76 protein-coding genes and 1 riboswitch are annotated in these 91,946 nt (G+C 45.7%); of the genes, 51 read left to right on the top strand and 25 right to left on the bottom strand.

Annotation, left to right across the window (positions count from 1 at the left end):
* The first annotated feature begins 112 nt into the window (after positions 1-112).
* The 14 genes from B9A32_RS16070 (at position 113) to B9A32_RS16135 (ending at position 15,212) form a co-directional block, all read left to right on the top strand.
* Positions 113-478 (top strand): phosphopantetheine-binding protein, encoded by a 366-nt coding sequence (locus B9A32_RS16070; RefSeq protein WP_084070806.1) that lies wholly within the window; start codon positions 113-115, stop codon positions 476-478.
* On the top strand, positions 469-1,110 hold the full coding sequence (locus tag B9A32_RS16075) for a nitroreductase family protein (protein WP_084070809.1): 642 nt from the start codon (positions 469-471) through the stop codon (positions 1,108-1,110). The genes B9A32_RS16070 and B9A32_RS16075 overlap by 10 nt, the downstream gene beginning before the upstream one ends.
* 55 nt (positions 1,111-1,165) lie before the next feature.
* Positions 1,166-2,335, top strand: coding sequence for a beta-ketoacyl-[acyl-carrier-protein] synthase family protein (locus tag B9A32_RS16080; RefSeq protein ID WP_084070812.1), 1,170 nt, complete (start codon positions 1,166-1,168; stop codon positions 2,333-2,335).
* Positions 2,323-2,772, top strand: a complete 450-nt coding sequence (locus B9A32_RS16085) for a hypothetical protein (protein ID WP_139795859.1) — start codon at positions 2,323-2,325, stop codon at positions 2,770-2,772. Before B9A32_RS16080 ends, B9A32_RS16085 begins: the two co-directional genes overlap by 13 nt.
* Positions 2,742-3,875 (top strand): aminotransferase class I/II-fold pyridoxal phosphate-dependent enzyme, encoded by a 1,134-nt coding sequence (locus tag B9A32_RS16090; protein WP_084070818.1) that lies wholly within the window; start codon positions 2,742-2,744, stop codon positions 3,873-3,875. The genes B9A32_RS16085 and B9A32_RS16090 overlap by 31 nt, the downstream gene beginning before the upstream one ends.
* Positions 3,876-4,592 carry a dethiobiotin synthase gene (gene bioD, locus B9A32_RS16095; protein WP_084070820.1) on the top strand — a complete coding sequence of 239 codons (717 nt, stop codon included), beginning with the start codon at positions 3,876-3,878 and terminating at the stop codon, positions 4,590-4,592.
* A 197-nt stretch (positions 4,593-4,789) separates the two neighbouring features.
* Positions 4,790-5,221 carry a hypothetical protein gene (locus tag B9A32_RS16100; protein WP_084070823.1) on the top strand — a complete coding sequence of 144 codons (432 nt, stop codon included), beginning with the start codon at positions 4,790-4,792 and terminating at the stop codon, positions 5,219-5,221.
* A 132-nt stretch (positions 5,222-5,353) separates the two neighbouring features.
* Positions 5,354-5,917, top strand: coding sequence for a hypothetical protein (locus B9A32_RS16105; RefSeq protein WP_084070826.1), 564 nt, complete (start codon positions 5,354-5,356; stop codon positions 5,915-5,917).
* A 328-nt stretch (positions 5,918-6,245) separates the two neighbouring features.
* Positions 6,246-6,788 carry a hypothetical protein gene (locus tag B9A32_RS16110; protein ID WP_084070829.1) on the top strand — a complete coding sequence of 181 codons (543 nt, stop codon included), beginning with the start codon at positions 6,246-6,248 and terminating at the stop codon, positions 6,786-6,788.
* A gap of 441 nt (positions 6,789-7,229) precedes the next feature.
* Positions 7,230-8,354, top strand: a complete 1,125-nt coding sequence (locus B9A32_RS16115) for a hypothetical protein (protein ID WP_212637973.1) — start codon at positions 7,230-7,232, stop codon at positions 8,352-8,354.
* 212 nt (positions 8,355-8,566) lie between these two features.
* Entirely contained in the window at positions 8,567-9,232 is a 666-nt protein-coding gene (locus B9A32_RS16120) for a hypothetical protein (protein WP_084070835.1), read from the top strand.
* A gap of 202 nt (positions 9,233-9,434) precedes the next feature.
* Complete coding sequence (locus B9A32_RS16125; protein ID WP_212637974.1) at positions 9,435-10,856, top strand: hypothetical protein; 1,422 nt, start codon at positions 9,435-9,437, stop codon at positions 10,854-10,856.
* A 147-nt stretch (positions 10,857-11,003) separates the two neighbouring features.
* The gene (locus B9A32_RS16130; protein WP_084070840.1) at positions 11,004-12,899 is read left to right on the top strand and encodes an ATP-binding protein; all 1,896 of its coding nucleotides are present in this window, start codon (positions 11,004-11,006) and stop codon (positions 12,897-12,899) included.
* A 336-nt stretch (positions 12,900-13,235) separates the two neighbouring features.
* Positions 13,236-15,212 carry an ATP-binding protein gene (locus B9A32_RS16135; RefSeq protein ID WP_084070843.1) on the top strand — a complete coding sequence of 659 codons (1,977 nt, stop codon included), beginning with the start codon at positions 13,236-13,238 and terminating at the stop codon, positions 15,210-15,212.
* A 131-nt stretch (positions 15,213-15,343) separates the two neighbouring features.
* On the opposite strand, the gene B9A32_RS16140 is transcribed toward B9A32_RS16135, so the two are convergent.
* The 4 genes from B9A32_RS16140 to B9A32_RS16155 form a co-directional block, all read right to left on the bottom strand.
* Entirely contained in the window at positions 15,344-18,574 is a 3,231-nt protein-coding gene (locus tag B9A32_RS16140) for an efflux RND transporter permease subunit (RefSeq protein ID WP_084070846.1), read from the bottom strand.
* A gap of 1 nt (position 18,575) precedes the next feature.
* Positions 18,576-20,045, bottom strand: coding sequence for an efflux RND transporter periplasmic adaptor subunit (locus B9A32_RS16145; protein ID WP_084070849.1), 1,470 nt, complete (start codon positions 20,043-20,045; stop codon positions 18,576-18,578).
* A 220-nt stretch (positions 20,046-20,265) separates the two neighbouring features.
* A complete protein-coding gene (locus B9A32_RS16150) occupies positions 20,266-21,819 on the bottom strand; it encodes a TolC family protein (protein WP_084070852.1) in 1,554 nt (517 codons plus the stop codon).
* A gap of 1 nt (position 21,820) precedes the next feature.
* Positions 21,821-22,462 (bottom strand): TetR/AcrR family transcriptional regulator, encoded by a 642-nt coding sequence (locus B9A32_RS16155; RefSeq protein ID WP_084070855.1) that lies wholly within the window; start codon positions 22,460-22,462, stop codon positions 21,821-21,823.
* 211 nt (positions 22,463-22,673) lie between these two features.
* Here B9A32_RS16155 and B9A32_RS16160 point away from each other — a divergent pair, with 211 nt between their 5' ends.
* Positions 22,674-25,376, top strand: coding sequence for a DEAD/DEAH box helicase (locus B9A32_RS16160; protein WP_084070858.1), 2,703 nt, complete (start codon positions 22,674-22,676; stop codon positions 25,374-25,376).
* Positions 25,377-25,408: 32 nt separating this feature from the next.
* Complete coding sequence (locus tag B9A32_RS16165) at positions 25,409-26,482, top strand: SWIM zinc finger family protein (RefSeq protein ID WP_084070860.1); 1,074 nt, start codon at positions 25,409-25,411, stop codon at positions 26,480-26,482.
* 81 nt (positions 26,483-26,563) lie between these two features.
* On the opposite strand, the gene B9A32_RS16170 is transcribed toward B9A32_RS16165, so the two are convergent.
* Complete coding sequence (locus B9A32_RS16170) at positions 26,564-28,246, bottom strand: ABC1 kinase family protein (protein ID WP_084070863.1); 1,683 nt, start codon at positions 28,244-28,246, stop codon at positions 26,564-26,566.
* Positions 28,247-28,752: 506 nt separating this feature from the next.
* Between B9A32_RS16170 and B9A32_RS16180 the strand changes: the two genes are divergently transcribed.
* The 4 genes from B9A32_RS16180 to B9A32_RS16195 all read left to right on the top strand — a co-directional run bounded on the left by B9A32_RS16180 (position 28,753) and on the right by B9A32_RS16195 (position 31,747).
* Positions 28,753-29,298: a hypothetical protein gene (locus tag B9A32_RS16180; protein WP_084070867.1), complete on the top strand. Its 546-nt coding sequence runs from the start codon at positions 28,753-28,755 to the stop codon at positions 29,296-29,298.
* A 156-nt stretch (positions 29,299-29,454) separates the two neighbouring features.
* Entirely contained in the window at positions 29,455-29,964 is a 510-nt protein-coding gene (locus B9A32_RS16185) for a polyhydroxyalkanoate synthesis regulator DNA-binding domain-containing protein (RefSeq protein ID WP_084070868.1), read from the top strand.
* A gap of 24 nt (positions 29,965-29,988) precedes the next feature.
* Complete coding sequence (locus B9A32_RS16190) at positions 29,989-30,579, top strand: polyhydroxyalkanoate synthesis regulator DNA-binding domain-containing protein (RefSeq protein WP_084070869.1); 591 nt, start codon at positions 29,989-29,991, stop codon at positions 30,577-30,579.
* 277 nt (positions 30,580-30,856) lie between these two features.
* Complete coding sequence (locus B9A32_RS16195; RefSeq protein WP_084070870.1) at positions 30,857-31,747, top strand: patatin-like phospholipase family protein; 891 nt, start codon at positions 30,857-30,859, stop codon at positions 31,745-31,747.
* A gap of 78 nt (positions 31,748-31,825) precedes the next feature.
* Here B9A32_RS16195 and tsaA read toward each other — a convergent pair whose 3' ends face one another.
* Together tsaA and B9A32_RS16205 are read right to left on the bottom strand one after the other, a co-directional pair.
* Complete coding sequence (tsaA, locus tag B9A32_RS16200; RefSeq protein ID WP_084070871.1) at positions 31,826-32,302, bottom strand: tRNA (N6-threonylcarbamoyladenosine(37)-N6)-methyltransferase TrmO; 477 nt, start codon at positions 32,300-32,302, stop codon at positions 31,826-31,828.
* A gap of 79 nt (positions 32,303-32,381) precedes the next feature.
* A complete protein-coding gene (locus B9A32_RS16205; protein WP_084070872.1) occupies positions 32,382-32,954 on the bottom strand; it encodes a YSC84-related protein in 573 nt (190 codons plus the stop codon).
* 400 nt (positions 32,955-33,354) lie between these two features.
* On the opposite strand from B9A32_RS16205, the gene B9A32_RS16210 reads away from it, so the two are divergent.
* Entirely contained in the window at positions 33,355-33,804 is a 450-nt protein-coding gene (locus tag B9A32_RS16210) for a hypothetical protein (protein ID WP_084070874.1), read from the top strand.
* Between the two features lie 443 nt (positions 33,805-34,247).
* On the opposite strand, the gene B9A32_RS16220 is transcribed toward B9A32_RS16210, so the two are convergent.
* The 4 genes from B9A32_RS16220 to B9A32_RS16235 form a co-directional block, all read right to left on the bottom strand.
* Positions 34,248-35,042: an ABC transporter ATP-binding protein gene (locus B9A32_RS16220; RefSeq protein ID WP_084070880.1), complete on the bottom strand. Its 795-nt coding sequence runs from the start codon at positions 35,040-35,042 to the stop codon at positions 34,248-34,250.
* Complete coding sequence (locus B9A32_RS16225) at positions 35,039-36,049, bottom strand: FecCD family ABC transporter permease (RefSeq protein ID WP_084070883.1); 1,011 nt, start codon at positions 36,047-36,049, stop codon at positions 35,039-35,041. Before B9A32_RS16225 ends, B9A32_RS16220 begins: the two co-directional genes overlap by 4 nt.
* 1 nt (position 36,050) lies before the next feature.
* Positions 36,051-38,948 (bottom strand): helical backbone metal receptor, encoded by a 2,898-nt coding sequence (locus tag B9A32_RS16230; RefSeq protein ID WP_170923874.1) that lies wholly within the window; start codon positions 38,946-38,948, stop codon positions 36,051-36,053.
* A 273-nt stretch (positions 38,949-39,221) separates the two neighbouring features.
* Positions 39,222-41,114, bottom strand: coding sequence for a TonB-dependent receptor plug domain-containing protein (locus B9A32_RS16235; protein WP_232367199.1), 1,893 nt, complete (start codon positions 41,112-41,114; stop codon positions 39,222-39,224).
* 147 nt (positions 41,115-41,261) lie between these two features.
* A riboswitch (cobalamin riboswitch) is annotated at positions 41,262-41,451 on the bottom strand.
* Between the two features lie 235 nt (positions 41,452-41,686).
* Here B9A32_RS16235 and B9A32_RS16240 point away from each other — a divergent pair.
* The 3 genes from B9A32_RS16240 to B9A32_RS16250 all read left to right on the top strand — a co-directional run bounded on the left by B9A32_RS16240 (position 41,687) and on the right by B9A32_RS16250 (position 44,995).
* Entirely contained in the window at positions 41,687-42,766 is a 1,080-nt protein-coding gene (locus B9A32_RS16240) for an SGNH/GDSL hydrolase family protein (protein WP_084070890.1), read from the top strand.
* A gap of 94 nt (positions 42,767-42,860) precedes the next feature.
* Positions 42,861-44,369, top strand: coding sequence for a HEAT repeat domain-containing protein (locus tag B9A32_RS16245; RefSeq protein WP_170923875.1), 1,509 nt, complete (start codon positions 42,861-42,863; stop codon positions 44,367-44,369).
* Between the two features lie 11 nt (positions 44,370-44,380).
* On the top strand, positions 44,381-44,995 hold the full coding sequence (locus tag B9A32_RS16250; protein WP_212637975.1) for a CPBP family intramembrane glutamic endopeptidase: 615 nt from the start codon (positions 44,381-44,383) through the stop codon (positions 44,993-44,995).
* A gap of 144 nt (positions 44,996-45,139) precedes the next feature.
* On the opposite strand, the gene B9A32_RS16255 is transcribed toward B9A32_RS16250, so the two are convergent.
* Positions 45,140-46,030 (bottom strand): amidohydrolase family protein, encoded by an 891-nt coding sequence (locus tag B9A32_RS16255; RefSeq protein ID WP_084070899.1) that lies wholly within the window; start codon positions 46,028-46,030, stop codon positions 45,140-45,142.
* 301 nt (positions 46,031-46,331) lie between these two features.
* Between B9A32_RS16255 and B9A32_RS16260 the strand changes: the two genes are divergently transcribed.
* A complete protein-coding gene (locus tag B9A32_RS16260) occupies positions 46,332-47,714 on the top strand; it encodes a class II fumarate hydratase (protein WP_084070902.1) in 1,383 nt (460 codons plus the stop codon).
* Between the two features lie 207 nt (positions 47,715-47,921).
* Here B9A32_RS16260 and B9A32_RS16265 read toward each other — a convergent pair whose 3' ends face one another.
* Positions 47,922-49,580 carry a glutamate synthase-related protein gene (locus B9A32_RS16265; protein WP_332308527.1) on the bottom strand — a complete coding sequence of 553 codons (1,659 nt, stop codon included), beginning with the start codon at positions 49,578-49,580 and terminating at the stop codon, positions 47,922-47,924.
* A gap of 652 nt (positions 49,581-50,232) precedes the next feature.
* Here B9A32_RS16265 and B9A32_RS16270 point away from each other — a divergent pair.
* Both B9A32_RS16270 and B9A32_RS16275 read left to right on the top strand, forming a co-directional pair.
* Positions 50,233-50,685 carry a pyridoxamine 5'-phosphate oxidase family protein gene (locus B9A32_RS16270; RefSeq protein WP_232367200.1) on the top strand — a complete coding sequence of 151 codons (453 nt, stop codon included), beginning with the start codon at positions 50,233-50,235 and terminating at the stop codon, positions 50,683-50,685.
* A gap of 308 nt (positions 50,686-50,993) precedes the next feature.
* Positions 50,994-51,356, top strand: coding sequence for an aminotransferase-like domain-containing protein (locus B9A32_RS16275; RefSeq protein ID WP_084070908.1), 363 nt, complete (start codon positions 50,994-50,996; stop codon positions 51,354-51,356).
* Positions 51,357-51,367: 11 nt separating this feature from the next.
* On the opposite strand, the gene B9A32_RS16280 is transcribed toward B9A32_RS16275, so the two are convergent.
* From B9A32_RS16280 to B9A32_RS21875, 4 genes are all read right to left on the bottom strand, one after another.
* Positions 51,368-51,709, bottom strand: coding sequence for a MoaD/ThiS family protein (locus B9A32_RS16280; protein WP_084070910.1), 342 nt, complete (start codon positions 51,707-51,709; stop codon positions 51,368-51,370).
* Positions 51,710-51,989: 280 nt separating this feature from the next.
* Positions 51,990-52,814, bottom strand: a complete 825-nt coding sequence (locus B9A32_RS16285; RefSeq protein ID WP_084070916.1) for a class I SAM-dependent methyltransferase — start codon at positions 52,812-52,814, stop codon at positions 51,990-51,992.
* 208 nt (positions 52,815-53,022) lie between these two features.
* Positions 53,023-53,817 (bottom strand): sporulation protein, encoded by a 795-nt coding sequence (locus B9A32_RS16290; protein ID WP_084070919.1) that lies wholly within the window; start codon positions 53,815-53,817, stop codon positions 53,023-53,025.
* Between the two features lie 254 nt (positions 53,818-54,071).
* Entirely contained in the window at positions 54,072-54,257 is a 186-nt protein-coding gene (locus tag B9A32_RS21875; protein WP_212637976.1) for a hypothetical protein, read from the bottom strand.
* Positions 54,258-54,738: 481 nt separating this feature from the next.
* Between B9A32_RS21875 and B9A32_RS16300 the strand changes: the two genes are divergently transcribed.
* The 5 genes from B9A32_RS16300 to B9A32_RS16320 all read left to right on the top strand — a co-directional run bounded on the left by B9A32_RS16300 (position 54,739) and on the right by B9A32_RS16320 (position 63,289).
* Positions 54,739-56,316, top strand: coding sequence for an MBL fold metallo-hydrolase RNA specificity domain-containing protein (locus B9A32_RS16300; protein WP_084070925.1), 1,578 nt, complete (start codon positions 54,739-54,741; stop codon positions 56,314-56,316).
* Between the two features lie 223 nt (positions 56,317-56,539).
* Positions 56,540-57,202 (top strand): TetR/AcrR family transcriptional regulator, encoded by a 663-nt coding sequence (locus B9A32_RS16305; RefSeq protein WP_232367201.1) that lies wholly within the window; start codon positions 56,540-56,542, stop codon positions 57,200-57,202.
* A 164-nt stretch (positions 57,203-57,366) separates the two neighbouring features.
* Positions 57,367-60,633 (top strand): fused isobutyryl-CoA mutase/GTPase IcmF, encoded by a 3,267-nt coding sequence (gene icmF / locus B9A32_RS16310; protein WP_084070928.1) that lies wholly within the window; start codon positions 57,367-57,369, stop codon positions 60,631-60,633.
* 490 nt (positions 60,634-61,123) lie between these two features.
* Positions 61,124-62,305 (top strand): acetyl-CoA C-acetyltransferase, encoded by a 1,182-nt coding sequence (locus B9A32_RS16315; protein WP_084070930.1) that lies wholly within the window; start codon positions 61,124-61,126, stop codon positions 62,303-62,305.
* A gap of 132 nt (positions 62,306-62,437) precedes the next feature.
* Positions 62,438-63,289, top strand: a complete 852-nt coding sequence (locus tag B9A32_RS16320) for a 3-hydroxybutyryl-CoA dehydrogenase (protein WP_084070933.1) — start codon at positions 62,438-62,440, stop codon at positions 63,287-63,289.
* A 161-nt stretch (positions 63,290-63,450) separates the two neighbouring features.
* On the opposite strand, the gene B9A32_RS16325 is transcribed toward B9A32_RS16320, so the two are convergent.
* Positions 63,451-64,305: an SPFH domain-containing protein gene (locus B9A32_RS16325; RefSeq protein WP_084070936.1), complete on the bottom strand. Its 855-nt coding sequence runs from the start codon at positions 64,303-64,305 to the stop codon at positions 63,451-63,453.
* 162 nt (positions 64,306-64,467) lie between these two features.
* Positions 64,468-64,923, bottom strand: a complete 456-nt coding sequence (locus tag B9A32_RS16330) for an NfeD family protein (RefSeq protein ID WP_084070939.1) — start codon at positions 64,921-64,923, stop codon at positions 64,468-64,470.
* A gap of 520 nt (positions 64,924-65,443) precedes the next feature.
* Here B9A32_RS16330 and hgcA point away from each other — a divergent pair.
* The 10 genes from hgcA (at position 65,444) to B9A32_RS16375 (ending at position 74,559) form a co-directional block, all read left to right on the top strand.
* Entirely contained in the window at positions 65,444-66,649 is a 1,206-nt protein-coding gene (gene hgcA, locus B9A32_RS16335; RefSeq protein ID WP_084070942.1) for a mercury methylation corrinoid protein HgcA, read from the top strand.
* A 120-nt stretch (positions 66,650-66,769) separates the two neighbouring features.
* On the top strand, positions 66,770-67,060 hold the full coding sequence (hgcB, locus tag B9A32_RS16340; RefSeq protein WP_250697393.1) for a mercury methylation ferredoxin HgcB: 291 nt from the start codon (positions 66,770-66,772) through the stop codon (positions 67,058-67,060).
* Between the two features lie 152 nt (positions 67,061-67,212).
* Positions 67,213-67,965: a ParB/RepB/Spo0J family partition protein gene (locus B9A32_RS16345; protein ID WP_232367202.1), complete on the top strand. Its 753-nt coding sequence runs from the start codon at positions 67,213-67,215 to the stop codon at positions 67,963-67,965.
* Positions 67,966-68,062: 97 nt separating this feature from the next.
* Entirely contained in the window at positions 68,063-68,347 is a 285-nt protein-coding gene (locus B9A32_RS21880; protein ID WP_212637977.1) for a hypothetical protein, read from the top strand.
* A 3-nt stretch (positions 68,348-68,350) separates the two neighbouring features.
* Positions 68,351-68,977 (top strand): LysE family translocator, encoded by a 627-nt coding sequence (locus tag B9A32_RS16350; protein ID WP_084070948.1) that lies wholly within the window; start codon positions 68,351-68,353, stop codon positions 68,975-68,977.
* 111 nt (positions 68,978-69,088) lie between these two features.
* A complete protein-coding gene (locus B9A32_RS16355; protein ID WP_170923876.1) occupies positions 69,089-70,276 on the top strand; it encodes a YkgJ family cysteine cluster protein in 1,188 nt (395 codons plus the stop codon).
* Between the two features lie 178 nt (positions 70,277-70,454).
* Positions 70,455-71,648: a glycine C-acetyltransferase gene (locus B9A32_RS16360; RefSeq protein WP_084070954.1), complete on the top strand. Its 1,194-nt coding sequence runs from the start codon at positions 70,455-70,457 to the stop codon at positions 71,646-71,648.
* Entirely contained in the window at positions 71,649-72,680 is a 1,032-nt protein-coding gene (tdh, locus tag B9A32_RS16365) for an L-threonine 3-dehydrogenase (RefSeq protein ID WP_084070957.1), read from the top strand. It abuts the gene before it with no gap.
* A 125-nt stretch (positions 72,681-72,805) separates the two neighbouring features.
* Positions 72,806-74,170, top strand: a complete 1,365-nt coding sequence (locus B9A32_RS16370) for an aspartate kinase (RefSeq protein WP_084070960.1) — start codon at positions 72,806-72,808, stop codon at positions 74,168-74,170.
* A gap of 125 nt (positions 74,171-74,295) precedes the next feature.
* Positions 74,296-74,559, top strand: coding sequence for a hypothetical protein (locus tag B9A32_RS16375; RefSeq protein WP_084070963.1), 264 nt, complete (start codon positions 74,296-74,298; stop codon positions 74,557-74,559).
* A gap of 1 nt (position 74,560) precedes the next feature.
* Here the strand turns inward: B9A32_RS16375 and B9A32_RS16380 are convergent, their stop codons facing one another.
* The 3 genes from B9A32_RS16380 to B9A32_RS16390 all read right to left on the bottom strand — a co-directional run bounded on the left by B9A32_RS16380 (position 74,561) and on the right by B9A32_RS16390 (position 76,840).
* Positions 74,561-75,082 (bottom strand): universal stress protein, encoded by a 522-nt coding sequence (locus B9A32_RS16380; RefSeq protein WP_084070966.1) that lies wholly within the window; start codon positions 75,080-75,082, stop codon positions 74,561-74,563.
* Positions 75,083-75,435: 353 nt separating this feature from the next.
* Positions 75,436-76,152, bottom strand: coding sequence for a rhomboid family intramembrane serine protease (locus B9A32_RS16385; RefSeq protein ID WP_084070969.1), 717 nt, complete (start codon positions 76,150-76,152; stop codon positions 75,436-75,438).
* Positions 76,153-76,180: 28 nt separating this feature from the next.
* Positions 76,181-76,840, bottom strand: a complete 660-nt coding sequence (locus B9A32_RS16390; RefSeq protein WP_232367203.1) for a hypothetical protein — start codon at positions 76,838-76,840, stop codon at positions 76,181-76,183.
* 175 nt (positions 76,841-77,015) lie between these two features.
* On the opposite strand from B9A32_RS16390, the gene B9A32_RS16395 reads away from it, so the two are divergent.
* The 7 genes from B9A32_RS16395 to B9A32_RS16425 all read left to right on the top strand — a co-directional run bounded on the left by B9A32_RS16395 (position 77,016) and on the right by B9A32_RS16425 (position 87,250).
* Positions 77,016-77,246, top strand: coding sequence for a MoaD/ThiS family protein (locus tag B9A32_RS16395; RefSeq protein ID WP_139795862.1), 231 nt, complete (start codon positions 77,016-77,018; stop codon positions 77,244-77,246).
* Positions 77,247-77,264: 18 nt separating this feature from the next.
* Positions 77,265-77,954, top strand: coding sequence for a HesA/MoeB/ThiF family protein (locus tag B9A32_RS16400; RefSeq protein ID WP_084070972.1), 690 nt, complete (start codon positions 77,265-77,267; stop codon positions 77,952-77,954).
* Positions 77,955-78,086: 132 nt separating this feature from the next.
* Positions 78,087-78,908 carry an SIR2 family NAD-dependent protein deacylase gene (locus tag B9A32_RS16405; protein WP_232367204.1) on the top strand — a complete coding sequence of 274 codons (822 nt, stop codon included), beginning with the start codon at positions 78,087-78,089 and terminating at the stop codon, positions 78,906-78,908.
* Positions 78,909-78,969: 61 nt separating this feature from the next.
* Complete coding sequence (locus B9A32_RS16410) at positions 78,970-79,305, top strand: histidine triad nucleotide-binding protein (protein ID WP_084070974.1); 336 nt, start codon at positions 78,970-78,972, stop codon at positions 79,303-79,305.
* Positions 79,306-79,417: 112 nt separating this feature from the next.
* A complete protein-coding gene (locus B9A32_RS16415) occupies positions 79,418-83,746 on the top strand; it encodes an amylo-alpha-1,6-glucosidase (RefSeq protein ID WP_084070977.1) in 4,329 nt (1,442 codons plus the stop codon).
* Positions 83,743-85,245: a glycogen synthase gene (locus B9A32_RS16420; RefSeq protein WP_084070979.1), complete on the top strand. Its 1,503-nt coding sequence runs from the start codon at positions 83,743-83,745 to the stop codon at positions 85,243-85,245. Before B9A32_RS16415 ends, B9A32_RS16420 begins: the two co-directional genes overlap by 4 nt.
* Positions 85,211-87,250 (top strand): alpha amylase C-terminal domain-containing protein, encoded by a 2,040-nt coding sequence (locus tag B9A32_RS16425; protein ID WP_084070982.1) that lies wholly within the window; start codon positions 85,211-85,213, stop codon positions 87,248-87,250. Before B9A32_RS16420 ends, B9A32_RS16425 begins: the two co-directional genes overlap by 35 nt.
* A 315-nt stretch (positions 87,251-87,565) precedes the next feature.
* Here B9A32_RS16425 and B9A32_RS16430 read toward each other — a convergent pair whose 3' ends face one another.
* The 3 genes from B9A32_RS16430 to B9A32_RS16440 form a co-directional block, all read right to left on the bottom strand.
* Positions 87,566-88,897, bottom strand: coding sequence for a hypothetical protein (locus B9A32_RS16430; protein ID WP_084070985.1), 1,332 nt, complete (start codon positions 88,895-88,897; stop codon positions 87,566-87,568).
* Between the two features lie 106 nt (positions 88,898-89,003).
* Positions 89,004-89,306 (bottom strand): AF1514 family protein, encoded by a 303-nt coding sequence (locus B9A32_RS16435; RefSeq protein WP_084070987.1) that lies wholly within the window; start codon positions 89,304-89,306, stop codon positions 89,004-89,006.
* A gap of 14 nt (positions 89,307-89,320) precedes the next feature.
* Complete coding sequence (locus B9A32_RS16440) at positions 89,321-90,172, bottom strand: MBL fold metallo-hydrolase (RefSeq protein ID WP_084070990.1); 852 nt, start codon at positions 90,170-90,172, stop codon at positions 89,321-89,323.
* 785 nt (positions 90,173-90,957) lie between these two features.
* On the opposite strand from B9A32_RS16440, the gene B9A32_RS16445 reads away from it, so the two are divergent.
* Complete coding sequence (locus tag B9A32_RS16445; protein ID WP_084070993.1) at positions 90,958-91,725, top strand: fumarate reductase cytochrome b subunit; 768 nt, start codon at positions 90,958-90,960, stop codon at positions 91,723-91,725.
* A 24-nt stretch (positions 91,726-91,749) separates the two neighbouring features.
* Positions 91,750-91,946 (top strand): FAD-binding protein (locus B9A32_RS16450; RefSeq protein ID WP_139795863.1); only part of this gene is annotated, 197 nt, incomplete at its 3' end.

Raw genomic sequence — 91,946 nt, forward strand, 5'->3', positions numbered from 1 at the left:
TAAAATCAATGGTGATAATCCCTGAATTGGCAAATAGTTATGAGTAGTCTACATAATTCTTTTGCCAAAACAACACGAAAATAAGAGATAAGAATTTAAGGAGTCATGTAAAATGAGTACGTTTGAAAAAGTGAGGGAGATCCTGGCAGAAATTTTAGATTTTGATAAAGAGGAAATTTCCCTGGAGAGCTACCTTATACGGGAGCTTACGGCGGAATCCATTGATCTTTTGGAGGTGGCCCTGGAGCTTTCTTTAAAATTTGGAATCGAGGTTCAAGACGATGATCTTTTTTTGAGAAACCTGCGCAGCATCCTGATGGATGCCACACAAAGAGGCCTGAATCCCATAACCGCAATTGTGGAAAAACTTCCCCACCTTAACAAAGAGCGCGTGGAAGAGATGCTGGATGATTTAAAGAAGGGGCCGGTCTTAAAGGTTCAAGATCTTGTCTCCTATGTGGAATATTCATGTCCATGAAAACAGGTTTTGACGATTTGGTGACAGCCAGGAGAAGTATCCGAAAATATACCGATGAAAATATTCCTGAATCCCATATTTTGGATATGGTGACCTCGGCAGTAAACGCCCCGTCCCCATCCAACAGGCAGCCGGTGAGATATCTTCACCTGGTTTCTTCTGAATCACGCCAGGGAATCTTAAAGAATATGGAATCAGGATACCATAATATGCTGACACAGGCCCAATCCCTGGAGAAACCCAGAAAAGCCATCAATATCCTCAATCATTATTGGCGTTACTCCTATTTTATGTTCCATGCTCCGGCCCTGTTTGCCGTGGGTGTGGAAAAAAAAGGGGACAGTTTTTCCGGAAAGTTGAACCGTGCCGGGCTCATGGAAGCTAAGGGGCTTGAGACCATGGGATGCGACATCTCTTTGGGGCTTTCCCTGCAGTTTTTTATGTTAAAAGCCGTGGAACTTGGCCTGGGAACCTGTATTTTGACCGCACCCCTCCATTTTCTGGAACGAGAGTGCACCATTTCCGGGACTGAAAATCTGTCCATTCGATGCTTTTTAACTGTAGGATTCCCAGACGAATATCCCGCTGTTCCAAAACGAAAACAACCCATTGAAATATATAGAAAAATTTAGTCTGGACAAGTCAGATCTTGCCAAAACAATACAAAAATAAGAGATAAGGATTTAAATGAAATCGCGTGTCGTAATTACCGGGTCCGCATTTTTTTCTCCCCTGGGAAACAGCGGAACGGATGTAATTTTTGCCATGGTGGAGAACAGAACCGCTTTTAAAAGGGCAGATTTTGACCTTGATCTGGTGGTTGCAAAGGTGCCGGATTTTAACCTGAAGACCCATACCGGAAGATATAAAAATGCCCGTTATCTCAACCGGGGGGCTGCCTTTGGTGTGGCCTCAGCCCTCAGGGCCGTCAAAGACTCCGGGTTGTCCAGAGATATGCTTGAAAGTGCAGGACTGTTCACCGGTGCGGGACCAAATCTTGACCGGGAAGAGCGTTCCGCTCTCTGGATTTTGAAGTTTCTTCCCAATACCGCTGCTGCTGCCATTGCAGATCTTGTGGGTATCCACGGGGAAGGCATCACCATAAGTACAGCCTGCGCCACCACACTTCAGGTGGTGGGGGAGGCGTTTCAAAAAATTAAAAACGGCAATCTTGATGTGGCCCTGGCAGGGGGGGGAGACAGCAGAGTTAATCCCGGAGCCGCCCGGGCATACAAGATGGCCGGGGCCCTTAGTACAGTAAAGGCAGATCCAGACAAGGTTCATCGTCCCTTTGATCTTGGCCGCAAGGGGTTTGTCATGGGGGAGGGGGGCGGATTTGTAATCCTGGAATCCCTGGACCATGCAAAAAAAAGGGGTGCCAATATCCTGGCAGAGGTTGCAGGGGCTGGCACATCCATGGACGGTGGCAACATGACAGCCCCGGAGTCCTCTGGAATCTGGATGGAAAAGGCTGTAAAAAAGGCCCTCACACAGGCAGAACTCCCCCCTGATAAAATTGACGTGGTCTCCACCCACGGCACCGGCACCCAGCTTAATGATGCAATGGAGACTGCCCTTATGGAACGTCTGTTTGTCAAAAAATCCCCCCGGATCATAGCCTTGAAGTCCTGGATCGGGCATCTTTCCACGGCCTGCGGCGTGGTGGAGCTTTCCATCTGTCTTTCCCTTATGAAAAAGGGGATTCTTCCCGCCATAAGAAATTTAAAAGATCCATCTTCCCCTTATCTGGATTTCATGACAGAGAGCCGGGAAACTTTTTTTAACACCCTGCTGCTCCAGAATTTCGGGTTTGGCGGTCAAAACGCTGCCCTGGTGGTTAAAAAATGGAGAGAGTAGGTATTAATATCCAGATGGACAGTTTTCATCTCCTGACTTCCGTGACAGAGCTTGATAAGGGGATAATTCGGGGAACGGCAGCCTTTATTGACCAACCGGCCTTTGTGGTCATGGAGTCCCTGGCCCAGCTGGGAGCCCTCCATGTGCGATGGCTGTGTGATTTTTCAAAACATGCCTTTTTGCTTAAGGTGGAGCATTTCTTTCTTCCCGGAGAAAGCCGCATCTCAGGGACATTGGAACTTTCAGGCAAGCTTGTGGTGCGCAGTCAGACGGCATTTTCCTACGATCTCACAGCATCGGGAATCTGTGAGGCTCCTCTTATGGGAAGATTCTTTTTTTCCGTAAAAGAATATGATGACACCTTTAAAAAAGAGATTCTAAAAACAAGATACAAGGAGCTGTTTCAATGTTTGAAAAGCGCTTCAGGGATCGTATAAATCTCCAGCAACTGGAGGGGTTGCACCGCAATCCCCCGGTTATCGAAAAAAGGGAGGGCCGATTTGTAACCATCAAAGGCCAAAAGGTGTTGAGTTTTGCCTCCAACGACTATCTGGGGCTGGGGGCATCCCACCAACTGGCAGCCCAAGTGGGAAAACATTTTAAGGCCTTTGGGTCTTCCGCCTCTTCATCCCGTCTGGTGGCGGGCAACTATCAAACCATCTGCCGGGCGGAAAAAACCTTTGCCGATTATTTCGGGTATGAGGATGCTCTTTTTTTCTCCAGCGGGTACCAGGCAAATCTGGCCATTCTATCAACCTTGTTTGAAAAGGGCGACATCCTTATCTTTGACAAGCATGTCCATGCAAGCTGCGTCAAGGGAATAACCTTAAGCGGTGCCGGTCTTAAGGGGTATCGCCACAACAACCTTAAACATCTGGAAAAGCGCCTGGAAGCTTTGAATTGTAAAAATAGAGGCGTTGTCACCGAATCCCTGTTCAGCATGGACGGGGATCTTTTGCCCATAAAACCGTTTGGGGATTTAAAGAAAAAGCATGGATTTTATGGTGTTGTGGATGAAGCCCATGCCTTTGGTGTTCTGGGGGATAAGGGCAGGGGAATTGCCAAGGGAGTTACAGATATAGCCCTTGGAACCTTTGGCAAGGCCCTGGGGCTTTTTGGCGCTTTTGTGCTGCTGCCCCGGGGGGTAAAGGAGTATCTCATGAATTTCGCATCCCCCCTTATTTATACCACCTCCCTTCCCCAGGCCCATGCCCTGGCTGCCGTGGCTGCCCTGGAGCTTGTGGAGCAGGCAGACAATGCCCGGAAAATAGTAAAGGATGTCAGTGAATCCATGGGCGAAACACTTATCCGGGAAGGATTCCAGGTGTTTGGAAACGCCCATATCATATCTGTCCTCATGGGAGATGAGAAAAAGGCGGCACAGGTCTCCCGGGATCTTCTTTCCCTGGGCATCCTGGCTTTTTCGGCCCGTTTTCCCACAGTGCCTTTGGGAAAGGCAATATTGAGACTGGGCATGACAGCCCTGCACCGGGAAGAGGATATTAAAACCTTTGTAAATGCACTTAAGACGGTGGTCTGAATGACTTTTTGTAAAAAAATCATGGTGATGGGAACCGATACGGATGTTGGAAAAACAGTTCTCTCTCTTCTGATCATGCAGAACTTGACGGCAAAAGGGAAAAAACCATTTTATCTCAAGCCTTTCCAGACCGGATGCGTTGGTCCGTCAGATAGCACAGGTGATGCAGCTTTTATCCACCGCCACACACCCGGGCTTGGGGGGATTGATCCTGCACCTTCCGTTTTAAACTGCCATAAAAATCCCAAAGCACCATGGTTTGCAGCCCGGGATATGGGACAAACCATTAATCTTCCAAGGACCATGGATCAAATTAAGGAAAAAGAGTCCAGCCATTCCCATTTGGTGATAGAGGCGGCAGGCGGCCTGCTGGTCCCCCTGACTGAGACCTTGACCGTTGCCGATTTTATAAAACAAAGCAAAGCCCGGCCGGTGATCGCTGCCCGGGCTGGGCTTGGCACCATAAACCACACCCTGATGACGGTGGAATGCCTGAGAGCCCGGGGAATCACCCCCGGAGGCATTGTATTTATGGAGACCCCGCAAAAAGAGGAAAAGACTTCAAAAACCATGATTCAAGAGAATATGGAGGCTGTGGAAAAATTTTCCAATGTTCCCGTGGCAGGGTTCGTGAAAAATATCAGTGATTTCCAGAATCCAGACCCGGATGCTTTAAAAATCGTGGAGTGTCTGTTGAAATCTTGCCATTTTGCCTGAAACCTTTTGTTTTTACAAAGTGAAGGGAGAATGATACTGGGGGCTAAGGTCCTCCGCCATCGAAAAAAAATATTTTTTTTGTTTTTTGAAAAAAAACAGAATTTTGCCCTCTTTGACTTGCAGAAGGGGAAAAAAATATCTGCCAAGGCAATATTTCTTTCCAAACCTAAACTGGACAAAGCAAGGAGAAGAGTAAAATGAAAATCAGAAAACTTAAAATGTCTGAATCAATTAAAAAAGTTTCAACCGTTCAATTCCTGAATAAAGCCCTGTATGCCACCGTGCTTTTAATCATGGGTGCCTGCGGCATTGCCACAGCAGACGACAAAATTTATAAAATTCCGCCGTCCAGCACCACTTACTCATCTGTCCCTTATATCTCTGACCATGAGATGGAACAATGTGTTCGGCTTTACAACGAAATCAGATGGCTTGGTGACGATATTAAAAACAAGCAGACAACTCTGTACACTCAATCCGCCATTAATTCCTATAAAAATCTCGCCGACAGGTACTCCTCCATGGTGAACAAATTCAATTGTGACTGCGCAGGAAAACAGTCTGAGTCTGCTTACAGGGCAGCGCAGAAATTAAACAATGAACAAGCAGGCAGTTCAATTTCCAATTAATATTTTGCGCCAGAACGCCCATGGGGTGGCTGGATTTCGTTTATCTGATCCACCCTGCAAGGCATGATTTTTACTTGAGCAGACAATCGATAAAGAACCAATGAACAAAGCAATAACCGGAAAAGAGGGAAAATGAAACTCAATGCAAAGGCTGTCATAACAATAATTTGTCTGATAATCGGTGCAGGATCTGCAGGATGCATAACATCGGGCAGTGAACTTGCCGCAGAACAAAAAAAGAACCTTCATCTGGAAATGATGAATAGAGAATTAAGGGAGAAATCCGCCGACAAGAGTTCAAGAATATCAGAACTTGAAAACAGGCTGGAATCGTGCAGCAAAAGACTGGATGGCGAACGAAACAAAAACAGCAGACTTCAGTCAGATCTCTCATCATGGAACCGGAAAGAGAAAAACCTTAAAAGCAAAATTGCCGAAGCAGGCCAATCTTTGAAAAATTCCAAAAAGGAAAATCGGGAACTCAATTTTATAGCAAAGTATATGGCAGAGCTGGTCCTGGTGGACAATGAAATGCTCAAAAGACACGAAGAGCTGCTGGAGGTTGTGGGAAGTTTAGAAGAAGTAAACAACTTTGAAACCATCATTCAGTTGATTGAATACACCCAAAAAACCACAAGGGAACTCAGTGTACTGAAATCCAGAAGAGGAGAAATCCTGCAACGCCTGAGTTATTAGCCCGGTCAACAGGACCCAGTTATGAAGCAATTCTGAAATTTCTTGACAAAAAATATCAGCCCATTATAGATACCTGCAATGGTGGCCATACAATTTTACAACAGGAAATAATATTTTCAGCTCTTGACTTAATTAAACACTCTGCACGTGGGTTCTCAATAAACCGCCACGGGCGGACCGACGAGACCCAATGAGGTCTGCCCATGGCAGTTATTGAGAATTTACCTCTGCGCCGGCAATTCCGAAAAATGATATTTTTTACATATTTTTCAAAAATGATGTAATCAAAAAGGGACAGGTTCTGACAATGAAAAAAAGCATGGCATCAATGATTAAAACAATTTGCATGATCACAGGAATCCTTTTCATATCATCACAGGCAGGAGCAGCGCGAATTTCCTTTGATGGAAATCATCTTGCTTCCGGATGGAAAAAACATGCCGCCTACATCGTTAAACACATTTTCAACGGGACAGGCTCCCTTGTCATAGAAGGAAGAGAGCCCAGCCCGGATGCGGACTCCATTAATATCGGTACTGTTTTCAATACCGATAATGACCGAAAAAAATTCCTGGTCATTACCATTGAGAATATAAAAGGGGATTTTCAATGGGGTGGAAAGGTTATGGGATTATCCTTTTCACCAACGAAAATACCCAACTATGACGTTGGCAATACAAACGCCACCTTTATTGCTCCAGCGGGGTATTCCATGGATGATAATTATATCAACGCATCATTTTATCAAGGCATGAAGTTGTATTATGATATCTCAAACCTGGGAGATATCATCCAGTTAGGCGCAAAAACTTATGTTTATCAAGGTACCCTTGTGGAGATTTCTTTTGATTTTTCAGATACAATCAACTGAAGGATGCTGAATTTGAATACCGGGCTGGTCATAAGATGGGCCACTTGAGAGCATGGAGGCTCATAAGTTCTTGGAATATAATTAAATATTTTTTAACTTTATTAAAAGTGCCCGAGGTTATGATCAAGCCCTGAATACCATCTGATGCTCAACATCCCCTGGATTATAGATTCAGGGGATGTTTTGTTGGTCGTATCTAAAATATTACACCTGAAAATTCAAGTATCCCATGCCCATTCGCCCCAAAAGGAGATTTAACCATTGGCAATTAACCGGAATACATTATGCCAACCGCTGGAAGGTCCCTATATCAACCAAGGTACCTGTGAACACTATAACGGGGCAGCCCAGATATGCAATTTGATGAGAAACGACATAAGCTATCCCATCACATTTGACGATTTCTGCAAAAAAGCCAAAAGATGCAATCCAGACAAAATCATGGCAACGATAACCAAAGGGATCATAAAAGTTAAATATTCCGATCTTTTTGATGATATCAGTGCCGAAAGCCAAGCACTGGTTGTTATAGTTAAAAATAAGATGGAGAAATACTTTCCCTTAGAAAATCCAACCATAGAAAGTTTATATTCGTACCTTAGAAAAGTGATCTATTTCACCATTATAGAAGAACTAAAAAAAGAACAAAAACTGCTGCCGGAAACAACATGCCGTACATGCCTTCACAGATCCGGTGATAGAGGAAAATACAGTTGCAGTGCACAGGCTGGTAAAGCCGTCAAACTTACTGAGCAATGTCCGTCTTATACCCCCATCTCCATTGAAGTTACCAAGGAACCGGAAGATATATCGACTCCAGAGGAAATAAAGAAAAAATGTGAGACAATTGAAAAGATAAAAAAAAGTGAAGAAATCCATGATTGCGTAAAAATTTTAAATCAACGAATAGCCCATGGCAGAACACCGGCTATTCAAAATCGATATTTAACCCAAAAGCTTATTTTCATGGATTTGGCAAATAATGTGATGGGCACTAAAAAAACATACCGGTATAAAAACACAAGCGACATAACTTGGATAACCCACGAAGCCGGTAAATGGGGAGTCGCCGGCAACACTGTACGGGCATATATCACAGCCATCAGTATCTATTGGACACTGTGCATGCGATATATTGATTTTACCTGCCGCATCCTGAAGCGCCCATCTGTGGAAACCCGCCCGCAAAACCACTCACAGCATCGACAAACCGTCATGTTGCATCAAAATTATCTCATCTGCTGCAATGACACCGAAAAACATCAGAAAATACCCATTGGTGAACGAGTTGCAAAAATGATGGACATGTCTCAAAAAACAACAGAGAATACGTGGCATCATATTATCTGCCGTCTACTGGCAAATGCGGAATGCTGCCAGGGGCAACGGGGCGGGTGCACCTTGAAAAAGGATTGTCAGCAGGTTGCTTTGACCTTTTTTGATGACCTGTTGGCAAAAACTGCATCTTCTGAACATAACAACGCAGAAAAAAAGCCGAATTTCTGGAATTTTTCATATAAACCCCAAAGTATTCTGGATTTTTTTAAAGAGCAGTCTCCAGAATAAAAACAGGAATGGATTACAATTTCGGCCAATTAACTGAAAATAAAAATATTTTTTTATAAAGGCTTGAGAACTTCTATGATCCCAAGCACCCTATGTTATGACCAAGTCCTAAAATCATTATTTGACATCATGATCTGGCCCTGAAATTCATATCATGAATTGAATTCATACCGTGCATGAATCTGATTGAATACAAATTGAGGTAATTCCTTATGAAAAACCATGACACAGCTTTTGTCTCTTTATTAAATCGAATTGCCGGAAATACTGATCCCCTTGAAACAAAGATGAGAAAAGAAAAGGTCAAAGCCGGGAAGCACCCGAGCTTTGAGATGCTTTCTAAATATGTTTCACAGGAGCTGGATCCCCAGGCCGTGGGAATTCTTGATATGCATTTACTTTATTGTGATTTTTGCCTGTCGGAAATTGCAGATATTATCAAAATTGATCAAAAAACAATGGAATTTTACAAAGATAAAATCCTGGAAGATGCTGATCCTCCCCCACCCGTGAATATCAGTCAAATAAAAGAGGAAAAACTGCTGTACCAGTCTCAATTTTATCCCAGACCCATTAAGAAAACGGCAATGACTTCCCATGCCAACGAAAAAACATTTAATATTCATAACCAATACTTTACATTGACCTACGATTTTGATGAAACAGAGAAGGATATAAACATTGGATGGAAGACAAACATAACATATGATTGCGATTTCTGGGTAAGATTCTTTGACAGCCGGTATATTCTGCTTGCGGAATTCTGCCTTGGAGATTCCCGTGCAGATAAAAGGTTTCTGCAATTTGAAGAACTTCCGTTCGATCCTGTGAAAGAAGACTGGCATATTGGAATCAGCATAGTACAAAGGACGATTTAACATGGTCAATATTGCCTTCCCCAATGTTATCCATGAAAATTTTGCAGATTGGAATACATGCTCACAATCCAGGCCCATAGATGGACACTATTTTATAGGGTCCTGTTCTCTTACAGTATGCCCTTCAGATAATAATACGGAAGTGTCACCGTATACACCCAAAACATCAAATATAACCACCCTCAACAATGCCGTACACAAGATGATTTTTGAAAATGGCTCATATAAATCTGAAAAGCAAGTTTATGTGGCGAACAACTCATTGGATCAGCGGTATAACGGTGAATCCATGGATCTGGCATATTTTCTTGCCAAATATATGACAAAAAAAGCTCTGTACATCGAAATCCCTGAACATGGCGATCTTTGGGCCACAGGTGAAATCAAAGAAAAACAAAGTTCAAATGATACCACAAGCTGGACTATTCAAGGTATTGATGGTTTAAAGGCTAAAATATGGGGGTTCCTTACTGACCCGGGAAATGACTTGATTAATTCAACTGATGAATCAGGCAATGCCCCTGCTGGCCCTGTAAATTCAGAACTGATTTCAAACGATAACCCCGGCAGTCCCAGCAAACTCTTTATTGTTCCCTCGGCTTCGTACACAGCGCTTGGCTCACTGGATCAACTCGTGAAAGATGCCAGGGCTCACACAGGAAAAGACGTCCGGCTTGAGACATTGACCATGAAAAACTGCCGTGACAGATTCAGACAAGATACCGCAAGGGATCCAGACGACGTAATTACAAAATTTATTTTGCCGGTTGGCTTTGAATCAGCAGACCTGACAAATCTGATAGAACTTTTATTTGAAAATTCAGATAACTCAGAAAAATCATCATCAGATGATAAAATATCCTCAAACAAAACGAATTTAAATATTTCAAATCATAATAGTGCAGAACCAGAGACCGATGAAACCATCGGTTTCACCCAAAAAGCAAAAGATATCGTCAAAAATCCATCTTCATTTTCAACTTGTTTTAATATTGCTGTATTGACAACGGCATTGTTCCTTCTTGTGTTTATGTTTCAACAGGGAATTAAGCCTGTGGGATGGGTCAGCCCTGCTGCCATTGGAAAAATTTCAGGAACACCCAACCATAACTCTTCCATGGACGGACTGGGGGACGGATATTGGGAAAACGGCAGCTTTATCCATGGCAAAACCACGGTTTTAGAAGAGGATGGACTTGAAAACGCAAAGCCCGGCGAGCTTTATTTTGGCCTGATTCTTAATGGTAACGACCAGAAAAAAATCAGCAGGATTAAATTTCTCAGTGCCAGACAAGAGCACATGGTCAATCATATAAAATCCTTTGATATTCAGATACAGGACTCTCCAGGCTCAAGCTGGATTACAGTATTAAGTAATTTGACTGGGAATGAAGACTCCTGGAACGAGTTTGACATACCATACAGGCAAAAAATCCACGGAATCAGGGTGGCTTACACCAAAGTGTCCTATGGCGCACCAACTGTTCTTGAATTTAAGGTTTTCATTGACCAGATAAAAACCTGGTCCCTGGTTCTGAAAGTTTCACTTCTTATCCTGGCAACAATTCTTTTACTCAAAAGAAAATTTTACACCCTCCCCAACAAAAAAATAAAAAATATTTAGAAAATTTGAAAAAATGATGCTGTTTTTCCTTCTTGGCTTTTTGAGGGCCTGATCAGGACTGCGCTTTTCTACTCTATTGGAGCAAGGCTGCGCAGCTCATTGATCAGGCAAATCAAATAAGACCAAATATCAAAAAAAGGAGATCAAATGAACAGCATCCCCATTCCCTGTTTTCAGGGTGAGCCTATCCTGGACCATACACCCCGCCAGGCTTTTCGGATTGATCCAGAGGCCATAATTGATTCCATAAAACAGCAGTTCAGCCACCGCTGCATGTGTTTCCGCGAGCTTGGACAAAACAGTGCAGACAGCGGTTGCACCATGATTGACATTGAAATCAAATACGAACCACAACAAGGTATTATGGTGGTTTCTTTTCGTGACAACGGCTGTGCAATGACATTGGATGTCATAAAACGCCATTACCTGTGTCTTTTTGATTCCTCCAAAGAAGAAATCCTGGAAGCAGTGGGAGAATTCTCGCTGGGCAGACTCAGCATGTTCTGCTATGAGCTTACACGCCTTGAACTGATCACCATGCCGTCCCAGGGCACTGCATATGCTGTTCTCATTGAACCGGACCTGTCAGGAAGTGTGTATGAAGTTCCCCGCCAGGAGGGAGTCCGGCTGATTGGCGAGCAGCACGGAACAATAGTCTGCATGAAAATTCCAGTGAGCGGTCCAAAAGCATTTGCAGAAGAAGTTAAAACCATAAATAAAAGAATCCGCAAGGAACTTTGCTGGATCACACCGTCCATACACCAGACCAAAGTTGAATTACAGGAAAACGGTGAACTCAAGTACAGCAGGGAAAAGGTCAATACTTCCTTTGGAGTCCCCGGTGAATACACCATCCAGGACAAGCAGGGAAATGCCCAGGTAATGGTTAAAATGGCATCTGGCCTTGGAGAGGCGACCTTGTCCGCTGGGCTGAGCAGTTCTGGGACAAAAACGCTGTCACCCATAACCCTGTGCATCGGTAAAATCCCGGTGGAGCGTCCAGCAGGGCTTCCCTGGACAGGCCAAGAATCCTTTGCACTTCGAGAGCTCCATATCATTCTCGACAGTTTTTATTTTAAAACAAACATTGGGCGTAACCGCATTACCTTGGATACCCCGTTTGTAAAAGAACTGCTGCCCAAAATTTTTCAGCATGTCATTTTAAATGGTCTTGTACGTTCTTCGGCAATTCTTTTGACAAAAAGACCCCTTGAAACCTACCAGCATCGGAAGACAATTCAGATCATGCTGGCCGATGTCTTGGTCAAATCCCAAAAACACAAATTTTCCGTTCCAGAGGAGGTTCTTAAAGCTCCTTTCATTCCAAGCTATGTCTCAAGCAAACCCTATTGCCTGTCTTTTCTTGATGAATGGGACAAAGAAATCTTTTTTACATGGGAACGGCCGTCTTCCATTAGCATGCACAATCTCCTGATGGCCGATGAGCCTGATATTGTCTGTATCTGCCTTGCAGATCTTCCCTACGATTTTCAGTCCTATATTGAGGATCGCTACCAGGGGCGTATCAGGCGAAAAGAAAACCGTATCTACGTAAATGACAGTGAAACCCCCGAGGCACTTGAGTATGCCGGACGTATCGAAAAAAAATTGAAATTAAGAACCAACTGGCCAAAATGCCGAAGAGGCATTGACAATACAGAGCAATTACCCCAGCACCTGGACCTGAGAATAGGTGTTTTTTGCTCCTATTCCGGCACAGAGGACAAAATAACCCCGACCTATTATATTGAAGAGCCTTTACCGACAATTTATCTTAACAAAAACAATCCCCACATACAGAACTTGCTGGAATTACTGTTGAAGCATTCAGAATACCAGAAACCTGCAGCCCATTTTTTAATGCGGGAAATTCTTTGCGATGAAAACCTTGCACCCCCTGCAAGACAGAGGGAAGCAATGCTTACCACGGATCTGATATACAGGTTTAACACCCCAAAGATGCCCTGGGAAGAGGAGCAGGAAGACGAGGATACGGAAATCAGTAGCCTGATGGAAATTTTTGAGGAAATTATCAGGCTGTAAAGCATGATAATTAGCCTTGATCAAAGGATGGGCCATTCAAGGCCATCTCTTTTCTTTATAACTGCCATGTCCTGGTGAACACAATGAATATAGAAAATGGTGTCATGCCGCCGCCCCGAGGGGCAATGGTCCCGACCCGGAACTGTAGACAGCTCAATTGGCCGGTTCCTATTGCCCCTCGGGGGGGGCTCTGCTGAGGATGCTCAGAATTTTTATTTTCTAATAAAATCGTCACGGGCAGACCTGGGTCTCATCGATCTGCCCACACCTACGCATGAAAGAATGCCAGTCTTGCCTGTTCTTTCATATACAAAAAAAAATTAAAAGGAGATCACAATGCTTAATACAATACAAAACAAAAAACTCCTGCTTAAAAGAGGATTCATTTTCAAAGCTCACCACGGCAAAGGCTATGAAAAATTAAGGGAAAATCAGTTTGCCTCAGCAGAGCACGGCCTCGTCCATGAACCCGTTGCCAATGCCCTTGATGAGCACCAGGGAAATAAACCCATTTGCATCACCTTGAAAAAGAAAAAAAATCTGTACGTTCTCTCTTTTCATGACAACGGAAAGGGTCTACAGCAGGAAAACCTGAACTCCTTACACTTCATCGGACAAAGCAGTAAAAAGAAAAAAAAGGAAAACACCATAGGAAGATTCGGCATGGGTCTTGTTGGAGCTTTTAACAGTAAAATTGGAGTTCAAAGCGTGGAGATAAAGACCCTTGTCTGTGGCAAAGCTGCCAGAATTTTGTACGACTGTTCCAGAGCGGGAATTCCCACATGGCGCATGAAGGAATTGAATGAGCCGTGCTCCGGCTTTAAAATCAGTTTCTCTTTTCCTGCAAGCAGCCACCGTATAATTCTCAAAGCACTGACAGATTTCCTGAAAGACAATATTGTTCCGGTTGAATTCAATGGAAAAATTTATTGTGTTGATCCTTCCGCCATGGCGGGAAAAAAAGATATCAGCGTAAAAATAGAACAGAATCCCAAGGTCTATTATGCGGCTCATCCCTTCAGCAATAACTGGGTGTTTACTGACGATATCCAATTGTATCTGCGTAAAATGCTGGTGGAAAAAGGGACAATGTATCCAATGTTTGTAACCACATCAGGCTCGAAACTACCACAGAATTTTTACCATTATGACACGCCTTATATGCAGGATGAATCCTGTATCATTGTAAGCGAAACAGGCGAGCCAACCCTGGGACGCGACAAACTGGTGCGAAATGAAGATTTCAACACCATCAAAAAAAACGTGGAGACTGCCAGGTGCCTTGCCCTTGTAGAATTGTTTGAACGCGCCAGAGCAAGCGCTTTACGGCAGCTGCGCCATTATGCCGACAATATGGCCACAGCCAATATTTATGCCATGCGCAGTCTTCTGGTAAAAAAGCTTAAACAGGATGACTCATTCATGGAAACAAAGGGCCATTGCGCCCCTCTTCTGGAAGCCCTCCTTCAATATCCTCTATTTTCCATTTTTGAGGACAAAAATCCCTTATCCATAACGGATATTTTATCATTCACCACAAAAGAGAACGTTGTATTATATGCAGAAACTCCAGATGCCCACGGTTTTCTGAGAGGGTCCCACAATTGTCCTTTTGTCCTCAAAGAAAAAGTCTGTTACATTGATGATCTGTGGGGAGGGCATGAATACCGAAGAATCGAAACCATATTAAAACCCCTGCTGGAATCCGCCGGGCTGGAACTTGTCAGCATGGATGAACTTCTATGGAATGAAAAAAAATGTGAGGACCTTGAGGAGCGGGAGATATTGTTCCGTTCCCAGTTAAAGATAAAACATCTCACCTCACCGGATCAAGAAATTACAGATTTTCTCGATCGTTTGAAAACTCTGTTAAATCGCAACTGGTTCAGGCATTCACTGGTGCGTTTCCATCCTCCCCGGAAAATCCGCATTCTGCCCATAAGTGTTGAAAAGCAGGAGCACTCCGGAGAGATTGTTGCAGCAGTCCTGAATGGAACGGACGCAGACCCGGATGAACTGAATATCGGAATATGTATGGATTCCCTTCCCATGAGATCCATTCTGAAAAAAAACAATGCCGAAATTGCTGCCCTGCCTGTTATTTGCCATGAATTGACCCATCACCGGCGCAAACTGGTGGATGACATGGAAGAACAAGGCAGGCACAGCGACTCTTTTCATCTTGACCGCATCCAGCTTGAAACCAATGTTTTAAAAAACTGCACCCTCCATCTTCTTGGCAAGGATGAAGAATTAAGCAGGGGGTGCCAGATGGGGATGCTCTCTGATGTAGGTGAAATTCTGGTGCTTTAAAATCAGATTAACTCCCAATGGTTGAAAATGATTTCAGAGGCAGATTGTCAGGTGCCTCTGATTTTCATGTAAATGCCATGGGCAGATCTCATTGGGTCTCATCGGTCTGCTCACAACAAAGCCTGAAATAGTCACCTGATAATACGATATCCGGACCAAGGCTCAGTGAGTGCTGAAATTTCCTGATCCTTGGCAGGATCAAGATGCTGGCCAAGGTGTATAAAATCGCCAAGAATGGCATACAGCGACGGCACCACCAGCAGCACCAGGACAGTGGAAGCCAGAAGACCAAAAACAATTGAGGCTGCCAGGGGAATCAAAATCTGGGCCTGCATGCTGCGTTCGGAAAGCAGGGGCAACAGTCCCACGATGGTGGTCAGAGAGGTTAGCATCACCGCCCGGAATCGCTCCCGGCTGGCCAGGGTTGCCGCAGTGGTGACATTCTGGCCCTGTTTCATGTGGATTTTAATGAAACTCACCAGGAGTATGGAGTCATTGACCACGATTCCTGAAAGGGATACAAATCCCATGATGCTGGGCATGGACAGATCCAGTCCCATAAAAATATGACCCCACACCACCCCGATAAAGGCAAAGGGAATGGTGATCATGACCACCATGGGCTCGATATACGATTTAAATTGAAAACTCAGGATGCAGAACACACCGAAAATACCAATGAGCAATGCCTTGATCATGCCGCCCATGGATTCTTTTGTCTCTTTTTCTTCCCCTTCTGCCACAACCTTTACACCGGGAAATTGCTGATGAAGTCGGGGGAGAAAATTTTTCCGGGTGTCGGCGATGATCTGGGCCGCATTGGCCACCCGGCTGTCCACATCTGCGGTGATGGTGACGGTTCTCATGGAATTAATGCGGTTGATTCCGGCATATCCCCGGGTCTCTTCAAGGGTGGCCACGGAACTTAAGGGCACCTTTTCTTTGTTGGGCCCCATGAGATAAAAGCGTTCAAGTGCGGAAATGACGGCCCGATCTTCATTTGCAATGCGCACATTGACCTCGTAGGATTCTTCCCCCACCAGAATTTCTCCGGCGGTGTTTCCGTAAAACGCTGCACGTAATTGCGTGGCAATATTTCTGGCATTGAACCCCCTGGCCCGGGCACCCGGTTTCAAACGTACCTTGATTTCAGGTTTTCCAGGTCTTAGATTATCATCCAGGTCCATCACCCCTTTGTATGTGTAAAGCCAGTTGATAAGCGTTGTGGATGCAAGTTTAAGCTCGTCAAAATTTTCTCCCTGGAGCAAAATTTCTATGGCCAGTCCCCCCGGTCCAAAGCTGGGTTCTTTGTAGGCAATGTTAATGCAGTCCGGCACCTCCCCCACCAGGGTGCGCCAGCGGGCTGTGATATCATCCAGAGCTGTGGATCGCTCTTCGGCACTTAAGAGATCCAAAGATACAGTGGCCACATGGGGGCCGGTTTCCCCGGCATCGGCATTGGTGTTAAAAATGGCAGAGATATTTTCAATTAAATCCGCATTGCCCGGCTGGGCCGACTTGAGCGTTTCATTGATTTGTTTGGCAGCGGTGACAAGTTGGTTCACCACCTGCTCGGTTCGTACCAGGGGGGTGCCCTGGGGCAGCAGAACTCTGGCTTGAAGCACATCGCCGTCAATCTCCGGAAAGGCCTTTATTTTCAGATGACCACCGGCAATCATGGCAATGGAGAGAATAAAGACAAATACCACAATCCCCGCAAAAAGATAGCGCCAGTTCACCACAATATCCACAATTTTGCCCAGTAGTTTATCCCGAAGCCAATCAATCAGACCATCCATTATTTGGCTGAAGCGGTTTTTGGGCATTCCTGATGACGATTTTTCCATGGTGGACGTTGGCGTGTGTCCATCTCTTTTTATTTCTTCATGGCTCAGGGAATGAAACAGATGGTTGGGCAGAATGCAAAACGCCTCCACCAGACTGACAGACAGGGTTAAAATCAGCACCACCGGGATGGCGTAAAGGACTTTTCCGATATTTCCGCTCATGCTCAGGGCCAGGGCGCCGAAGATAAAAAGTGTGGTGAGAAAGGAAGAAAAAACCCCGGCAGCCACTTCACTGATACCATCCACCACAGCATCAAATGCTTTTTTTCCTTTTTCCAGGTGGGCAGCGATATTTTCTGCAATGACAATGGCATCGTCCATCAAAAGACCAAGACCGATGAGCAGGCCCACCATGGAGAGCATGTTCAGGGAAAAATCGATCTGTTTCATGAAAAAAAAGGTTAAAAGAAAAGAGACTGGCAGCCCCATGGTGACCCAAAAGGAAAATTTAAAGGGAAAGAAGCAGATCATGGCAAGAAACACAAGAAAAAGTCCCTGCAAACCGTTGATGGTGAGCATATCCAGGCGATCCCGCACCACCTTGGATCTGTTTTGGGTTGTGGTAAAGGAGACATTGGGTGGGGCCTGGAGACGTTCCTTATCAAGAAATGCGTTCACCGCATCCAGAATCCGCAAGGCATCCTCAGCCTTGGTCTTGTTGATCTGGAGCATTCCGGCCCGTTTTCCGTTAAAAAATATTTTGTTCTCTTCATCAATATAACTGTCGGAAATGCGCGCAATCTCGCCCAGGCGGATTTCTGCCCCATCCGGGTTGGAGATAATCACCAGGTTGGAAAGTTCCCCAATGCTTCGGCGCTCTTCGGCAAATCGGATCAGGATATCCTTATCCTTTGTTTCCAGGCTTCCTGAGGGCATGTCAATGCTCTGGGATGTGATCACAGCCTGGATATCAGATATTGACAATCCCAGGCGCATCATCTGATAGGTGGGAATTTCAATGAGAAACTCATGATCGGAAAATCCTAATAATTCCACCTGGGAAACAAGATCCAGCTGTTTGAGACGATCTTTCAGGGATTCGCAGTAAAGTTTCAGATGCAGATCACTCATGGGACCGGTGACGGCAACGGAGATCACTTGATCGGTGCGGTTGATGCGTTTTATGATCAGATCTTCCACTTCCCCAGGAAAATCGCTGATGGCCTCCACATCGGTCTTGATGTCATTGAAGAACTCCATGACATCTTTGCCCTCCATCATCTCCACCACCACAGTGGCCCTGTTTTCCCGGGCCGTGCTTTCGATGCGATCTATGTGGTTCACCTCTTCGATGGCATCTTCAATGCGGCGACACACCGCTGATTCCACATCTTCTGCTGTGGCACCGGGGTAGATGGCTGAAATCTGAACGGCATCCACGGAAAAATCAGGAAAGGTCTCCCGTCGAAGATCCTTCACCGTCATGAAACCCAGGATAATAAAAAGCAGCATCATCAGGTTGGATGCGGTGGGGTGTTTACAGAGAAAGGCGATGCCTTTTTTAATGCTGTTCATCTCATCCCTCCTTTCCGGAATTTGTGGGAGGTTGCTCTTTTTCCGGTTGGGACAAAGAGTTAAAAAGAGCATGCCCGGCGGCTGTGGTCTGGATACGCCGGGCCGTTTCTTTGTCCTGTATGGGATTGAGCAACATGCCTTCAATGGCAGGCACCAGATCACTTATCACCAATGTTTCTCCAGGGGTGATCATGGGGTGGATTGAGTTAAGATCATTTTCAGAATCATCTGAAAAATCATTGGAAGAGAGTACTGCCAGATCTCCGGCAACCCATGCCACCTCAACTTTTTTGATTTTTAAACGATTATCTGTACCTGCAATATAGATTCGCCCTTCATGGACGGCTGTGGCCGGAACCACAAGCTGATCCGGTATCATGCGGCCTCTAAGCTCCACCTCCACATACATATTGGTTAAAAGCGGTGGCCTTTTGCCGGGGATGATATTTTTATAAGGGTCATCCACTGTTACGTAAATGGTCAAAGCCCCGGTGGTGGGGTCCATGGATTCACTGGTGCGGGAAAAATGCCCCTGCCAGGAGATTTTCTGGGTGTTGCTGGGAAAACGAACCATTGCCGTGATACCGATGGCTTTACGGATGGACTCCATATCCAGCTCTCCGGGGGTGAATGGACGCGCCATTCTGGGCAGCAATGTCATGAAGGTTCGGGGGGAAATCTGCACCGGAATTTCAGCGCTGTGGATGCTTTCCGCCTTTAACATCAGAGAACCTGTGGAAGCGTATTGGTTAAGCTCCACATTGACCTGTGACAGTCGGCAGTCAAAGGGGGCAATGATTTCTGTTTTGGCCACATCAAGCTGTCGTTCCGTTACGGTGAGTTCTCCTGCGTCCTTGCGGGCCAGTAAATCCCGCCGCTGGGCCGGAAAAAGATTTAAACTGTTTTGCAGGTTGTTCACTGTGGTCTGCTGGGCAAGAAAGCGTTTTTCTTCACTTTCAACGTCGGACTCGGAAAGATATCCCTTTTCAAACAACCCCCGTTTTCTTTTCAACTCCTGGACCGAGATATTTAATGAGCGTTTTTCAATGTCAAGCAATCGCCGGGTGTTTTTCCGGGATTGTTCCAGTTCTTTGAGCTGGGCATCAATACTCATGACATCTGCTTTTCCCCGGGATTCGGCAAGGCCGTAGGTGGCGGTGTCAATGCGGAGCAGGACCTGGCCTTTATTGATGAAAAATCCTTTTTTCAGATCTTTATGCATTTCCACCACTTTGCCGCTCACTTCACAGATGGCTTCCCAGGTCTGGCTGGGTTCCACATAGCCGTATGCCACGGCCCGGGGAAGAAATTTAGTTTTCTTCAAAGGGATAACCCGAACGGTGCGGACCCGTTCCTTTGATTCCAGGCGTATGGGTGCTTCTTTGTTCTTTTTTATCTGCACAAATAAAATCACCCCAACGATAATGGGGACAATGATCACTATCTTTTTTAATATGGCACCGATTTTCATGGCGATTCCTTTTTATAATGGTCATGTCCTCACGAACACAACAAATATAGAAAATGGTATTATACCGCCGTCCCCCCGACGGGCAATGGGCCCGGACCGGAACTGTAGACAGCTCAATTGTCCGGTTCCTATTGCCCATCGGGGTGGCGGCTCTGCTGAAGTAACCTTGGAAGTTACCTTCTCATATAAAAAATAAAGGGTGTTGAAACGGATCGTTTTTTCAGGGCAGCATTGCCGTTGATTTAAGATTAATATGATGTTTTTCCAGGGTATTACCCACGGCCTGGTGGAGCGATATTAAGGCAGTCTGGCAGGCAATGAGTGCATTTATTTCCAAATTTCTTGCATCGGTGAAATCCCGCTGGTAGAGAAGAACATTGTAGCTTGTGGACAGGCCGTTTCTAAATTTCACCTGCTCAGCATCCAGGGCTTCCTCTGCGTAACGACTCGCAGTCTGGGCCGTCTCATAGCCTTTTATGGCAGCTTCAAGATCCCTGAGTGCTGTGCGGACATCCAGGATGATTCGAGATTTGACAGCATCTCTGCTGATTTGAAGTTGTTTTTTATTTAATTTTGCCGCTGCATAATTTGCTTTATCTCCCTTAAGCCCCCAGGGAAATTTCAGGGTAACTCCCAAACTGCCGGAGTAATAATTTTGATAATTGTCTGTTTCAAGGGCATTTTTGTCTGGGTGGGCATCATTGATGGCAATGGCGGCGGAAAGATTCAGCTCCGGTTTGGTCTGGTTTTCAAAATAGACAAGATCTGTGTCGGCTGACTCAAGGTTGATGGCGGTGGTTTGATAGTCAGTGCGCAATGCCAGGGCCAGGTCAATCAATTTTTTTTCATTAAATTTTTCCTTGTCCATGCCGGGAATTGCGGGAAGGGTCAAACAATTCAAGGTGGCATGGGGGCAGGTTTCTCCATAAATATAATTGAGCAGGGCATCCTTTGAATTCAGCACATTGTTTTGCGCGATGATGATGTCTGTTTCCCTGGTTGCCACTTCCGATCTGGCCTGGAGGATGTCAAGCCGGGCTGCACTTCCCATTTTTACCCTTTCTTTTACCTCTTTGATTAGTCGGCGGGCAAGTTCCAGGGATTTTTCATAAACTGTAAGGGACTCAAGGGCGCTGTAATAGCTCCAGTAAAGGCGCTGGGCCTGGGAAAGCGTATCAATCACTTCCTGCTTGAGTTCAATTTTTGATTTCCGATGGTTATTTTTTGCAAGGGTGATGTTCCGTGTGACAACCTTCTGCCCGCTGTTTTTCATCAGCGGATGGCTGATGGTGGCTGTACTTTGGACATAACTGCCCCCGGTATTTTTGTTTATGTCAGTTTCAGCATCATTGTCTGCGGCTTCAAGGCCCAGGGAAACCACTGTTCCCGTTTCCAACAGCCTGGAAATCGAAGCTTTGGTTGAAAATTGCAGGGAACTTTTGTCTGTGGGTTCGTTCCAGCTTTCCTGATTGGTGGAGCGACCTTCAATGCTCACTTCCGGATCAAAGATTGATTTTGCCACCTGGATATTTTTTTTTTCTTTAAGCGGTTCCATGCGGGAGGCTTTTAAGGCATGATTGTGTTCCAGAGCAGTTGTCATCACTGTTTCAAGATCAAGGTTCAACCTCTCTGGGTGTTCCGGTTCAGATGCATTTGAAAGCGTGGCAAAAATCAGTGATGCACACAATATCATCATTGTCATAAGGTTTCTTGTGACGGTTTGTTCTCTTATCTGCATGGCATCCATTTTATTTTTATTTTCCGGCAGTTTCATTTTATGGATTCTCCATTCCCGAGGTGACAAATTTAATTAATTCTTCGGTGATGACTGAAAGGTCTACTTTATGGGGAATAACTGTATTTTTTTCAGGGTTTTGATTCATCATTTTTAACATTCGAATGGTGTGAACCATGGAACCGATGGCAAACATGAACCGCATGAAAACCACCTCTTTGGAGAGCCTGGGAAGTGACTCACAAAGGGGATGATAAAATTTCATCAATGTGGGCTGCATCAGCTTTATAAAACAATTTCTTTCAACCCCGTTGGATTCCATGGTGCATCGATTAACTATAATGAAAAAATCCAGTGACTCTGGTGTGTTATCTATAAATTCCAATGTGGGTTCAATAAATGCCAACAGGAGTTCTTCCACGCTGGGCAGGGTGTGTCTTGCTTTTGCAGTTTTAATCACCCGGTGCATCCGGTGTTCCCGGATTTCATTGAGCGGGGTGATGCGTCTTTTAAGGATTGCTTCAAAAAGTTTATCTTTGGAACCGAAATGATAACTCACGGCAGCCAGGTTAACACCGGCTTTGGCGGTGATTTCCCTCAGTGAGGTACGGTCGTAACCATTTTGTGCAAAAAGACGCTCGCCGACATCCAGGATTTTGTTTTTGGTATTGGGTTCAGACATGGTATTCACCTTGAAAAAAAAAATAATTTAAACGTTTGTTTGAATTGATTTATAATTCAAACAAACGTTTAAATCAAGTATTATAATGTCGGTCAAATGACTCGATACCGGATTTAAGCCCACAATACACTGAAAATGGGGATTTTATTGTTTTTGATGCCTTGATTTGATATTACCCCGTCAATAATAATTATTTTAAGGAAAGGCAACATTGACGGACAGAAAAAAAAAGCAGCTGATCGTTTCGATCATGCCGAATCAGGCCCTGGGGCTTGAATGGGAAACAACGAAGAATAAGATCACACCGGAACAGGCCAAATTTCAGGACAAAATCCACCACAATTTTACCACCCAGACAAAAAAATGGTTGTTCTATCTGGGATTTACAATCCCTTCGGTTCAGCTCTCCCCGTCCCTGGATTATTTTATCCGTTTTGCCAATGATTTTGTTGTGGCGCTGTCAAGGGTGCCCGAACTTGAGACCTTACGCCATGAGGCCTTTGTTGACATGCCTTTTGGAATTTGCCAGAATTTTCTCTCAGCCCGTCCCATGATGGTCGGGGCTGAATATGTGACCCGGGAAATGCTGGAACAGCTTTGGCAGGGATTCAATGAAACCTTTGCCCGGGACATTAAAGCCTTTGACGGACGGGTCAGTGACTATTTTAACGAACAGAACCCGGATCTTCATCCGGCCGGTCGGGTTTTTTTTCATCTGGTGGAAAATAGAAATCAGGCCCTGCCTTTTGCTTTCATGGCCACCTACTCGGCCGGTATGGGTAGTAACGGCAAGCCAAAACACCTGCCCTTAAAGCATGCCATTGAAAGCCACGACGATGCTGCGCTGCTCAACCTGTTGTCCACGGTGTATAAAGCCGGTGAAAGCAGTCAGATCGTGGCCGATCTCATTGATTCTGGCGAATTATTCCATCCCCTGGCCTGGGATGCGGATGATGCATTCCAGTTTTTAAAGGAAATTCCGGACTACGAGGGTGCCGGGGTGATCTGCCGGATTCCGGACTGGTGGAAACCCGGTTCATCCAAAACCGGTGTGACTATCTCCCTGGGAGATAAAAAGCCGTCCCTGGCCGGACTGGGTGCCATCCTTGATTTTAAAGCCGGTATCGCCGTGGGAGATCTGGAATTTACCCGGGAAGAAATCAATAAAATCCTGGAGGAAAGTCGGGGACTGGCCTTTATCAAAAACAAATGGGTGGCCGTGGACCCGGAAAAACTTAAAAAAGCCCTGGAAGCCTGTGACCGAATCCAGGACATGGCCGAAGCGGGCATGACCCTTGGCCAAGCCATGCGGGTCCGGTTGAATCCGGAAAAAATGCTGGGCCGTACGGTTCCCGGTGTGGATATCAGTGTGTCCAACGGCACATGGCTGGCATCTGTGATCAAGAAGATGCAGGAACCTGAAATCGTGAATACGGTTCTCCCGGGAAAGGGGTTTAAAGCCCAATTGAGGGAGTACCAGTCCAAGGGGCTGAACTGGCTTAATTTTCTTCATACCCATCGATTGGGCGGCTGCCTGGCCGACGATATGGGGCTTGGAAAAACCATCCAGATTCTGGCCCTGCTGTCCACTTTTACTAAGAAGACAAAATTCCGGGCCAGCCTGCTGGTGGTGCCGGCATCTTTGATTTCCAATTGGGAAAGTGAAATCAACCGTTTTTTCCCCGGGCTTAAAATCTACGTGGCCCACCCCGGTTTTAACCGTTCAAAGACATCCCCAAATGGAAAAAAAGAGCAAAAATCCAAAGAGCTTAAACTGCCTCAAAGCCAGTTGAATCGGCTGGATCTGGTCATCACCAGCTACACACTGGTTAAAAGATATCCATGGCTGGGCCGGTACAACTGGAACTGCCTGATCCTGGATGAAGCCCAGGCCATTAAAAATCCCGGCACCCAGCAGACCCGGGCTGTGAAAGCACTGCCCGCTGCCCACAGGATTGCCATGACCGGAACCCCGGTGGAAAACCGGCTGTCTGATCTGTGGTCTTTATTTGACTTTTTAAATCCAGGGCTTTTGGGCAGCAGGACTGAATTTTCAAAATTTGCCAAAACCCTGAAAGACAATCCCAAGGGCTATGCCAGGCTTCGGCAGCTGGTCTCCCCGTATATTCTGCGACGCCTTAAAACCGACAAAACCGTGATCTCGGACCTGCCGGACAAGGTGGAGATGAAAACATTTTCGGATTTAAGCCCCAAACAGATCGTGCTGTACCAAAAAGCGGTCAATGATCTGGCAGATAAAATAGAAAACAGTGAAGGCATTCAGCGAAAAGGGCTGGTCTTGTCATCGCTCATGCGGTTTAAACAATTATGTAACCATCCGGACCAGATCACCGGCACCGGAGATTTCAAGGCGGTTCACAGCGGCAAATTTCAACAGCTGGGCCGGATTTGTGAGACCATTTATGAAAAAAGAGAGCGGGTTCTGGTCTTCACCCAGTTCAAGGAGATGACCCAGCCCCTGCAGGCCTTTTTGGAAACCATTTTCCACCATCCGGGTGTTGTGCTCCATGGCAGTGTTTCTGTGACCAAAAGAAAAAAGCTGATCCAGACATTTCAAGGTGAAACCTACTGCCCGTTTATGGTACTCTCCCTTAAGGCCGGTGGCGTGGGACTCAATTTGACCCGGGCCAACCATGTGGTCCATTTTGACCGATGGTGGAACCCGGCTGTGGAAAACCAGGCCACGGACAGGGCGTTTCGCATCGGACAGACCCAAAAAGTGCTGGTACACAAATTTGTGACCCGGGGTACCATTGAAGAAAAGATTGATCAGATGATCAGTGAAAAGCAGGCACTGGCCGATCATGTGGTGGCCCCCACCGGGGAGACCCTGGTCACGGAGATGGATGATAAAAAACTCATGGATCTGTTTCGATTGAGCCTGCCGGATTGAGCCCCGAGCAAAGCCTTTTGAGGAAAAAAAATATGCATTATCACTATCCGAAATATGTCAGCGTGGCGGAAAAAAAGGCAAAGGCAGAACGAAAGCTTGCCGCCCTGAAAAAGAAAAACCCCAATATTAAACCCGTTGTCATTGAAGGCCGGGCCATTGCTAAAACCTGGTGGGGGAAGGCCTGGAATGAAAATCTTGAGCGGTATGCAGATTACGCCAATCGCATTGGTCGGGGCCGAAGTTATGTCCGTCACATGGCTGTGCTGGATCTCCAGATTTCCCCCGGCAAAATCATGGCCATGGTGTCTGGCAGCGGTTCATCCCCCTACAAAGTCACCATCACCATCAAACCCATTCCCCAATCCGACTGGAACCGTATTAAACAGCAGTGCAAAGGAAAAATGGACAGCCTGAAAAAATTGATGGCCGGCAAGTTTCCCAAGGCCCTTGAAGACGTGTTTACCCAAAAGGGTAAGGGCCTGTTCCCGGCACCCAAGGAGATCAGCCTGAACTGCTCCTGCCCGGACTGGGCCGTGATGTGTAAGCATGTGGCAGCTGTGCTCTACGGTGTCGGAGCCAGGCTGGACCGGGACCCGTCCTTATTTTTTATGTTGAGAAAGGCCAATGTCAACGATTTGGTCTCTGAAAGCGTTAAAGAAAGCAAAAAAGACCTGCTGAACCGGTCCCAAAACAAATCCTCACGGATCATTAAAGATGACGCGGGTTTGTCAGCTCTGTTTGGGATTGATTTGGATGATGCCGATGCTTTGGCCCCTTCAACCGGTTCAACACAGACGTCAGCATTGAAAAAGCCGTTAAAGAAACCGGTCCGCAAGCAGCCCCGGAAAACAACATCAAATGCCAAAGCAGCAGCCAAACCTAAATCCAGTGGGACTAAAATTTCAGGAAAAACCCCTGGAAGAATAAAGGATGTCGCCGGAGTTGAAACCCTGTTTAAACGTCGGACAAAAAGCTTGACCCAGGTGGCCGAAGTCATTGAAAAATCGGACATGCCCCCGCAGAAGGTCCGGAATATTGTGTTTGCCCTTGTCAATCAGGGTAAATTGGAACGGGTTTCCCGGGGCGTATACAAATGGGTGAGATGATTTTTTTAAAAAAAGGGAATATGATGGTGATGCATCCTTGTAAACAGCAGGAAAACATGAAGCTGGACTCTCCTGAATTTTTTACTTTCCGGGTTTCACAAACAGCCACAACCAGAGAACAACAGCACAGGCAATTGCGACGAGCCCAAACAATGACAGGCCGAAAATTTGGGGGGATGCCTTTAAACTAAAGAGAAGGGAAGATGCAATAATCAGGGAGGAAATAATCAAAGACACCGAACGTTTATGATTCTCCCGTTGATAAGCTCCCAGGATTTTTTCCAGTTTCTGGATATCGAACCCCAGGACAAATTTGCCCTTTCGGGCCTGGCGGATGATGGCAATGCTGTCCCGGGGAATTTCCCGGAGCAGCTGAAGGGATTCCAGAGAAAGGCTGGATAAATCTGCGGTGATGCGTGACAGGGATATGCGTTCAATTTTCTTTTTTTTGATAAACGGTGCAGCATATTCAACCATGTCAAAATCCGGATCAAGTTTTTGGGCAACCCCTTCCACCGCAGCAAAGGATTTCATCATCAAAAAAGTATCGGGATAGAGCCGAAGCTTGTGTCTGGCAGTAATTTTTAAAAGATCCTGCAGTAATCGTCCCACGTTAATATGTTTTAAAGCCTTGGTCAGATATTGGGCGATGAATGTGGAGATATCCCGTTCCAGAAAACGCATATCCGGCTCATCATCATATTCGGTGAGTTCCAGCAGGTAATGGCAGGTTGCTGACGAATTTTCAGTGACAACACTTGCGATCAGGTCAATAAAGACTTCCCGTGCCCGGCGATCCATGAACCCCATCATTCCAAAATCCACAGGCCCCAGCACATTATCAGGCAGTACAAAAAGGTTGCCCGGATGAAGATCAGCATGGAAAAAACCATACTCAAACACCTGCTTTAAAATCAGGTCTGCTCCCCGTTGGGTTAATAATTTTCGGTCCATGCCGTGTTCATCCAGGGTGTCTGTCTCTGAAATTTTGATTCCCTGGATGTACTCCATGGTTAACACGGTTTCTGTGGTTATATCCAGATAAACCCTGGGAATATGGATGGTGGAATCAAACACAAACTGCCGGGCCACCCTTTCCATATTGGATGCTTCCAGGGTGTAATCCAGCTCTTTTTCCAGGGTTTCTGCAAATTCTTCAACTATTTTTACGGGTCGAAAAAAGGATAGATCTTCAATGTGCCGTTCCATCAAAGTGGCCAGGTGGTTCATGATTTCAAGATCCACAATGATGTGTTTTCTGATATCAGGCCGCTGGATTTTAACGGCAACCCTTTCACCGGTTTTTAATTTTGCCAGATGAACCTGGCCGATGGATGCCGAGGCAAAGGGTTTTTCTTCCATGAAAACAAAAGGACTTTCTTTATCTGAAAAGGCCTTGGTCAGATTTTTTTTTACATCGGAAAATGAAAATTCCGGGACATTGTCCTGGAGCTTTTCAAGTTCAAAAATATATTCCAATGGAATAAGATCCGGGCGGGTGGAAAGGATTTGACCAAACTTAATAAAGGTGGGACCAAGTTCTTCAAAAAGAAGTCTTATGCGTTGGGACTGGGTTAAGGGTTCAAGCCATGGGGGTTTATCCTTTGAGATCATCTTAAGACCGATTTCAAGGTATTGATCAATTTTCAAGGCTTCAATAATATTGCCAAAACCATACTTAAAGATAATGGTTAATATCTGACGGTAACGGTTGATGTTCCGGTATGTACGGCCCACCACATCAAAATCTCTCAATGTCAGCATAAAAATTTAAATTTCCGATCAGAAAATATGTTTTTGTAATTAAACAAGTTCCTGGGCCTTTTTTCCATAAAGCAGATTCCGATGATTGAACCTTTAATAACAAAACTCAACTTTCGGTGTTCGCATTTCGTGGTGGGGTCACCCCGTCGGCACACTGAGCCCATAGGTACATTTAAAAATGCCAGCTTTGAAATGAAGCCCGAAAGTTGAGTAACAAAACCAATGGGCCGGTTTTGCTCCGGTAAAATTTCCATTTTTTATAAATCCTCAATCCGTTCAAATGGGTATTGCAACCATTGATTTAGGAACTATGTATTTTATACCTGTGAGGATAAAATTAACTATACCGTATATTGGTCAGTGGAGCAAGACAGTCCTTGGTGTGCCCGGAAATGGAACTGAGAAATGCCTTGACATCAATGACGCACTGCATCATATTTGTAGTTATGACACAATGCGTTATTTAAAGTTTGCGTTTTAAGTATAGTTTCACAGGAGAAATAAAAATGACGACCAAAACAACTGAAAATAAATCCAGGTTTTATGTTGCACAAAGTATTCGCGATGCAAAGGAAAAAATTCAGGAAAAAATCAAAACCTATAATGAGAAGTATATGAAGGAACAACTTGAAACCGGACGTGGGTTCATCCATGAATTTAAATCAGATCCCGTTAAAACAGTTGATGACCTCATTGGTGACAGCCACAATGTCATTCAAAAAATAAAATCCGCCCGCATGGAAATATTGCAGAAAAAAATGGATACAACAAAAAAAGATGTTCATCGGCAATTGGAAAAAATCAATAAGACGACTCACACCGTATGTAAGGGAATTGAGGGTGACGCAAAATTGATTGCAGAGGATTTGCTTGATTTGGGGAAGAAAAATCTGGATAAAATGTCCCTGAAAAAAAAGATTGAAAAAAAGATTTTCCAAGGCATTGATGCCATTCCTGAAAAATTGAACATTCCTTCAAAAAAAGACATTGATGATTTGCGGAACAGTATTAACAGGGTTAATCAAAAGCTCGACGGTCTTAATAAAAAATAATTTGCAGACGCAAGATGCTTAGCCCATAGTGCAACGTTAAATCTTAATTTTAGGATAGCTGATTTTGAACCGGCAGGAAGTGCGCTGCTTTGGAAGATTATCATCCTAAATTTCAGACTTGACTCTGCAATAGTTTGGAATTATCGGGAGGGAGTGATGTTAAAAATAAAAAAATATTCAAATGGAAAATATTTCGACACTGAAGTAAAAGAGTATATCAAGTCAGAAACCCTGGCTGCAATGGTTAACAACGGAGAAAAAATTCAGGTTGTCTTGGCCAGAACAGGTAAAGATATCACCGAACAGGTCATTGAACAGCTCTCCGGAAAAGAAGAGCGGAAAAAAGAGGGGGGGGGTGCCCCAACAGATAAAGTGATGAAATGGGTGGGCGAAATCATTGATTCAAAAATAGACAAAGTAATGGACATTATAAAATTACCCACCCGGGAGCAGGTTGCCGGTCTGGAAGCAACCATCAAAGAATTAAATGATAAAATTGATGCATTGTCACAGGAGAAAACAATAAAAGAGAGTTTTGCTTCTCCAGAAGGCCAAGAGAAATCGGTGACAGAAAAAACTGTGGATGCGAAAAAAGTGCAAGCAAATGAGAAAATTCCAGATAATAAACTGATGGCTGACAAAAAGGTGGGGATAAAAACTGTATAGACCTTTTGGGTTTTTGAGGATGACATGCACCGCATCAAAAAATATGCAAATAGAAAGCTTTACGACACCACAGATAAGAAATATATTTCCAGAACACATCTTTCTGAATTGATCAGACAGGGCCGGGATATCGTTATAATTGACAATGAAACCGGAGAGGACTTAACCGCATCCATTGTTTCAGGCCTCATCGCCACCACAAAGGGGAAAGCCGGTGGGGCGGTTTCATCCAGCGTATTGATTCAATTATTCAGAAAAGGCGGGAATGCCTTGACCGATTATGCCAAAAAATATGTCTCTTTCTGGCAAAAATCATTTACCATGGCTGAAGAAGAAATTGACGACATGGTCAAAGCTCTTGTGAAAAGTAAAGAAATCTCAAAATCCGAGGGCGTTCGATTAAAAAAAGAGGTCATTGGCTTTAGCACCGCTTTAAAGGAGTGGATTTCAGACACCATTGACAGGCGGTTAAACGAACTTTTGGCTGGAACTAATCTTGCCACCAAAGACCATGTGGCAGAGTTAAATTTAAAGATCACCACCCTGGAAAGAAAATTAAAAATCCTGGAGAATGAACAATTGAGGCGTGCAGAGGCGGTATCCAAAGAACAATAACAGGACAATTTCAAGTCTTATCCGCCAACAACCTGCAAACCATATTTATGAGGTCACAAAAACATATGAATAACGGGCATCCATCATATGAGCCAAAAAGTAGTTTACACTTTTTTGAAAATTTTTCCTCAAAATGGGGACATTGTTCTTAAAAGTGTAAACCATAAATGAAGCATGCCGAATAACGATATTAAAGGCCGATATAACGAAATCATAGCCGGTGCACCGGGGGAGAGTAAGTCATGACTGCCATTGAATTTTTCCATGGGATGATGCCGTGAAAAGGGCATTGATATTGGCCGGTGGGGGGGCCAGGGGGGCTTTTCAAATGGGGGTCTGGAAATATCTCTCCCAGAAAAACTGGACACCTGACATTATCTGCGGTACTTCCGTGGGGGCCATAAATGCCGCAGGCATTGGTTCCGGCCTGGATGTTCACACATTGATTCGGCTGTGGACCACCTACAATCGCAGAAAAATATATCGCCTCAACTTGATTCCTTTTTTATGGTATTTGTTATCGGGTCGGGCATTAAAGCCCCTTTTGGATATCCGGCCCATGCAGTCCATGATTTTAGATTATATTGATTTTAATTGTTTAAAAAATAACCCCACAAAGGTGGTGATTTCCACCGTCAATCTTGTGACATCCCGTCCCTGCTTTTTTGATAATTCAGAAATAAAACTGGAACATATCATGGCATCCAGTGCCATGCCCATCCTTTTTCCCTGGCAATATATAGACGGAGTTCCCCACTGGGACGGCGGAACCATGGCAAACATTCCTTTGCAGGCAGCAGTGGATTTTGGTGCGGATGAAATTATTATTGTGCTGCTTTCACCCGTTGGCCACACCTCCCAGCCGTTGCCTGACAATGTTCCCACGGCATTGGAGGTTGTTTTTGAGCAATTTCTTTCTGGGTCCTATCACAATGCACTCATGGCCAATGGGTATGAAGACGGGGCATTTTCATCTTTTTTGTTAGAACGGACAAAAAAAGATAAATCCTGTGACTTGCATGCCGGACAACCCAGAATTATAACCCTGGCCCCCGGAAAAATGCTGGGTTTTAAATCTTTGTTGAGTTTTTCTGTATCCCAGGCACAAGAGCTCATTGATGAAGGGTATAGAACGGCACATACCCATTTAAAATCATTCATAAAATAAAAATATGATTTCCTATTATTTTGAGTCTTCCCTTTCAATTAAACCTGGGGGGGTGGTCACAAGCTGGGGAAACTGTAATTATTTGAACCTTTCATCGGAACGTTTATTTTTCACCTGTTCATCACTGGCTTGCATCCAGCCAGAAGCACAATCATCCACGAAATCAAATTTTTTAATATATGGCTTAATATCCAATAATGGGGTTCCATCAAGGATATCAATGCCCTTCACAAAAACTTTATTACCTTCCACCTTTATTAATTGGACGATAGATATTCCAATATGATTGGGTCTTAGCGGAGAACGTGTTGAAAAAACCCCCCTTTTTTTATCATCCATAAAGGGAACTACATGCAGCTCGGTTCGTGTTGCCATATGAAAACTATATAAAAGATATATATGGCTGAAACCGTCAAGATCTTGCAACCCTTCGATATATTTTTCGTCCACTGTCACATGTCCGACAAACTCGGATGCGCCTTTGGGTTGAATGGGCATGTCCTGGATTGATTTATGGGGAGAATGTATTGTTCCTATTGGATTGATGGTATGCATTTGGGGGTTCCTTTGTTATATTAATGCTGACCGTTAGATTTTGATTGTAAGAATAGTATATGATAGATTAATCCTGTTATTAAAAGGGGGTGAAAGTAAACTTTTGCCCGCCAATGGTGGCTTCATACATTAATCCTCCTATTGTATGAACAAAGACAGCCATTCCCTTATAATAACTTACATCTGCCTGCTCACCTGTGGCAGGTCCGGCGCTGGCTCCGGCAGTGGCTCCTTCTGTTCCTGCTTTTGCTTGGGCACCTGCTGTAATTGCCACTGCTGATGCAGAGGCATCAAACTCAAAACTCCCACTGGTGAATTCTCTGTAGGACCGTTGGTCTTGAAAAAAGATGATTTGGCTGAATGCTTGTCCTCCAAATTGGAATCCTATACTCACCTTTGCAAGAGACGTTGTGCCAGTGGCTTTCCCGCGTTTATATACTTTCCCCTTTCCATAGGCTCCACCAATTCCGAAGCCGCCCTTTCCAATAGTGGGGAAGACAGCATATCCATAGCAATTCTTGAAAAATGGTTGAACCATTTTGGATTGTTTAAAAACTGAAATCGTTTTTGAATAAGAATTGGCCGTTGCATTGCCAGAAAAGCAGAATAGAAGGAAAAGAACGAATATAAACAGTTTTTTAAAAAAAATCATAGAAAACCTCATTTTACCAAAATTAATTCTAATTCCATCAACACACTAATTATCCAGATTTATTGCTTGTAAGTGTTTGTGCTACGCCCGGTATGGGGAGGATAAATTTATGGATTTAAATCCCCTTAAGAGATTTACTGCTAACACAAATATCCACCGAAAACAAGGGCAGAAATGTGAGTGATCGTCTGAAGGAAGATGAGTGCCCATAAGGAAAATTGAAAATGGAATGGTAGTTTTTTCCCCCTATATTCTCCATGTTTTTTAACCATTGTTATTTTTTTGAATTGCCTTAATTTTAGATTAATTCAGGAAATGATATTGTGAGAAATAACGTGATAACTTAATAATTACATGAAGTAAAACAATGAAAAACAAAGTAGGTTAAAAAGGTGATATCATGGAACAAAATTCAAGATATATATCTATTGTAATTTTGTCTGTTTTACTGGGCATTCTGATGACAGCTTCTTTTTCCATGGCAAATTCTATTGGGATGGATGAAAAAATTGAACAGCTCAATGATAATGATAAATGGATAGAACCTGCAAATATGGTGAATTTCTCTGAAAGTAAGGGGAAACTTTTTTCAAGTATATCGAATTCGTTCGTTATGGAGTCAGGTTTTCAAAGGAATCATATGGATACACGGATTGTCCTTACAGAGATTGACAGCATCACTGAACTTGCAGATGAACCCCTCAATTGCCGTATTGATAAAAATTCAAAAACAGCTGGATTAATGATATGTAATATCAATGGAACAAATGACGGTGATTCTTTTTTTAAATTTAAATCAATGAAATCAAGAAAAACTTTTCAGATTTTTCCAGAAGTCCCGTATTTTTAAGCATGTGTAATTTTTTATAATTTCGTTGAGCAGATTGGGTGGGAAGGTGCGGTTGTAGGATGAACCGGAAGTCAGAAGACCTGCCTGAACAAAATGGTTTATTTCTCGTGGCCAGAGAAAACCATAATATAATTTTAAAGGATGAAAACGGATATCCTCAACCAATTTTGTATTGGTTGAGGATTTTTTTTTCTATTAAGCTATATGTGAGCCTTTTTATCTTTGATTTTCTGATGCTTGGGGGCATACCGGTTTAATGTGGTATAAAATGAAAAAAATATTACTGACTCCATCTGCTCGGACCAATTGTAAAGACAAAGAACTGATTACCTTTCCTCAGTCCATTGGTACAGGGAGTATTGAAATTTTTCACTTGAGTTACTTTACCAAATAGACGATTTCGTTAAAAAACAAACAAGAATTTCGAATTTTTTTTTATGACATCACCCGTCCAGTAAAATAAAAGGCTTACCCGACCGGGGATGCTGATCCACAAGAACCGGTGTTTTATACACCGTTTCAATGTATTCTTTGGTAATAACATGTTCTGGAGAACCGGTGCAAAAAACCTCCCCGGCCTTGCCGTTTAACAGAATCAGCCGGTGGGCATACTCACTTGCCAGATTCAGGTCATGCAGTACCATGATCACCGACAGGTTAAATTTCCGGTTTAGACGTCTAATTTGATTTAAAATCACCGCCTGGTGGGTAATGTCCAGGTGGGAGGTGGGTTCATCAAGTAAAAGCAGGTCCGGCTCCTGCACCAGGGCTCTGGCAATGGCTGCCAATTGCTGCTGCCCACCGCTGATGGCATCCATGGATTTTTCTGCAAGATGCCCGATGCCAAGCAGTCCCAGAGTCTCTTTTACCTTGTCAACATCCGCTTTTCGTTCAAAAAACTGATATCGTTTAAAATAGGGCAACCGCCCCATGAGCACATAGGCAGACACCGTCATGGGAGGCATGTCAATGGTTTGGGATACCCGGGCCACGGTTCTTGAGATGCGGGATCGGGATAATTTGCCAATCTCTTCTCCCTTGATGAAAATATTGCCCTGCCGGGGTTTGAGCACGCCGCACAGGGTTTTGAGCAAGGTGGTTTTTCCTGACCCGTTGGGGCCTATGATGCTTATGATTTCTCCATTTTGTGCCTCAAAAGAGATATTCTTGAGCACCGGGGTTTTTCCGTATCCACAGTAAAGATGGTCTGCCGTTAATATGGGGGCCTGGTCATTCATGAGATGGCTCGCTTTCGGGTTAATACATAAATAAACACCACACCGCCGATGATGCCGGTGATTACCCCCACAGGTAACTCCAGAGGAGATATGATGGTGCGGGCAATGACATCACACAGGGTGAGAAATGACGCTCCGGCCAGAAATGACCCCAACAATAAAATTCGATGATCCGACCCCACGGTCATGCGCATGAAGTGGGGTACAATAAGCCCTGCAAACATGATGATCCCCCCCACAGACACACTGAGGCCGGTGAGAATGGAGGCGGTGACAAAGAGCACTTTCTTAGATAACTCAATGTTAATACCAAGGTTCATGGCCTCTTCTTCCCCCAGGGACAGGGCATTTAAATCCAGACAGAAAAAAAGCGAAATGATAAGCCCGGCAACAGAGCCGATACAGCAGATGCGAATCAATGTGAGATTGGTTTCATCCAGGGAACCCATAATCCAGAACACAATGGTCTGCAGCTCATCACTCTTGGACACGGCCATGAGCAGCATTACAAGGGAAGAACACACAAAGCTGATCATCACCCCGGTGAGCAGCATGGTATCAGTCTTGACCATGCCGGTCTTGATGCTGATGAGATAAACCAGGGTGATCACGGTGAGGGCACCTAAAAAACCAGACAAAGGATAGGCAATGATGCCCATGATCAGATGCCATTTAAAAAGGATGTTCAGACACACCCCAAGGGATGCTCCACCGGAAATACCAAGGGTGTAGGGCTCCACCAGGGGATTTCTGAAAAGTCCTTGCAAAATAGCCCCGGCAAGGCTCAATGCCCCGCCTGTGGCAATGCCAAGGAGGATGCGGGGCATGCGGATTTTAAATAAAATATTGTAATCAGTGCTTCCCCGGCCATGGAAAATAATACCGGGAATGTCTTTTATGGCAATACCTGCACTTCCTGTGCAAAGGGCCACGGCACACACAACAAAGAGCAGAATCACCAGAAAGACGAGGACCCAGGCCCAGGTGATGAATCGAGAGCGTCCCATGTTACCCCTTAAAATCCAGTGACGGGTGAAGCAGCCGGGCGATCTCTTTTACCCCTTTGACAAAAATCAGAGGGGTGGGGCTACAGATAATTTCTGAATCCAGAAGATGGATGGCGTTGTGTTGCACCGCTGCCATGGTGTCAAATTTCATCCATTGCTGTTTTTCCGTAATGCCTGCGGATTTGCTGGAGCCCATGGTGGAGATGAGAATGATATCAGGGTTTTGTTTCACCACTTTCTCCCGGCTGTACACCCCGGAGTTCTCATGGGCCGCAATGTTAATGCCACCGGAAAGCCTTATGAATTCATGGACAAAGGTCTCTTCATTGGCCGTGTGCAGGGGTTTGATACCGATTTGAATGAATACTTTTTTAGGGGGCAGGGCTGCAATGGTATTTTGTACCTTTGTCACCTCTGCCCGGGCTTTTTTGATGATCTGTTCTGCCTTGTCAGAAACATTGATCAGTTTGCCCAATCGACGGGTGTTGGCGCAGATCTCTTCAAAGGTTTTGGGATTTTTAAAGGGCACCACTTTAATGTCAAACTGTTCCAGTACCCGGATCTGTTTTTCTTTGGTGAATTGGCTTGCCAGTACCAGATCAGGCTTTAAACTGATGATTTTTTCCACATTTACCTGGATAAGGGAGCCGATTTTTTCTTTGGGTGCCATGTTTGGGGGATCATCGCAATAGGTGGTATCCGCCAGGAGTCGATCCCCGGCCCCTAACAGGTAAATGGTTTTGGTGAGCACCGGTCCCAGGGAGATGATGCGCCGGGGCATGGGTTCTGTGGATGAATTTTCCATGGCAGCACCGGTGTCGGCACTTGATATGTCATTGGTGATCATTGCCTGATCTTTGCTTTTAATCTCCTTTTCATCAAGATCCGGGGACAGATCATGCAGGGTGGTAATGCCTGTCATCAAGGCATTAAAGGTCAGTTTAAGGGGTTCCGGCAAGGATCGGGTGGAGGCGAAATCTGTCAACACATCAACAGGGGCCTTGGAAATTTTTCGGGCCAGGTTCACTGCCAGGCTGGAAAAGGCACTAAGGTTTTTTATCTGTCCCCTTTCCATGGCATCACAAAGGGCAAAGGCCTGTTCCACAACACCGGCATATTGGGGCATCAATAACAGCCGTTCCAGTTCAGATGCCATGGTGCTGTCTTTGGTTTTACTGCATTGGCAGTCAGAACTTTTTGCAAGGGTGTGAAGGGATATATGTCGTTCTTCCAGGCGCTGGAACACATTGCGATGGTCTGTGATGCCGTTTTGAAGGAACACTGCCTTTTTTACCCCGTCATACACGGCCCCGGCAATGAGTTCTCCCAATTTGGTGTGGCCACCGGCCCCGTCAATGGGAGCACCTTCCCCCTGGACCACAATGATATTGTCCGTACCTGTTCCCGTGGCCTGGAGATTAAGAGGATCATCACTGCTTCTGATATCCAGATCTGCCATGGCGGCACTTTTGCCCTCTGTGGCGCAAATGATGGCCCGACTCATGGCCCGGGGGGAGAGTTTCCGGTTGGTCATGACAATAATATTAATGGTGCCGGGATCATAGTAAAATCCCGTGGAGCGGGAGGCCCGCTGGGCATTGGAACACACCCCGGCAGTTACAACAGCAGTGACGCTCAATGCTTTGTGGTTTTTCCGGGTCACCGTTAAATGGTCCATATTTGCTCCTGTCATGAGCAGAGCCGAAGTGGCAGGATCTCTTTTAACGGTGGTGAGGATACGTTTTGTTACCTTGGCCATGTCCGTTGTGTGGGCCATGTTCCAGGCCGGCGGCGGCAGGTAATGGTTGACCACTGTGGTGATACCGGTTTTAAAGCCTTCCAGGGTGGAAAGAACGGTCTGGGGGGTATTTAAATCAATGACCAGGGTTTTTTGCTTGAAATCAGCCAGGCGACTGGTAATCCGTTGACTTTTTTTAACCGGTTTCAAGGGAATGGGGATGGGTTCTGTGATCAGAATTTCATCGGGGAACACCTGGTTGTCCGGCTGGAAAAATTCTTCATTATAAATGGATGACGCCAGCCATTGGATGAAATATCCCGTGTACGAAGAGATCCGGCAGGTAAGCTCACAGGGGAAATAGTGGATGTTATGGTTTTTAACGGCATCCACATCCTTCCATCCATCCTGGTTAAAATATTTTTCTGCGGCTTTTTTATCGTCACCGCACCCAAAAATAAACTGGGGATTAAATTTTTGCCATTGCTCAAGGCTTATTTCAGTGACCATGCCGTCACCTTTAGGTGCCATGGGAATGCCGCCTGCACGGATGACCAGCTGGTTTAAAAAGGCATTGGCTGTGGGGGTCATTATCTTGTCTCTGCCCATGAGACGGACCACCCGCTTTCGTTCATTGGGGTTCAGTTTATTTAGCTTTGCTGCTATGACGGCAATGTCATCTTCAATGTCATTGAGGAGCTCTTTACCCTTTTGGGGTTTATTGAAGATATTGGCCAGGATTTCAATGTTTTTCATACCCTGGTCATAGGAGGTGATGTCAAGGCAAACGGTTTTTAGTTTCATGGCATCCAGCTGATCAATGATTTTTTGCTGGAAACTTGAGATAAAGACCACGTCGGGATTTAAATCTGCTATTTTTTGAATGTCCGGTGATGAAAATCCCCCCACAATGGGTTTATCGTTTTTCTGGCGGGGCAGGGCGCTGTGGTAGGTAACTCCGGCAAGGGCATCTGCGGCCCCCAGATTGCAGATCACCTCGGTGGTGGAGGGAACAATGGACACCGCACGTACAGGGGGGGCATCAAAGTGGATTTCTCTGCCCCGGGTATCGGTGATATCCACATCGGCCACTGCAGTGGTGCCCATTATAAAAATTATGGCCATGGCTTTAGTCATTGCCATGGAGAGTTTCTTTTTCATCGTAAACATCCTTTTGCAGGGATGGGATTTATTACCCATCCCCGGGTGATATTTTTCCGGCTTTTAAGGCGGCAGAAATTTCAATTTATCATTTGTTTTTTTAAACCCGGAAATATCAGAATTTCGGTATCCTTTATATGACCTTAAAAGTACTTTACAGTCTTTGGGAGAAACTCCCTGCAAATGGGGAATGATAAAAGAAAGTGTAAAGTACTTTTTAAGGGTGCCTGGATTTCGATAAAATCATTCAGATAAATTGATTTTCTATGTCCCTTAATAGGTCAGCTTAATACCTGCGTAGGCGGATACTCCGGCCTGGGCATAGCTGAAAGCCTCTTCATAGAATTCATCAAAGAGGTTATCCACACGGCCAAACAGCTGCACATGGGAATTGACGGTCCAGGAGGCAGCCAGATTAACAAGTGTATAAGAATCCAGGGTGCCAACGGCATTTCCATTTTTATCATTGGCGTAGGGAGAAGCTTTGCGCTCATCCACCCATTGAACATCGAGATTTAACACGCCTTTTTCAAGAAATCCATAACGGGTATTTAAAGACACTTTGTTTTCCGGACGGCGTACGAGGCTTTCTCCATCAGGATCTTCGGTGTCAGTATAGGTGTAGTTGAGCATGAATGCCAGTGTATCCAGAGGTTCCCATCCGGCAAAAAATTCCACACCTTTGGTTTTTGTTTCACCATCGGCCTGGGTATAGGTCCAGGTTGTCGCGTCAAAATCAATGCGGTTATCATAATCCATGGCAAAATAGGTCAAACCCACGGTGGCGGTACCGTTTAAAAATTGCTGCTCAACGCCCACATCCCAGCCATTACTTTCTTCGGCATCAAGGTCGCTATTACCATAGCTGGGATTATAGAGTTCATAAAGAGACGGGGCCCTGAAACCTGTGCCGTAACTTGCTTTCAATGTGGTGCCGGTTTGGGCAATGGTGTAGGAAGGGGCCAGGCGCCAGGTGGTTTTATCGCCAAAGGTTTCATGGTCATCCAGTCTTACTCCGGCAATGATCACAAGGTCGTCCATGCCGATGATTTGGTCCTGAATCCAGTAACTTTTAGTGTCTGCACTCTTTTTTTCAAATTTTGATCCCCAGGCCCCAAATGACTCTGACTTCATGCTTTCATCAAGGTAAGAGGCTCCAATGGAAAGCACATGAAAGTCAAAATCAAGATCCCCCTGCCATGAAAATGTATCAGTATCTCCATCATAGGTGGATGTCATGTCACCATTTTCAAAATAATCTCTGTCCTGCCGGCTCATCTGCCATGACAGGTTGGAATCAAGAAGATTGTTGAAAAGTTTATTATGTATATTAATTTTGGCCAGTGTCTGGTTGGACTCTGTGTTGGCATCCCCGTCCTCGGAGTATCCTCCCCAGTTGTAAGCATCAGTGTCCACATCGGAATCCATGTATCGTGCCAGGGCGCTGATGTTGAAATTATCTGTGATATCTATGCCCACATTGCCTGAGAGTGTGGTGTTTTCATATCCGTCATCTTCGTTGGTGCTGTCTCCCCGGGGGATGTCGCTGTTGTCATCATTGGCAATGGAGTAGCCGTCAATTTCGGTTTTTGATGCAGACAGGGCGAAATTGATTTTTTCTGTGGCACCTGATGCATTGGCCCCGGCTTTCCATGTGCCATAGGATCCTGCTTCAAATTTAACCGATGCGGAAGGGGCTTTTTTCCCTTTTTGGGTGATGATGTTGATGACGCCGGCGGTGGCGTTGCTGCCGTACATGACGCTCATGGCCCCGCGGATTACCTCAATTTGTTGAATATTATCCACGTTGATATTGGCAAGATCCGCACCTCTGTTGGCACCGGAAACATCATTTAACATGATGCCGTCAATGAGGACCAGGGTATTTTTGGAATCAGCTCCCCGGGTGAACACCGTTGTTGCTGTACCGGGTCCACCATTGGATACCAGGTCAATACCGGGAATCCCCCGGAGCAGATCTGCAACACTGTTTTGCTGTTTTGCCTGGATCTCTTCGGATGTGATGACAGTGACGCTGTTTCCACCGATTTTATCCAGAGAAATTTGCGTGCGGGTGGCGGTGACCACCATTTCGCCCATGTCTGCGGTGGTTTCGTTGGCCAGTGTGGATTGGGAGATGGATAGAAACAGGAATATTCCTGTCAAATACAATAGTCGTTTTTTCATTTGTTCTTTTTCCCCTTTAGTGTATTCAGGCTGGGGCGTCCAAACAAAAAAACCCCAACCGACAAGTTATCGATCAAGGGCTTCCCTTTTTGTCCTTAATGATCTTTAATGGCATCCTTTTCCATGGCGTACCATTTTTATCAGGCAGGTCTTCTGACTTATGGATCTTCCTACTTGCCAGGCCTTCCCATGAGTTGTTCACAGTGGCATTCTCTGGCGTTCGTCCCCCTTTACAGCGGTGGGCCCGTTCCGGATTTTAACCGGATTCCCTTTTACCCGTGAAATTATTACAGGTACCTGATTGGGCGAATAAGATATCAGTCCGGTGGGAAGGTGTCAAACGGTTTTATTTTACTGTAAAAAACAGGCGGCAAACCACGGTCTTTCTATATCCACGCCCCTCCGTTTATTGATGTCAGAAGCCATGCATTGCATGATGTTGTTTATTGAATTATTCCAATCTTCATGATAGTTCTGATTGTTGAAAACAACACATGCCGTATAAAGAGTGAACACTTACGATTAATGACTGCAGTTAAAGGAGTGTGAAAATGGTTCAATTGAATCAGCGGATGAAAAGAGTTATTTCAACTTTTTGTGTACTTGTTGCCTTTGTCATGGCGTTTTCCAGTGCTGCCCACGCGCGAATTTATGAAAATATTGTTGCCTTTGGTGACAGCCTCACCGATCATTATGGATTGTCATCCTACCTGGGGGTATATGATCCAGATACCAATCCCAATGGTGTGCCGGAGGTGTGGACCAACGGTGATGTATGGGTGGAGTACCTTGCTGCGGACTGGGGGGCGACCCTTGATAATAATGCCATTGGTGGTGCCATGTCTCTGGGCCATGAAAATGCTGATATCCAGGCACTGTCAGACAGTGGAAGCCTTCCCCAGCTGGGGCTTGTGGGCCAGGTGGATAGTTTTATCTCCACAGATCCTGAGTTTGATGAAGACGAGACTTTATTCACCATCTGGATTGGTGGAAATGATTTTTTGGAATTTGGTAGAGGGGAATCCTATACAACAGACCCTGAGGTGTTGATCGCTGGTATGATGAATAATATTTCGGAAACTGTTGTATCGCTTTACGCCCAGGGGGCTGATAATTTTCTGATCATAAATTTGCCAGATCTTGGAACCGTACCGGCTTACAACTCAAAAAGTGCTGAAGAAATTGCCGGGACAACCGCTTTGGTTCAGGCTTATAACACAGCACTTGCAACCACGATTGAATCACTTGAGTCCAGTTTTTCAGATATTTCAATAAACCTGTTTGATTCGTTTGGTTTTCTTACAGAACTCATTGATACCAATGCCTTTGCCAATGTTACCGGTACTTATATGGAGCTGGATACTGAAGGAAACAGAACGGGTAATGTGAACGGAGACGCCGATGATTACATGTTTTGGGACGGCATCCATCCCATGACCCGTGTACATGAGATGATGGCAGATGAACTGAGGGCAACCCTTTATCCCGATGAAGATGGTGGTGGCAGTTCGTCTTGTTTTATCAATTCAGTACAGGGGACTTCATCAGGATCTGCAACGCCACTGATCGTATTGATTGTCTCCTTTTGTCTTGCTGCAATTGCCGGTATCGGTTTGAAGCAAAGAAATTAATTTTTTACAAAAAGTGATATCTGTATCTATGAAAAAAGGCCTGTCAACCCCGTTGGTGTTGTTATCAGGCCTTTTTACGTCTCAGGTGGGATTCATGCTCCTGGTTTATACATCCAATCATGAAATTCTGGCCGCGCTAAAAGAGATTCATGGAACAAAATCGGCATATTTGACCATTCCCGCAGGCAATGTTGTCACCGGCCTTGGACAATTATCAACTGCCTTTAATGGGGGGCTTTTTTTCACATTCACTTTGGGGACCGGATTGAGCGTCACCGCCTTTTTATTTGGGTGGGTGTGGCACCATCTTTTGGGTCGTAATAAAAAGATCTTGCCCATTGCCATCCTCTGCTGGGTGGGGGGTGTTGCCATGGTTAATTATAACGGCCCCCAGTTCATCATCAGTGCTACGTTGCTGTTGACGCCGTTTGTGGTTTTCTTTTTCACCGTATTTCCTCATCCCTCCGGCTGTGCACGTTTGTCCCGGTTTTATCTATGGTTTCACATTCTATTGATATTTTTTTCAGTGACTGTCGCAGGATTTCTTGGGGGTAATATCTCCTTCAGCAATTTCAGGGACACCTTTTTATTGTCCAATCCTGCAGGGATAATGATCAATGATTTTTATTACAGATATACCCTCCACGCGGCCCGGGTATTTAAACCCCTTGGAAAGAGGAATGTGAATACCTGTTTCATTGATATTTCAAAGGATGATCCACTGGGGAAAAGAATTGAAGAAATTTTGCTGAAGGCTGACTTTTTTCCGGTGCCACCGGAAAAACAGGTGGATTTGTTTGTAACAAAAAACGGGAACCACCTTTGTTTCATCCACAGGGGGAAAAAAATACTGCAATGCAGTACTGCTGCTTTTGTAAGAAGTCCATCTGCTTGGTTAAAACAGTTTTCATTAAGAACAGATAACCATCTTCTATTTCGTCAACTGATCTATTTTTCTCTGGTGGCGGGATTGCCCCTTTGGGGGTATATCTTTTTGTGTGTTTTGCTACAGACATTTTTGGATAAAATTGGATGGTCTGGAAACAGAACAAGAATGGGAGTCTCTGTATTTGTTCTATCTGTTATCATGGTGGTGGTTGGTATTTTATCATACATGTCAAAAATTTCACCCCATACGGCTCAAAACCCTGTCCAATCACTTGTTGGAAGGAATCGCTGCGCTCACCTTCCAACCAAAAGTTACAACAGACACGCTTCGCATGCTGATGAATTTTTGGTTGCACCCCATGTGTGTGGGCGCATTGCTGCATTGAAAATCATTTGCAGGAAGAAAATAGATCTTGTTGATGTTCAGATCCATGGGGCCTTGCTGAAAAGTTCCCATGTGGCAGAGCGGTATTGGGCGGCCCGGGCGCTTGCTTATTCCCGGGGGGAAAGGGGGAGAAAATCTCTTATATCCCTGTTGGAGGATTCCCATCCCAATGTGGTGTGCCAGGCATTATATGCCCTGGGAAAAAGAGCGGATAAAACTGTGGTTCCGGCAATTATTCATTTAATAACAACTTCAGATCACTGGTATGTCCAGTGGTATGGCTATCGGGCACTTAAGCAACTGGAATGGAAGCAGATCGCATTGAATTAAAGACTGTGCTTATGAGTGTTGTCACCATTATGGTGCTGGAATCCGGTGGGGCAACCCTCCTGTCTTTATTTTTTCAGATTCCAGAGCTTGTGATGTTGACGCTCCTTCGCGTTCTTGAAATCACTTGTCTTCTTGCGATTGTCCATGGTTTTGGACAGGGACTTTTGTGTGTGGGCCTGGCCGGAGAGCAGTTGATGGGAGGCCTACTCCAGGGGGCTTGGTGGTCGCTGATATTTGGTTTTGTTGCATTGGCAGGGGCTGTTCTGCTATTGATCATGGGACTCAATCCCCTTGTGTTGCTGCATGTCCCCTTGCCAGGAACAGTGGGGCTACGGGTTCTTTTTCTTATCACAGGGTGCCTTATCGGACCCCTGGCTGAAGAGATTTTTTTTCGGGGTATTCTTTATGGATTTTTCAGGCAATGGGGTGTCTGGTTTGCCTTAAGTGCAACAACATTTTTGTTCGTTGTAATGCATTCCCCGCGTGCTGGCCTTCCTGTGCCCCAGATGGTTGGCAGTATTGTTTTTACCCTGGCATATGAAAAAAGAGGAGAGCTTGCGGCCCCTGTAATCATCCATTGCCTGGGCAATTTTGCCCTTTTGGGTATTTCACTGATTCCTGGATGAAAAATGTTTCAATATGATGCTCATCAATGGTGATAGCATTATAAAGCGGTTCAAGCAGTATACATAAGTCAGAGCAGGGAATTTTAACTTTTTGGCAAGGCATCCTTTTTTTGAATTTTGGATGGGGAAGTGCCAGGGGCATACTCAGATTTTATTTATGTTAAAAAATTGAGCCCCATTGTGCCAGCAGATTTTTTCCAAGGAGTTCTGTGAAAGTTCGGCCTTCTGAATCACTTTAAGCTCTCTATCCCAGGCATAGGGAATGTTGGGGAAATCAGATCCATACATGATTCTGTCAGATCTGTATTGGTTGAGGGGCACGCTTTCGTAAATGGGAAAGTAGTCTGTGATGGTCATGGCCGTATCCAGCCAGAGATTGTCATATTTTTCGATCAGATTTTTGTAGGCCAATATTTCATCAAATCCCAGGTGGGGAACACATATTTTAAGATCAGGGAAATTTTTTATGACTGTCTCCAGCTTGTCAACACTGCACAATACATAGGGATCGCACTTGTAGGCCGGACTTTTGGGTTCTCTGCTGACATGCATGACCATTGGTTTGTCATGTTTCTGACAGCACTCATACAATTTATTCATCTCAGGGCTGTTCATTTCAAAACATTGTACATGGGCATGGAGTTTTACCCCTTTAAGCCCAAGGTCAAAGGCTTGTTCCAGAATGATTTCTGCCTCATCCTCGCCGGGAAACACCGTGGCAAGGCCGGTGATTTTTCCTGAAAATTCCCGGCATTTTTCAGCCATGTATCGGTTTAAAAATCTTGCCATGCCCGGTTTGTGAGCATATTGCATGGCTACAATGTGATTGATCCCCCGGGAGAGTAAGAATTCAAGCAGATCAGAGCTGGTCATCTGGTATCTGATGCGCCATGCATGGACGTCAAACCATTGCCACACCGCCTGGAAAATCTGCCCCGGGAAAATATGTACATGGGTGTCCATCACAGGTAAAAGCTTTGTGGGAACACCGTCACCCTCTTTATCATCCATCACAGGTAAACTTGTATTGAGCATCTTAACTCCGATTTAGAAAAGGGAATGTAAGTTCTCAATAACCTCGGGCGGATAAAGCGTGATTACCTTTTAAACGCCGGATGTTATTCAAAAAAACTTCATGAATGCCCGAATTTATTGAGAACTTACAAGGAAATGCTTAAAGTTGTTAGAACCATTGCATAAATTCATTATATTTGTAAATATCAAAAATGCAAAGTTCATGAATTTTCAGGGAATTCACATGTGACCTTGCTTCACTCACAAAAAAACTTAAACATTTGTCTGGTTTGCAGGGTGTTTTTTATAAAAGGAGCAAAGAATGGATTATAGAGAAGAAAAAGATACCATGGGCATGGTTCGTGTCCCAAAGAACAGTTATTATGGCGCCCAGACCCAGCGGGCCGTGGATAACTTTCCCATAAGCGGCACGTCCCTGCCTTTGTCTTTCATTTACTCCCTTGCCCTGGTGAAAAAATGTGCAGCCCAGGTTAATGCTGCCCTTGGGGGTATAGATTCCTCCATGGGGCAGGCCATTGCTCAGGCGGCACAGGAGGTGATGGAAGGTAAATTTGATGATCAATTTGTGGTGGACGTCTTTCAGACAGGTTCCGGCACCTCCACCAACATGAACATGAACGAGGTGCTGGCCTCCCGGGCCAATGAAATTTTAACTGGACAAAGGGGCGGAAAATCTCCGGTTCATCCCAATGATCACGTCAATGCCAGCCAATCCAGCAATGATGTTATTCCAACGGTGATTCATGTGTCGGCTTTGACACAGATTTCCACACGACTGATGCCAGCCCTCGAAGCCCTTGAACGGGCCCTGTCTGAAAAAGCCCTTGAATTCAGGACTGTGAAAAAAATTGGCAGAACCCATTTGCAGGATGCGGTGCCCATGACCCTGGGCCAGGAATTTTCCGGGTATGCCAGGCAGATAACATTGGCCATACAGCGTCTTGGGGCGGTGAAACCAAGGTTACTGGAGCTTGCCCTGGGAGGAACCGCAGTGGGCAGTGGGTTGAATGCCCATCCTGATTTTGCCCCACGGGTAATCCAAACCATTGCCGCAAAAACCCAGCTGGAATTTCGGGAGGCAGAAAATCATTTCCAGGCCCAGGCCACCCAGGACACTGCTGTTGAAACCAGTGGAATTTTAAAATCCATGGCTGTGGCCCTTGTGAAAATTGCAAATGACATTCGCTGGCTGGCATCAGGCCCCCGGTGCGGGGTGGGGGAAATTAATATCCCCTCACTGCAGCCGGGTTCTTCTATTATGCCGGGAAAAGTCAATCCTGTCATTCCAGAGGCGGTGATTCAGGTGGGAGCCCAGGTAATGGGTAATGATACCACTATCATGGTGGGAGGGCAGGGCGGTAATTTTGAGTTGAATGTGATGTTGCCGGTGATTGCGCATAATCTTTTGCAATCCATTGAGCTGCTCTCTTCAGTCTCCATTCTATTTGTTGGAAAATGTGTTAACGGCATCACCGCCAATGAAGAAAAGTGCGCCGCCTTTATTGAAAAGAGTCTGGCCCTTGTCACTGGATTGATTCCCCATATCGGGTATGACAGGGCCGCTGATATAGCGAAAAAAGCCCACAAAAGTGGAAAAACCATCCGCCAGGTGGTACTGGAAAATAATATTTTGCCAGAGGCGATACTCAATGGTATTGCCGAATTTAATCCAGGGAGGATGTGAACAGGACCAGCCACAAAGGAACATGAAAAAATGTTAGGCTTTCCTACTCTTTCATGCAAAACAGGCATCCCTGTCGGCAGCCCCCCCCCCGACGGACAATGTGTCCGGCCCGGAATCGTAGACGGCTCAATTGGCCGGTTCCTATTTCCCATCGGGGGGAGCTGCCTTAGGTAAACTTGGAGGCTACCTTGTTAACTCAATGGGATGTCATGAATTAAGAATTTTCTTTGCACTTTCATCGTTGACATCTGAACAGTGGGGAACACCTGTTTCCCTTGCTGTTTCTCTATTTCCAGAGAAAATTTCCTGTCGGGTAATCTGATTCATGGAAAATTTTCTGGCACCGGCCATGAGCTGCTGCAACCCGCACCCGAGTTTGTCTGCAAGGGTGAAAAAGGCAATGGCGCTGTAAGGAATGTTTTTCATCTCATCTTTGCCCACTATTTTTTCCAGATCATGGTATCCGGCAAAGATTTCATCCACGGTTTTTCCTTCCTGGAGCACTGTTCTGGGAAGCTCGTTCCAATTTCCGCTCACCGCGGCCCTTCTTTCTGGATTCAAGGCGCCTTCAATGTTGGCACCAAGGAATCCCGGTATCATAACTGCCCGGCCCATGCAGATCAGTTTGGTGTAGGGAGCACCAAGTGCAAGGGCTTTAAAAATATGATCTTCCAGGGCAAAACCACCGGCAAAGGACATGTCCACCACGCTTTTTCCCTTGGCCGAAAGAAGGTTTGCATATTCATGGGCCTTTGCGTGGAGATTAATGGAGGGAACCCCCCAGCTTTGCATCATATTCCATGGGCTCATTCCTGTGCCGCCGCCGGAACCGTCAATGGTGAGAAGGTCAAGATTGGCATCTGTGGAGAATTTAATGGCCATGGCAAGTTCTTCCATGCCGTAGGACCCTGTTTTTAAGGTTATTCTTTCAAATCCGAGGTTACGCAGATATTCCACGCTGTTCATGAAATCTTCCTGGACTTTATCCACACTGTCCAGATCGGTGCTGCCCAATCTGCTGTGGCGGGCAAATGATTTTATGGCACCTTGTTCAAATCCCTTTTGCACTTCGGCCAATGAAGGATCAGGATCCACCACATAGCCCCTTTCTTTCAGAAAAAGTGCGTAGTCCAGGCTTTTTACCTGGATTTCTCCACCAATATTTTTTGCGCCTTGACCCCATTTGAGCTCAATAATGCATTTATCGCCATATTTGTCCACGACATATTCTGCAACACCGTTGCGGGTGTCTTCAACATTCAATTGAACAATAATGGCACCATATCCGTCATAATATCTGAGATAGGTGTCTATTCTACGATCCAGCTCCGGTGCGCTTTTAATTTTCCCTTTTTTTTCAGTGCCGGAATTAATCTGTGAATTTCTGTCAACACCCACCACATTTTCGCCAATGACAACGGGGATACCGATCAATGCACCGCCTATGGCAAATCCGTCCCAGTATTTTTCAGCAATAAAGGTTGATCCCATGGCGCCGGTCATTATGGGCATACGTACTTTGGTTTTTTTTGTTTTACCAAATTCTGTTTCCAGGCTGACGTTGGGGAAAATGCTGTCGTCTGGATCTGTGGTGAGATTTCCCGGCAGGCCATGGGCACCATAAGCATATCCCTGAATTCTCAAAGAGTTGTAGGAAACCCCCACATGTGTTGTATTGTTTCCTCCGGCAGTGACCAGGCCAAAGCTTCTGGGGTAAAGCAGTTTTCTTCCCACCATGCTTGAAAGCCAGGTTTCGCATTTTCCTTTACAATCGGCTCGGCATAAGGTGCACAGGCTTGATTCAGCTGCATTACCGCGGTTACTTGTGCCTAACACATCATTTGCCTTTGAAAATCGCATATCCATGTTTAAGTATCCTTTGGTTTGTGGGTTGGTGTTTCAGTTTGTTTTTTTATATGAAATACTCCGCAAAACAGGGGTGTATTTCAAGCTTTGTTGTGGGCAGAGCGAGATCAAGATTAAGGTCTGCCCGTGGCAGTTTTGCGGGCTTAAAGGGACTTTAAAAAACAAAACGGCGTCTTTCCAGATTAAACCCGGAAAAAGACGCCGTTGTCATTTAATTGTATCTTAAGTTATAGCACTCCATTGTACTTTACAACTTAATTTATTTAAAAAAGAATACCTTTAATTATTTTTCATGTCAATAGAAAATATAACATTAATGTATTTCATGCTTTTTTGTTAAAGTAACTGTTTTCTGGGAGTGTGTTTTACAAAAATGTTAAATATAAATTAAATATTCGTCATTGACTATTTATTGTGTGCCTGAGTCTGTAAGTCCGGGGCACCATATTTGAGTTTTAATTCTCGCAGAAAAAGGCGTATGGGATTCTTTGAACTCAAATTTGTGCCAGTGCGGTTTGGTGCCATCTGTATCTATTAATTATCTTTGATCTGGTTCTTTTAAAGGTGGTAATTGTGATTTATAATCCATTTCTATGGTGCAATATTAAATATATAATTTTATAAAAAAAGGAAAGGTCTTATGTTCCGAGAAATGAGAAGAAAAGAAAAAACAATGTCAAAAGAATCAGTTGCCGCACTTTTAAATTTGGCAGAAGAAGGCGTGCTGGCCACCACAGGGCAGGATAATTATCCCTATGCTGTGCCGTTGAATTATGCATATCATGCTGGTGCTATTTATTTTCATTGCGCAGAGACAGGACAGAAACTTGATAATATAGAAAACAACAATAACGTCTCTTTTTGTGTGATTAAGGACACAAAAATAATTCCAGATGATTTCAGTACGAAATTTAAAAGTGTTGTTTTGTTTGGTAAAGCACAAGAACTTTTTGATAATAAAAAAGAGCAGGGGCTTATTTTGTTGCTTGAAAAATATTCCAGTGATTATTTGGAAGCTGGTAAAAAATATATTAAAAATGCAATGGATAAAACCCGGGTATTTAAAATTGAGATTGAACATATGACCGGTAAAGAAACAATTTGAAGTTGTTTTGTTAAAGTGTTATGCCGCCCACTCCGATGGGCAATGGTCCCGGCCCGGAACTGTAGACAAAGCTCGACGGGCCGGTTCCTATTATCCCTTGGGGGGAGACTCTGCTGAGGTTGCCCGGAGGTTGTATTCTCTAATAAAGAAACGTCATCCTTCAGTTACCCCAATGATACTTTACAGTTTTAAAAAAACGAGCACCGGAAAATGGGCAATTGACTGTAAAAGTGTAAAGCAGGAATGAAAGATGCCAAAGAACGTTAAAATTAAAGGGTAAAGTCATTCTGTTCTCATAAGATGCTGATATGATAATTTTAAATGAAAAATTTAAAAGTCCGTTGTACCTTCAGATATACCGACAGTTTAGAGAAAAAATTATTTCCGGGCAATTTCCCGAAGCGTCAAAAAAAGTCATGGGAAAAGAAGTCATGATCCATGGCATCAATGCCGGGTTGCATATTACTCTGGAGTTTAAAGACAAGGTATCTGAAATCGACTTGATTCAAAAGGCAAAAAATCATGGGATTGCTGTTTATCCTGTGTCCAAGTGCTGGATTCGGAAACATCGATATGAGAAGGAGATGATCTTATTGGGTTACAGCGGAATGGATGAAAGGGATATTATAGACGGAGTTAAACTTCTGAATAAAGCATGGTTTGGTGGATAACTGTTATTCATTTATTTTGTTTTATCGCCCTTAACAATACCCAGCATGACCCGGTAAGGACCAGGGGTTCCCGGGGGCAGCAAGCCCAAACGGTCACCATCCTGGATAACAGTGTCAAAAGGTTTTATCAGGCCATTGAGAAAAACCCCCTCCACATCTTTCTGTTGAAGTTTCAACCTTGCCAGCAAATCGTTTATGGTGCTTCCCCGGGGAATTTTCTGGGTAACGTTATAATAATCAAATCCGTTTTTGTTCAGTTTCTTTTGCAAAAAGGAGAAAGCGTTAAAGGTGATTTTGATGAATTTTTCATTATCCTCTGTCCCGGCATCGGTTTTGTGGTTTGGAGGTGTCATTTAATTGTTTCCTGTATATCTATATTATTTCAACTTCACTTTCACTTCCCCATTGGACTGAACCTGAAAAGCAAGGACCGGGGTAAACCATTGTGATGGCGGATAATCCTGGATTCTTTTTTATATGAAAAGGCAGTCTCCAAGGCAACCTCAGCAGAGCCGCTCCCCCCCCGATGGGCAATATCAAATGCCTCCCAGATCTGGGACGTATATCATGCTTTGTTGTGGGCAGAGCCGGATCAGAACACGGTCTGCCCATGGCCGTTATGAGAAGATGCCGCTATTTAATGAAAATGGCTTCCATAAGGCGAATTCTATCTTCGTCAATATTGGCACTCATGGTATTGCCAAAGGATTTTCCATTGTCACCAAAAATGATATGGGGACCCAAAGGTGATGGGGTTTCTGTTTGCTTTTTAAAGGCCGCTTTAACCCGTTCCCACCATTTTTTTGCCTGATCCGTGCGATTTTCTGATAAACGGCAGGTAAAGTCATTTTTCAGAATCAATGCCTCCATTTCCGGCCATGGCATCAGAACGGAAATATCCTCGTGGGCAGCCCAGGGCACCGGTAGATGGATGGGGGTATTGGCACCCTGAACGATTTCATGGAGAACCATCATGCCGCCGGGTTTAAGGATTCGCATGAATTCTTTAAAAGCGGCATCTTTATCGTCAATATTCATGAGGGTATGCTGGCACCATACGGCATCAAAGGAATTGGATTGCAGACCCGTGTTCAGGATATTGCCCTGGGAATAGGTGATGGCATCATCAAGGCCTGTGGAGTGGGTCAATTTTTCTGCCACTTCAATGAAGTCCGGTACAAGGTCCATGCCGGTGACCTTAAAACCGCACTCCCGGGCTAAAAGTCGGCAGGAGCCCCCGATGCCGCACCCGGCGTCCAGAACTTTTGTTCCCGGGGGAAGTGCTGTTGTTCGGGCCAGTTCCAGGGTTGCCATGTGCCCACCTGTGTGCAGCTGGTCAATAACAGCAAGATCTTTTAATTGCAAGTTGTCCATATCTTTCCCGGCCTGGGTAAGGGCGGTGAATATTTTGCTGCAAAGATTTTCAGAACCATAGTGCCGGTTGATTTCAGTCTCCATTGAATCTCCTTTTTTTTCGTATCCCGCTTTTAAGGCTATTGGCGGAAAAGAATATGCCGGGATGCGCAGGATTTTTATTCACATTACAGGCCAATTTTCCATGCATAGGGATTTCATATATGGAAAGATTGACCTGGAAGACAAGTAAAAAAACAGGCAGACCGGAATGTTTTTGACAAAATAGGCTAAGGTCACATGATGCCAACTATCATGCACAATATTCTTCAATAATATCATTCATTTTACCCGTTAAATCGGGTAAATCTTTTTTCTGCACTAAAAAATTCACCATGGTTTCATCGGTGCCCATCATTTCAGAAAGATGCCCGAACACTCCTTTGGCCTTGCGATCCACTTCCATGAAGATCTGGATGGAATCCTCAAAAGGCTTGAACACCAGTTCAATTTCATCAAGCCTGTTTTTAAAACTTCCTTTAACAGGTTTGAGTTCAAATTCCTGGACAAAGGGAACCCTCATATCCATGGCTGCCGGGGCCGGTTCACATACCACTTCACTGATTTCAAACCCAAGTTCCATTGCAGCGTCCAGCACCCTTTCTGCCAGGGGATGGGGGGTCACATTTAAGTAGTCTTTATCTCCGGGGTCAATGGCCATTTTAATGTCCAGACCGGTTTCCACCCAGGTGACGGTTTTCCCGGCAGTGGCCGGGGTGTCCCATGGCAATGTAAAGTTGAGATCAAAGCTGACGCTTTCCTCCGGATTCAGTGTAAATGGTTCGGAGATCTGAAGGCGCATGATTTCAGCAGTTCGGGTTACATCAACTTCCGTTTCTTCATCATCCTCACCAATTTCCACTTCATCTTCATAGGTGCTTTTAATTTTGATATAAACAGTGTCAATGTCCTGGGTCACTTTGCCGCCGGTGATGTTGACCACTCCTTCCACGGGCTGACCGGGAACAAAAACATTGTTAAACAGCTCTGTTTCCACGGTTGCCGATCCGATGCCCACCTTTGAAAGAATGTTTTTAAAAAATGACATAATAGTTTTCCTTGTCTTAAATCGTTTGTTTTTCAGCTTTAAAAAAATGATTCAAAATGTTTGAGGTTTTGATTAAATTTTTTATAAATAGCTGTTTTGTCAGGAAAGGTAAACTCCGGAGAGTAAAAGTTCCATGGAAAATTTGTTGCAGGTGGATGTGTCAGTGTTAGTTACCATTTAAATCCCCTTTGCTAAACGGTATGAGTTCATTGGCTCCTTCTATCAGAAATTGAAGATAAAAATCAAGCCATGGCTCATTCTAATGTTATAACCGCCACGGGCGGACCGTTTTCTGATCCGGCTCTGCCCACAACAAAGGTAGAAATACTCCACATATTTACGGAATATTTCATATAAACCGCCACGGGCGGACCGTATTCTGATTCGGTTCCGTCCACAACGAAGCTTGAAATACGCCTCTGATTGGCGGAGTATTTCATATAAAAATTATCAAGACAACACTCATAGTTATTTTTTATTTGTTCAAAATAAAGCATGAAAGTGATTTGGGGGTTGGTCATACCGTGGGGCTTTGTGTGATAAAATTTTATTTTTGCCTATAGTGGGCCAGCTTATGATCAATCTCGTAATTTTAGATTCATCTTAATGTTCTTAATAAAACACAACACTTGACTTGCGTTTGAAATTTCATTGGTTTACTATTCTTTTTGTTCGCCAAATATTGGCGATGGCCATGCTTTATTTTGATTTTAGATAACTGCCATGGGTAGACGCTTGTTTGATTTTGACCTGTTTACAGTAACGTTTGAAACTCTATCTTGTTTGCCGGATTTTTTTATAACCGCCATGGGCGGACCTTATTTTGACCTCGATCTGCCCACAATAAATATAGCAATGCTCCACAGATTTCAAATTTACGGAGTATTTCATATAAATTCATTTTATATAAGGAGGCGCTTCATGCATGTAACTTTTTACGGCGCTGCCAGGGAAGTGACCGGCTCCATGCATATGATCAGCACGGAAAACGACAGGGTATTACTGGATTGCGGACTTTTCCAAGGCCGCAGAAAAGATACCTGGGAAAAAAATAAAGTCATCGCCTTTGATCCCACCATCCTGACCAATGTGGTGCTCTCCCATGCTCACATAGACCATTCCGGCAGAATTCCCCTGCTGGTGAAAAAGAATTTTAACGGCCGGGTTATCACCACCCGGGGCACCCTGGATGTATGCGGTTATCTTTTGCCGGATTCTGCGCACATTCAGGAGTCCGACGCCGATTATCTTAATTACAAGACCGCCCGTGCCGCCCTGCGGACCCATGGTAAAAAAGGAGTGGCCGATGATTTGACTCACCGGGAGGCCAGCCAGGTTAAAAAACTGCTGAAAAAAGGAAATAACAGGCTCAACCGCCAGACCATCCTTGAACTTGGCAATCAGTATGGTTTAAAGCAGGTGGAACCCCTTTATGGTGAAGAAGATGCCCGTCATGCCCTGGGAATTTTTTCCGGTGTACCTTACAGAACCCCTGTCACCGTTGGAGAGGACATGACCTGTACCTTTTACGAAGCAGGTCATATTCTCGGATCGGCCATCAGTATTATTCGTTGCGGAAGGGGGGCTGAACAGAAAACCATCTGTTTCACAGGGGACCTGGGGCGATTTGGCATGCCCATTTTAAAGGATCCCTGCACAAACTTTAATGAAGAAGACAGAAACATTGATCTGCTGATAACGGAAAGCACCTATGGGGATCGCCTCCATGAAACCGCAGAAGATCTCCATTCCCGGATGATTCAGGAGCTCAATGCTGCCCATGACAAAAATGGATCTGTGGTGATTCCCTCCTTTGCCCTGGGCCGTGCCCAGGAGATTCTTTATGTTATCCACGAATTATACGAAAAAAATCTGGTTCCCCGCATGCCGGTGTATGTGGACAGCCCGCTTACCGCATCATTGACCAAGGTGTTTGGGGAGCATCCTGAACTTTACGACAATGAGACCCACAAAGCATTTCTTGAAAAAGGTCTTAATCCCTTTTTGTTTGATAAAGTCAACTTTGTCAGTTCAGTGGATGAATCCATGGAGTTGATGCGAAAAAAAGAGCCTTGTATTGTCATCTCTGCATCGGGTATGTGCGAAGTGGGGCGTATTCTACATCATCTTCGTTATAGAATTCATAATCCCAATAATACTATTCTCATTGTGGGGTTCATGGCCCAGCACACCCTGGGACGTCACATTCTTGAGTTGAGCCAAGCCTATGAGACCAGGGGAAGAAAGGGGGAGGTGCCCACGGTGAAAATTCTGGGTAAAGAATATCCCTTAAAGGCCCGGGTGGTGCGTCTGGGGGGATTCAGTGCCCATGCAGATAAAAACGAAATGATGCGTTTTATAAAACAGTCTAATCTGAAGATTAAACGGGCAGCCGTGGTTCACGGTGAGGAAAACGCTTCTTTGAAATTTGCAGAACTGCTCAGAACCCATGCCATTGATGCCAGGGTACCGAAGCGTGGGGAGACCATTAAAGTGTAACCTTAATTCATTAACTGGGGATGGTTTCTGTAGGTAAATTGTTTGGATAAACTTTTGCAGATTCATCCCCTGTCAGTGCTGTTCACACTCTGTTAAGTGCTGTGATCCGGTCCTGTTTTTTTGTCATCATAATTCCTTGACAAGGAATGATAAAGATTGTAAAAAAAAGAATGACTGAGCGCTCGTTCAACAACCTTCTTGGGTCACTGGAGACGAAGCCGTTTTGAAACGTAATCAAAAAAAGAAGCTGATGGATGACAATGGGGTTCCCACCCAGATAAAAAATCCGGATCTTGTCCGTGAGAGAAGGCGACAGATTGTCGATTCCACGGTCCATCTGTTTGTGGAACATGGGTATCATAAAACCACCACCCGAATGATTGCAAAGGAAGCCGGGTTTTCCATTGGATCATTATATGAGTATGTGGGGTCCAAGGAAGATGTGCTGTACTTGGTGTGTGAAGCCATACACATTGAGGTGAATAAAGCTGTTGAAGAGACCTTGTCCTGTTCTGAACAGGGGGCAAAAACCCTTACCGAGGCCATCCGGGAATTCTTTCTGGTGTGTGAAAGGATGAATGACCATATCCTGCTCATGTACCATGTGACCCAATTTCTTCCTGACAAATGGAAGAAAAAAGTGCTGGAGAATGAACTGGGAATCACAGATATTTTCATTGGTTTGCTCACGCGCCTTTCAGGTACAGGGGATATTCCTGTCCTTGATTCCAAAACCATTTCCCTTGTGGGACACAATATTTCCGTTTTGGGCCAGATGTGGGCCTTTCGGCGATGGGTGCTTGCCAAACAATTTTCCATACATGAATACAGTGAGTTGCAGACTCGTTTTATTTTGGGGTTGATTTTCCAGCAAAAAAAGTCATGAGTCCTCTGCTTTAAAAATTGGGTGGTTTTTTTACCTCCCCCCTTTGCCTGCCAATTTTTTGTGCGGGTTGCGGGGACTCTTCTGATTTCTATCCGCCCACAGCAAAGCTTAAAAAATTTCCCAGGTTTGCCGGGAGTTTCTTATAAAAAAAACAAGGAGATGTGATGAGCGTTATTGAAGAGATTTATAAACCCGAAAATGCGGTAAGGGTGGTCACGGCCACCTCCCTTTTTGACGGCCACGATGCATCCATAAATATCATGCGGCGGATGCTGCAGGACTCCGGCGCAGAGGTGATTCACATCGGTCATAGCCGTTCTGCAGAAGAGGTGGTACAAGCTGCCATAGAAGAGGATGCCCAGGGAATAGCTGTCTCCAGTTACCAGGGTGGACACGTGGAGTTCTTCAAATACATTGTGGATCTTCTCAAGGAAAGAGATGTGTCCCATATTAAAGTGTTCGGCGGTGGCGGCGGCGTTATTATTCCTTCGGAAATAAAAGAGCTTGAGGCCTATGGGGTTACCCGGATTTATTCCCCGGAAGATGGGGCCAAAATCGGTCTCCAGGGTATTATCAACGATCAGATGAAGAAGATGGATTTTTCCACGGTGAATCTTGACAACATTGAATATGAAAAACTCAATGTTGAAGAAAAATATATCACAGCCAATACCATCACCGCTGTCCAGGAGGCCAAGGTTCAAAATGACGGTTCATTGGAACCCATTATGGAAAAACTGGCACAGATAAAAAACAGTGAAACCCCGCCGGTGATCGGCATCACCGGAACAGGCGGTGCTGGCAAATCCTCCCTCACCGATGAATTGATTTTACGAATTTTGCGGGATCTTAAGGATGTGCATGTGGCCATCATCAGTTGTGATCCCTCCCGGAGAAAAACCGGCGGTGCCCTGCTTGGTGATCGTATTCGCATGAACGCCATTGAGACCGGCCGGGTTTACATGCGATCCCTTGCCACCCGGGAAGCCCAATCGGAACTGCCCGCTTCTCTTCCGGAAGCCATTGCCGTTGCAAAGGCTTCGGGGTATGATATTGTTATTGCAGAAACCGCAGGTATCGGCCAGGGCGATTCCAGGATCATAGATTTGGTTGATATTGCCATCTATGTCATGACAGCAGAGTTTGGTGCTCCCTCTCAGCTGGAAAAAATCGATATGCTTGATTATGCCGATCTGGTGGTGGTGAATAAATTTGAAAAAAGGGGCAGTGAAGATGCTGTACAGGATGTGCGAAAGCAGGTTCAGCGAAATCGCAAGGATTGGACCACCCCGTTGGACAAGATGCCCGTGTACGGTACCATTGCCTCCCGATTCAATGATGACGGTGTAACCGCTTTTTACCATGGCCTTTTAGATCTCTTAAATGAAAAAACCGGAAAAGGTTTTGTCACTTCCATTCCCAGAACCGGTGTGACCTGCTCCAGCTCCAAGACAATTATTATTCCATCGGAACGGATTCGATATCTTGCAGAAATTGCCGATACCGTGCGAAATTACCACAAAGAGACCGAAGAACAGGCCGATGCCCTTCGCAGGCTGTGGCACCTTAAAGAGGCGGAAAAAAGCCTTGGTGGATCTGATGTGGCCAATGTGGTCTCTCAGTTTAAGGATGCCATTGCAGGTGCCGAAGCCAAGGTTGATCCGGAAACCCAGAAAATTCTTGAAGAGTGGTATGTGGTCAAGGAAGCTTATTCCAAAGATGAACTCTCCTACCAGGTTCGGGGAAAAGAGATCAAGTTGCCCCTTTATACAGAATCCTTGAGTCATTCCAAGATTCCCAAGGTGTGTGTGCCGGCATATAAAGATCCCGGCGAAGCCTTGAAATTCATGCGCAAAGAAAATGTTCCCGGTCGTTATCCCTACACTGCAGGGGTTTTTCCCTTGAAACGTGTGGATGAAGATCCCACCCGCATGTTTGCAGGGGAGGGCGGTCCCGGAGATACCAATAAGCGTTTTAAACTGCTTTCCAGTGCCTATCCTGCCAAGCGACTTTCAACAGCCTTTGACTCCGTAACTCTGTACGGCTATGATCCTGCTGTACGGCCTGATATTTATGGTAAAATCGGAAATTCCGGTGTGAGTATCTGTACCTTGGAAGACATGAAGCTTCTGTATGACGGGTTTGATCTGTGCGCACCCAACACCTCTGTGTCCATGACGGTGAACGGGCCGGCCCCCATGATGCTTGCCATGTTCATGAACACCGCCATTTCCCAGCAGATGGAAGTGTTCCGGGAAAAGGAGGGAAGAGAACCCGGGGATGAAGAGACCCAAGAGATCCGCCAACGGGCCATTTCCAGTGTGCGCGGCACGGTACAAGCCGATATTCTAAAAGAAGATCAGGGCCAGAACACTTGTATTTTCTCCATTGAGTTTGCCCTTAAAATGATGGGGGATATCCAGCAGTTCTTTATTGATAATGCCATTCGTAATTTTTATTCAGTGTCCATATCCGGGTATCACATTGCAGAGGCCGGTGCCAATCCCATTACCCAGCTGGCCTTGACCCTGTCCAACGGATTTACCTATGTGGAATATTATTTGTCCCGGGGTATGCATATAGATGATTTTGCACCGTCTCTTTCTTTTTTCTTTTCCAACGGCATGGACCCGGAATACACTGTGATTGGCCGGGTGGCCCGGCGTATCTGGGCCGTGGCCATGAAATACCTGTACAAGGGCAATGAGCAGTCCCAGAAACTGAAATACCATATCCAGACTTCAGGACGCTCCCTGCACAGCCAGGATATTCAGTTCAATGATATCAGGACCACCCTTCAGGGACTATGTGCCATCTATGATAACTGCAACAGTCTTCATACCAATGCATTTGATGAAGCCATAACCACCCCCTCCAGTGAGTCTGTGCGCCGGGCCCTGGCAGTACAGCTGATTATCAACCGGGAGTGGGGACTTGCCAAGAACGAGAATCCCCTCCAGGGCAGTTTTATTGTGGATGAACTCACCGATCTGGTGGAAGAAGCTGTTTTAATGGAGTTTGAGCGCATCACCGAAAGGGGAGGGGTTTTGGGTGCCATGGAGTCCGGATACCAGCGGGGTAAAATCCAGGAAGAATCCATGTACTATGAATTGCTCAAACATTCCGGTAAATATCCCATCATCGGTGTTAACACCTTCATTGATCCCGACGCAGATTATGAGGAAATGACCTCCTGCCTGGAACTTTCCCGTTCAGATGAATCCCAAAAAGATGAGCAGCTCAGAAGGCTTGCCGCCTTTAAAGAGGCCCATGGCGATGTTGCCGGGGAATCTCTGGCAAAGCTTCAGCAAACTGCCCTTGAGGGGGGAAATATGTTTGCAGAGTTGATGAATACAGTGCAGCATTGTTCCCTTGGAAGCATTACCCAGGCCCTTTATGATGTGGGTGGAAAATATAGACGAAACATGTAAAATAGCTGAATAAGAGATATTCTGTTGCCGGGGCGATTGTTTTTATTAAATTGTCCCGGCATAATTATTTTCACAATGCAAGATTTTGGTTCTTTTTAAGGCATCTTTCATACAAATTCAAAAGAAATTTACACTTTTTAGTCAACTTTTCCCGGGAAATGGGTACCTCTGTCTGAACAGTGTAAAACAGGAATTAAATATGTCTTTTTAAATGAAAGTTATTCATCTTGTGATGTTTGTCCTAATTTGAAATATTGCCTCAGATGATGATAATTAAAAACCTTATAATCTATTGTATTAAGTTCAATTTTATGGTTTTTAATTGGAGGTAATTTAAATTTCATGGGTTTGATCATAATTTTAGCCACTCTTGGCAGTTTATGGCGCAACAAGGACTACCCGCCGCATTGTGATTTGTTTTAAGTAAGCAAAGTAACGTGATTGTTAAACGATATGAAAATCAAAAAACTTAAAGGAAATGAGGCTTTAAATGAGAAAGGCAGTTATTGTAAGTGCAGTCAGAACCCCCCTGGGGAGCTTTGGTGGCTCATTAAGTAAAATTGGCGCCACAGATTTGGGTGCCCATGTGATAAAAGAGACCATCCGCCGTGCAGGCATTGAAAAAACAGACATTCAGGAATGTATCATGGGCATGGTACTTCCCTGTGGATATGGACAGAATCCCGGAAAACTGGCAGCCGTTAAAGCGGGTCTTCCCTGGGAGGTGGAATCCATCACCATTAACAAAGTGTGCGGTTCATCCCTTAAAGCCGTGATGCTGGCAGCCCAGGCCATTCAGTGTGGGGATGCCGATGTGGTGGTGGCAGGCGGTATGGAAACCATGAGCATGGCTCCTTATTACATGGATAAGGCAAGGTGGGGTCACCGCATGGGCCCGGGGAAAATTGAGGATCACATGGTCCATGACGGGTTGTGGGATGTGATCAATGATTTTCACATGGGAATGTCCAATGAATTGTCTTCTGAAAAATGGGAAGTTTCCAGGGAAGAGCAGGATCAATTTGCTGCCGAGTCTTATCGGCGTGCCTGTGAAGCAGTAAAATCGGGTCGTTTTAAAGATGAAATCGTTCCTGTGGAAATTCCCCAACGCAAAGGTGATCCCATTGTGTTTGACACCGATGAATGTCCCCAGGAAACCGGTTATGAAAAATTATCCAAAATGAAGGGGGCATTTAAAAAGGGCGGTGTGGGTACGGCCGGTAATGCATCCATCATCAGTGACGGTGCTTCGGCCCTGGTGATTATGGAAGAAGAAAAAGCCAAGGCGTTGGGGTGCACCATCATGGCGGAAATCGGTGCCCAGGCATCCTATGGCATTGATATGAAATATGTTCTCATGGCACCCATTTATGCCATTCCCAAGGTTTTAAAAAAAGAGGGCTGTACCATTGATGACATTGATCTGTTTGAAATAAATGAGGCCTTTAGCGGTAGTTCCGCAGGCATCAACAAGGTTTTGGAACTTGATTCTGAAAAAGTCAATGTCAACGGCGGCAGCGTGGCATTGGGCCATCCCATCGGTGCCAGCGGGGCCCGGGTTCTCACCACCCTTTTATATGAAATGGAAAAACGAAATCTTAAAAAAGGACTTGCCTCCCTTTGCCTTGGCGGCGGAGAAGCTGTGGCCCTGGTGATTAATCGACCGGCATAAATAAATAGTTTTCGGCACGGTTTTTACACTCTAAATCCGTGCCCGTGTTGTTGATACTCTGTTCTTTCGGGGGTGTTTTATCACCCTTATTACTCAATTGTTTTTTATTGAAATATATATTCAGGAGAGATCATGGAGATTAAAAAATTCGGCGTAATCGGCGCAGGTCAGATGGGCAACGGTATTGCCCAGGTGGCCGCTGCCAGCGGACTTGAAGTGTTGATGAGTGATATCAAGGAAGAGTTCACCGCCAACGGTGTGGCAAACATAACGAAAAATCTGGCAAGAAGCGTTAAAAAAGGTAAGCTGGACCAGGCTGAAATGGATGCCATTCTGGCCAGAATCAAAACCACCACAGACCTCAAAGACATGGCCTCTGTGGATTTTGTTGTGGAAGCTGCTGTGGAGCGTGAAGACCTTAAATTTAAAATTTTTGAGGATCTTGATGCAGTGTGCCCGGAACACGTTATTCTCTCCACCAACACCTCTTCCATTCCCATTGGCCGCATTGCTGCCAGAACCAAACGCCCGGACAAAGTAATCGGCATGCATTTCATGAATCCGGTGCCGGTGATGAAGCTTGTTGAAGTCATCAAGGGACTTCCCACTTCAGAAGAAACCTTTAACATCACCTGGGAATTGAGTAAAAAATTTGGTAAAACTCCGGCCGAAGCCAATGATTTCCCGGGATTCATTGCCAATAGAATTCTTCTGCCCATGATCAATGAGGCCGTCTTTTGTCTCTACCAGGGTGTGGGAAAACCCGAAGACATTGATACAGTCATGAAGCTTGGTATGAATCATCCCATGGGCCCCCTGGCTCTTGCTGACCTCATTGGTCTTGATACCTGTCTTGCCATCATGGAGACTTTGTATGACGGGTTTAAGGACTCTAAATACCGCCCCTGTCCTCTGTTGAGAAAATATGTGGAAGCCGGTTGGCTGGGACGTAAGGTGGGTAAAGGATTCTACGATTACAATTAATCCACCGTTGTTAAGCAGTTATAACGCCCGGGCCGTACATCGGTTCCGGGCGTTTTTGTTTTTTTGGCGATTTTTTTTATATAACTGCCACGGGCAGACCGTATTATGATCCGGCTTTGTTGTGGGTGGAACCGGATCAGAATGCGGTCCGCCCGTGGCGGTTATTTTAACGCGCCGATGATACCCTTGACAGCTGCGGGCAGATCTGCCGGCAATACCACCACTTTGGAATTCTGGGAGGTGGATACGTTTTTCAGAGCTTCAATGTATTTTTCACCCAACAGGTACAGCATGGGCAATTCCTTGTCCTGGATGGCAGAGGTGACCTTTTCTATGGCCAGCTGGCTTGCCTTGGCAAGGACAATCTGGGCTTCGCCATCCCGCCGGGAGGCCTCCACCCGGCCTTCAGCCTGGAGAATGGCAGCGGACTTATCACCTTCAGCCCGGGTGACGGTGGCCCGTCTTTTCCGCTCCGCTGCGGCCTGCTCTTCCATGGCTGCCTGCATGGTGGGGGACGGATTGATGTCCTGGATTTCCACGGTTTTCAATGCAATGCCCCAGTCGGAAATATCATCTGATATGGCATCCTTTAACCGGGTGCGGATGAGGTTGCGGTTGGAAAGGGCTTCATCCAGATCCATCTCTCCCACAATGGACCGGAGGGAGGTTTGAACCAGGGTTTTGATGGCTGCCTCATAATCATCCACCCCATAAACGGCTTTATCTGGAAAAAGAATGTTGATATAGGCCACGGCATTGGTGATGATCACAGCATTGTCCTTGGTGATCACTTCCTGGCTGGGAATATCCAGCACAATGTCCTTGGTGATCACTTTATAGGCCACCTTGTCCATGTAAGGAATAATAATATTCAATCCGGGATTCAGTGTTTTACTGTATTTTCCCAGACGCTGTACCACATGTTTATTTCCCTGGGGCACAATACGCACCCCCAGGCTGATGGTGACTATCACTAAAATTAAAAAAAATCCCGCAACAACAAGTCCTGAACCCATGGTTATTCCTCCTGAATATTGGTTTTGAAATTAATTCATGGTAAATATTCGGTCAGCACCCCATTTTTACCTGTTTTGGCCTGTTCACACAGCACAATAGTATGCTACGCAGTCCCAAACAGGTACCCAAACATTTACATTAGCAATCCGAATATTTACAATTCATGTATTGATTATTTTAACAATCAAGGTATTTCCAGATACATCCACCACCTGGACCCGGTCTCCCATGTGGGTATTTTTATGACATATAAAGGCCCATTGCTCTGATCCTAACACCGGTACGGTAAACTTCATTACCCCTCTTGTGTCTGTGCTGGCAGGTTTTACCACCAGCCCGGACTCCCCCAGAACCGCTTCCAGGGAGATACCCGCTTTGGTTTTATCTTCCATTTTCATTTTGAAAAACTTGAACCATAAAATAGTAAAAAAGATGGAGGCCAGGGTCCAGGAAAAGAGTTGAAGGCCAAGGGAAAGTTGGGGAATCGCCCACATGACGGCCGCCACAAGAAGAGCGCCCAGGCCAAACCAGATAATGGTGAAACTGGGTATTATCAATTCAGACATGATTAGAACCATGGCAAACACTAACCAGTACCATGCTTTGATTTGCAACATTTTTGTTCTCCTTTTTCATTGTAGAAGAGTTTTGGGGAACATCTTTGATCAAATAGATACGATTAAAGCTGAAAAGTCAAGGGGCACTGGGGAATCGATAAATTTTTATATTTAAGTCTGATTCCATTTGCAAGGTTACTGTGTCGTAATTTGGATTTACAAAAATGGTGCTGTGTTCTCCTATTGACCTGTGGATGTAAAAAGGGCACAATGAAAATTATGGGTATAGATATTTGCCGCAACAAAGGTTAAAATTCTTATGATTTCAAAAAATACCTGGATGTTTCGAATTGTTGAGCGTTTACGAAGTATATATATTAAGGAACTCAACTTTCGGTGTTCGCATTTCGTGGTGGGGTCAGGCTTTCGTTATTGACATTATCGAGGTTTTTTTCGTTGGCAAAGGCCTTGGTCGATAACATCAATAACAAAAGTCTGCCCCGTCGGCACACTGACCCCATCGGTACATTTAAAAATGCCGGCTTTGAAATGAAGCCCGAAAGTTGAGTTAAGGAATCCCATGACTGCTTTGATGAGTCAAATGCCGGAACAATTGGAAGAATTATCAAGTTCAACTGATTTTACATTGTCCACAAAGAGTGTGAAAATATTATCCTCCATGCCAGACAATGGTGGATCATATTATTCTAATTTAAAACTACAGCCCTTGGAAACCCATGAAAAGGCAGGCTATCAACTCTGTTCGCATGTGGAAGATTTTATCTTCACCAAGGCAGGCACAGTGCCTAAGATCAAGACTCAATTGAGTCGGGATGATATTTTCTCCACGATTATGGTTCGGTGTGGAATTGGCCGAAATAATTACCGCGTGGCTCCGGGTTTGTATGGTGTGGGGGAGCCTGGCAGAACTTCTGAGGTGTTGGTGACTGCAAATTTTAAACTATCTTTTGATCATTTAAGGCAAGAACTTAAAGGGATTAATGTCTGGATTCTGGTGTTGGATACCCGGGGAGTCAATGTTTGGTGCGCTGCAGGAAAAGGCACTTTTTCCACCAGTGAACTGGTTCACCGAATTGAAAGCACCGGCCTTAATCTTGTGGTGGACCATAAAAGAGTTATTGTCCCCCAGCTTGGAGCCACTGGAGTATCGGCACGTTTGGTGCAGGAACGGTGTGGTTTTCGGGTGGTGTTTGGTCCCATAAGATCCCGGGACATGGTTGAATTTTTACAAAACCGGCGAAGGGTGACTCCCGGCATGCGCCAGATCACATTTACTTTGGCCGAACGATTTGTTTTAACCCCGGTGGAAATTCGTATTGCAGCCAAATCTGTTTTTATTATGGCTTTGGCTTTGGTGTTTATTTCTGGTATTGGCCCTCAGATCTTTTCCCTGGAACAGGCGTGGAACAAGGGGCGTACCGGCATTGTAATGATTTTAACGGGAGTCTTATCCGGTACGGTGGTGACTCCGGTGCTGCTGCCCTGGCTGCCGTTTCGGCAGTTTGCTGCCAAGGGAATTGTTTCAGGCAGTGTGCTGGCTGCCACTCTTTTATTCTTTTTGCCCCTTACCCAGGGGGGTATTAAAGGATCAATGGCTCTTTTTCTTTTTTCCGTTGCCATCAGCTCCTATTTTGCAATGGGGTTTACAGGAGCGACGCCTTTCACATCTCCTTCCGGGGTGGAAAAGGAGATGAAACGATTTATTCCGATTCAGGCCATATTAATGTTAATTTCAATGGTGTTATGGATTTATTCGTCATTTTAGAGTCTTTATGTTAAACTCCGCCCAAAGCCTTGGAATCATGGGGACTTCAAACTTCGTTGTGGGCAGATCGAGATCAGAATAGGTTCCGCCCATGGCGGTTATTCAGGAGTGAAAAATAATATGCAAAATTTGAGGTATTTGGATGGGGTTTCAACCCTTAAGCTTTCCCAGAAACTCTGTGTGGGCTGTGGACTTTGCATTGAGGTGTGTCCCCATGGGGTATTTGTGCTGGATGAGCATAAAGCCCATATCCAAGATCTTGATGGGTGTATGGAGTGTGGAGCATGTGTGAATAATTGTCCCACAAGCGCCATTTCTGTGACCCCGGGAGTGGGCTGAGCTGCTTATATTATCCAGGTTTGGATAAAGGGTAAAGAAAATGCTTCCTGCGGCATTGGAGGATGTTGTTAATTGTGAGGACTTAAACCATTGCCTGTTTTTTTGTTATGGGGTATAAAAAATTATTTTATTGATAAATTAGTTAAAAACCTGCTCGTTTGAGCAGGTTTTTATGTTTATTGACCACTTGGAATGTATCCAAAACAGATAGACAGGTGTTTATAGTGAAGACAGAGTTAATTGCGATTTCAGAGCTTAGGGTTGAAGCACCTTTTTCATCCCTTTTTCCCATTGGTAAAGAGACCCTGGAGGCCATTGCCACGGATATGAGAGCCGGTGGGTTTGATGATAGTTTTCCCCTTATTGTATGGGAAGGTAAAAATGTGGTGGTGGATGGTCATACCCGGTTTGCAGCGGCACGGGAGCTTAATCTTGAAGCGGTTCCTGTACTTTATAAAAATTTTGAAAATGAGGATGATGCCATCCTTTACTGTTTCCACATTCAGAGAAATCGCAGAAATCTTGCCGATGATGATATCTTAAGGTGCCTGGAGGTTTTGGATAATATTAACCCACCGGTCCGGGAAAATAAAAAGGAAAGAGATGGTACATCTTTGCCTCCTGTCACCAAAAAAGAGAAAGACATACTCCGGGCCAAGGAGCTTGGCACCAGTGTGGCTAAGGCCCAAAAGGCAAGAAAATTGCTTGAACATGGCGATGATGAGATTAAACAAAGTGTTGCTTCCGGGGAAAAATCCATTAACCAGGCCTACCAGGAGGTTCAGGAACAACGCCGGGAAAGTGGTGAACTAAAGGGAAAGAGCACAACAGGGCTTGGCAACACGGCAAAGTACACAAAGGCATTGGGCAATTTTTTAAGAGAGCTTGCCAGGTTAAAGGATAATAATTGGGAAGATGTACCCAAACAGAAGGTGTTTGAGGATCTTGCCTCCATCACAAAATTTGTTGAGAGTTGATGGAATCTTTTTTTATATAAAATTCCGTCCAAGGACCTGTAATAATTAGAGTTTCATTTTTCGTTGTGGCTGGTGGTTACAGCCATGTATTTTTTATATGAAATACTCCGCAAATCTGTGGAGCGTTTCTATCTTTGTTGTGGGCAGAGCCGGATCAGAATACGGTCTGCCCGTGGCAATTATATACAATGCAGCCTCCAAGGCAACCTCAGCAGAGCCGTCCCCCCGACGGGCAATAGGAACCGGACAATTGAGCTGTCTACAGTTCAGGTCCGGGCCCATTGCCCGTCGGGGGGACGGCGGTATAATACCATTTTCTATATTTGTTGTGGGCGGATCGCGGTCAAAACAAGATTCGCTTGTGGCGGTTATGGGGAGATAAAAAATGATATCTTTTGAAATTATTTTAACATTTTTTGCAGCTGCCATACTTCTGGCCCTGGCACCCGGGCCAGATAATATTTTTGTTTTGACACAGTCCACATTGCGGGGCCGATGGGCCGGTGTGGCTGTCACCATGGGGCTTTGCACCGGCCTTGTTTTTCACAGCAGTGCTGTTGCTCTGGGGGTGGCCGCCATTTTTCAAACATCTGTGCTGGCTTTTTCTGCGCTTAAATTTGCCGGGGCCGGATATCTGATCTATCTGGCATGGCAGGCATTTCGTGCCTCGGCACAAAAATTTTCCGGGGGCTCCATGGAGACAATGTCATTTAAAAAACTCTATGGACGGGGAATTATTATGAATATCACCAACCCCAAGGTTTCCATTTTTTTCCTTGCTTTTTTGCCCCAGTTTGTTGTCCCGTCGGCGGGCAGCATTCCCCTTCAGATTTTGATGCTGGGTGGAATTTTTATTTTTGCCACCCTGATTGTTTTTGGCTCAATTGCCATGGTGGCCGGATACCTTGGGGAGCGAATGAATCAATCTCCAGGCATGCAGAAAATATTAAACCGTGTGGCTGGAACTGTATTTCTTGGACTTGCTCTGAAACTTGTCACCACACGCCAATAAGTGTAAAGTCATCAACTTAGATGAAAATTTTACAATCAGTATGCTCTGATTTCTCCACAATTACTTGTGGTCCTTTCTCTGCCATACATTCCTATGAAGGAGATCTACCCCATGGACACAGAGCAGACAGATGCTGTAAATGCCCTGGAACAACTTTTTTTAAACACCATAACATCCCATTTGCGTCCAGGGATTACCTTTGACGGATTTCGCTCGGGCCTGGAAAAAACGGCGGCCTTGGCTGAAAGAATTGTAACACAGGTCCATCAGGAGCAGGCCGGTGTCTCTTTGGCCTGTGGGGCCGGTTGCAGCTATTGTTGTCACGCCCAGGTCAAGGTAACCCCGCTGGAGGCCCTGGTGATATTTGACTGGGTGGGAAAAAATTTTTCACAAATCCGGCGCACACTTTTGAAAAAAAGAATTGATAATAATCGTAAGCTCACAGAGGGGGTGAATCTTGAACATCGTGTGATGGTGAAAGATCAGACACCCTGTATTTTTTTGGAAAATGGTGTGTGCAGTATTTATCCGGTGCGTCCATTAATCTGCAGGGCCTGGACATCTTATAGCTATGATGCCTGTGAAAAAGCCTTTTTATCCGAAAATCACACCGCTGAAATTGAATCCTCTGCTCCCAGTAATTTTGTTTATTCCCTTGGGCGTAAAATCATTGAACAGGTGTGTAAGGCCTATGGGTTGGAATCAAGGCCCCTGGAGCTGCCCCTGGCCATGGCCCACTGTTATGGACACATTGATCTGTCCCGTGAATGGATACAAGGTAAGATCTTCTTTGCAAAAGATCTAATACCGGATTTTCCGGTTAAAACAGATGACCCTTCATTCATGGAAATCCAGGTGCCGGCATTTCTCCGGCGGTTTTCACTTTCCTACATAAAAGATGGCACCTGTTTGGAATATTTCCTCTACAGTAAGGAAAAAAAACATGAGATTTCAACGGCGTTGATTGTTTCCCACGATGTCTGTTCTCATTCAATCAATGTGTCAAAATTTTATCCGGAAATTTACAAGGAAACCACACCTAAATATATGTCGGCTGCCCTTTTTTTTCTTATGATGCACCATGCTGCCGGAATTTTTGATATTCATTGTGATTGTAAAATCTGTCTTGAGACAAAACGCATGGTGTTTGAATCATTTTATGGACGACTCAAAGATTTTGATTTTTTCATCCATCGGCATCACGTTTCAAATAATTGTAATGTGCAGGGATGTTATCACGATTTCCCACTGGAAACAGCCATGATAAGAGAAGAAAGCCCATCTGACAGAATGAATTAACTTTATGCCACGTTTTTCCATGAAATTCACGAAGTGTCACTGTGGTTAAATAATTTTATATTTTGGAAAAAGCTTGGTATGATGATGAATAACATCTCTTTTACGGAAACAAATACCATGCTCCATTCCCAAAAAAAATATTTTAAGACTTAACTCGCACACCGCAAAAGGAGTCGCCATGGGACACTCATTTCTCAAGGATCTGTCTCAACAGGTCCAGGATTTAAAGCGCCAAGGACTTTACAAGGAAGAAAGGATCATCACCTCCCAGCAGCAGGCGGGTATCACCATCACCGGGGGACAAGAGGTGATTAATTTTTGCGCAAACAATTATTTGGGACTTGCCAACCATCCCGGGGTGATGGCAGCAGCAAAAGAGGGCATTGACACCTGGGGTTTTGGCATGGCTTCGGTGCGCTTTATCTGTGGCACCCAGAAGGTGCACAAAACTTTGGAAAAAGCCATCAGTGAATTTTTACACACAGAAGATACCATTCTTTATTCATCCTGTTTTGATGCCAATGGCGGTTTGTTTGAAACCTTGTTCCAGCCCCAGGATGCCATCATCAGTGATGCGTTGAACCATGCCAGTATCATTGACGGTGTTCGTCTTTGCAAGGCCCATCGGTTTCGGTATAAAAATAATGATATGTCTGATCTTGAAGCTCAACTCAAAGCTGCATGGGAACAGGGCTGTCGCCACATTGTGATTGCCACTGACGGCGTTTTTTCCATGGATGGCATCATTGCCAATCTTAAGGGAATCTGTGATCTGGCTGATGAATACGATGCCCTGGTCATGGTGGATGATTCCCATGCTGTGGGATTTGTGGGGGAAAAGGGGAGGGGTACCCCTGAGTACTGCGGGGTCCAGGATCGTGTGGATATTGTCACAGGCACCCTGGGAAAGGCCCTTGGCGGGGCATCGGGTGGCTACACCAGCGGACGAAAAGAGATCATTGCCTGGCTCAGGCAGCGATCCCGACCCTATCTTTTTTCCAACACCCTGGCACCCACCATTGCAGCGGCCTCATTGAAAATCCTTGAATTACTCAAACAAGGGGATGATCTGCGTCGTAAATTAAAACAAAACAGTGCCTATTTCAGATCTGAAATGGAAAAATTGGGATTTACCCTGGTGCCCGGGGACCACCCCATTATTCCTGTGATGCTTGGAGATGCTGTGCTTGCAGGTAAAATGGCAGAGGGAATGCTTGAACAGGGCATCTATGTGGTGGGATTTTCGTTTCCCGTGGTTCCCCGGGGAGAGGCCCGCATCCGTACTCAGATGTCTGCGGCCCATGATAAAGCACACATTGATAAAGCCGTTGCCGCCTTTGAAAAAGTGGGGCGAAAACTGGGGGTGATTTAAATGAAAGCACTTGTCAAAGCAAAACCTGAACCCGGGCTGTGGCTTGAAACGGTGCCGGAACCCACCCATGGGTCTGGTGAAGTTCTCATTAAAATAAAGAAAACTGCCATCTGCGGCACAGATCTTCATATCTATAACTGGGATGCCTGGTCCCGGAAAACCATTAAAACCCCCATGGTCATCGGTCATGAGTTTGTGGGAAAAGTGGTGGCCGTGGGAAAAGGGGTAAAAAATTTCAAGCCGGGACAACGGGTGTCCGGGGAAGGGCACATCACCTGTGGAACCTGTCGCAACTGCAGGGCCGGTAAACGACATCTATGCATTGATACCCATGGTGTGGGGGTGAATCGTATTGGTTGTTTTACAGAATTTTTGGTCATACCGGAAATTAATGTCTACCCCATCCCCCCGTGCATTGATGATGAGGTGGGCGCCATTATGGATCCCTATGGAAATGCAGCCCACACCGCCCTTTCCTTTGATTTGGTGGGGGAGGATGTGCTCATTACCGGGGCCGGTCCCATTGGTATTATGGCAGCAGCCATGGCCCGGAAAATAGGGGCAAGGCATGTGGTTGTCACCGATGTAAATGATTATCGTCTGAATCTGGCAAAAAAGTTGGGAGCCACCCGAACGGTGAAAGTGGGCCGGGAAGATCTTCAAGATATTCAAAAGGAACTTGGCATGAAAGAGGGATTTGATGTGGGCATGGAAATGTCCGGCGTTCCCTCTGCCCTGGATCAGATGATGGAAAACATGAACCACGGCGGCAAGATTGCCATGCTGGGCATATTTGCAGATAAACCGGTTTTAAATACAGACCTTTTGATTTTTAAAAGCCTTACACTTAAGGGAATTTATGGCAGAGAGATGTTTGAAACCTGGTATAAAATGATCAATCTTTTGCAGTCCGGTCTGGACATTGCCCCCATTATTACCCATCGATTTCCTGTGGATGAATTTCAAAAGGGATTTGATGTGATGAACAGCGGCCAGTCCGGTAAGGTGATTCTTGACTGGTCAAAGGGATGATCCATGGGTTCTCATTGCTTTAAAGGTGTGATATAGAATTTAAAAAAATTCCCGGAATACAACTCCGTCCGGGATGGACAAAGCGGGAACCGTTCTGAAAATCATATCTGGAAGGCAAAAAAACAATGAAAGTAATAAAAATAGGTGGGGGATGTTTAAAGGGGGAGGCCGTTGTCTCCAGTATTGTGGCGCTGATTATTCAGCGGGGCCGGGGGAACGTGTTTGTTCTATCAGCCCTGTCCGGCATCACAGATAAATTGATGAACGGCATTGAAATTGCCATGGCTGACGAAGATAATATTCCTTCATTGGTTGATGAAATTCGTCGGGAGCATCTTGGCCTTGCCCGTCATTTAATAGCCTCTGAAACAGATTTAAAGGCTTTGGAAGAAGAGTTTGAACCTCATTTTTTAAAGATTGAGCGATATTTTTTTGGTATCAGTTTCACCCGGGAAGCCACCCCCCGCATGCAGGACATCATTGTCAGTTATGGAGAACGTCTTTCTGTAATTCTCATGGCAAAGGTGCTTAAAAGCCATGGGGAAGATGCCCATTACATCATGCCCCGGGACGCAGGTATTATCACCGACGGTCGATTTGCCGATGCCACGGCAAACATGCCCATAACCTCAAAAAATATGCAGAAAAACGTGTTACCCATGATGACGGAGCGTACTATTTTGTTTGTTCCCGGTTTTTTCGGTATCAGTGAAACCGGGGAAGTCACCACATTTGGCCGGGGGGGCAGCGATTATTCTGCGGCTGTTGTAGCTGCTGCCATGAAGGCGGATATCCTTGAAATCTGGAAAGACACTGAGGGGTTTATGACGGCAGACCCCCGGAACATCCCCGAGGCAAAACTGATTTCAATCCTCAGCTATGAAGAGGCATCGGAACTTGCCTATTCAGGAGCATCCATTCTCCATCCCAGAACCGTGGAGCCGGTGCGTAAATCAGGCATAAACATTGCCATCAAAAATACTTTAAACCCCGATGGACCCGGAAGTCTCATCACTGAACAGGCAGTGCATGATAAAAATGTTATTAAAAGCATTTCCCATTCCATGGACATTGCCGTTTTAAAGGTGTATGCGTCCGGTGTGGGGCTGCGTCAGGGCATACTTGCCCACATTGCCGGAACACTTGCAAAGGCCGGTATCAATATCAAATCCGTTGTTACCTCCCAGACCTGTATCAGTCTGCTTTTATCCAGAAAAGACATTGAGCGTGCCCACAGGGTGATTCTGGAGGTAAAACCGCGTCTTTTCAGGGAGTCTGAGCAAGTGACAGATACGGCACTTATCAGTGTGGTGGGGGATGGTCTTCACAATCACCGGGGCATTGCGGCTCGGTGTTTTACTGCCGTGTCCCAGGTGGATGTCAACATTGAAATGATTTCCTTTGGACCTTCCAAGGCGGCGCTTTATTTTCTTGTCCATGAAACAGATCTTGAAAAAACCATGGCGGCCCTGCATTCACAGTTTGTTTGATTTTTACAAAAAGGCATAACATTGGGGGCGGGCTTACATTGTTGTCGTCCCCCAATTTATCCAGAGGACGGAGTATCTGGATACCAGAGAGGATAAAAATGGCAACGCCGAGGATAAAAATAAAATTGAATCTCCAATATCATTGCATAGAGACAGAGATAAAAAAATTATATAATCGTCGGGTATCCATGGGGCTTAAAAAAGGGCTCACCAATGAATTGGAAAGGGAAATTGAAGGATTGAAAACGGCCCTTGAAACCTTTGATTTCAGAAGATTAAGATCTCAACACCGACAACTTGCCGGTGGCAAAAATCAATGGGCCATTCTCAATGTTGATCATCATGGTATACCGGAAATTGATTTGCCGATTGCCAAACAGGGTAAATGAGTTATGACTCATCATCTGCCGGCGGGATCATCATGACCGGAATTCTGGATCGTTTTAAAATGCTTTTGGTACGACTTCCAAGGGATTTCGAGTCTGAAAAAATGGTTTTGTTGGATCCCAGTATAATAAGATCACACTCTTCTTCCTGGGCGGTTTCCAGAATGGTATCGACCACATGGCCGTCTTTGACTAAAATATTTTCAACAACGTATCTGTACTCTTCATTTTGGGCAGTATCGGAAAAGGTGCCAAGGGCTTGATGGATGGTGGACAACTCATTTTTTTTGCCGATGAGGGTGGCCCTTGCATCGTGGGCATGTTTGGTGTGCAGCAATTCCCACTGCTCTTTGCCAAGCAGGCCCTTAAGTCTTGAATCCAGTGATTCAGGAACGCTTTCCATGACATGCAAAAGGGTAATTGCCCCTTCGTAACGGGTGGCAAGATTTGCAGCATATGCAAAGGCATGCCTACAGTTATTGGTCAGGTCCGTTGCAAATAAAATTTTCTTAAAATCTCCCTTCATGATCTCTCCTCTTAGTATTTTGGGGTATTATTTTTTAAGTGTCGATAATTTGTTAAAATTTATATTGTGGTGCAATATGCTTTTTATTTCGTATTTGTCAATGCCAATATGGCATTAAATGTTGAAAAACATCATTTAATTCCTCTTTCGGGCTTCATTTCAGTGTGCCGACGGGGTCAGGCTTTTGTTATTGATGTTATCAACCAAGGCCTTTGCCAACGAAAAAAGCCTCGATAATGTCAATAACGAAAGCCTGACCTCACCCGAAATGCGAACACCGAAAGTTGAGTTAATTCTTTGCTGTGGCATCTCAAGGTGTTCACAGACCCGGGCATGGTAAGCTCATCACGGTGTTACAGGGCCAGGTGAATGGCGAAGACAATAACCCATAAAAGCAACAAAATTGTCATACCCATTAACCCCATGGAAACCAGATAGTGCCACCCGGCTTCTTTTTTTGTTTCATGGTATCCCAACAGCCATCCCAGGCCGATTCCGGCAATCAGCCCCCCACCATGCCCCCAGTTATTAATGCCGGGAATGGCAAAACCAAAGATAATAAGGCTGAACACCCACCCCATGGTCTGCTTGTAAACGGCCTGGCCAAAGATACCTCCCCTGGTTTTCCCATAGTATAGTGTGGCCCCGATGAGGCCGCAGATGGATGCCGACGCGCCAATGGTAACACTGACTCCGGCAACATAGGATAAATAAAATCCCGCGATACCGCTTACGGTGTATATAATGAACATCCGGTGGTGGCCATAGGTCTCCATGACCAGATGCCCGATCTGTACCAGGGCCGTCATGTTAAAAATAATGTGTAAAAGGCTTCCATGGAGCCAGCTTGCCGTGATCAAAGACCACCATTCCCGGTAATGGTCAATGGGGACGGTACCAGTGGCACCCATGAAAATCAAGGTATTGGTGGAAGGGGAAAGGGCGGTAAATGGATTGATGGAAAAGTTGGTGTAACGACCACTGACTACAAGGGTTGCCAGAAACATGAGCCCATTAAGCCCTATGATGGCCCGGATCAACTGATGGGAAGTGGGGCTGGGAAAACGCATTGGTGGATGGAATCCTCCGAAAAACCGGTTATTGCGTTGGATCTTGGGTTACAGGCTGCTCAATTTTTACGGCATTGAGGTATTCTTTGATACCGCCCAGGGTCATGGTGAATAATTTTGTACCGGTGAGGATCACCGCCGCATTATCATGGCATTGGCAGGCATCAGCAAAGGCCGGACCCATGACCCAGGAGGGATCGGTTCCTTCTGTTGTGTTTTGTTTCATGACGGCAACATAATTATCCATGCGTTGTTTAAGAATGGCAAAGTAGTCCACCTCCTGTCCAGTGGCGGTGGCGGTGACCTGGGAGATATTCTGGGCAATTTCCTGGATATTGTTCCAGAACAGCTGGTTGAGATTTCTTTTAAGGGGCTCTTCCGTCATATAAAAAGAGATTCCCCAGCCCACACTTAATATCTTTAAAATCTGAAGTTCATACTCCACACAGGTCATATCAACACTGTCATCCACCGGGGTGGCTTTGAGCAATGTTTTTAAATCATCCCGGTTGATGGCAAAGGTTGCCAGATTTTCTGCAAATTTATAGATGTTGATCGGTTCCATGGTTGCCTGCCCCATTATTCCCTCTTTTTTTTCCGTTGCATACAATTCAATAACCATGTCATAATATCTGTCATGGGTAAATATTCGTTCGGTACCCCCGTCTTTACTTTTGGGTCCGCTCATCCCCCCTAACACCTTATATGCCATGTCGTTCTGATCAGGCCAATGTTGGGGACCGGTGAAACAATTATGTTCCCAAACCGGATATTTACTGCCATGACGCCCCAGCGTCTATATCATTTTAAATGAATAAAGTAAATGTCATCCACCTTCCGACATTCTAATTTTGGAGCATTTTGTGATATCTGTTGATTTAAATTTATTTGCTACTCTGAGATCTTTTTTACCCGACTCTCCCAAAACAATGACCGTTCCTCCGGGGACCTGTGTCATGGATTTGGTAACACAGCTTGCCATTCCTGAAGAAGATGTGAAGTTGATTTTTATTAATGGCAAAAAAGAAGCGCTTTCCTATGTGCTACAAGACAATGACCGGGTGGGAATATTTCCACCTGTTGGGGGGGGATAATCATTGAAACCGCCGGTAATGTCAAGATATGCAAGAAATTTCCAATCCATAAGCCATAAAGAACAGGAGCGCCTTGCCGGTGCCAGGGTATGCGTTGTGGGTCTTGGGGGCCTGGGAGGCGGGGTGGTGGAGATGCTGGCCCGCATTGGTGTGGGAACCCTGGACCTGGTGGATGGAGATTGTTTTGATGAAACCAATCTTAATCGCCAGCTTCTTTCCACGGAAAAAAAACTGGGCGTTTCCAAGGCCACTGTGGCCCGGGAGCGGGTGGCTGCCATTAATTCCACCATAAAGGTCAATGCCTTTAATGCGTTTCTAACCCGGGAAAATGCCCACAAAATTATGGGACAGGCCCAGGTGGCAGTGGATTGTCTGGATTCCATTTCCCATCGATTTTTGCTTCAGGAATTTGCACAGATTCGCAATATTCCCCTTGTTTCCGGTGCCATTGCCGGTTCCACAGGACAGGTAACGGTTATTTTCCCTGATGATCCGGGCTTTAAATTAATTTATGGAGATCCCCGGGACAATAAAGAATCGGGCATTGAAGCGCAATTGGGAAATCTTGCCCATTGTGCCCTTATGGTGGCCTCTTTGCAGTCTTCAGAGGTGGTCAAGGTACTGCTGGGACGGGGCGAGATTCTTCGAAATCGTTTGCTCATCTGTGACCTCATGAGCAACACCTTTGAAGTCATGCAACTGGTATAACCCACATGTCCCGGCGGACACAACGAATATAGAAAATGGCATTATGCCGCCCCCCCGAGGGGCAATGGGCCCGGCCGGAACTGTAGACAGCTCAATTGGCCGGTTCCCATTGCCCCTCGGGGGGGCTCTGCCGTGGTAAACCTGGAGACTGCATTGTATATAACTGCCACGGGCAGAACTTATTCTGATAAAAACAGGGAGATTGAAATTGTGGGCAATAAAGATTATGAAGAGGCAGCAAGGTTAATCCGGGACGCAACCCGGGCCGTGGCCTTTACCGGGGCCGGTATCTCTGTGGAGAGTGGCATTCCCCCTTTTCGGGGGGAAAATGGATTGTGGAACAAGTATGATCCTGCCACCTTTGATATTTCCTATTTCCATGAATATCCGTCCCACTCCTGGGAAGTGATGCGGGATATTTTTTATGAATTGTTTGGCCGGGTCAAACCCAATGCGGCCCATTATATTCTGGCGGAGATGGAAGCCAGGAAACTGATCCACGGGGTGATCACCCAGAATGTGGACAGTCTCCACCATGATGCCGGAAATAAAACCATCCATGAGTTCCACGGCTCTTTAAGAAAATTACTTTGCCTTAACTGCGGCAGGCTCACCAAGGTGGAAAATGTAGATCTGGCCTGCCTGCCCCCCAAATGTGTCAAATGCGGGGGACTGTTAAAACCCAATGCCGTTTTTTTTGGAGAGTCCATCCCCGGCCATGCCCACCGGGCTGCCTTTGGGGAAGCGGACAAAGCCGATCTTTTCATCATTGTGGGTACCACCGGAGAGGTGGCCCCTGCCAACATGATTCCCCGGCTGGCCCGGGAAAACGGTGCAAAAATCATTGAGATCAACACGGAACCGTCGAGCTACACTGATTTTGTGACCCATATTTTTCTCCAGGGAAAGGCCACCGCCGTCCTGGAGCAACTAATGCAAACCATTGAAACCTGAAAACGGTATTGGGTTTTTCATGCTTTGAAGACTTGACCTCATATTTAAAAAGGAGAATGAAATGACAGAAGATTGCCTGTTTTGCAAAATAGTTAAAGGTGAAATTCCATCGGAATTTCTATATGAAGATGACATGTGCGTGGTATTCAGGGATATCAATCCCCATGCCCCGGTCCATCTGCTCATTGTACCCAGACAGCACATCAGAAGTATCAATGATCTCACCGAAGCAGATGCAGAAATTGTTGCAAAAATGCATATGGTGGCCCGGGACATGGCCAAAAAAGAAGGGGTTGACACATCTGGATACAAACTTCTTTTTAATGTGGAAAAGGGCGGTGGACAGGTGATTTTTCATCTTCACCTTCACCTGCTCGGAGGGTGGGAAGAGAAATAATAAGGTACTGACATATCAGGGGAAATCGCCTGTAACTGCTGATAAATGAAAAAACAGATCAACAAGGGACGATTCCCCGGTAAAGTTGCTGATTTCATTGGGAGGGGGAACCATGGTTGTTCAATATCCCGAGCCCGGCAGGGCCCTGGTCATGTTTTGCGGAGACAGTATTACCTTTACCCTGGAGCTTGCTTCTGACACGGATGTTGGGGGTGATGCCTTTATTCGAACGAATCTGGGGCGTGCATGGCTTATCCGGCAAGAGATTATTGACCGGGTGGATAAAGGGGAGATCAAGCTCAACAGTGCCTGGCATGATATAAAAATGATCCGCCGGGGTCCCGCCTCGTTTTCCATTACCCTTCCCCTGTATGAACCGGGTCACTTTAAGGCCAAATGTTTTTTCATGGGCAAGGCTGATTCCTCTCCCCTGTGGCCCGGGGGTGAGAACACGGTGATTAACGTGGAAAGTGCAGGTTCCTGCTGCGCCAATATCATCTACAACGCCTTTGTCCGCCAGTTCGGCAGTGCAAAATGGCCCCGGGAACCCATGCCCCCGGAAGAAGAAAAGATGATCCACACCCTTGAAAGTAAGGGGTACACCGTGATCCCGGAATCTGGAAAATTCCGGGATCTTGTCAAAGAGGTGGATTTTATTTTTGGTGAGCTGGGGTGTCGGGTACTCCAGCTGTTACCCGTGCATCCCACCCCCACCACCTATGCCCGCATGGGGCGGTACGGCAGCCCCTATGCGGCCCTTAACTTCACTGATGTGGACCCGGCTCTGGTGGCGTTTGATCCCCTGGCAACCCCATTGGAGCAGTTCATGGAACTTGCCGATGCCGTGCATACCCATTGCGGCTATCTGATTCTTGACATTGCCATCAACCACACAGGCTGGGCTGCCACCATCCACGAAAGTCATCCGGAATGGCTGGTGCGAAAAGAGGACGGCACCATTGAGGTGCCCGGTGCCTGGGGGGTGAAATGGGAAGATCTCACCAAGCTTGACTATTCCCGGGTGGAGTTGTGGCAATACATGGCAGACATATTTCTTTGCTGGTGCCGCAGACGGGTGGACGGATTCCGATGTGATGCCGGCTACATGATCCCTTTGCCGGCCTGGGAATATATTGTGGCAAGGGTGAGAAATGAGTATCCGGATACCCTTTTTTTTCTGGAGGGTCTGGGCGGGGGCATCCATGCCACCTGTGATCTTTTGAACACCGCCAACCTCAACTGGGCCTATTCTGAACTGTTCCAGAACTACCGGCGCACAGAGATAGAAAACTATCTTTTGGAAGCCTTGGAAATTTCGGAAAAATACGGCCTCATGGTGCACTTTGCCGAAACCCATGACAACCCCCGGCTGGCCGCGGTGTCCCATACCTATGCCAGGATGCGAACGGCTGTTTCCGCCCTGTTTTCCGTGTGTGGCGGATTTGGTTTCAGTGCCGGTGTGGAGTGGTTTGCCACGGAAAAAATTAATGTGCATCAAGCCCCCTCACTGAACTGGGGGGCCACGGACAATCAAATTGAACATATCAAGCGCCTGAACCTGATTTTAAAGCATCATCCCACCTTCAGCCAGGGAACCCGACTTTTTTTCATCCACAATGGCCCGGACAACGGCTTGGCCTTGGCCAGGATTCATGACAACTCCCACAGTGGCTTACTCATTGTGGTGAACCTTGATTGTGAACACAAAGAAACAGTATCCTGGAATTCCCGGGACTGGGAAATGCCATCCTCCACCATGGTGGATCTGCTCACTGAACGGAACGTTCACATTACAACGGATTTGGATCAATGTTCTGTTACCCTGGCACCCGGGCAGGTGATGGCCCTTTCTTCCGGGATGGAAAATCTCCATGCCTGGATGGACAATGCCCCCTCCCTGTGCCGCATGCCCCGGCGGGTTCTGGATCAAAAACTCAAGGCCAAGGCAATGAAGTTGTTCCAGGTTTTTCAAGGGTTTCATGACCTTGGAGATTTTGATGTCCATGCTGCTGCAGAGCACCTTGTCCATGACCCCGTTGCTTTTTGTCGTTCCCTGAATCTGGAGGGAAAACAAAGCCGGATGGTGACCTGGAACTGGGATGCAGACAGACGTCGTACAGTGATGGTGCCCCCGGGGCATTGTGTGCTGGTGCTGGCCCATAAAAATTTCAGGGCTGATATTCGTCAAACATTGCGAAACAGTGTTAAAACCGTGGGGTATGAAGAGGCTTTACCCATGGCTTCGGGACATTTTTTTGCCGTTTTTCCCCCCCTTAAAACCAATTCGTTTCATCGAGAATTGACCTTTCGCATTCGTTTATTTCAAAATGGTAAAACCCATGAACACAACTCCTCCCTTCTTTTTCTGGCCCAGCCCCGGACCCTGCCGTTCCAGGCCGGTTTTTCCAGAAAAAAAATCATGGCGGACCCCTCCCTGAAATTCCTGGATGTCAATGGCCGGGGAGCAGTGCTGCGGGCCGCTGCATGGTGGGGGCGGCTGGAGAGTCGGTATGACGGTTTGTTGTGTGCCAACTTGAACCCTGAATATCCGGAAAATCGCTGGATGCTCCTTGCCCGGTATCGCATATGGGCTTTGTATCAGGGCACATCCCGGGAGCTGACCCTGGATTGCCTGGAAACGTTTTCCTGTTTGATCGGTGAACAGGGAGGGCTGTGGCGGTTTAATGTTCCCACCAGTGAAGGCAGACATTTTATCATTGAACTTAAATTGTGGATGGTCCGGGGGCAAAATCAGGTGTGTCTTGAAATTATTCGAAAACCCTCCCGGGATGTGGCCCTGTTTCTGGACGATGATCTTCCGGTGACCCTGATTATTCGACCGGATATTGAGGATCGCTCTTTCCACGACACCGTCAAGGCATGGACCGGCCCTGAAAACGCCTGGGAATCGGCCCTGACCCTGAAACCGCATGGTGTGCGCTTTGAACCGGCACCGGGTGAACGGTGCCTGGACATTGAAATGCCCGGGGAAAAATTTGAACTGGACCCGGAATGGACATATATGGTGCACCGTCCCCTGGAGGAATCCCGGGGGCTGGATGCCCATTCTGATCTGTTCAGTCCCGGTTATTTTAAAATTGCCATGACAGGCAGCCTCCAAGGGGTGCTTCTCAGGGCAGATGCCGATGGATTAAAACCACCTGACGGCAAGATGGGCCCGCAAAAAGACCCCACTGCCACGGCTTCGGTACCATCCAATCATTTTATAGAAACCGTGGCCCGAAATCTGGACCATTACATGGTAAGCCGGGGCCGGGACAAAAGTGTCATAGCAGGGTATCCTTGGTTTCTGGATTGGGGGCGGGACAGTTTAATCTTTTGTCGGGCATTGATCCAGGCCGGACGTCTGGATTATGCAAAGGCTGTTTTACGTCTGTTCGGGCAGTATGAACAGGGCGGAACTTTACCCAACATGATCTGCGGCAGCAATGCCGAAAACAGAGAAACCTCTGATGCTCCCCTGTGGTTTTTTGCCACCTGCCGGGAACTTGTGGAACAGGATGGGGATGATTTTCTCCATGAGCGGCTGGGAAATCGTTCGGTGACAGAGATTTTAATTTCCATGGGGCGCTCCCTTATTCATGGTACAGACACCGGTGTTATCATGGATGGTGACACGGCACTGCTTTACAGCCCCTCCCATTTTACCTGGATGGACACCAATTTTCCCGCCGGCACCCCGCGCCAAGGATATCCTGTGGAGATCCAGGCTTTGTGGCATTATGCACTTTGCTTTCTTGCCCGCATTGATGGCGATTCCCGGGAACCTGCGTGGAAAGAGCTGGCGTTAAAGGTGAAACACAATGTGCATCATTATTATTTTCTAAAGGAAAAGGGCTATTTTTCCGACTGCCTCCATGCAGAACCCGGCACCGGAGCGGCCCAGGCCCGGCCCGACGATGCCCTTCGGCCCAATCAATTGTTTGTGCTGACCCTGGGAGTGCTGGATGATCCTTCCCTTACCATGCCCTGCCTGGAAGCATGCATGGAGCTGCTGGTGCCCGGTGCCATCAGGAGCCTTGCTGACCGGCCGGTTTCTTTTCCCCTTCCCATAGAGTCCCATGATGGCATTCTCAACGATCCTTATCACCCCTATGCCGGAGTGTATGAGGGGGATGAAGACACCCAAAGAAAACCGGCCTATCACAATGGAACGGCCTGGACATGGCCCTTTCCCGTATTTTGTGAGGCCTGGGCCGGGGTGTATGATGATCCCCAGGGAAGGGAAACAGCCCTGGCATTGCTGGGAAGTGCGTCGGAATTAATGAAAAAAGGATGCGTGGGTCATCTGCCTGAAGTGCTGGATGGTGATTATCCCCATACACCCAGGGGCTGTGATGCCCAGGCCTGGGGAACCAGTGAACTGTACCGGGTCTGGATAAAACTTGATACCATTTCCCAAAAAGGCAGGTTAAAATGACAAAATCAAAACCCCGCGTGCTTATTGTTACGCCGGAAGTGACATATCTTCCAGAGGGGATGGGAAATATGTCTAATTTTTGTGCCAAAGCCGGGGGCCTTGCTGATGTGTCTGCAGCTTTGATCAGCTCCTTGTTTGATCTGGGGGGGGATGTGCATGTGGCCCTGCCCGATTACCGCTCCCTGTTTGAAGGGTACCTGCCCAGTTTGTTCAATAAAGAGTTGAAGCGCATCAAAGACCGCATAGAAGAAGAGCGAATTCACCTTGCCGAGGACCGGGTTTTTTATTATCTCACCCATGTGTATTCCGGATACTATGAAACCAACCTCAAGGTTTCTCTGGCATTTCAGCGGGAGGTAATGAACAACATTATCCCCCGGGTGAACCCTGACATTATTCACTGCAACGACTGGATGACGGGACTTGTCCCTGCCATGGCCCGGCAACTGGGCATTCCCTGTCTTTTTACCATTCACAATATCCACACAGTGACAGCCACCCTGGATAAAATCGAGGATAGGGGCATTGATGCCGCCGCCTTCTGGCACCACCTTTATTATAAAAAAGCCCCCGAGTGTTACGAAGAGAGCCGGGAAAATAATCCTGTGGATTTTCTCACATCCGGTGTGTTTGCAGCCCACTATGTCAATACGGTGAGCCCCACATTTTTAAATGAAATCATCCATAATCATCACCCCTTTGTTGAGCCCTGTATCCAGCAGGAACTTTCCAATAAATGGCATGCCGGTTGTGCTGATGGAGTTCTCAACGCCCCGGACCCGGAGTTTAATCCGGCCATTGATGAGATGGTGGTGCATAATTACGGACCCAAAAATCATCGTTACAAAAAGCTGGAAAACAAGCGGCATCTCCAGGATATTCTGGGGCTGGAGATGGATGACAGTGCCCCCATGTTTTTTTGGCCTTCCCGCCTTGATCCTGTGCAAAAGGGATGTCAGCTCCTGGCTGATATATTATTTGATATTGTTTCCAGATACTGGGATGACAAGCTACAGGTGGTGTTTGTGGCCAATGGGCCTTTTCAAAAATGTTTTTTGGAAATTTTGGAATTTCATGGACTTCACCATCGAATCTCAGTGAATGATTTCACCGAAGTGCTGTCCCATCAGGCCTTTGCCGCAGCTGATTTTTTGTTCATGCCTTCCACCTTTGAGCCCTGCGGTCTTCCCCAGATGAGCGGTTGCATTTATGGTACCCTGCCCATTGTATTTGATACCGGAGGGCTCCACGACACCATTCGGCACATTGATCTGGAGAATAGTACGGGCAACGGATTTGTGTTTAATGTTCACGACGCACAGGGACTTTCCTGGGCCGTGGACCGGGCCATGGATTTTTACTGCCTCCATCCCGATGTTAAAGAAAAACATATCACCCGGGTGATGACCCAGGGGGTCCTTGATTTTAACCACACGGCATGTGCCACAAAATATATTGAACTTTATGAAAAAATGCTTCACAGGCCCTTCATTGTCTGATCCCGGTATTTTCAACGATCCAGGGCTTCTGCACCATCAAAAAACGATTCAGGCCCGCCTTGACCGGGCCCGGGTCATGGAACAGGAAATCACGGATCAGGGTCGTAAAAATATATATGATGTAGCTGATTACCACCTGTTTTTTGGACTGCATTTCACCGGTAACGCCTGGTGCTTCAGGGAATGGGCCCCCCATGCAACAGCCATATACATCATTGGTGATATGACCCGCTGGCAACTGGATGAACGCTTTTGTCTGGTTTCCAGGGACAGTAACGGTATCTGGGAGGGGTGGTTTGACACCGACACTTTCTGCCATGGCCAGCATTATCGACTGCGGGTATTGTGGCCCGGAGGGGAGGGGGATCGCATTCCCACGGCGGCCCTCCGGGTGGTGCAGGATTCCCATACTTTGATTTTCAATGCCCAGGTTTGGCAGCCTTGGAATACCTATGCCTGGAAAAATTCATCTTTTATACCATCTGATGAGCCGCTTCTCATATACGAAGCCCATGTGGGCATGGCCCAGGAAGAGGGCAGGGTGGGAACCTATCGGGAATTTGAAGATCATATTCTTCCCCGGGTGGCAGACGCGGGCTATAACACCCTTCAGCTCATGGCCGTCCAGGAACATCCCTATTACGGTTCCTTTGGATACCATGTTTCCAGTTTTTTTGCCCCATCATCCCGGTTTGGCACCCCGGAAGAACTTAAAAGTCTTGTGGATGCGGCCCATGGCCTGGGTATCCGGGTGATCATGGACCTTATCCATTCCCATGCCGTTAAAAACGAGGTAGAAGGTTTAGGTGCCTTTGACGGTACCTCACATCAATTTTTTCACAAAGGCCAAAGGGGAATCCACAAACTGTGGGATTCCCGCTGTTTTGATTATGATAAAAACCAGGTGATAAAATTTTTGCTTTCCAATTGCCGGTACTGGCTGGAGAAATTTAAAATGGATGGGTTCAGGTTCGACGGGGTGACCTCCATGTTATTTTTGGACCATGGCATTGGCCGGGCATTTACAAGCTATGCCGATTATTACCGGAAGGGAGAGGTGGATGGGGCGGCCCTGGGCTATCTATTTCTGGCCAACCGGATTATCCACGATATTTCTCCCCGGGCCATCACCATTGCCGAGGAAGTCAGTGGGTATCCCGGCATTGCCGCCCCCCAGGCCCTGGGCGGAACAGGCTTTGATTATCGATTTGCCATGGGGGTTCCTGATTACTGGATTCGCCTCTTAAAGGAATTTAAAGACGAATTATGGCCTTTGGGGTCTTTGTGGTATGAGCTCAATGCCCGTCGGGAAGATGAAAAAAGTATCAGTTATGCAGAGTCCCATGACCAGGCCCTGGTGGGAGATCAGACATTGTTCATGCGTCTCATGGGAGAAAATATTTACCATGGCATGTGGGGGACCCGGCCGGATATTAAAACATTACGGGCACTGTCCCTGCACAAAATGATCCGGTTGATCACCCTGGCAACGGCAGGGGACGGGTATCTTAATTTCATGGGCAATGAATTTGGCCATCCGGAATGGATTGATTTTCCCGGGGCACACAATCAATGGTCCTATCACTATGCCCGGCGCCAATGGTCTTTACGGGATAACCCTGATCTTTATTTTTCCCGTCTGGCAGATTTTGACCGGGCCATGATCAACGGGCTAAAGTCATTTAATATCCCCGGTGATGGCCGGGCACAATTGTGTTATCACCATGAAGACCATAAAATGATCGCCTTTTTCCGGGGCAAACTTTTGTTTGTCTTTAATTTTCATACGGATTCTTCTTATACAAATTATTTGATCCCGGTGCCGCCGGGCAGGTATGGCATGCTTCTGGATACCGATGAAAAAGCCTTTGGGGGACAGGGCCGCCTTTCCCGGGGCCAGGTGCATTTTACCACACCGTCAACGGTTCCAGGAGATATTGATAACCATTTTTTAAGTCTTTACCTTCCCACCCGTACAGCAGTGGTGCTTTTGAGCTCACATTGACATATAAATACCTCAACTTTCGGTGTTCGCATTTCGTGGTGGGGTCAGGCTTTCGTTATTGACATTATCGAGGCTTTTTTTGTTGGCAAAGGCCTTGGTCGATAACATCAATAACAAAAGCCTGACCCCGTCGGCACACTGACCCAATCGGTACATTTAAAAATGCCAGCTTTGAAATGAAACCCGAAAGTTGAGTTAATAAGGTTTTCAATAACACCTACCCTTAAGGCAATGATTGATGCATCAAGGATAATGAGTTTATGTCCTGCTATTTATATCACGCTGTTCAATTTCAATGTCATGGTCAAGTGCTTTTTAATTACTTCGAAATACAAAATTATTAAGTTCAAATCCACTCTGGGAACCAGCATGGTTAAAATCAACACGACTTACACCTGGGGGGATTTTAACATTGACTATTTTACCTCCGGCAGGCCCCCATTGGTTCATATATTCTTTATAAAAACCATTTCGCTGGTCGTTGGTTGTGGTTTGTTTTACCGTCATTTTGACGGTACCAGCGGTAATATTTAATTGATTATGAATCTGGGCGGTTCCAACGCTATGGTCATTCCAGAAATTAAAGGAAAGAATCCCTCCTTTATTGTTTGGGAGAAGTACCCGGCCGGAGGCAAATCCATTGAATTCCTGGCCGGAAACGGCATGGTGCAAGGTACGTCCAAAAATTTTACACACAGCCCCTTGACGGTTTACCCGTTCTTCAAATGAAAATACCAGGGGCGCTCCTTTGGTAAAACTTAATTGGGATATCTCAATACCCGATTGAGATCCAGAGTTGTTAAAATTAACCTGGGTTACCTCTTCAGGAACCTGGATGATGACACGGGAACCACCTGCCGGTCCCCATTGGTTTTTAAATTCCTGATAATCTTCCACCAGATCCAGGGAGGAGGTGTATTGCGTGAAGCTTTCTTTAAGGTGTCCGGCGGTGATATTGATTTTATTTAAAAAAGAGCTGCACCCCAGCTGTTGATCGTTGTATACCCGGAATGTAAGATAACCTCCATAACCATGGGGAAGAAATATGGTACCCCTTTGAAATCCGTAAAACAGTTCACCGCTTTTACTTCCTTTGAGTATGCGTGCCACTTGGATAATGGGTTTACCTGGGGTTCTGACAGGTTCTTTTTTGTAGCCTTTGGGGAGGTAGGTATAGCCAGCAATGAATCGTAGATGGGATAATTCAATACCTGTGGCGCTGCCTCCATTGTGAAATTTTAAAGTGGATATTCCCGGTGGAATGGCCAATGTGATTCGATTGATTCCGGCGGGGCCCCATTGTCCTCTGAACTCTTTGTACTCTTCCAGTAACTGGTTTTTGGTGGAATAACTGGGAATTTTTATGGCCCTTCCCCCCAGGGAAGTGTTAAAAAAATTAGTGTGGGCTGTGCCGTTGACCTGCATGTCATTCCATAATGTGAAGGTAAGCATTCCACCCTTATTATGTGGTAAAGAAATGCTTCCTGATGAATACCCGTAATAATGTGTTCCGGTGGTGGCACCGGTGAGTACCCTGTTTACATTAATTGTTACTCCACCTTCCTGGATGGATTTGCTTGAAACCATTGCCGGAAAAAAGAAAACAATCCATGACATCATTAAAAAGACAATAAATTTAATTCGCATCTGAATTCTCCTTGTTAAATATTTAACATCCCCGGTATGATGGGAAAAACAATTCAGTACCTTATCATTTTAAATGTTGCTGTAGTGGTGTCCGAATATTTATATCCTACAGGATCAATATCATGAAAACATACGCACCGTCATTGACATCCACCGTAAGATTCGCCCCGCGTGTTTGAGCATAATAAATCCATGGTTCCACATTTGTTTTACCATCTCCACATGCAAAGGTGGGATAAAACTTTCCAGTGGTACCATCCTTCCACGATAAAATCATGGCATTTCCGTAGGTGGATGTCACCATTTCTTTAACATTGTTTTTTGCCATGGTAAAATCCAGATCCGGGTCATCAATGGTATATTGAAGCGTCTCTTTCTCCCGGGCGTTGTCTTCTGGAGATATTTGCATGTTTTCTCCTCAAATTAAAGGGTAATTCGCCATCCGGCATTGGCAAAGGCAAATTTTTCTTTAAAGCGGTTGTAGCATATGGCGGCCGCCTCATTACCGGTGCAATGGGATACGGCAATTTTTTCCAGCTTAAACCGTTCAAAAGCTTCCAGGGTGCGGTTCATCTGTTCCCCCAATCCCAGAAACCCCAAATGGGTACCGCCAATGACGGCATAAAAGCTGTCATGCCCGCTTTTTTCCTTAAAATGCTCCATGACATTCACAATACCCGAGTGGGCACAGCCGGTGAGAATCACCGGCCCGGAATCGGTTTCAATTAAAAGTGAGGAGTCATCAAGCAGGGGGTCCTGGATAAACTCACCCCCTTGTTTTATTTTAAGATGGGCATCGGGTTTTTCATAATCCGTGACCCGGGGAACCTCTCCGGAAAAGAAAATGCCCGGTTCAATTTCTTCGTATTCCCGTTTAAGGGAAAATGTCAGCCCCCGGTTTTCTTCCAAAAAGTGCCGATCATTTTTTATGCCGATAAAATACCTCACCGGAGTATCTCCCTGCATGAATTCGGCATATTTGGGAATAAAAATATCGGGGTGGGCAACAACCTCCACATTTCTTTGGGGGAAAAAAAGTTCGGACAATCCACCGGTGTGGTCCAGATGGCCGTGGCTCAGTGCCACCTTGTCAATACTGCCAAGATCAACGGATAAAGCCCGGGCATTGTTTCCCAGGGTGAGCCCCTGACCGGTATCCAGCAGCAATTTTCGACCGTTTTTTTCAACCAATGCGGAAAAGCCGTGCTCTCCTGTTATACCCATCATTTCACAGGCTCTGTTTTCACATAAAATTGTAATGGTGGTACTTGCCATGATATATCAACTCCTTTTTTTAATATAACCGCCACGGGCAGACCTTAGTCTAACCTCAGTCATCCCACAACAAAACTTGAAATACACTCCTGATCTGCGGAGTGTTTCATATAAAAAAAAACGGGCTTGGTTCTAACTTCACCCAGTGCATATGTACAAAACACCCAACAACTTAATGTTGCAAATGATTTCAAATAATTAATTCTTTATACCTGATACATGCTGCCAACGGTGGGCGAACATGAAACCAAGCCCAAAAAAACAATATCAAAGGGAAAAGTTAAAAGCAATGGCTCTTTTCCGGCGAAAATCTACCGTCAAAAGGCGAATTTCCGCCTTTGATTTTCATCCGGGCCTTGTCCGAAAAGGTATTGTGACCGTTTCAATGGGATTATTCATATTGTGAAAACGGTAATAAAACAAGGGTGACTTCTTAGATAAAAAGCGATGTTCAATTGCCCTTGACGGCTGGCCTTTGTGAAACATTATCTGTTTTTATAACATATGGTATATATTTTGCTTCTATTTGCCGATGATCATTAATATCCCCAAAATACAGGGGCATTATTTTAAATTACTCAACTTTCGGGCTTCATTTCAAAGCCGGAATTTTTAAATGCCCCGATGGGCTCAGTGTGCCGACGGGGTCAGGCTTTTGTTATTGATGTTATCGACCAAGGCCTTTGCCAACGAAAAAAGCCTCGATAATGTCAATAACGAAAGCCTGACCCCACCACGAAATGCGAACACCGAAAGTTGAGTTAAATTATTATCAAGGAGGATGAATGGAACGCTTGATAGAGAATGACAATGTTAAAAAGAGCCGGATCCCGGCCCGGCTGGATCTTGCCCAGAGCGGTACCGGCCTGGTGCTGGGGCTGTTCATGTGGGTGCACATGATGCTTGTGGCCAGTATTCTGCTGGGAAAAGGCTCGTTTAATTTTGTGGCAAAATTCATGGAACTTTCTTTTCTTTCCAGCACCGGGGAAGGTTTTCCTGCGGCGGTATTTTTTGCTGTTCTGGGTGTTTTTACCCTTTTTATTATCCATGCCCTTTTGGGCGTAAGAAAATTTCCCATTTCCTGGAAGCAGCACGCCATTATCCGTCAGCAGATGGGCATGATGAAACACGACGACACCAACTTGTGGTACATCCAGGTGGTGACGGCTTTTATCATGTTTTTTCTGGGGTCTGTGCACCTTTTTATCATGCTCACCCATCCGGGCCAGATTGATCCTTATCTCTCCGCCGACCGTATCATCTCCGGCAACATGTGGCCCCTTTATCTGATTCTTTTGTTTGCAGTGGAGCTCCACGGCACCATTGGTCTTTATCGTCTCTGCATGAAATGGGGCTGGTTCACCGGTGATGATTACCGTGCCTCCCGTGTAAAGCTTAAAATGTGGAAAAAACGGTTGACCATTTTCTTTCTCACCGTGGGTCTTCTTGCGTTGTTAGTGTTTTCCATCATCGGCATCCGTCATAAAGACCATGCAGGAGAACCTTACAAGGCCCATGCCACAGTGGCAGCAGATGAAAAAACCGCAGAATAAAAAAATACACACGAGGAGCAACAGATGAAAGTTATATATACGGACTCACTTGTCATTGGTGGCGGTCTGGCGGGGTTGAGAATCGCCATTGCCGCAAAGCAGCGGGGGTATGATTCCATCATTTTGTCCCTGATGCCGGCCAAACGATCCCACTCCGCAGCAGCCCAGGGCGGCATGCAGGCAAGCCTTGGTGCCGGCATCAAAGGCGAAGGCGATGATGA

It is taken from the genome of Desulfocicer vacuolatum DSM 3385, from assembly GCF_900176365.1.
GTDB classification, from domain to species: domain Bacteria; phylum Desulfobacterota; class Desulfobacteria; order Desulfobacterales; family Desulfobacteraceae; genus Desulfocicer; species Desulfocicer vacuolatum.

What these genes read in the sequence shown, in the direction of transcription:
- B9A32_RS16415 (WP_084070977.1), top strand. Translation starts at nt 79,418, where the DNA reads ATGGTTGTTCAATATCCCGAGCCCGGCAGGGCCCTGGTCATGTTTTGC.
- B9A32_RS16410 (WP_084070974.1), top strand. Translation starts at nt 78,970, where the DNA reads ATGACAGAAGATTGCCTGTTTTGCAAAATAGTTAAAGGTGAAATTCCA.
- B9A32_RS16250 (WP_212637975.1), top strand. Translation starts at nt 44,381, where the DNA reads ATGAGTGTTGTCACCATTATGGTGCTGGAATCCGGTGGGGCAACCCTC.
- icmF (WP_084070928.1), top strand. Translation starts at nt 57,367, where the DNA reads ATGAGCGTTATTGAAGAGATTTATAAACCCGAAAATGCGGTAAGGGTG.
- B9A32_RS16145 (WP_084070849.1), bottom strand. Translation starts at nt 20,045, where the DNA reads ATGAAAATCGGTGCCATATTAAAAAAGATAGTGATCATTGTCCCCATT.
- B9A32_RS16370 (WP_084070960.1), top strand. Translation starts at nt 72,806, where the DNA reads ATGAAAGTAATAAAAATAGGTGGGGGATGTTTAAAGGGGGAGGCCGTT.
- B9A32_RS16205 (WP_084070872.1), bottom strand. Translation starts at nt 32,954, where the DNA reads ATGATTTTTTTTAAAAAACTGTTTATATTCGTTCTTTTCCTTCTATTC.
- B9A32_RS16130 (WP_084070840.1), top strand. Translation starts at nt 11,004, where the DNA reads ATGAACAGCATCCCCATTCCCTGTTTTCAGGGTGAGCCTATCCTGGAC.
- B9A32_RS16155 (WP_084070855.1), bottom strand. Translation starts at nt 22,462, where the DNA reads ATGTCTGAACCCAATACCAAAAACAAAATCCTGGATGTCGGCGAGCGT.
- B9A32_RS16245 (WP_170923875.1), top strand. Translation starts at nt 42,861, where the DNA reads ATGCTCCTGGTTTATACATCCAATCATGAAATTCTGGCCGCGCTAAAA.
- B9A32_RS21880 (WP_212637977.1), top strand. Translation starts at nt 68,063, where the DNA reads ATGAAATACTCCGCAAATCTGTGGAGCGTTTCTATCTTTGTTGTGGGC.
- B9A32_RS16075 (WP_084070809.1), top strand. Translation starts at nt 469, where the DNA reads ATGTCCATGAAAACAGGTTTTGACGATTTGGTGACAGCCAGGAGAAGT.
- B9A32_RS16440 (WP_084070990.1), bottom strand. Translation starts at nt 90,172, where the DNA reads ATGGCAAGTACCACCATTACAATTTTATGTGAAAACAGAGCCTGTGAA.
- B9A32_RS16210 (WP_084070874.1), top strand. Translation starts at nt 33,355, where the DNA reads ATGGAACAAAATTCAAGATATATATCTATTGTAATTTTGTCTGTTTTA.
- B9A32_RS16135 (WP_084070843.1), top strand. Translation starts at nt 13,236, where the DNA reads ATGCTTAATACAATACAAAACAAAAAACTCCTGCTTAAAAGAGGATTC.
- B9A32_RS16125 (WP_212637974.1), top strand. Translation starts at nt 9,435, where the DNA reads ATGATTTTTGAAAATGGCTCATATAAATCTGAAAAGCAAGTTTATGTG.
- B9A32_RS16120 (WP_084070835.1), top strand. Translation starts at nt 8,567, where the DNA reads ATGAAAAACCATGACACAGCTTTTGTCTCTTTATTAAATCGAATTGCC.
- B9A32_RS16185 (WP_084070868.1), top strand. Translation starts at nt 29,455, where the DNA reads ATGTTAAAAATAAAAAAATATTCAAATGGAAAATATTTCGACACTGAA.
- B9A32_RS21875 (WP_212637976.1), bottom strand. Translation starts at nt 54,257, where the DNA reads ATGAAATACTCCGCCAATCAGAGGCGTATTTCAAGCTTCGTTGTGGAC.
- B9A32_RS16080 (WP_084070812.1), top strand. Translation starts at nt 1,166, where the DNA reads ATGAAATCGCGTGTCGTAATTACCGGGTCCGCATTTTTTTCTCCCCTG.
- B9A32_RS16280 (WP_084070910.1), bottom strand. Translation starts at nt 51,709, where the DNA reads ATGACACCTCCAAACCACAAAACCGATGCCGGGACAGAGGATAATGAA.
- B9A32_RS16165 (WP_084070860.1), top strand. Translation starts at nt 25,409, where the DNA reads ATGCATTATCACTATCCGAAATATGTCAGCGTGGCGGAAAAAAAGGCA.
- B9A32_RS16100 (WP_084070823.1), top strand. Translation starts at nt 4,790, where the DNA reads ATGAAAATCAGAAAACTTAAAATGTCTGAATCAATTAAAAAAGTTTCA.
- B9A32_RS16110 (WP_084070829.1), top strand. Translation starts at nt 6,246, where the DNA reads ATGATTAAAACAATTTGCATGATCACAGGAATCCTTTTCATATCATCA.
- B9A32_RS16445 (WP_084070993.1), top strand. Translation starts at nt 90,958, where the DNA reads ATGGAACGCTTGATAGAGAATGACAATGTTAAAAAGAGCCGGATCCCG.
- B9A32_RS16255 (WP_084070899.1), bottom strand. Translation starts at nt 46,030, where the DNA reads ATGCTCAATACAAGTTTACCTGTGATGGATGATAAAGAGGGTGACGGT.
- B9A32_RS16115 (WP_212637973.1), top strand. Translation starts at nt 7,230, where the DNA reads ATGGCAACGATAACCAAAGGGATCATAAAAGTTAAATATTCCGATCTT.
- B9A32_RS16270 (WP_232367200.1), top strand. Translation starts at nt 50,233, where the DNA reads ATGAGAAGAAAAGAAAAAACAATGTCAAAAGAATCAGTTGCCGCACTT.
- B9A32_RS16140 (WP_084070846.1), bottom strand. Translation starts at nt 18,574, where the DNA reads ATGAACAGCATTAAAAAAGGCATCGCCTTTCTCTGTAAACACCCCACC.
- B9A32_RS16330 (WP_084070939.1), bottom strand. Translation starts at nt 64,923, where the DNA reads ATGTTGCAAATCAAAGCATGGTACTGGTTAGTGTTTGCCATGGTTCTA.
- B9A32_RS16265 (WP_332308527.1), bottom strand. Translation starts at nt 49,580, where the DNA reads ATGGATATGCGATTTTCAAAGGCAAATGATGTGTTAGGCACAAGTAAC.
- B9A32_RS16220 (WP_084070880.1), bottom strand. Translation starts at nt 35,042, where the DNA reads ATGAATGACCAGGCCCCCATATTAACGGCAGACCATCTTTACTGTGGA.
- B9A32_RS16435 (WP_084070987.1), bottom strand. Translation starts at nt 89,306, where the DNA reads ATGCAAATATCTCCAGAAGACAACGCCCGGGAGAAAGAGACGCTTCAA.
- B9A32_RS16320 (WP_084070933.1), top strand. Translation starts at nt 62,438, where the DNA reads ATGGAGATTAAAAAATTCGGCGTAATCGGCGCAGGTCAGATGGGCAAC.
- B9A32_RS16325 (WP_084070936.1), bottom strand. Translation starts at nt 64,305, where the DNA reads ATGGGTTCAGGACTTGTTGTTGCGGGATTTTTTTTAATTTTAGTGATA.
- B9A32_RS16180 (WP_084070867.1), top strand. Translation starts at nt 28,753, where the DNA reads ATGACGACCAAAACAACTGAAAATAAATCCAGGTTTTATGTTGCACAA.
- B9A32_RS16355 (WP_170923876.1), top strand. Translation starts at nt 69,089, where the DNA reads ATGGACACAGAGCAGACAGATGCTGTAAATGCCCTGGAACAACTTTTT.
- B9A32_RS16085 (WP_139795859.1), top strand. Translation starts at nt 2,323, where the DNA reads ATGGAGAGAGTAGGTATTAATATCCAGATGGACAGTTTTCATCTCCTG.
- B9A32_RS16350 (WP_084070948.1), top strand. Translation starts at nt 68,351, where the DNA reads ATGATATCTTTTGAAATTATTTTAACATTTTTTGCAGCTGCCATACTT.
- hgcA (WP_084070942.1), top strand. Translation starts at nt 65,444, where the DNA reads ATGACTGCTTTGATGAGTCAAATGCCGGAACAATTGGAAGAATTATCA.
- B9A32_RS16290 (WP_084070919.1), bottom strand. Translation starts at nt 53,817, where the DNA reads ATGTCATTTTTTAAAAACATTCTTTCAAAGGTGGGCATCGGATCGGCA.
- B9A32_RS16430 (WP_084070985.1), bottom strand. Translation starts at nt 88,897, where the DNA reads ATGCGAATTAAATTTATTGTCTTTTTAATGATGTCATGGATTGTTTTC.
- tdh (WP_084070957.1), top strand. Translation starts at nt 71,649, where the DNA reads ATGAAAGCACTTGTCAAAGCAAAACCTGAACCCGGGCTGTGGCTTGAA.
- B9A32_RS16105 (WP_084070826.1), top strand. Translation starts at nt 5,354, where the DNA reads ATGAAACTCAATGCAAAGGCTGTCATAACAATAATTTGTCTGATAATC.
- B9A32_RS16420 (WP_084070979.1), top strand. Translation starts at nt 83,743, where the DNA reads ATGACAAAATCAAAACCCCGCGTGCTTATTGTTACGCCGGAAGTGACA.
- bioD (WP_084070820.1), top strand. Translation starts at nt 3,876, where the DNA reads ATGACTTTTTGTAAAAAAATCATGGTGATGGGAACCGATACGGATGTT.
- B9A32_RS16070 (WP_084070806.1), top strand. Translation starts at nt 113, where the DNA reads ATGAGTACGTTTGAAAAAGTGAGGGAGATCCTGGCAGAAATTTTAGAT.
- B9A32_RS16315 (WP_084070930.1), top strand. Translation starts at nt 61,124, where the DNA reads ATGAGAAAGGCAGTTATTGTAAGTGCAGTCAGAACCCCCCTGGGGAGC.
- B9A32_RS16150 (WP_084070852.1), bottom strand. Translation starts at nt 21,819, where the DNA reads ATGAAACTGCCGGAAAATAAAAATAAAATGGATGCCATGCAGATAAGA.
- B9A32_RS16275 (WP_084070908.1), top strand. Translation starts at nt 50,994, where the DNA reads ATGATAATTTTAAATGAAAAATTTAAAAGTCCGTTGTACCTTCAGATA.
- B9A32_RS16380 (WP_084070966.1), bottom strand. Translation starts at nt 75,082, where the DNA reads ATGAAGGGAGATTTTAAGAAAATTTTATTTGCAACGGACCTGACCAAT.
- B9A32_RS16360 (WP_084070954.1), top strand. Translation starts at nt 70,455, where the DNA reads ATGGGACACTCATTTCTCAAGGATCTGTCTCAACAGGTCCAGGATTTA.
- tsaA (WP_084070871.1), bottom strand. Translation starts at nt 32,302, where the DNA reads ATGCATACCATCAATCCAATAGGAACAATACATTCTCCCCATAAATCA.
- B9A32_RS16190 (WP_084070869.1), top strand. Translation starts at nt 29,989, where the DNA reads ATGCACCGCATCAAAAAATATGCAAATAGAAAGCTTTACGACACCACA.
- B9A32_RS16425 (WP_084070982.1), top strand. Translation starts at nt 85,211, where the DNA reads ATGAAAAAATGCTTCACAGGCCCTTCATTGTCTGATCCCGGTATTTTC.
- B9A32_RS16230 (WP_170923874.1), bottom strand. Translation starts at nt 38,948, where the DNA reads ATGAAAAAGAAACTCTCCATGGCAATGACTAAAGCCATGGCCATAATT.
- B9A32_RS16225 (WP_084070883.1), bottom strand. Translation starts at nt 36,049, where the DNA reads ATGGGACGCTCTCGATTCATCACCTGGGCCTGGGTCCTCGTCTTTCTG.
- B9A32_RS16090 (WP_084070818.1), top strand. Translation starts at nt 2,742, where the DNA reads ATGTTTGAAAAGCGCTTCAGGGATCGTATAAATCTCCAGCAACTGGAG.
- B9A32_RS16285 (WP_084070916.1), bottom strand. Translation starts at nt 52,814, where the DNA reads ATGGAGACTGAAATCAACCGGCACTATGGTTCTGAAAATCTTTGCAGC.
- B9A32_RS16385 (WP_084070969.1), bottom strand. Translation starts at nt 76,152, where the DNA reads ATGCGTTTTCCCAGCCCCACTTCCCATCAGTTGATCCGGGCCATCATA.
- B9A32_RS16170 (WP_084070863.1), bottom strand. Translation starts at nt 28,246, where the DNA reads ATGCTGACATTGAGAGATTTTGATGTGGTGGGCCGTACATACCGGAAC.
- B9A32_RS16260 (WP_084070902.1), top strand. Translation starts at nt 46,332, where the DNA reads ATGGATTATAGAGAAGAAAAAGATACCATGGGCATGGTTCGTGTCCCA.
- B9A32_RS16400 (WP_084070972.1), top strand. Translation starts at nt 77,265, where the DNA reads ATGTCAAGATATGCAAGAAATTTCCAATCCATAAGCCATAAAGAACAG.
- B9A32_RS16300 (WP_084070925.1), top strand. Translation starts at nt 54,739, where the DNA reads ATGCATGTAACTTTTTACGGCGCTGCCAGGGAAGTGACCGGCTCCATG.
- B9A32_RS16240 (WP_084070890.1), top strand. Translation starts at nt 41,687, where the DNA reads ATGGTTCAATTGAATCAGCGGATGAAAAGAGTTATTTCAACTTTTTGT.
- B9A32_RS16390 (WP_232367203.1), bottom strand. Translation starts at nt 76,840, where the DNA reads ATGAGCGGACCCAAAAGTAAAGACGGGGGTACCGAACGAATATTTACC.